Annotated in this window: 104 protein-coding genes, 1 tRNA gene and 2 pseudogenes (2 of these 107 running past the window's edge); 56 read left to right on the top strand and 51 right to left on the bottom strand. The window is 73.5% G+C overall.

Features of this window, described 5'->3' with window-relative positions:
* From ACFQTY_RS05830 to ACFQTY_RS05820, 3 genes are all read right to left on the bottom strand, one after another.
* Nucleotides 1-597, bottom strand: partial view of a carbohydrate ABC transporter permease gene (locus ACFQTY_RS05830; protein ID WP_291759363.1) — the 5' portion only. The gene continues 327 nt to the left of window position 1, outside the view; the window shows 597 of its 924 coding nt (coding positions 1-597); its start codon is at nucleotides 595-597; its stop codon lies off the left edge, out of view.
* On the bottom strand, nucleotides 594-1,601 hold the full coding sequence (locus ACFQTY_RS05825; protein WP_299166830.1) for a carbohydrate ABC transporter permease: 1,008 nt from the start codon (nucleotides 1,599-1,601) through the stop codon (nucleotides 594-596). The genes ACFQTY_RS05830 and ACFQTY_RS05825 overlap by 4 nt, the downstream gene beginning before the upstream one ends.
* Nucleotides 1,602-1,693: 92 nt before the next feature.
* Entirely contained in the window at nucleotides 1,694-2,992 is a 1,299-nt protein-coding gene (locus tag ACFQTY_RS05820) for an ABC transporter substrate-binding protein (RefSeq protein WP_291759367.1), read from the bottom strand.
* Between the two features lie 526 nt (nucleotides 2,993-3,518).
* On the opposite strand from ACFQTY_RS05820, the gene ACFQTY_RS05815 reads away from it, so the two are divergent.
* Nucleotides 3,519-4,568, top strand: a complete 1,050-nt coding sequence (locus ACFQTY_RS05815; protein WP_378098493.1) for a LacI family DNA-binding transcriptional regulator — start codon at nucleotides 3,519-3,521, stop codon at nucleotides 4,566-4,568.
* A 40-nt stretch (nucleotides 4,569-4,608) separates the two neighbouring features.
* The gene (locus ACFQTY_RS05810; protein ID WP_291759373.1) at nucleotides 4,609-5,859 is read left to right on the top strand and encodes a Glu/Leu/Phe/Val dehydrogenase; all 1,251 of its coding nucleotides are present in this window, start codon (nucleotides 4,609-4,611) and stop codon (nucleotides 5,857-5,859) included.
* A gap of 13 nt (nucleotides 5,860-5,872) precedes the next feature.
* Here ACFQTY_RS05810 and ACFQTY_RS05805 read toward each other — a convergent pair whose 3' ends face one another.
* From ACFQTY_RS05805 to ACFQTY_RS05770, 8 genes are all read right to left on the bottom strand, one after another.
* Nucleotides 5,873-6,232 (bottom strand): META domain-containing protein, encoded by a 360-nt coding sequence (locus tag ACFQTY_RS05805; RefSeq protein ID WP_337973234.1) that lies wholly within the window; start codon nucleotides 6,230-6,232, stop codon nucleotides 5,873-5,875.
* Between the two features lie 58 nt (nucleotides 6,233-6,290).
* Nucleotides 6,291-6,989: a hydrogen peroxide-dependent heme synthase gene (hemQ, locus tag ACFQTY_RS05800; RefSeq protein ID WP_378098489.1), complete on the bottom strand. Its 699-nt coding sequence runs from the start codon at nucleotides 6,987-6,989 to the stop codon at nucleotides 6,291-6,293.
* 52 nt (nucleotides 6,990-7,041) lie between these two features.
* A complete protein-coding gene (locus tag ACFQTY_RS05795; RefSeq protein WP_378098486.1) occupies nucleotides 7,042-8,226 on the bottom strand; it encodes a ferrochelatase in 1,185 nt (394 codons plus the stop codon).
* A 60-nt stretch (nucleotides 8,227-8,286) separates the two neighbouring features.
* Nucleotides 8,287-9,186: a carbohydrate ABC transporter permease gene (locus tag ACFQTY_RS05790; protein ID WP_378098483.1), complete on the bottom strand. Its 900-nt coding sequence runs from the start codon at nucleotides 9,184-9,186 to the stop codon at nucleotides 8,287-8,289.
* Nucleotides 9,183-10,220, bottom strand: coding sequence for a carbohydrate ABC transporter permease (locus ACFQTY_RS05785; RefSeq protein ID WP_378098480.1), 1,038 nt, complete (start codon nucleotides 10,218-10,220; stop codon nucleotides 9,183-9,185). Before ACFQTY_RS05785 ends, ACFQTY_RS05790 begins: the two co-directional genes overlap by 4 nt.
* Nucleotides 10,221-10,309: 89 nt before the next feature.
* On the bottom strand, nucleotides 10,310-11,701 hold the full coding sequence (locus ACFQTY_RS05780) for an ABC transporter substrate-binding protein (RefSeq protein ID WP_378098477.1): 1,392 nt from the start codon (nucleotides 11,699-11,701) through the stop codon (nucleotides 10,310-10,312).
* 149 nt (nucleotides 11,702-11,850) lie between these two features.
* A complete protein-coding gene (locus ACFQTY_RS05775; protein ID WP_378098474.1) occupies nucleotides 11,851-13,503 on the bottom strand; it encodes a glycoside hydrolase family 13 protein in 1,653 nt (550 codons plus the stop codon).
* A gap of 270 nt (nucleotides 13,504-13,773) precedes the next feature.
* Nucleotides 13,774-14,826, bottom strand: a complete 1,053-nt coding sequence (locus tag ACFQTY_RS05770; RefSeq protein ID WP_378098471.1) for a LacI family DNA-binding transcriptional regulator — start codon at nucleotides 14,824-14,826, stop codon at nucleotides 13,774-13,776.
* Nucleotides 14,827-14,935: 109 nt separating this feature from the next.
* On the opposite strand from ACFQTY_RS05770, the gene ACFQTY_RS05765 reads away from it, so the two are divergent.
* Nucleotides 14,936-15,787 carry a serine/threonine-protein kinase gene (locus tag ACFQTY_RS05765; protein ID WP_378098468.1) on the top strand — a complete coding sequence of 284 codons (852 nt, stop codon included), beginning with the start codon at nucleotides 14,936-14,938 and terminating at the stop codon, nucleotides 15,785-15,787.
* Between the two features lie 96 nt (nucleotides 15,788-15,883).
* Here the strand turns inward: ACFQTY_RS05765 and ACFQTY_RS05760 are convergent, their stop codons facing one another.
* Complete coding sequence (locus ACFQTY_RS05760; RefSeq protein WP_291759382.1) at nucleotides 15,884-16,441, bottom strand: flavodoxin domain-containing protein; 558 nt, start codon at nucleotides 16,439-16,441, stop codon at nucleotides 15,884-15,886.
* A gap of 100 nt (nucleotides 16,442-16,541) precedes the next feature.
* On the bottom strand, nucleotides 16,542-17,018 hold the full coding sequence (locus ACFQTY_RS05755) for a MarR family winged helix-turn-helix transcriptional regulator (protein WP_378098464.1): 477 nt from the start codon (nucleotides 17,016-17,018) through the stop codon (nucleotides 16,542-16,544).
* Nucleotides 17,019-17,156: 138 nt separating this feature from the next.
* On the opposite strand from ACFQTY_RS05755, the gene ACFQTY_RS05750 reads away from it, so the two are divergent.
* The 3 genes from ACFQTY_RS05750 to ACFQTY_RS05740 all read left to right on the top strand — a co-directional run bounded on the left by ACFQTY_RS05750 (nucleotide 17,157) and on the right by ACFQTY_RS05740 (nucleotide 18,880).
* Nucleotides 17,157-17,732, top strand: coding sequence for an NYN domain-containing protein (locus tag ACFQTY_RS05750; protein WP_263729349.1), 576 nt, complete (start codon nucleotides 17,157-17,159; stop codon nucleotides 17,730-17,732).
* Between the two features lie 103 nt (nucleotides 17,733-17,835).
* Nucleotides 17,836-18,387, top strand: coding sequence for a DUF1697 domain-containing protein (locus tag ACFQTY_RS05745; RefSeq protein ID WP_378098460.1), 552 nt, complete (start codon nucleotides 17,836-17,838; stop codon nucleotides 18,385-18,387).
* Nucleotides 18,388-18,430: 43 nt separating this feature from the next.
* Entirely contained in the window at nucleotides 18,431-18,880 is a 450-nt protein-coding gene (locus ACFQTY_RS05740; RefSeq protein WP_378098457.1) for an HIT family protein, read from the top strand.
* A 31-nt stretch (nucleotides 18,881-18,911) separates the two neighbouring features.
* Here ACFQTY_RS05740 and ACFQTY_RS05735 read toward each other — a convergent pair whose 3' ends face one another.
* Nucleotides 18,912-19,997 (bottom strand): NAD-dependent epimerase/dehydratase family protein, encoded by a 1,086-nt coding sequence (locus tag ACFQTY_RS05735; protein ID WP_378098454.1) that lies wholly within the window; start codon nucleotides 19,995-19,997, stop codon nucleotides 18,912-18,914.
* Nucleotides 19,998-20,516: 519 nt separating this feature from the next.
* Between ACFQTY_RS05735 and ACFQTY_RS05730 the strand changes: the two genes are divergently transcribed.
* The 6 genes from ACFQTY_RS05730 (at nucleotide 20,517) to ACFQTY_RS05705 (ending at nucleotide 29,564) form a co-directional block, all read left to right on the top strand.
* A complete protein-coding gene (locus ACFQTY_RS05730; protein ID WP_378098451.1) occupies nucleotides 20,517-21,656 on the top strand; it encodes a DUF4349 domain-containing protein in 1,140 nt (379 codons plus the stop codon).
* A gap of 228 nt (nucleotides 21,657-21,884) precedes the next feature.
* Entirely contained in the window at nucleotides 21,885-23,795 is a 1,911-nt protein-coding gene (locus ACFQTY_RS05725) for a DUF4914 family protein (protein ID WP_263729354.1), read from the top strand.
* A 142-nt stretch (nucleotides 23,796-23,937) separates the two neighbouring features.
* On the top strand, nucleotides 23,938-24,315 hold the full coding sequence (locus ACFQTY_RS05720) for a hypothetical protein (RefSeq protein WP_337973248.1): 378 nt from the start codon (nucleotides 23,938-23,940) through the stop codon (nucleotides 24,313-24,315).
* Between the two features lie 111 nt (nucleotides 24,316-24,426).
* Nucleotides 24,427-27,159, top strand: coding sequence for a sodium-translocating pyrophosphatase (locus ACFQTY_RS05715; protein ID WP_378098446.1), 2,733 nt, complete (start codon nucleotides 24,427-24,429; stop codon nucleotides 27,157-27,159).
* Nucleotides 27,156-28,223: a glycosyltransferase family 1 protein gene (locus ACFQTY_RS05710; RefSeq protein ID WP_378098443.1), complete on the top strand. Its 1,068-nt coding sequence runs from the start codon at nucleotides 27,156-27,158 to the stop codon at nucleotides 28,221-28,223. Before ACFQTY_RS05715 ends, ACFQTY_RS05710 begins: the two co-directional genes overlap by 4 nt.
* A 102-nt stretch (nucleotides 28,224-28,325) precedes the next feature.
* Complete coding sequence (locus tag ACFQTY_RS05705; protein WP_378098440.1) at nucleotides 28,326-29,564, top strand: hypothetical protein; 1,239 nt, start codon at nucleotides 28,326-28,328, stop codon at nucleotides 29,562-29,564.
* Nucleotides 29,565-29,667: 103 nt separating this feature from the next.
* Here the strand turns inward: ACFQTY_RS05705 and ACFQTY_RS05700 are convergent, their stop codons facing one another.
* Entirely contained in the window at nucleotides 29,668-30,333 is a 666-nt protein-coding gene (locus ACFQTY_RS05700; RefSeq protein ID WP_337973252.1) for an HAD family hydrolase, read from the bottom strand.
* 216 nt (nucleotides 30,334-30,549) lie between these two features.
* On the opposite strand from ACFQTY_RS05700, the gene ACFQTY_RS05695 reads away from it, so the two are divergent.
* Nucleotides 30,550-31,599, top strand: coding sequence for an alcohol dehydrogenase catalytic domain-containing protein (locus ACFQTY_RS05695; protein ID WP_378098436.1), 1,050 nt, complete (start codon nucleotides 30,550-30,552; stop codon nucleotides 31,597-31,599).
* A gap of 79 nt (nucleotides 31,600-31,678) precedes the next feature.
* Here the strand turns inward: ACFQTY_RS05695 and ACFQTY_RS05690 are convergent, their stop codons facing one another.
* Entirely contained in the window at nucleotides 31,679-33,580 is a 1,902-nt protein-coding gene (locus tag ACFQTY_RS05690) for a heavy metal translocating P-type ATPase (protein WP_378098433.1), read from the bottom strand.
* A 189-nt stretch (nucleotides 33,581-33,769) separates the two neighbouring features.
* Here ACFQTY_RS05690 and ACFQTY_RS05685 point away from each other — a divergent pair, with 189 nt between their 5' ends.
* From ACFQTY_RS05685 to ACFQTY_RS05675, 3 genes are read left to right on the top strand one after another with little or no spacing between them, the layout of a single operon-like run.
* Nucleotides 33,770-35,176 carry a ferric reductase-like transmembrane domain-containing protein gene (locus ACFQTY_RS05685; protein ID WP_378098430.1) on the top strand — a complete coding sequence of 469 codons (1,407 nt, stop codon included), beginning with the start codon at nucleotides 33,770-33,772 and terminating at the stop codon, nucleotides 35,174-35,176.
* Nucleotides 35,173-35,691, top strand: coding sequence for an FMN-binding protein (locus ACFQTY_RS05680; RefSeq protein ID WP_378098427.1), 519 nt, complete (start codon nucleotides 35,173-35,175; stop codon nucleotides 35,689-35,691). The genes ACFQTY_RS05685 and ACFQTY_RS05680 overlap by 4 nt, the downstream gene beginning before the upstream one ends.
* Before the next feature lie 5 nt (nucleotides 35,692-35,696).
* Complete coding sequence (locus tag ACFQTY_RS05675; protein WP_378098424.1) at nucleotides 35,697-36,458, top strand: FAD:protein FMN transferase; 762 nt, start codon at nucleotides 35,697-35,699, stop codon at nucleotides 36,456-36,458.
* Here the strand turns inward: ACFQTY_RS05675 and ACFQTY_RS05670 are convergent.
* From ACFQTY_RS05670 to ACFQTY_RS05645, 6 genes are all read right to left on the bottom strand, one after another.
* The gene (locus tag ACFQTY_RS05670; protein ID WP_378098421.1) at nucleotides 36,430-37,701 is read right to left on the bottom strand and encodes a sensor histidine kinase; all 1,272 of its coding nucleotides are present in this window, start codon (nucleotides 37,699-37,701) and stop codon (nucleotides 36,430-36,432) included. The two genes, ACFQTY_RS05675 and ACFQTY_RS05670, sit on opposite strands and share 29 nt — an antisense overlap.
* Nucleotides 37,698-38,375, bottom strand: a complete 678-nt coding sequence (locus ACFQTY_RS05665) for a response regulator transcription factor (protein ID WP_378098418.1) — start codon at nucleotides 38,373-38,375, stop codon at nucleotides 37,698-37,700. The genes ACFQTY_RS05670 and ACFQTY_RS05665 overlap by 4 nt, the downstream gene beginning before the upstream one ends.
* Nucleotides 38,372-39,118, bottom strand: a complete 747-nt coding sequence (locus ACFQTY_RS05660; RefSeq protein WP_378098415.1) for an ABC transporter permease — start codon at nucleotides 39,116-39,118, stop codon at nucleotides 38,372-38,374. Before ACFQTY_RS05660 ends, ACFQTY_RS05665 begins: the two co-directional genes overlap by 4 nt.
* An 83-nt stretch (nucleotides 39,119-39,201) precedes the next feature.
* Nucleotides 39,202-39,876 (bottom strand): response regulator, encoded by a 675-nt coding sequence (locus ACFQTY_RS05655; RefSeq protein ID WP_291759433.1) that lies wholly within the window; start codon nucleotides 39,874-39,876, stop codon nucleotides 39,202-39,204.
* Nucleotides 39,873-41,297: an ATP-binding protein gene (locus ACFQTY_RS05650; RefSeq protein WP_378098411.1), complete on the bottom strand. Its 1,425-nt coding sequence runs from the start codon at nucleotides 41,295-41,297 to the stop codon at nucleotides 39,873-39,875. Before ACFQTY_RS05650 ends, ACFQTY_RS05655 begins: the two co-directional genes overlap by 4 nt.
* A 142-nt stretch (nucleotides 41,298-41,439) precedes the next feature.
* Nucleotides 41,440-43,383 (bottom strand): APC family permease, encoded by a 1,944-nt coding sequence (locus ACFQTY_RS05645; protein WP_378098408.1) that lies wholly within the window; start codon nucleotides 43,381-43,383, stop codon nucleotides 41,440-41,442.
* Between the two features lie 226 nt (nucleotides 43,384-43,609).
* Here ACFQTY_RS05645 and ACFQTY_RS05640 point away from each other — a divergent pair, with 226 nt between their 5' ends.
* Complete coding sequence (locus tag ACFQTY_RS05640; RefSeq protein WP_378098405.1) at nucleotides 43,610-44,602, top strand: CorA family divalent cation transporter; 993 nt, start codon at nucleotides 43,610-43,612, stop codon at nucleotides 44,600-44,602.
* A gap of 45 nt (nucleotides 44,603-44,647) precedes the next feature.
* Entirely contained in the window at nucleotides 44,648-45,259 is a 612-nt protein-coding gene (locus ACFQTY_RS05635; RefSeq protein ID WP_378098402.1) for a GNAT family N-acetyltransferase, read from the top strand.
* A gap of 22 nt (nucleotides 45,260-45,281) precedes the next feature.
* On the opposite strand, the gene ACFQTY_RS05630 is transcribed toward ACFQTY_RS05635, so the two are convergent.
* Both ACFQTY_RS05630 and ACFQTY_RS05625 read right to left on the bottom strand, forming a co-directional pair.
* The gene (locus tag ACFQTY_RS05630) at nucleotides 45,282-45,620 is read right to left on the bottom strand and encodes a P-II family nitrogen regulator (protein ID WP_291759457.1); all 339 of its coding nucleotides are present in this window, start codon (nucleotides 45,618-45,620) and stop codon (nucleotides 45,282-45,284) included.
* Nucleotides 45,620-46,903, bottom strand: coding sequence for an ammonium transporter (locus tag ACFQTY_RS05625; RefSeq protein WP_378098398.1), 1,284 nt, complete (start codon nucleotides 46,901-46,903; stop codon nucleotides 45,620-45,622). The genes ACFQTY_RS05630 and ACFQTY_RS05625 overlap by 1 nt, the downstream gene beginning before the upstream one ends.
* A 207-nt stretch (nucleotides 46,904-47,110) precedes the next feature.
* On the opposite strand from ACFQTY_RS05625, the gene ACFQTY_RS05620 reads away from it, so the two are divergent.
* Nucleotides 47,111-47,184 (top strand) — tRNA-Met (locus tag ACFQTY_RS05620).
* Nucleotides 47,185-47,286: 102 nt separating this feature from the next.
* Here ACFQTY_RS05620 and ACFQTY_RS05615 read toward each other — a convergent pair.
* From ACFQTY_RS05615 to ACFQTY_RS05605, 3 genes and pseudogenes are all read right to left on the bottom strand, one after another.
* Nucleotides 47,287-47,493 (bottom strand): DUF4177 domain-containing protein, encoded by a 207-nt coding sequence (locus ACFQTY_RS05615; RefSeq protein ID WP_378099119.1) that lies wholly within the window; start codon nucleotides 47,491-47,493, stop codon nucleotides 47,287-47,289.
* Nucleotides 47,494-47,586: 93 nt separating this feature from the next.
* A pseudogene (locus tag ACFQTY_RS05610) lies at nucleotides 47,587-47,694 on the bottom strand (DUF2510 domain-containing protein); the annotation flags it as partial.
* Nucleotides 47,695-47,962: 268 nt separating this feature from the next.
* The gene (locus tag ACFQTY_RS05605) at nucleotides 47,963-48,079 is read right to left on the bottom strand and encodes an HPr family phosphocarrier protein (RefSeq protein ID WP_378098395.1); all 117 of its coding nucleotides are present in this window, start codon (nucleotides 48,077-48,079) and stop codon (nucleotides 47,963-47,965) included.
* Nucleotides 48,080-48,329: 250 nt separating this feature from the next.
* On the opposite strand from ACFQTY_RS05605, the gene ACFQTY_RS05600 reads away from it, so the two are divergent.
* A complete protein-coding gene (locus ACFQTY_RS05600) occupies nucleotides 48,330-48,701 on the top strand; it encodes a glyoxalase superfamily protein (protein ID WP_378098392.1) in 372 nt (123 codons plus the stop codon).
* A gap of 330 nt (nucleotides 48,702-49,031) precedes the next feature.
* A complete protein-coding gene (locus tag ACFQTY_RS05595) occupies nucleotides 49,032-50,402 on the top strand; it encodes a hypothetical protein (protein WP_378098389.1) in 1,371 nt (456 codons plus the stop codon).
* Between the two features lie 48 nt (nucleotides 50,403-50,450).
* Here ACFQTY_RS05595 and ACFQTY_RS05590 read toward each other — a convergent pair whose 3' ends face one another.
* Complete coding sequence (locus ACFQTY_RS05590) at nucleotides 50,451-51,161, bottom strand: response regulator (protein WP_378098386.1); 711 nt, start codon at nucleotides 51,159-51,161, stop codon at nucleotides 50,451-50,453.
* Nucleotides 51,158-52,780, bottom strand: a complete 1,623-nt coding sequence (locus ACFQTY_RS05585) for an ATP-binding protein (RefSeq protein WP_378098383.1) — start codon at nucleotides 52,778-52,780, stop codon at nucleotides 51,158-51,160. The genes ACFQTY_RS05590 and ACFQTY_RS05585 overlap by 4 nt, the downstream gene beginning before the upstream one ends.
* A gap of 170 nt (nucleotides 52,781-52,950) precedes the next feature.
* Here ACFQTY_RS05585 and ACFQTY_RS05580 point away from each other — a divergent pair, with 170 nt between their 5' ends.
* From ACFQTY_RS05580 to ACFQTY_RS05570, 3 genes are all read left to right on the top strand, one after another.
* Nucleotides 52,951-53,886: an ABC transporter ATP-binding protein gene (locus ACFQTY_RS05580; protein WP_378098380.1), complete on the top strand. Its 936-nt coding sequence runs from the start codon at nucleotides 52,951-52,953 to the stop codon at nucleotides 53,884-53,886.
* Complete coding sequence (locus ACFQTY_RS05575) at nucleotides 53,883-54,794, top strand: ABC transporter permease (RefSeq protein ID WP_378098377.1); 912 nt, start codon at nucleotides 53,883-53,885, stop codon at nucleotides 54,792-54,794. The genes ACFQTY_RS05580 and ACFQTY_RS05575 overlap by 4 nt, the downstream gene beginning before the upstream one ends.
* 178 nt (nucleotides 54,795-54,972) lie before the next feature.
* The gene (locus ACFQTY_RS05570) at nucleotides 54,973-56,067 is read left to right on the top strand and encodes an ABC transporter substrate-binding protein (protein ID WP_378098374.1); all 1,095 of its coding nucleotides are present in this window, start codon (nucleotides 54,973-54,975) and stop codon (nucleotides 56,065-56,067) included.
* 93 nt (nucleotides 56,068-56,160) lie between these two features.
* Here the strand turns inward: ACFQTY_RS05570 and ACFQTY_RS05565 are convergent, their stop codons facing one another.
* The gene (locus tag ACFQTY_RS05565; protein WP_378098371.1) at nucleotides 56,161-57,681 is read right to left on the bottom strand and encodes a helix-turn-helix domain-containing protein; all 1,521 of its coding nucleotides are present in this window, start codon (nucleotides 57,679-57,681) and stop codon (nucleotides 56,161-56,163) included.
* Between the two features lie 114 nt (nucleotides 57,682-57,795).
* Here ACFQTY_RS05565 and ACFQTY_RS05560 point away from each other — a divergent pair, with 114 nt between their 5' ends.
* Nucleotides 57,796-59,643 (top strand): phosphoenolpyruvate carboxykinase (GTP), encoded by a 1,848-nt coding sequence (locus ACFQTY_RS05560; protein ID WP_378098368.1) that lies wholly within the window; start codon nucleotides 57,796-57,798, stop codon nucleotides 59,641-59,643.
* Between the two features lie 46 nt (nucleotides 59,644-59,689).
* Here ACFQTY_RS05560 and ACFQTY_RS05555 read toward each other — a convergent pair whose 3' ends face one another.
* Nucleotides 59,690-60,328, bottom strand: coding sequence for a GntR family transcriptional regulator (locus ACFQTY_RS05555; protein ID WP_378098365.1), 639 nt, complete (start codon nucleotides 60,326-60,328; stop codon nucleotides 59,690-59,692).
* A gap of 102 nt (nucleotides 60,329-60,430) precedes the next feature.
* Here ACFQTY_RS05555 and ACFQTY_RS05550 point away from each other — a divergent pair, with 102 nt between their 5' ends.
* From ACFQTY_RS05550 to ACFQTY_RS05515, 8 genes are all read left to right on the top strand, one after another.
* Nucleotides 60,431-61,726 carry an MFS transporter gene (locus ACFQTY_RS05550; RefSeq protein ID WP_378098362.1) on the top strand — a complete coding sequence of 432 codons (1,296 nt, stop codon included), beginning with the start codon at nucleotides 60,431-60,433 and terminating at the stop codon, nucleotides 61,724-61,726.
* Complete coding sequence (locus ACFQTY_RS05545; RefSeq protein ID WP_378098359.1) at nucleotides 61,723-62,325, top strand: TetR/AcrR family transcriptional regulator; 603 nt, start codon at nucleotides 61,723-61,725, stop codon at nucleotides 62,323-62,325. Before ACFQTY_RS05550 ends, ACFQTY_RS05545 begins: the two co-directional genes overlap by 4 nt.
* Nucleotides 62,326-62,592: 267 nt before the next feature.
* The gene (gene kdpF / locus ACFQTY_RS05540; protein WP_263729417.1) at nucleotides 62,593-62,682 is read left to right on the top strand and encodes a K(+)-transporting ATPase subunit F; all 90 of its coding nucleotides are present in this window, start codon (nucleotides 62,593-62,595) and stop codon (nucleotides 62,680-62,682) included.
* Nucleotides 62,682-64,346 carry a potassium-transporting ATPase subunit KdpA gene (gene kdpA, locus ACFQTY_RS05535; RefSeq protein WP_378098355.1) on the top strand — a complete coding sequence of 555 codons (1,665 nt, stop codon included), beginning with the start codon at nucleotides 62,682-62,684 and terminating at the stop codon, nucleotides 64,344-64,346. The genes kdpF and kdpA overlap by 1 nt, the downstream gene beginning before the upstream one ends.
* Entirely contained in the window at nucleotides 64,343-66,433 is a 2,091-nt protein-coding gene (kdpB, locus tag ACFQTY_RS05530; protein WP_378098352.1) for a potassium-transporting ATPase subunit KdpB, read from the top strand. Before kdpA ends, kdpB begins: the two co-directional genes overlap by 4 nt.
* 23 nt (nucleotides 66,434-66,456) lie before the next feature.
* Nucleotides 66,457-67,047, top strand: a complete 591-nt coding sequence (gene kdpC, locus ACFQTY_RS05525) for a potassium-transporting ATPase subunit KdpC (RefSeq protein ID WP_378098349.1) — start codon at nucleotides 66,457-66,459, stop codon at nucleotides 67,045-67,047.
* Between the two features lie 4 nt (nucleotides 67,048-67,051).
* Nucleotides 67,052-69,559, top strand: coding sequence for an ATP-binding protein (locus ACFQTY_RS05520; protein ID WP_378098346.1), 2,508 nt, complete (start codon nucleotides 67,052-67,054; stop codon nucleotides 69,557-69,559).
* Entirely contained in the window at nucleotides 69,556-70,227 is a 672-nt protein-coding gene (locus ACFQTY_RS05515; protein ID WP_378098343.1) for a response regulator, read from the top strand. The genes ACFQTY_RS05520 and ACFQTY_RS05515 overlap by 4 nt, the downstream gene beginning before the upstream one ends.
* Here ACFQTY_RS05515 and ACFQTY_RS05510 read toward each other — a convergent pair.
* Nucleotides 70,209-70,592: a winged helix-turn-helix transcriptional regulator gene (locus ACFQTY_RS05510; RefSeq protein ID WP_378098340.1), complete on the bottom strand. Its 384-nt coding sequence runs from the start codon at nucleotides 70,590-70,592 to the stop codon at nucleotides 70,209-70,211. The genes ACFQTY_RS05515 and ACFQTY_RS05510 overlap by 19 nt on opposite strands.
* Nucleotides 70,593-70,675: 83 nt before the next feature.
* Between ACFQTY_RS05510 and ACFQTY_RS05505 the strand changes: the two genes are divergently transcribed.
* The 13 genes from ACFQTY_RS05505 to vanX all read left to right on the top strand — a co-directional run bounded on the left by ACFQTY_RS05505 (nucleotide 70,676) and on the right by vanX (nucleotide 82,749).
* The gene (locus tag ACFQTY_RS05505) at nucleotides 70,676-71,425 is read left to right on the top strand and encodes an SDR family oxidoreductase (protein ID WP_378098337.1); all 750 of its coding nucleotides are present in this window, start codon (nucleotides 70,676-70,678) and stop codon (nucleotides 71,423-71,425) included.
* Entirely contained in the window at nucleotides 71,422-72,210 is a 789-nt protein-coding gene (locus ACFQTY_RS05500; RefSeq protein ID WP_378098334.1) for an SDR family NAD(P)-dependent oxidoreductase, read from the top strand. Before ACFQTY_RS05505 ends, ACFQTY_RS05500 begins: the two co-directional genes overlap by 4 nt.
* A gap of 96 nt (nucleotides 72,211-72,306) precedes the next feature.
* On the top strand, nucleotides 72,307-73,041 hold the full coding sequence (locus ACFQTY_RS05495) for a copper homeostasis protein CutC (RefSeq protein ID WP_378098331.1): 735 nt from the start codon (nucleotides 72,307-72,309) through the stop codon (nucleotides 73,039-73,041).
* A gap of 54 nt (nucleotides 73,042-73,095) precedes the next feature.
* Nucleotides 73,096-74,283 carry a sensor histidine kinase gene (locus ACFQTY_RS05490; protein ID WP_378098328.1) on the top strand — a complete coding sequence of 396 codons (1,188 nt, stop codon included), beginning with the start codon at nucleotides 73,096-73,098 and terminating at the stop codon, nucleotides 74,281-74,283.
* Nucleotides 74,280-74,933: a response regulator gene (locus tag ACFQTY_RS05485; protein ID WP_378098325.1), complete on the top strand. Its 654-nt coding sequence runs from the start codon at nucleotides 74,280-74,282 to the stop codon at nucleotides 74,931-74,933. The genes ACFQTY_RS05490 and ACFQTY_RS05485 overlap by 4 nt, the downstream gene beginning before the upstream one ends.
* 202 nt (nucleotides 74,934-75,135) lie before the next feature.
* On the top strand, nucleotides 75,136-75,870 hold the full coding sequence (locus tag ACFQTY_RS05480) for an electron transfer flavoprotein subunit beta/FixA family protein (RefSeq protein WP_378098322.1): 735 nt from the start codon (nucleotides 75,136-75,138) through the stop codon (nucleotides 75,868-75,870).
* Complete coding sequence (locus ACFQTY_RS05475) at nucleotides 75,870-76,787, top strand: electron transfer flavoprotein subunit alpha/FixB family protein (protein ID WP_378098319.1); 918 nt, start codon at nucleotides 75,870-75,872, stop codon at nucleotides 76,785-76,787. Before ACFQTY_RS05480 ends, ACFQTY_RS05475 begins: the two co-directional genes overlap by 1 nt.
* A 58-nt stretch (nucleotides 76,788-76,845) precedes the next feature.
* Nucleotides 76,846-78,303 carry an FAD-dependent oxidoreductase gene (locus ACFQTY_RS05470; RefSeq protein WP_378098316.1) on the top strand — a complete coding sequence of 486 codons (1,458 nt, stop codon included), beginning with the start codon at nucleotides 76,846-76,848 and terminating at the stop codon, nucleotides 78,301-78,303.
* Between the two features lie 89 nt (nucleotides 78,304-78,392).
* The gene (locus tag ACFQTY_RS05465) at nucleotides 78,393-79,688 is read left to right on the top strand and encodes an FAD-dependent oxidoreductase (protein WP_378098314.1); all 1,296 of its coding nucleotides are present in this window, start codon (nucleotides 78,393-78,395) and stop codon (nucleotides 79,686-79,688) included.
* Nucleotides 79,688-79,972 (top strand): ferredoxin family protein, encoded by a 285-nt coding sequence (locus ACFQTY_RS05460; protein WP_378098312.1) that lies wholly within the window; start codon nucleotides 79,688-79,690, stop codon nucleotides 79,970-79,972. The genes ACFQTY_RS05465 and ACFQTY_RS05460 overlap by 1 nt, the downstream gene beginning before the upstream one ends.
* A gap of 107 nt (nucleotides 79,973-80,079) precedes the next feature.
* Nucleotides 80,080-81,111 carry an NAD(P)-dependent oxidoreductase gene (locus tag ACFQTY_RS05455; RefSeq protein ID WP_378098309.1) on the top strand — a complete coding sequence of 344 codons (1,032 nt, stop codon included), beginning with the start codon at nucleotides 80,080-80,082 and terminating at the stop codon, nucleotides 81,109-81,111.
* The gene (gene vanA, locus ACFQTY_RS05450) at nucleotides 81,104-82,144 is read left to right on the top strand and encodes a D-alanine--(R)-lactate ligase (protein WP_378098306.1); all 1,041 of its coding nucleotides are present in this window, start codon (nucleotides 81,104-81,106) and stop codon (nucleotides 82,142-82,144) included. Before ACFQTY_RS05455 ends, vanA begins: the two co-directional genes overlap by 8 nt.
* Entirely contained in the window at nucleotides 82,141-82,749 is a 609-nt protein-coding gene (gene vanX / locus ACFQTY_RS05445) for a D-Ala-D-Ala dipeptidase VanX (RefSeq protein ID WP_378098303.1), read from the top strand. The genes vanA and vanX overlap by 4 nt, the downstream gene beginning before the upstream one ends.
* Nucleotides 82,750-82,810: 61 nt before the next feature.
* On the opposite strand, the gene ACFQTY_RS05440 is transcribed toward vanX, so the two are convergent.
* Nucleotides 82,811-83,935: a sensor histidine kinase gene (locus ACFQTY_RS05440; protein WP_378098300.1), complete on the bottom strand. Its 1,125-nt coding sequence runs from the start codon at nucleotides 83,933-83,935 to the stop codon at nucleotides 82,811-82,813.
* Nucleotides 83,928-84,611, bottom strand: coding sequence for a response regulator transcription factor (locus ACFQTY_RS05435; protein WP_378098297.1), 684 nt, complete (start codon nucleotides 84,609-84,611; stop codon nucleotides 83,928-83,930). Before ACFQTY_RS05435 ends, ACFQTY_RS05440 begins: the two co-directional genes overlap by 8 nt.
* A 165-nt stretch (nucleotides 84,612-84,776) precedes the next feature.
* Between ACFQTY_RS05435 and ACFQTY_RS05430 the strand changes: the two genes are divergently transcribed.
* The 5 genes and pseudogenes from ACFQTY_RS05430 to ACFQTY_RS05410 all read left to right on the top strand — a co-directional run.
* On the top strand, nucleotides 84,777-85,418 hold the full coding sequence (locus ACFQTY_RS05430) for a D-alanyl-D-alanine carboxypeptidase family protein (protein WP_378098294.1): 642 nt from the start codon (nucleotides 84,777-84,779) through the stop codon (nucleotides 85,416-85,418).
* Between the two features lie 142 nt (nucleotides 85,419-85,560).
* A complete protein-coding gene (locus tag ACFQTY_RS05425; RefSeq protein ID WP_378098291.1) occupies nucleotides 85,561-86,430 on the top strand; it encodes a UbiA family prenyltransferase in 870 nt (289 codons plus the stop codon).
* Between the two features lie 138 nt (nucleotides 86,431-86,568).
* Nucleotides 86,569-87,942: a sensor histidine kinase gene (locus ACFQTY_RS05420; protein WP_378098288.1), complete on the top strand. Its 1,374-nt coding sequence runs from the start codon at nucleotides 86,569-86,571 to the stop codon at nucleotides 87,940-87,942.
* A gap of 32 nt (nucleotides 87,943-87,974) precedes the next feature.
* Entirely contained in the window at nucleotides 87,975-88,637 is a 663-nt protein-coding gene (locus tag ACFQTY_RS05415; RefSeq protein ID WP_378099117.1) for a response regulator transcription factor, read from the top strand.
* 158 nt (nucleotides 88,638-88,795) lie between these two features.
* Nucleotides 88,796-89,911, top strand: a pseudogene (locus ACFQTY_RS05410) (acyltransferase family protein); the annotation flags it as partial.
* Between the two features lie 73 nt (nucleotides 89,912-89,984).
* On the opposite strand, the gene ACFQTY_RS05405 reads toward ACFQTY_RS05410, so the two are convergent.
* Nucleotides 89,985-90,509: a MarR family winged helix-turn-helix transcriptional regulator gene (locus ACFQTY_RS05405; protein ID WP_378098285.1), complete on the bottom strand. Its 525-nt coding sequence runs from the start codon at nucleotides 90,507-90,509 to the stop codon at nucleotides 89,985-89,987.
* 110 nt (nucleotides 90,510-90,619) lie between these two features.
* On the opposite strand from ACFQTY_RS05405, the gene ACFQTY_RS05400 reads away from it, so the two are divergent.
* Nucleotides 90,620-91,558, top strand: a complete 939-nt coding sequence (locus ACFQTY_RS05400; RefSeq protein ID WP_378098282.1) for an NADP-dependent oxidoreductase — start codon at nucleotides 90,620-90,622, stop codon at nucleotides 91,556-91,558.
* Nucleotides 91,559-91,684: 126 nt separating this feature from the next.
* Here the strand turns inward: ACFQTY_RS05400 and ACFQTY_RS05395 are convergent, their stop codons facing one another.
* From ACFQTY_RS05395 to ACFQTY_RS05345, 11 genes are all read right to left on the bottom strand, one after another.
* Nucleotides 91,685-92,860, bottom strand: coding sequence for an endo-1,4-beta-xylanase (locus ACFQTY_RS05395; RefSeq protein WP_378098279.1), 1,176 nt, complete (start codon nucleotides 92,858-92,860; stop codon nucleotides 91,685-91,687).
* A gap of 241 nt (nucleotides 92,861-93,101) precedes the next feature.
* A complete protein-coding gene (locus ACFQTY_RS05390) occupies nucleotides 93,102-94,334 on the bottom strand; it encodes an NAD(P)/FAD-dependent oxidoreductase (RefSeq protein ID WP_378098276.1) in 1,233 nt (410 codons plus the stop codon).
* The gene (locus ACFQTY_RS05385; RefSeq protein ID WP_378098273.1) at nucleotides 94,331-94,834 is read right to left on the bottom strand and encodes a methyltransferase family protein; all 504 of its coding nucleotides are present in this window, start codon (nucleotides 94,832-94,834) and stop codon (nucleotides 94,331-94,333) included. The genes ACFQTY_RS05390 and ACFQTY_RS05385 overlap by 4 nt, the downstream gene beginning before the upstream one ends.
* A 27-nt stretch (nucleotides 94,835-94,861) precedes the next feature.
* Nucleotides 94,862-95,092 carry a ferredoxin gene (locus tag ACFQTY_RS05380; protein WP_378098270.1) on the bottom strand — a complete coding sequence of 77 codons (231 nt, stop codon included), beginning with the start codon at nucleotides 95,090-95,092 and terminating at the stop codon, nucleotides 94,862-94,864.
* Entirely contained in the window at nucleotides 95,089-96,420 is a 1,332-nt protein-coding gene (locus tag ACFQTY_RS05375) for an NADH-ubiquinone oxidoreductase-F iron-sulfur binding region domain-containing protein (RefSeq protein ID WP_378098267.1), read from the bottom strand. Before ACFQTY_RS05375 ends, ACFQTY_RS05380 begins: the two co-directional genes overlap by 4 nt.
* A complete protein-coding gene (locus ACFQTY_RS05370; protein WP_378098264.1) occupies nucleotides 96,417-97,214 on the bottom strand; it encodes a hypothetical protein in 798 nt (265 codons plus the stop codon). Before ACFQTY_RS05370 ends, ACFQTY_RS05375 begins: the two co-directional genes overlap by 4 nt.
* 23 nt (nucleotides 97,215-97,237) lie before the next feature.
* Entirely contained in the window at nucleotides 97,238-98,206 is a 969-nt protein-coding gene (locus ACFQTY_RS05365) for an FAD:protein FMN transferase (protein WP_378098261.1), read from the bottom strand.
* Between the two features lie 47 nt (nucleotides 98,207-98,253).
* Nucleotides 98,254-98,652 (bottom strand): hypothetical protein, encoded by a 399-nt coding sequence (locus tag ACFQTY_RS05360; RefSeq protein WP_378098258.1) that lies wholly within the window; start codon nucleotides 98,650-98,652, stop codon nucleotides 98,254-98,256.
* The gene (locus tag ACFQTY_RS05355) at nucleotides 98,645-99,034 is read right to left on the bottom strand and encodes a hypothetical protein (protein ID WP_378098255.1); all 390 of its coding nucleotides are present in this window, start codon (nucleotides 99,032-99,034) and stop codon (nucleotides 98,645-98,647) included. The genes ACFQTY_RS05360 and ACFQTY_RS05355 overlap by 8 nt, the downstream gene beginning before the upstream one ends.
* Before the next feature lie 86 nt (nucleotides 99,035-99,120).
* Complete coding sequence (locus ACFQTY_RS05350; RefSeq protein WP_378098252.1) at nucleotides 99,121-100,404, bottom strand: ATP-binding protein; 1,284 nt, start codon at nucleotides 100,402-100,404, stop codon at nucleotides 99,121-99,123.
* Nucleotides 100,401-101,081 (bottom strand): response regulator transcription factor, encoded by a 681-nt coding sequence (locus ACFQTY_RS05345; RefSeq protein ID WP_378098248.1) that lies wholly within the window; start codon nucleotides 101,079-101,081, stop codon nucleotides 100,401-100,403. The genes ACFQTY_RS05350 and ACFQTY_RS05345 overlap by 4 nt, the downstream gene beginning before the upstream one ends.
* Nucleotides 101,082-101,193: 112 nt before the next feature.
* Between ACFQTY_RS05345 and ACFQTY_RS05340 the strand changes: the two genes are divergently transcribed.
* Nucleotides 101,194-101,859 carry a hypothetical protein gene (locus ACFQTY_RS05340; RefSeq protein ID WP_378098245.1) on the top strand — a complete coding sequence of 222 codons (666 nt, stop codon included), beginning with the start codon at nucleotides 101,194-101,196 and terminating at the stop codon, nucleotides 101,857-101,859.
* Between the two features lie 40 nt (nucleotides 101,860-101,899).
* On the opposite strand, the gene ACFQTY_RS05335 is transcribed toward ACFQTY_RS05340, so the two are convergent.
* The 5 genes from ACFQTY_RS05335 to fdxA all read right to left on the bottom strand — a co-directional run bounded on the left by ACFQTY_RS05335 (nucleotide 101,900) and on the right by fdxA (nucleotide 106,404).
* A complete protein-coding gene (locus ACFQTY_RS05335) occupies nucleotides 101,900-103,513 on the bottom strand; it encodes a methyl-accepting chemotaxis protein (RefSeq protein ID WP_378098242.1) in 1,614 nt (537 codons plus the stop codon).
* A gap of 159 nt (nucleotides 103,514-103,672) precedes the next feature.
* Entirely contained in the window at nucleotides 103,673-104,329 is a 657-nt protein-coding gene (locus ACFQTY_RS05330) for an ATP-binding cassette domain-containing protein (RefSeq protein ID WP_378098238.1), read from the bottom strand.
* Nucleotides 104,326-105,105 (bottom strand): molybdate ABC transporter permease subunit, encoded by a 780-nt coding sequence (gene modB, locus ACFQTY_RS05325; RefSeq protein WP_378098235.1) that lies wholly within the window; start codon nucleotides 105,103-105,105, stop codon nucleotides 104,326-104,328. Before modB ends, ACFQTY_RS05330 begins: the two co-directional genes overlap by 4 nt.
* A 97-nt stretch (nucleotides 105,106-105,202) precedes the next feature.
* On the bottom strand, nucleotides 105,203-106,063 hold the full coding sequence (gene modA, locus ACFQTY_RS05320) for a molybdate ABC transporter substrate-binding protein (RefSeq protein ID WP_378098232.1): 861 nt from the start codon (nucleotides 106,061-106,063) through the stop codon (nucleotides 105,203-105,205).
* Nucleotides 106,060-106,404 carry a ferredoxin gene (gene fdxA, locus ACFQTY_RS05315; RefSeq protein WP_337973341.1) on the bottom strand — a complete coding sequence of 115 codons (345 nt, stop codon included), beginning with the start codon at nucleotides 106,402-106,404 and terminating at the stop codon, nucleotides 106,060-106,062. Before fdxA ends, modA begins: the two co-directional genes overlap by 4 nt.
* A gap of 198 nt (nucleotides 106,405-106,602) precedes the next feature.
* On the opposite strand from fdxA, the gene ACFQTY_RS05310 reads away from it, so the two are divergent.
* The 3 genes from ACFQTY_RS05310 to narH all read left to right on the top strand — a co-directional run.
* Nucleotides 106,603-107,943, top strand: a complete 1,341-nt coding sequence (locus ACFQTY_RS05310; RefSeq protein ID WP_378098228.1) for a nitrate/nitrite transporter — start codon at nucleotides 106,603-106,605, stop codon at nucleotides 107,941-107,943.
* Nucleotides 107,944-108,034: 91 nt separating this feature from the next.
* Nucleotides 108,035-111,820 (top strand): nitrate reductase subunit alpha, encoded by a 3,786-nt coding sequence (locus ACFQTY_RS05305; RefSeq protein WP_378098225.1) that lies wholly within the window; start codon nucleotides 108,035-108,037, stop codon nucleotides 111,818-111,820.
* A gap of 55 nt (nucleotides 111,821-111,875) precedes the next feature.
* Nucleotides 111,876-112,115, top strand: the 5' end (the start) of a protein-coding gene (gene narH / locus ACFQTY_RS05300; protein WP_378098222.1) for a nitrate reductase subunit beta. The gene runs 1,428 nt beyond the window's last position; 240 of the gene's 1,668 nt are visible here — the first part of the coding sequence; it begins with the start codon at nucleotides 111,876-111,878; its stop codon lies beyond the right edge, outside the window.

The following is a 112,115-nucleotide window of genomic DNA, read 5'->3' as shown; positions in this document are numbered from 1 at the left end:
GATCAGCTCGTACGGCAGCGCGCCCTCGAGGTACTGGGTCATCCAGAACACGCCGAACGCCGTGACGAGCGCCGGGAGGATGACCGCCGGCAGCTTGCCGATGAGGTGCAGCTGCTTCATCACCAGGAACAGCGGCACCACACCGAGCTGGGTGGGGATCGCCGTGGTGGCGATGACGAAGACCAGCAGCGGCCCGCGGCCGCGGAACCGCAGCTTGGCGAACGAGTAGCCCGCGAGGGTGGAGAACAGCACCACGGACACGGCCGTGACGGTCGACACGATGATCGAGTTCACCAGTGCGGACCAGAACCCGATGTCGGAGTTGATGACCGAGAGCATGTTCTCGAAGAGGTGCGATCCCGGGACCAGCGACGGGATCGGGTGACGTGCCACGTCCTCCTTGGTGGAGGACGCGATCAGGAACGCGTAGTACAGCGGGTAGATCGCGATCAGCAGCACGATCGTGAGGATCGTGTAGGTCAGCCAGCGAGGCCGCCGCTCGGCGCCGGATCCTCGGTGGTTCTGGCGACGAGCCGCCGCCCTGGCCGCACCGCGGCCGGCGAACTGCTCGATCGAGGGGATGGACGGCGCGCTCATGACCGGACCTTCCGTGCCCGGCGCACGGCGCCGGAGTCGGACGCGATCCGGTTGGTGAACCAGTAGTTCACCAACGAGATCGCGAGGATGACGAGGAACAGCAGCCACGCGACCGCAGCCGACCGCCCGAGGTTGTTCTGGCTGCCCCAGCCCAGCTGGTACAGGTACATGGTCACCGTGACGAACTGGCCGTCGGCGCCGCCGGCGGTGGTCGCGGAGTTCTGCTGGTCGAACATCGTCGGCTCGTCGAAGATCTGCAGGCCGCCGATGGTCGACGTGATGATGACGAAGATCAGGGTCGGCCGGATCATCGGGATCGTCACCGAGAAGAACTGCCGCACCCGGGAGGCGCCGTCGATGATGGCCGCCTCGAAGATGTCGTTGGGGATGGCCTGCATCGCGGCCAGGATGACCAGCGTGTTGTACCCGGTCCACCGGTAGTTGACCATGTTGGCGATCGCCAGGTGGCTCGCCAGCACGTTGGAGTGCCAGCCGACAGGGCTGATGCCGACCTTGGAGAGGATCGCGTTCATCATGCCGGACTGGTCGGAGAAGATCTGGCCGAAGATCATCGCGACGGCGACCGGTGCGACCACGTAGGGCACCAGGACGCCCATCCGCCAGAACGTACGAGCGCGCAGGTTCGCGTTGAGCACGGCGGCGATGACCAGGGCGATGATGATCTGCGGGATCGTCGACAGCGCAAAGATGCTGAAAGTGTTCCGCAGCGCCTTCCAGAAGAAGGGCTGGTGCAGCACGTCGACGTAGTTCTTGAGCCCGACGAACGGACCCTCACCGGTCAGCAGGTTCCACTTGTGGAGCGAGACGACCGCCGTGTAGAGCAGCGGGAAGAGGCCGGTGATGGCGAACAGGACGAAGAACGGCGAGATGTACAGGTAGGGCGACACCTTGACGTCCCAGCGGCCGAGCCGCTGACGCATGCCGATCCGGCGGCGAGGCCGTACGTCGCGCGGGCGCGTCGGCAACTCAGTGATGGTGACCATGGGAGCAACTCCTCGTCCGACTTGACTGCGGGTGCGCGGGCGACCAGCGGGGTCGGGACGGCGACGCCCCGACCCCGCTGGTCATACCGTTGTCAGCCGAGCTGCTTGACGGCGTCGAGGAACTTCTGCCACGAGGCCGCGGCGTTGTCCGTCTTGTCGACGTCGACCCGGGTCAGCGCCTTTCCGAACTGGTCGTTGATGTCGAAGTAGTGCGAACCGCGGTACGGCTGCTTCGAGACGGCCGAGAACCGGTTGGAGAAGATCTGGCCGGTCGGGGCGTTGTTGAAGTAGGTGTCCGTCTTCGCGGTGACCGTGGCGTCCTTGACGGCGTCGGTCTGGCTCGGGAAGTTGCCGAACTTGACGAACACCTTCGCGGCCTGGGCCGGGGCGGTCAGCCAGTCGGCGAGCGCCTTGGCCTCCGTGACGTTCTTGCCCTTGGCCGGGACCAGCAGGAACGAGCCGCCCCAGTTGGAGGAACCGCCGGGCAGGACGTCGGCGATGTCCCAGTTCTTCTGGTCGGGAGCGTCACCGGCGATGATCTGCGTCATCCACGCGGGGCACATGACCGTGGCGAACTTGTCGGAGGCGAAGGCCTTCGTCCAGTCGTCGGTCCACTGGGCGAGGTGCGCGGACTGGTCGGTGTGCGAGGTCAGCATGGTGAAGACCTTGCTGGCGTTCGAGTCCGACTTGCCGACGGTGATGGAGTCGTCCGACTTGGACTCGAACGGCTCAGCCTGCTGGTTGTTCGCCACCTGGGCGAGGGCCCCGAGGGAGTCGAACCAGGCAGCCCCGGTGTTGGCGGCCATGAACTTCTGGCCGGTGGCGAAGTACTGGTCCCACGTCGCGCTGGAGCCGCCGAGCAGCGTCGCGACCTGGGCGCGGTCGGTCGGCAGGCCGGCCTTCTGGAACAGGTCCTTGCGGTAGCAGACGCCCTGCGGGCCGGAGTCGGTACCGAGGCCGATCAGCTTGCCGGACGCGTCGGTGGCCTGGGCCATCTTCCAGTCGGGCCAGCGCTTGGCGTTGTCCGTCGTCTTGACGTCGGCGAAGAAGTCGGAGGACTTCAGCAGCTCGGGCATCCAGTCGACGTCCGCGGCGACGATGTCGTCGGTGACGGTGCTGGTCGCGATGGAGTTCTTGACGGAGGCGCGCGCGTCGTCGGACTTGGCCGCCTTGTCGCTGACGATCGTGACGTTCGGGTGGTCCTTCATGTACTCGGTGAAGAGGTCGGCGTAGCCGAACTCGTTGAAGGTCTGCACCTTCAGGGTGACCTTGCCGCCGGACGACGCCGTGCTCGCGCTGTTGCTGCTGCTGCCCGTCGAGCATCCGGTCACCGCCAGGGCGATGCCGGTCAGGCCTGCGGCCGCGGCCCACACCGTGCGTGACTTGTGCACTGCTGACTCCCTCGTCGTCTTGACGGCAGCTCTGCCGTCAACCGGTCGTCGTCCGCACCACCCGGCGCGGACGAGGGCTGATGCCCCGTGGACTCGCTCCCACCACCTTGCGGGAGCGTTCCCACGCGCTGCCGGAACCCTCTTGCGTCCCCCGGGGGCTGTCAAGCAGGGATCAGGTGACGTTGCGGCGTGGGAACGCATCCATGCAGGTCAGGGGCTTGCACGACCGGCTGGCGTTACCGAATCGTTAGCCCTCCGCAGCCGCGCGGAGACCCGGCACGCCAGCCCGGGACCCCATTTTCGTAGGAGCGCTTCCAAGGTGACCGAGGAGAGCGCTCCCAAACCGGAGCCGCGCCGGCGGTCCGTCCCGGCACGCGCCGCGCCCGGTGCCCATGGCGCGCAGAACGAGACGCGGGCGGCCCGGATGTGGATCGACGGGCGCGCCGCGCTAGGTTCCAGACCAGGAGGGTGTCCTGACCGGGACGGATCTCGTCCCGGCTCATCCCCAGGCAGTGGAGGAGGCAGCATGGCCGACCGCCTCGTGCGCGGCGTGGATGCCGCGCGCCCGGCCGTCCCCACGCTCGAGCAGGTCGCCGCGAAAGCCGGCGTGTCCCGGTCCACGGCGTCGCGGGCGATCAACGGAGGGCTGCGGGTCTCCCCCGAGGCCCTGCTGGCGGTCGAGGCGGCCGTGGCGGACCTCGGCTACTCCCCCAACCGGGCCGCGCGGTCGCTGGTCACGCGACGGACGGACTCGATCGCCCTCGTCGTGCCGGAGCCGGACGAGCGGGTGCTGTCCGACCCGTTCTTCGCGGGCACCCTGAACGGTCTGGCGAGCGCGCTGGCGGACACCGAGATCCAGGTGGTGCTCGTCATCGCCCGTCCCGGGCAGAACGAGCGGACGGTCCGATACCTGCGCAACGGCCACGTGGACGGCGCCATCGTGGTGTCGCACCACCGCGACGACACCCTGGACCGGGCCCTCGTCGAGCTCCGGCTGCCGAGCGTGTTCGTCGGGCGACCGCTGTCCGCGACGCCCGAGGTGGACTCCCGGCTGCAGTACGTCGACACCGACAACGTGCAGGGCGGCCGGATGGCCACGCAGCACCTCCTGGACCGGGGCTGCCGGCGGATCGGCACGATCGCCGGACCCGAGGACATGTCCGCCGGCATCGACCGCCTCATCGGCTGGCGGCAGGCGATGACCGCCGCCGGCCAGCGCGACGACGCCGTGGTGCACGGCGACTTCACCATCGTCTCCGGCGCCGAGGCGGCCCGGCGGCTGCTCACCGAGTACCCGGACGTCGACGGCATCTTCATCGCGTCGGACCTGATGGCGGCCGGTGCGCTGCCCGTGCTGGCGGAGCTCGGCCGGGAGGTGCCCCAGGACGTCGCCGTGGTGGGCTACGACAACCTCGGGGTCGCGGCCTCGACCCAGCCGCCGCTGACGTCGGTGATCCAGCCGGTCGTCGCGATGGCGCGGGCGGCCGGCCTGCGCCTCCTGGACCAGCTGCAGGGCGCGACGCCCACGCCGCCGCTGATCTTCGCCCCCGAGCTGGTGGTGCGCGCCTCGGCGTAGGCAACCGGCCCGGTCAGCAGGTGGGTGGCATCGTGGCCCCATGAACCCCTCTCCCTCTCCGCTCGCGACGGCGCGAGCGCAGCTGGCGACAGCCGTGCAGATCCTCGGGTACGACGACGGCATGCACGCCGTCCTGCGCCAACCCCGGCGCGAGCTGCACGTGGCCGTGCCGCTGCGCCGTGACGACGGCCACGTCGAGCTGCTGCACGGCTACCGCGTGCAGCACAACATCTCCCGCGGGCCCGGCAAGGGCGGACTGAGGTACGCGCCGAGCGTCGACATCGACGAGGTCCGGGCGCTCGCGATGTGGATGACCTGGAAGTGTGCCGTCGTCGAGCTGCCGTACGGCGGCGCGAAGGGCGGTGTCACCATCGACCCGCGGGCCTACTCCTCCTCCGAGCTGGAGCGGGTCACCCGCCGCTACACCAGCGAGATCATGCCCATGATCGGTCCCGAGCGCGACGTCATGGCGCCGGACATCGGGACGGACGAGCAGATCATGGCCTGGGTGATGGACACCTACTCGGTCAACCGCGGGTTCACCATCCCGGCCGTCACCACCGGCAAGCCGCTGGCCGTCGGCGGGTCGCTCGGCCGGGCGACGGCCACCTCACGCGGGGTGCTGCACGCCGCGACCGCGACCCTGCGCGACGCCGGCGTGCGTCTGGACGAGGTCAGCGCGGCGATCCAGGGCTTCGGCAAGGTGGGCGGTCCGCTGGCCCGCTTTCTGCACGAGAAGGGCTGCCGCGTCGTCGCGGTGGGAGACGAGCGAGGCGCGATCGTCCGGTCCGACGGGCTGGACGTCGCGGCGCTGTCGGCACACGTGGCGCGCACCGGGTCCGTGGTCGGGTTCGCCGACGCCGATCCGCTCGACCCCGCGGAGCTGCTGGCGCTCGACGTCGACGTGCTGTTCCCGGCCGCCGTCGAGGGTGTGCTGGACGAGGAGAGCGCCGCACGGGTCAAGGCGCGGTGGGTCGTCGAGGCCGCGAACGGGCCGACGACGACGGAGGGTGACCGCGTGCTGGCCGATCGCGGCGTGGTGGTGGTGCCGGACATCCTCGCCAACGCCGGCGGCGTGGTCGTCTCCTACTTCGAGTGGGTGCAGGCGAACCAGGCGTACTGGTGGACCGAGCGGGAGATCGAGGAGCGCCTGGAGCACCGCATGCTCGAGGCCTACGCCGCCGTGTCCCAGGTGTCCCGTGCCGAGGGCATCTCGCTGCGGGACGCCGCCCTGGTGATCGGTGTGCGCCGGGTGGCCGAGGCGCACCTGATCCGCGGCCTGTACCCCTGACCGGGGACGCAGGTCAGACGAGGACGACGGACGGGTCGGCGCGCGCCAGCAGCGCGGTCGACCCGTCGTCGGCCGCGAGCCGCAGGCGGTCCTCGTCGACCGTCACCTGCAACGGCTCGCGGAGCAGGGCGACGAGGGCCTGCTCGGTCGCCATCGGCTCGGGGTCGCCGGCGAGCAGCGTGGAGACGAGCGGGCCCAGCTGCAGCCGGCCGTCCTCGAGCGTCCACGTGCCGCGGACGCTGTTCACACCCGCCATCCCGTACACCTGACCGTCACCGTCGAAGGTCAGGTGCACGGGGCCTCGCGGTCCGGCGGCGGGCGACGAGTCGTCCAGCTCCACCAGCGTCCACGTGCCACGCAGGTCGATGGTCATGCGCCGATCATGGACCGCCGCGGGCGCATGCGCACCGGCGTGCCGCCGAGACCGCCGATCAGCGGAGGGGCCGCTTGTCCGCCCAGTCGGCGAGCGCGGTGCGGGGTCCGGTGAAGAACGGGATCTCCTCGCGCACGTGCAGCCGGGCGTCCACCCCGCGCAACGTGCGCATCAGGTCGACGATCCGGTGCAGCTCCGGCGCCTCGAACGCGAGCAGGAACTCGTAGTCCGACAGGGCGAACGTCGCGACGGTGTTGGCCCGCACGTCCGGGAAGGGGGCGGCGGCGCGGCCGTGCTGCGCGAGCATCCGGCTGCGCTCCTCCTCCGGCAGCACGTACCAGTCGTACGACCGGACGAACGGGTAGACGGAGATGTAGGCACCGGGCTCCTCGCCTGCGAGGAACGCCGGCACGTGGGAACGGTTGAACTCCGCCGGCCGGTGCAGGCCCACGACGGACCACACCGGCGTGAGCACGGAACCAAGCTCGCTGGCCCGCAGCCGCTGGTACGCACCCTGCACCTGCTCCACCGTCTCCGCGTGCCACCACACCATCAGGTCGGCGTCGGCCCGCAGGCCCGAGACGTCGTACCACCCGCGGACGACGAGCCCGGGGTCGGAAGCGACGGCCTGCTCCGCCTCCGCGACCAGGGCGGCACGCTCCTCGTCGTCCACGGGGAGCGCGTCCTCGAGCGCGAAGACGGCCCACATCGTGTAGCGCAGGCTGGAGTTGACGGTCTCGGCGTCGACGGTGGTCACAGGGTCTCCTCGGTCAGCTGGGTCAGGGGGTTGGTCGCGCGCGGCCGGACGGTCAGGACAGCGGGTCCGCCGAGCACGCGGCCGGCACGCCCGACGGCGCTCCGGCGCGCTGCAGGCAGCAGCCGGGGCGGCAGATCTCGGACCAGGCCGGCAGGTCGCCGACCACGGGGCCCGCCTCGGGCAGCTGCCCGGCCGATCGGTCCCGCTCGTGCGCCGCGCGTTCGAGCAGCAGGTCGACGAGCCCCGACACGAACGGTGCCCGCACGCCGACCGTGTCGGCGCGGACGGCCGTCATGCCCAGCTCCGCCGCCGTCGCGAGCGCCTCGGTGTCCAGGTCGTACACGACCTCCATGTGGTCGGACACGAAGCCGATGGGCGCCAGGACCACCGCACGGGTCCCCGCCGCGTCCAGCGCGCGCAGGTGGTCGTTCACGTCGGGCTCCAGCCAGGGCTGGTTCGGCGGGCCGGAGCGCGAGCAGAACGCCAGGTCCCAGTCGAGCGTGCGGCCGAGGCGCTCGCCGGCGGTCGCCGCGACGACGGTGGCGACGTCGCGGTGCTGGTCCGTGTAGCTGGCCCCGGACACCGCGGACGCCTCGTCCATCGTCGTCGGGATCGAGTGGGTGACGAAGACGAGGCGGGCTCCGTCGCCGTCCTGCGGCAGCTGCGCGAAGGCGTCGGCCACCGCGTCGGCGGCCGCCTCGGCGAAACCGGGATGGTTGAAGTACGCCCGGATCTTGTCGACCTGCAACGGGTGGTCGGCACCAGGGCCGGCCACCTGGGCGGCGAGCCCGTCGAGGGCCTTCCAGAGGTCCTCGCGGTACTGCCGGCAGCCGGAGTACGACGAGTACGCGCTGGTCACCACCGCCAGCACCCGGCGGGCGCCGGCCGCGTACGCCTCCGTCAGCGCATCCAGCGTGAAGGGTGCCCAGTTCCGGTTCCCCCACACGAGCGGTGTGCCCACGCCGCGCGCGTCGAGCTCGGCTCGAAGGGCCGCCAGCAGGGCCTTGTTCTGGCCGTTGATCGGGCTGGCGCCGCCGAAGTGGTGGTAGTGCTCGGCCACCTGCTCCAGCCGGGCGTCCGGGATGTTCTTCCCCGCGGTGACGTTCCGCAGGAACGGCATGACGTCGTCGGGACCGTCGGGCCCGCCGAAGGAGAGCAGCAGCACGGCGTCGTACGGTGCGAGCGGCTGCGCGTCCGGGGCGTCGGACGGACGGGTCAGGTCGGGCGAGGTGGGCACCCCCCGATCATCGCATCGTCACCGTTGCGCTCCGCCCCGGGGTCCGTCGGCGCCGGGCGCTCAGCCCTTGACCGCCCCGCCCAGGCCGGCACCGCGCAGGAACATCCGCTGGAACAGCAGGAACAGCACGACGGGCAGCAGAGTCGAGATCGCGAGGGCGGCCATCAGCACGCCGAGGTCGGTGGTGGCCTGCAGCGACGGCAGCCGTACCGAGAGCGGCTGCAGGTCGGGGTTGCGCAGCACGAGCAGCGGCCAGAGGAAGTCCTTCCACGACGCGATGACGGCGAACACCGAGACGACGCCGAGGATCGGCTTGCTCATCGGCAGCACCACGGACCAGAACAGGCGGTACGGACCCGCTCCGTCGACCCGCGCCGCCTCGAACACCTCGCGGGGCAGGTTGTCGAAGAACCGCGTGATCAGCACGACGTTGAACGCGCTCGCGCCGGCCGGCAGCCACACGGCCCAGAACGAGTTGACCAGCGAGTGCCCGATCACCGGTGGGTGCAGGATCACCAGGTACAACGGCACCAGCAGCACGACGGCCGGCACGAAGAGCGTGGCCAGCACGGCACCGTTGAGCACGCGGGCCCACGCCGGCCGCAGCACGGACAGCACGTAGCCGGCCGTCGTCGCCACGAGGATCTGCGACGCCCACGACCCCGCCGCCAGCACCACCGTGTTGAGGAAGTACCGACTGACGTGGACGTCGTTCCAGGCGGCCGTGACGTTGCTCCACGCGACGCCGTGCGGGAACAGCGCGAGCGGGTGGGACAGGATGTCCTGGGTCGGGGTGATGGCGAACTTCACCAGCACCACGAGCGGACCGAGGCACCACACGAGGAGCAGGCCGAGCAGCACCACGTGCATCCCCTGCCACGGCAGCCGGACCCGTGGGCGGCGCCACTCGACGTCGGAGACGGCGGTCCGGGCGGTCGGCTCAGCGGTGCGGGCGCTCATGTGGTGCTCCAGCGGCGGGTCAGACGGAAGTAGACGACGGACAGCACGGCGAGCACCGCCGCGAGCATCAGCGACAGCGCCGTCGCCTCGCCGTACCGGCCGCCCAGGCTGTTGCCGAACGCGTAGCGGTAGATCAGCAGCAGGATCGTGACGGTCGCGTTGTTGGGGCCGCCGCCGGTGAACAGGTAGGGCTCGAGAAACACCTGCGCGGTGCCGATCACCTGCAGGATCAACGTGATGAACAGGACGCCGCGCAGCTGCGGCAGCGTGACGTGCCACACCTTGCCCCAGACGGAGGCGCCGTCCACCTCGGCGGCGTCGTACAGCTCCGCCGGCACCGACGTCAGCGCCGCGAGGTAGATGATCACCGTCCCGCCGGCTGCGGCCCACGTCGCCTCGAGCACCAGGGACGGCATCGCCAGCGAGATCGACTGCAGCCACGGCACCGGGGCGATGCCGACCCAGCCCAGGACGGTGTTGAACACCCCGGTGGGACGCGGGTCGTAGAAGAACTTCCACAGGAGCACGGCGACCACCGGCGGGACGACCACCGGCAGGTACGCGAGCGCGGAGTACAGCCCCTTGGCGCGACGGACCTCGCTCATCAGCACGGCACCGACCAGCGGTACGGGATAGCCGAACACCAGGGCGAGGAGGGCGAACCACAGGGTGTTGCGGACGGCCATCGGGAGCACCGGGTCCGTCAGCACGCGGTGGAAGTTCGCCAGGCCGACCCAGTGCGTGGTGACCAGGTTGGTCCGCTGCAGGCTCATCACGACGGCCTTGACGATCGGCATCCAGGAGAAGACGCCGAACACCACGATCGCCGGCAGGCCGAACACCAGGGCGGACAGCCCGCCGCCGCGGACCCACGTCGCAGGTCCACGGCGTGGTCGGCGTCCCTGGTCGGCGGGCGGGCGCGGGGTGGGAGCGCCGCGAGCGTCCGTTCGGGCACCGGCCGTGCGGTCGGCCCGTCGGCCGCCGCGGGGACCCGCAGACCGGGAGCGGACCTCGACGACGTCGTCGGTGGTCATGGTGGCGTCCTCTCGTCTGCGCCGGCCGGTAGGGCGGCGCTGCGGCGGCGCCCGGCCGGTCGAGGCGGACCGGCCGGGCGCCCGGGCGGTCAGCTGCGGTCGAGCAGGGCCTGGCCCTGCGTGTTCGCGTTGGCGAGCAGCTTGTCGACGTCCGCGTTCTTGTCGGTCAGCACGGCCTGGACCACGGGGAACAGCAGGGCGTAGGTGTCCTGCGTGGCATGGCTCGGCTCGCCCACCAGCTTCTGGGTGAACATGACGTCCGTGTAGCCCTTCATGCTCTCCAGCGGGACGTTGACGTAGTCCTTGATCCAGCCGAGGGACTTCGTGTACTGGTCCTTGCTGAAGATGGGCAGCACCGGCGTCCCGACGGCCTGGCCGGAGGCCGACTGGGCCTTGGCGTCCGCGACGGCCTGGTCCTGGTCGAGCAGCTTGGACAGGTACCAGAAGTCGATCCACTTGACGGCGGCGTCCTTCTCCGCCGCTGTGGCCTGCACCTTCACCGCCGCGAGCGTGCCGCCACCCAGCGCGCCACCGCCGTTCTGCGTCGGGATGGCCGTCAGGCCGTAGCCCCAGTCCTTGGTCAGCCCCTGGTTCTGCACCAGCGCGGTGTAGATGTCCGAGCCGGACGTGTACATGGCGAGCTGGCCACCGGCGAAGGCCTGGTTGATCTCAGCCCAGCCGAGGGTCACGTCGGGGAAGACCGAGCTGTCCTCCCAGCGCAGCGCTTTGAGCCACTCGAGGTGCGCCTTGACCGCCGGGTCGTTCAGCGTGGCGCTGTACTTGCCCTTGCCGTCGGTGGTCTGCACCGTCCCGCCGCGCGAGTTCGCCGCCGCCACCAGCTGCCAGCCGCCTGCGTTGTCGAGCGCCATCATCCCGTAGCCGGCCACCCCGGTCTTGTCGTGGATGATCTTGGCGTCCTTGCGGACCTCGTCCCACGTGGTCGGCGGCTTGTCCGGGTCCAGGCCGGCCTTGGTGAACAGGTTGCGGTTGTAGTGCAGCGCCACGCTGTAGAACGACTTGGCGGGCACCGCGTAGAACTTGCCGTCGTCGCCCTTGGCGTTCGAGACCACGGCCTGGTTGAAGTCGTTGGCGTACGGCAGCTGCTTGACCTGCGCGTCGATGTCGGCGAGCTGGCCGTTCTGGATCAGGGTCTTGCCGTCCGTCACGGGGATCTCGAAGACGGTGGGCAGCGTCCCGCCGGCCAGCTGGGCGGCGAACGTCGTCGCGAGCCACTGGTACTCCTGCGGCTGCACGGTGATGTTCGGGTACTTCGCCTCGAACTCCTTGACGCGGGTGTTCAGCGCGTCGACCGCGTCCTGCTTGGCGCCGGGGAGCAGACCGGCGACCGTGATGGTGACCTTCTGGGGCGCGGCGCTGGTCGACGACGCCGACGTGGCGCCCCCGGCCGAGCTGCACGCGGCCAGCAGGCCGAGGCTGACCACGCCGGCGATACCGAGCGCGGCGGTGCATGAGGACCTCATCGTCACTCCTTCTGGGACGTCCCGGGTTGGCCGGGACACGGGTGCTGCATCGGTGTGGTTCATCTGGGTGGTGCGCCCGGCGTGCCGCACCGGGCCTGGTGCATCGGTGGTGCGTGGACCAGAGCGCGCAGCCGTGGTCCCGCGGGCGGTCAGACGACGACCGGAGGTGCGGTGCGCAGCCACGCGGCGGTGTCGCGCGGCAGCCGGCCTGACTCGAGCGGTTCGCTCGAGAGCAGGACGTGGGTGTGCGGCGGCAGCTCCACCGCTGCTGCGCCGAGGTTGACGACGCACGTCACGTCGCCCCGGGCGAACGCCAGCACGTCGGGCGACGACCACAGCCAGGACAGCGGCCCGTCGCCGAGGCTCGGCTCGCCGTGCCGGACGCGGATCGCCTCGCGGTAGAGGTGCAGCATCGACCGCGGGTCGGCCTCCTCCGCCTCGACCGTGAGCGCGCCCCAGTCCGCCGGCTGCGGGAGCCACGGCTCGTGGGTGGCGTCGGGCGGGCTGAACCCGTAGGGCGCCGCGGTCCCCGACCACGGCAGGGGCACCCGGCAGCCGTCGCGCCCGGGGTCGGCCCCCCCGGACCGGAAGTGCATCGGGTCCTGGAGCACCTCCGGCGGAAGGTCCTCGACCTCCGGCAGGCCCAGCTCCTCGCCCTGGTACACGTACCAGGGGCCCGGGAGGGCGGCGGCCAGGAGAGCGGCGGCGCGCGCCCGACGACGCCCCAGGTCGAGGTCGGTCGGGGTACCGAAGCGTTTGGCGGCGAACGAGAAGCCGGTGTCGGCCCGTCCGTACCGGGTGACGGGCCGTGTCACGTCGTGGTTGGACAGCACCCACGTCGGTGGCGCACCGACCGAGGCGTGCGCGGCGAGCGTCGAGTCGATCGACTCCCGCAGCGCGGCGGCCTGCCAGGGCCGGGCCATGAAGTCGAAGTTGAAGGCGGTGTGCATCTCGTCGGGCCGCAGGAAGCGGGCGAACCGCTCGGGGTCCGCGAGCCACACCTCGCCGACCAGCACCCGCGTGTCGGGGTACGAGTCGGCGACCGCGCGCCAGCCCCGGTAGATGTCGTGCAGCTCGTCGCGGTCGACGTGCGGGTGGGCACCTGGTCCCGGGTTCAGCGGGACCTCCGGGAGTGCCGGGTCCTTGACCAGGAGGGCCGCGGAGTCGATCCGGATGCCGGCGGCGCCGCGGTCGAACCAGAACCGGAGGATGTCGAGGTGCTCGGCCACCACGTCCGGGTTGGACCAGTTCAGGTCCGGCTGCTGCGGGGTGAACAGGTGCAGGTACCACTCCCCCGGCGTCCCGTCCGGCTCGGTGGTCCGTGTCCAGGTGCTGCCGGCGAAGTCCGACCGCCAGTGCGTCGGCATGGTGTCCCCGTTCGGACCCGTGCCGGGGTGGAACCAGAACCGCGCCCGCTCGGGAGAGCCTGGAGCCGCGGCCAGCGCGGCCCGGAACCACGCGTGCTGGTCGGAGACGTGGTTGGGGACGACGTCGACGATGGTCCGGATGCCCAGCGCTCGTGCGTCGGCGATCACCTGCTCCGCCTGCTCGAGCGTGCCGAAGGCGGGGTCGATCCGGCGGTAGTCGGCCACGTCGTAGCCGCCGTCGGCCATCGGCGACGCGTACCAGGGCGTGACCCACAGCGCGTCCACCCCGAGGCCGGCCAGATACGGCAGCCGCGCCCGCAGACCGGTGAGGTCGCCCGTGCCGTCGCCGTCACCGTCGGCGAAGCTGCGCGGGTAGACCTGGTAGATCACCGCGTCCCGCCACCACAGGGCGTCGGGACGGTGCTGCTGCGGCACAGGGTCCTCGTCTCGTCGGACCCGTTCGGACGGGCACGGCACAGGGTCCTCGTCTCGTCGGACCCGTTCGGACGGGCACTCGGCCCTCCGGACGGGACGTCATCGTCTCGCCACAGACCATAAAGCCGTCGACTGATACAACGCAAGAACTCGACATGAGCGCAATCGAAACGTGACAGTCGCGAGGACGGGCGCGCCTGGGCGCGCGCCGACACCGCCGGCATGCCGCCGGGCGGTCAGCGAGGACGTCGGAGCAGTCGGTACGGACGTTCAGCGCGCGACGGCAGCCGACCGCGCGTCCGCGTCGGCGGCCGGCGCGGTCGGGGCCGGGCCCGTGGAGCCCCGCACCACCAGCTCCGGCTCGAACAGCAGCTCGTCGCTCGCCACCGCTGCACCGCGGATCTGGGCGACGAGCAGGTCGATCGCCGCCCGGCCCATCGCGTCGATCGGCTGCCGCACCGTGGTCAGTGGGGGCTCGGTGCAGTTCATGAACGCCGAGTCGTCGTAACCCACCACCGACACGTCGTCGGGCACCCGCCGCCCGGACCGCCGGACCGCGCGGATCGCGCCGAGCGCGAGCGGGTCGGACGCGCAGACGATCCCCGTGACGCCGTGCCGCAGCAGCCGCGTCGCGGACGCCTGACCGCTCTCGAGGGAGTAGGTGGACCGCGCCACCAGGCGGTCGTCCAGGTCGAGGCCCAGGCGCGCGGCAACGTCCCGCGCCGCCTGCAGCTTGCGCTCCGACGGCACGTGGTCCTCGGGCCCGAGCAGCAGACCGATCCTCGTGTGGCCCAGCGAGACCAGGTGACCGAGCGCCTGCTCGACCGCGACCACGTCGTCGCAGGAGACCGTCGGGAACGCGAGCTCCTCGATCGACGCGTTGATCAGGACGACCGGTAGCTTTCGGTCGGACAGCAGGCGGTAGTGGTCGTGGCTCGCACCGCGCTGGGCGTAGTGCCCGCCCGCGAAGACGATGCCCGACACCTGCTGACCGAGCAGCAGGTCGACGTAGTCCTCCTCCGAGACGCCGCCCGCCGTCTGCGTGCAGAGCACCGGGGTGAAGCCCTGCTGGGCGAGGGCACCTCCGACGACCTCGGCGAACGCCGGGAAGATGGGGTTCTGCAGCTCGGGCAGGACCAGGCCGACGAGCCGTGCCCGCTCTCCGCGCAGCTTGGTGGGCCGCTCGTAGCCGAGCACGTCCAGCGCCGTGAGGACGGCCTCACGCGTCTGCTCCGACACGCCGGGCTTCCCGTTCAGCACCCGGCTGACCGTCGCCTCGGACACACCGACCTTGCGGGCCACCTCTGCCAGACGTCGTGACATGCCCCGATCCTACGCGGATCTGACGCAAGTGGCTTGCAAGATCGCGCAAGTGGCCGCAAGCCGCTCCTCGACGTGCGGCCAGACCCGCACGCTCCTACCGTCGTGTTCCGTGACCCCTGCCCCAGGCACCCGTCTGGCGCACCGATACCTCCTGGGCCACGCGCTGGGGCACGGGGGCCAGGCGCACGTGGTCCAGGCGACCGACCTTCGGTTGCACCGACCTGTCGCCGTCAAGCTGTTCCCACTCGACTCCGCGTCGCCGGACCAGATCCGCCGGTACGCACAGGAGGCGCGCGTGCTCGCGGGACTGAGCCATCCCGCGCTCGTCGCGCTCCTCGACGTCGGCTCCGACGTCCTCGAGGACGGCAGCTCCGTAGCCTTCCTGGTGATGGAGCTGGTGCCCGGGCCCACGCTCCGCGACGTGCTGCGGGACGGTCCGCTCGGCCCGGCGGTCACGGCGGACGTCGGGCGCCAGCTGGCGCTGGCGCTCGCCCACGCGCACGGTGCCGGGGTGCTGCACCGGGACGTGAAGCCGGCGAACGTGCTGGTCGCGGACCCGCGCCCCGGTGGTGCGACCCACGGGCCCGGGCTGCCCGTCGTGCTGGCGGACTTCGGCATCGCGGTGCCGTCGGAGCGGTCGCACAGCGAGGACTCGGCGGCCACCGCGGGCTACCAGAGCCCAGAGCAGGCGCTCGGCCGACCGCTGACGGCAGCGACGGACGTCTACTCGCTCGGCCTGGTGCTGATGGAGTGCCTCACCGGCGAGCGGGCGTATCCCGGCGACCCGATCGCGAGCGGCCTCGCGCGGCTCCTGCGCGCGCCCGACGTGCCCACCCGGTTCGGCCGAGACTGGGAGCGGCTGCTCCGCGGCATGACGGAGCTGGAAGCGGCGAACCGCCCGCCGATCACGGCCGTCGCCGCGGAGCTCCGGGCCCTGCGGTTCGCGCCGGCGGCCGGCTGACCGAGCCGGGTACGGCGACATCGACCTCCGGCTGGCGCCGCGAGGCGCCTTACGGCCGTGGGTGCCCGCCGGGACGGGCGAACGGGCGGACCGGGCTCAGACCGCGGCGTGCCGCGGCTCGTGGAGCAACGACGCACCCTCCGCCGAGGCAGGCAGCGACTCGGGGCGCGCGATCAGGTCGTCGGCCACCTCGGCCGCCCACGCGCGGACCGCACCCATGTCGCGATGGTCACCCTCGCGCGCACGGGCGCCCGCGATGGCGGCGCGCTCCGTGAACGTGAGCAACGAGCGGTCCAACCGACCCCGGAAGCTCCTGTGACCCCGGGCCTGCAGCTGGTCCCGCAGCGCGAGGAGCTCGTGGGGCGAGTTCGCCGACGCCGCCGGCTGCACCGCGAGACCCGAGGAGAACAGCCACACGGGACGCTTCCGCAGCTCCTGGGTCTGACGGTCGGCCAGGTCACGTGCGGACGGCATCCAGTGCGCCAGGTACACCGCGGAGCCCAGGACGACCGCGTCGATCCCGTCCAGCGTCGCGACGTCCTCCGGCGCGCGGGTCTCCACGTCGAGACCGCGGTCGGCGAGGACCTCGGCGATCACCTCGCCGATCTCCCACGTCGCGCCATGGCGGGACGCGACCGTAACCAGGACTCTCATCAACCCTCCCCGGGATGCGCTGCGCTTCGTGGCGAGGTGATCCATCGTCTCCTGCGGTGCCCCGCCGTGCGATGGGCCGGAGGTCCCGCGATCGGCGGCCTCACGGCCGCAGGGGCGGGGTCGTCGCGGCACCGTGCCGGAGCCGGTCCAGCAGCGTCCGGAGGGCTGCCAGCTCCTCGGCGTCCAGGGTGCCGCCCAGGAGCCGTTCGATCGAGCGCACGTGCCTGCGGCCTACCGCACGCTGCACCTTCAGGCCCTCGTCCGTGAGGTGCACGCCCACCCCACGGCCGTCGCCGGGCACAGGGCGACGCTCGACGAGGCCGGCCGCCACCAGCCTGTCGACCAGGCGGGACAGGCTCGGCTGGCTGAGCAGCGACGCGTCCTGGAGGTCACGCTGGCGCAAGGTGAGGCCCGGCGCCCCCGAGAGGGCGAAGAGGACGTCGTACTCGCGCAGCGAGACCTCGTCCCAGATGTCGTCGTCCTGGAGCCGACGGAGCACGGTCACCTGGGTGCGGAACAGCGACTCCCACGCGTCGGCGACCTCGCGGGTCGTCGGCCGCCGCCCTGCGCCCTCCATGGTCGCCGCCTCTCCCGTCCGGTCCTCGCCACCGTCCCGACCCTCGCCGAGGACACCGTCGTGGGCCTCCCGGCGCCACCGGCGGGACTGCGGACCGGCGCGCGGCGTCCCATTGTGCCCGCTGGCTACAGTGACCGGATGAGCACGATCCCGGCCGCCGGTCCGACGACGTACCTGCTGGTCGACGGCGAGAACATCGACGCGACGCTCGGATCCTCGATCCTCGGTGGACGGCCCAGCCCGGACCAGCGACCGCGGTGGGAACGGGTCCTGGCGTTCGCCGAGCAGCGCTGGGGTCAGCACGTGCGGGGCCTGTTCTTCCTCAACGCCTCCAGCGGCTCGCTGCCGATGTCGTTCGTGCAGGCGCTGCTGGCGATCGGCTTCCAGCCGATCCCGCTGGCGGGCGACGCCACCGAGAAGGTGGTCGACATCGGCATCAAGCGGATGCTCGACGCGATCGCCGAGCACGGTGGCGACGTCATGCTCGCCAGCCACGACGGGGACTTCGCGCCCGAGGTCCAGCGGCTCGTGGAGGGTGACCGCCGGGTCGGCCTGCTCGCCTTCCGCGAGTTCACCAGCACCGCGCTGGCCTCGCTGACCGCCAAGGGTCTGCAGACGTTCGACCTCGAGCTCGACGTCGCCGCCTTCAACGTACAGCTGCCGCGCCTGCGCATCATCCCGCTCGACGAGTTCGACCCCACCCGCTACCTCTGACCGGTCGGTCGGGCCGCCCTACCGCACCCTCGCCCGGAGCGGGGCGCAGGGCGAGCGCGTGGCGCACTGGCTGCGGTGACGCGAGCGCGGCACAGTGTGGACCGTGCCCGAGGTGACGGTCGCGCTGCTGCGCGCGGTGAACGTCGGCGGCCGGACGGTCCGCAGCGCCGACCTGCGCGCCGCCGCCGCCGAGCTCGGTCATCAGCGCGTGGCGACGTACGCAGCCAGCGGCAACGCGGTGCTGGTCCCGTCACCCGACTCGAGCCCCGAGACGATCGGCCCGCGCCTGTCGCGGGCCCTGGGCCGGCTGTGCGGCTTCGCGGTGCCCGTGCTGACCAGGAGCGGGACGCAGTGGGACCGGCTGGTCGTGGACGTGCCGTTCACCGACCACGCCGTCGACGACCCGTCCCGGCTGACGGTCGTCTGCTGGGAGGGCACGCCCGACGAGGAGAGCGTCGGGACGTTCGACGCCGCCCGGTACGGCGAGGAGCAGGTCGCCTGGCACGGCGAGGAGACGTACGTCTACTACCCGCACGGCATCGGACGGTCCCGGCTGACGCTGGACGTGCTCTCGCGTGCCGCCGGCCGGGTGGGCACCGCGCGCAACTGGCGCACCGTCCTGGCGCTGCAGTCGCTGGTCGACGAGCGCCGCTGACCTCCGCCCGGGTGGTTCCGAGGACGGCGCTAGCGTGAGCCTCATGGCGACGCTCTTCACCCGGATCATCGACGGCGAGCTCCCCGGGCGGTTCGTCTGGGCGGACGACCAGGCCGTGGCCTTCGCGACGATCGCACCGATCACCGACGGCCACGTCCTCGTCGTGCCACGTGCGGAGTACCCCGAGCTGACGGCCGCTCCGGACGAGGTGCTGGCTCACCTCATCGCCGTGGCGAAGACCATCGGGCTCGCGCAGCAGGCGGTGTGGGGTGCTCCGCGCGCCGCCGTCCTCGTCGCCGGGTTCGAGGTGCCGCACCTGCACCTGCACGTGCTGCCGGCGTGGGACGAGCGCAGCCTCACGTTCGCCAACGCCCGGACGGACGTGCTCCCGCAGCAGCTCGACGCCTCGGCGGAGGCGCTCCGGACAGGTCTGCGTGCTGCGGGCCACGCCGACCACGTGCCGGCTGCGCTGGGTTCGCCGGCGCTGGGCTAGCAGTACTGCCCGGGGCCGGTCCGGGGCGTCGCTAGCGCCCGATGCCGGTCTCCGGAACCGGTCGTCCCCTCGCGGGGTGCCGCGGCACGTGCCGGGGACGCAGCGGTGGGCTCGCGGTGCCGGCGCCGTCGGAGATGCCCCGCACCGCCTCCGCCAGGGTCGTCGCGCCGTCGCGTCCCGCCTGCCATCCGAGCTCGCGCCGAGCGCGCCCGCTGTCCAGGACGGGCGCCGCGAACGCCATGTCCAACCAGCCCGGACCGACCGGCACCAGGCGCAGGTGCCAGCCGGCCGCGACCGTTGCCCGTGCGGCGGCCCGGGAGACCTCGACCACGCGGTCGGCGCCGACAAGCGGCGCGACGTCCTCCGCGTGCAGCACCCCGGGCGCCGCCACGTTGAACGGTCCGCTGACCCTGCGGACCACGGCCTCGCGGTAGGCCGCGGCGACATCGTCGGCGTGCACCACCTGCAGCCGCAGGCCGGCCGGCCACGGGAGCACCGGCACGTGGCCGAGCGCACGCTCGGGGAGGAACGGCCCGAAGAAGTACCGGCCGATCTCGCGGCCGGACGCCCGCTGGAAGATCAGTGCGGGGCGCAGCCTGGCGATCGCAAGGCTGGGCAGCCGCTGCACGGCCTCGTCCAGCATCCGCTCCACCGCCGCCTTGTCCACGCTGTACGACGACGACCGCACGCCGTCGGTCGGCCAGTCCTCCGTGCGCGGCCGGTCATCCTGGGCGGGCGAGTAGGCGCCGACGGAGGACGCCACCACCAGCTGCGGGACCCCGGCCCGCCGCACGGCCTCCAGCACCCGACGCGTCCCGACGACGTTGGTGGCGCGCAGCCGCGCGCGGTCGTGGCTCGGCTGGATGGCCCAGGCCAGGTGGACGACGGCATCCGCCCCGGTGACGACCTCGGTGAGCCGGTGCACGGCCGGCTCGTCCGGACCGGAGGCCCCCAGGTCGATCCCCTGCCACGAGGCGATGTCGTACGGCGCGGGCGGCACCCGGTCGGGGACGCGCCGCGCGACGCCCACGACGGACGTGACGGTGGCATCCGTCGCGAGGCGGCGCAGCAGCGCCGTGCCGACGTTGCCGCTGGCCCCGACGATGACGACCCTCATGAGCGCTGCCGATCGCCGACCGTGTCCACGCCGCACCTCCCGGGCCCGGTCCGTCGCGGGCGCCCGCGGACCACGGTGGCACCAGCCGCTGCGCGTCGCATCCGGGCTGGCCACCACCAGGTGTGCCGACGCGCACGGGACCGACGCGGCCGGCCCCGGACGCTGTGACGCCCCGTCTCCAGCTGTGGAGACGGGGCGTCCACGGGAGGCGTCTCGCCGGCACGAGACGTGGCGCGCTCCTGCACCCTGACGGGCGGTCCGGCTCTCGCCGCGACCCTCGACCCTCGAGCAGGGCCGGCACCCGCTCCCGGCCCGTCTCCTTTCTAGCACCACCTCTGAGGTCGCGCATAGGGAACGTCCGCCTCGGACCAAGAGACCTTCACGCTCGCAGCGAACGGCACCGTCCGCGCCACGAGGGGCGAGCCGGGCAGCGCCCTGCATCGACAGAACGGTGACGGTCGGGTCACGATCGGGTCAACCGCGTCACACTGAAGGCCCTGCGGTCGTTAGCGTCTCGGCATGCGTTCGTCGATGCCGCTGACCTGGACCTCCGCCTTCAACCGCACGAAGTGGCGGCCCCGGCGTCGCGCGGGCGGTGTCGTGGTGGCGGCGCTGGTCGTGGGGCTCGTCGGGCTGGCCGGCGGGTGCTCGGCCGACCAGCGCTCCTCCTCGAGCTCCCAGCCGAACAGCGCCGCGCAGGGCGACGTCAACAAGGCGCAGGCCGGTGGCGGTGCCGCCGCGCCAGCAGCCGGCTCCAACGCGGCCGCCGGCGTCAACCGCCAGGTGGTGCAGACGGGCGAGCTGCACCTGACGGTGCCGGACCCGGTCGGCACCGTGACTCGGGTGCTCGCGGTCGTCGACCAGGCCGGCGGTCGGGTCGACGCGCACGAGGAGACCGGACGAGGACCGGGGACCGCCGGCAGCGCCACGCTCACCGTGCGCGTCCCCGCGACACAGCTCGAGAAGACCGTCCAGACGCTGCGCGGCCTCGGGGACGTCACCTCCTTCACGCTGCAGGCGACCGACGTCACGGGGACGGCGGAGGACCTGGACGCGCGGATCGATGCGGCCCGGTTGTCCGTCGCACGCATGCAGGACCTGATGTCGAAGGCCACGACCACGGCCGACCTGATCTCCACCGAGCAGGCGCTGTCGGAGCGCCAGGCAGCCCTCGAGCAGCTCCAGGGCCAGCGCGCGGTGCTGGCCGACCAGGTGGCGCTGTCGACGCTGCGGGTGGTGCTGACCTCCCCCGGGGAGGCTCCTGCGCCGAGGATCCAGCTGCACAGCTTCGCCGACGGCTGGTCAGCAGGCCTGAAGGCGCTCGGGGCCGTGGCGCGCGGCGCCCTCGTCGCACTCGGGGTGGTGGGCCCGTGGCTCCTGCTCGCGGCACTCGTGGCCGTCGCTGCGGGCGCGGCCCGACGACTGCTGCGCAGGCGCTACGGCGCCAGGACGATGCCGCCTCGGCCCGGCGACCACGGCGTCCCCTGGGAGCCGGGCGGACCGATGGTTCCCGGGAACCCGCCGACGCCCTCGGGCGCCGCCGCACCGGTCTCGGCGGCACCGACCGGACCGCAGGCGCCCGGCTCGTCCGCTCCCGGCCCGACCGCTCCCGGCCCGACCGCCGCGGCTGCCAGGCCGCCGGCTCCGCCGGCGGGCTGACCGCCACCGGACGATCCCGTCTCAGATGCAGAGACGATCGCCGACCTCACGCGGGGCTGCGCCGCCGTCCGCAGCCTAAGGTCCCACTGGCTGCTGGCCATCCCGTCGTAACGTCCAGGCAAAGCAAGTGCTGGGCCGGGGCTTCCTCCCGGACCGCCTCGCAGCCCCGGCGCCGTGGCGGCAGCCGCCGCCGACCCGCCGGTGCCCCTTTCCGAAGAAGGAGCTGCCGTGAGCGTCACCACGTCCGCATCCCTGGCCGACGTCGCCCTCCCCGAGGGCGTCCGCGCCGCCCTCGAGGCGAGCCCGCGCCTGATCGTGCCGGAGAGCCGTGCCGAGCTCTACGAGCTGGCACTCGGCCCCGCAGGAGGCCCCAGCTTCACGGTGGAGTACGAGGTGGACGGGGCGCCCTACCCGGAGGCCACCGTCACCCGCTGCCGCAACGGCATCGCGGTCAACTACCTCGAGGACTACATGCGTCGGCGCGACCCCGACTGCATGCGCATCGCGGACGACCTGCCCACGGACAAGCCGCGGTACCGCGACGTGTTCGGCGAGGCGTTCGCGCCGGTGAAGGCCGACACCCTCGAGTGGCTCGGCACGCAGGAGCTCGTCGTCGTCCCGTTCAAGGCCGGCGGCCCGGTGTACGGGTACCCGTCCGTGGCGATCGTCCCGGCCAACGCGGCCTTCTTCGCGCTGGTGCTGGTCGACCTGCAGGGCTGGGTGACCTTCGACGAGATCGGGCCGTTCACGCCGCGGTCGATCCTGTACGTCGCCCCGCCGTTCCGGCACACGCAGTTCGGCGGGCGCCAGGTGGTGGTGCACGACCGCACCGACACGCTGCACGAGGTGTTCGCGTACAACCTGTACCCGGGGCCGAGCGCCAAGAAGGGCGTGTTCTCGGTGCTGCTGGACATCGGCCAGCACGAGGAGTGGATCACCGCCCACGCCTCGTCGGTGAAGGTCACGACGCCGTACGAGAACGAGACCGTGATCATGCACGAGGGCGCCTCCGGCGGTGGCAAGTCGGAGATGTGCCAGGAGATCCGGCGCGAGGACGACGGCCGCATCCTGGTCGGCACCAACGTCGTCCGGAACGAGCCGTACCACATCACCCTCGGCGAGACGAGCGCCCTCGCCCCGGTGACGGACGACATGACGCTGTGCCACCCGTCGATCCAGAAGGGCGACCACCGGCTGGTCGTGGCCGACGCGGAGGCGGGCTGGTTCGTCCGCGTCGACAACATGACCAGCTACGGCGAGGACCCGGCGTTCGAGCGAGCGGTGATCGAGCCCCAGGAGCCCCTGGTGTTCCTGTCGATCGACGGTGTGGCCGACGCGACCGCGCTGCCGTGGGAGCACACCCTCGACTCGAACGGCAAGCGCTGCCCCAACCCGCGCGTGGTGATCCCCCGCCAGTTCGTCAAGAACGTGGTCAGCGAGCCCAAGAGCGTGGACGTGCGGACGTTCGGCGTCCGGATGCCGCTGTGCACCCGCGAGGCGCCCACCTACGGGGTGATGGGGATGATGCACATCGTCCCGCCGTCGCTCGCCTGGGTGTGGCGGCTGATCGCGCCGCGCGGGGACAAGAACCCGTCCATCGGTGAGAGTGCCAAGGAGAAGTCGGCGATCTCGCACGGCGGGATGGTGGCCGAGGGCGTCGGGTCGTACTGGCCGTTCTCGACGGGGACCAAGGTGGGCTCGGCGAACCTGCTGCTCAAGCAGATCGTCGAGATGGACCACACGCGGTACGTCCTCACCCCGAACCAGCACATCGGTGCCTACAAGGTCGGCTTCGCGGCCGAGTGGCTCACCCGTGAGTACCTCGCCCGCCGCGGCGGCGGCCGCATCGGCAAGGACCAGCTCGAGCCGGCGCGCTGCGCCCTGTTCGGCTACCGGCCGCGCGAGATCAAGATCGACGGTCAGCAGATCCGGCCGACGCTGCTCACGCCGGAGTCCCAGTCGCAGGTGGGTGTCGAGGCGTACGACGCCGGGGCGGCCATCCTCACCGGCTTCTTCAAGTCGGAGCTGGAGCAGTTCGCCACGGACGAGCTGGACCCGCTCGGCCGCCGGATCATCGACCTGGTGCTCAACGACGCCTCCGTCGCGGAGTACGAGGCCCTGACGCCGCTGTACATCTGAGCTGCCGCACGCACGACGCGCGGTGGGACCGCGGACGGCCGCGCCCCCACAGGGGTGCGGCCGTCCGTCGCGCGCACGTGCCCGGCGACGCGCCGGAGGGTGGTCCCGGGCACTGTCGGTGGTCCGACCTACCGTGGCGAGCATGGCAACGAGCACCGTGGACACCGTCCGGATCGCACCCGGCCCCGCGCTCACCGTCGCGACCGCACCGGACGCCGGCGCCGTCGACGAGCTGCTGGTCGGCACCGGGTACGTGATCGAGGTGGAGCGCTGGCCGGACGAGCGGCCCGCCGGTCTGTTCCCGGCCGACGACCCCGAGTTCCGGGACGCGACCGACGAAGGGCTGCTGCGGTGCTACGAGGTCACGCTCGCCACCGCGTCGGGTGCGGAGCTGGCTCGCACGCTCGTCTGGTCCGCGGCCGGGGTGGTCTGCGGTCCGTACACGTCGTGCACCGCCCTGGGAGCCGCACTCGCCGACGAGGTCGCGCACGTGCTCGGACGTGCGCTGACGTCGGTCTGAGCGCACGTCCGCGACCTGCACGGAGCCCTGGGCCGTAGGTCACGCCCGCTCGCAGCGCCCCGCTCCTAGCGTGGAGAACGACAGCAACGACGCTCTCCCTGGGATCGGACCGTGCGCACACTTCTGGATACCCGCACCCACCTCCTCACCCCCACCGCTCCGCCCCCCGGGAGCCCCGACCCAGGCAGTCGCAGGCGGCGTCGACCGCTGCTCGGGCTCGCCGTCGGCGCACTGGCGGCGACGTCGCTGGCCGGCTGCGCCTCGTCGGGGAGCGCCGGCGCCGGCCACGGCGGTGAGGCGAGCCTCCGGCTGCCGGACCTGTCCGCCGTCACGATCGCCGGTGGCTTCTCCGGCCGGGTGCTGCTGGTCGCCGGCCTGCTCGTCTGCCTGCTCGGGCTGGCCTTCGGGCTCGTCGCGTTCCTGCAGCTGCGGCGCCTGCCGGTGCACGTCAGCATGCGGGACATCTCCGAGCTGATCTACTCCACCTGCCAGACGTACCTGCTGCGCCAGGGCCGGTTCCTGCTCACGCTGTGGGTGTTCATCGCGGCGGTCATCGTCGTGTACTACCGCGCACTCGTCGGCTTCACGTGGGGCCGCGTCGCGGTGATCATCGGGTTCAGCCTGCTCGGCATGGGCGGCTCGTACGCGGTGGCGTGGTTCGGCATCCGCGTGAACACCTTCGCCAACTCGCGGACCGCGTTCGCGGCGCTGGACGGCAAGCCGCTGCCGGTGCACCGCATCCCGATGAAGTCGGGCATGAGCATCGGCATGGTGCTGATCAGCCTCGAGCTGCTGATGATGCTGGTCATCCTGCTGTTCCTGCCGGCGGACATCGCCGGTGCCTGCTTCATCGGCTTCGCCATCGGTGAGTCGCTCGGCGCCTCCGCCCTGCGCATCGCGGGCGGCATCTTCACCAAGATCGCCGACATCGGCTCCGACCTGATGAAGATCGTCTTCAAGATCAAGGAGGACGACGCCCGCAACCCCGGCGTGATCGCCGACTGCACCGGTGACAACGCGGGCGACTCGGTCGGCCCCTCCGCCGACGGCTTCGAGACCTACGGCGTCACGGGCGTGGCCCTGGTGACGTTCATCCTGCTCGGCGTCGCCGACACCAAGGTCCAGGCGACGCTCCTGGTGTGGATCTTCGCCGTCCGGGCCGTGATGCTCGTCGCCTCGGCCCTCTCCTACCTGGTCAACGACGCGCTGGTGCGGGCGCGCTACCGCGACGCCACGCGGATGGACTTCGAGAAGCCCCTGACCTCGCTCGTGTGGCTCACCTCGGCGGTCAGCATCGTGCTCACCTTCGTCACCACGTGGTTCGTGCTCGGCGACCTGCAGGGACCCGGCGACGGCGCCTGGTGGAAGCTGGCGACGATCATCTCCTGCGGCACCCTGGCCGGCGCGCTGATCCCCGAGCTGGTCAAGGTGTTCACCTCGACGTCCAGCCGCCACGTGCGCGAGGTGGTGAAGAGCTCCCGCGAGGGCGGTCCGTCGCTGAACATCCTGTCCGGCCTGGTGGCCGGCAACTTCTCCGCCTACTGGCTCGGCATGGCGATCGTCGCCCTGATGAGCGTCGCGTACCTGATCAGCGGGCAGGGTCTGAGCGCCCTGATGACCGCGCCTGCGGTGTTCGCCTTCGGCCTGGTGGCGTTCGGCTTCCTCGGCATGGGTCCGGTGACCATCGCGGTCGACTCGTACGGCCCCGTGACGGACAACGCGCAGAGCGTCTACGAGCTGTCCCTGATCGAAGAGGTCGAGAACATCGACGCGGAGCTGGCCGCCGACTTCGGCATCGAGCCGAAGTGGGACAGCGCCAAGCAGATGCTGGAGGAGAACGACGGCGCCGGGAACACGTTCAAGGCGACCGCCAAGCCCGTGCTGATCGGCACGGCCGTCGTCGGCGCCACCACCATGATCTTCTCGATCATCATGGCGCTGACCGCCGGCCTGACGAAGGACGTGCAGAACCTGTCCCTGCTGCACCCGCCGTTCCTGCTCGGCCTGATCGCCGGCGGGGCCGTCATCTACTGGTTCACCGGCGCGTCCATCCAGGCGGTGACCACCGGCGCCTACCGGGCGGTGGAGTTCATCAAGAACACGATCCGCCTGGACGGCAGCACGCGTGCCAGCGAGTCCGACTCCCGCAAGGTCGTCGACATCTGCACCCAGTACGCCCAGCAGGGCATGCTCAACATGTTCCTGGCCGTCTTCTTCGTCACCCTCGCGTTCGCGTTCGTGGAGCCGTACTTCTTCATCGGCTACCTGATCTCCATCGCGATCTTCGGTCTCTACCAGGCGATCTTCATGGCCAACGCGGGCGGCGCCTGGGACAACGCCAAGAAGGTGGTCGAGGTCGACCTGCACGCCAAGGGCACCTCGCTGCACGACGCGACGATCGTGGGCGACACGGTCGGCGACCCGTACAAGGACACCTCCTCGGTGGCCCTCAACCCCGTCATCAAGTTCACGACGCTGTTCGGCCTGCTGGCCGTCGAGCTCGGTGTGAGCCTGACCGGGGACGGCAACGGCACGCTGGTGCGCATCCTCGCCGGGGTCTTCTTCCTGGTGTCGGTGTTCTTCGTGCACCGGTCGTTCTACGGGATGCGGATCCGGGCGTCGCTCGACGACGAGCAGCCCGCCGAGCCGTCGGCACCGCGCGGCTCCGACGACCGGCCCGAGGCGCGGGACCTGCCGAGCACCACCCGGCCCGCACCGACCCCGGTGGAGGCACCTGCGGCAGCCGCACAGGGTCAGCAGCTGGTCACCCCGGCCGGCAGTCCGGACGACACCGCGCTCGCCCACGCCGGCGCGACCGACACGGTGGGCGGCGACGCACGATGATCACCAAGGTCGCCATCAAGCACGACGCGGCGCTCGTCGACGGCAGCGGCCACGTCGTCGGGCACGACGCCGGCTCCACGCTGGTGCGGCGGCTGCTGCGGGTGTTCCCCGGCTCCGAGCTGATCGGGCCGGGACCGCGCAGGTGCGCCGGTTTCGACCTGATCCCGCTCGAGTTCGTCGACCCGGTCACCACCGTGGTGATCAGCATGGACGTGCTCGACTCGGTGGACGTGTGGCGCACGCTGCGCCCCGCGGGTGCCGAGCCACGGCTGATGAACTTCCTCTGGTGGCCCACCACCACGTACCCGCACCCGGTGGAGCAGGCCGCGCTGGCGTTGTCCTGCGCGCTGTTCCCGACGTTCGCGAACTCCGAGCGCACGGCGAACGAGGCGCGCGAGGTGGTGTCCCGGTGGACGGTCCAGCCGCTCGCCGAGAAGGCCCGGCTGGCGTGGGTCAACCTCGGCTTCCGTCTGGAGCACGTCCGGCCTCGCCACGAGCCTCCGGTACCGCTGGTGCTCTACCCGGCCATCTACGTCTCGGAGCGCAAGCAGCCACGGCTGTTCCTCGAGGTGGTCGAGCGCGTGCGCGAGCGCACGCCGATCCGCGTCGAGGCGCGCCTGCACGAGTCGCACCTGGTGTCCGAGCTGGCGATGCGGATGTCGTCGCGGGAGTGGATGTGGGTCGGGCCCCTGACGGCGACCCGCGACGGGTACTGGGACGCGCTGTCCCGCACCACGGCGTTCCTCGCGACCGCCACCGAGGAGTCCTACGGCCTGGAGTACGTCGAGGCGCTCGCTGCCGGTGCCGTCGGCATCTTCCCCGACCTGCCGTGGGCGCACGCCCTGCTCCCCAGCGGCTACCCGCTGTTCTACCGCTCCCCCGCCGAGGCGGAGGAGCAGCTCTACCGGGCCGTCACCGACCCGGCGGGGTGCTGGCGGGACATCGACGCGTCGGCGGGCGGCAGCCTGGCGCGGTGGCTCCGCGACCAGCACAGCGACGACCTGTTCGAGAAGGCGATCACCGATCGCGTCCACGAGTGGTTCGGCGTGGGCGCGGCGGTCTGACGGCGGCACGGCAGGGGGCGGTGGGGGCCCACGACGGCCCCACCGCCCCCTATCATCTGTCACGCGCCGGCCGGCCCCGTGGCCGGTACCCCGAGGAGCGTCGTGACCGATCTCGCGCCACGGGTCCGCCGTGCGCTGCTCGGCCGGCCCTGGTGGGCACAGGCGCTGCTGGTCTACCTGCTCACCCGGGTGTTCACCACGGGGGTGCTGCTGATCGCCTGGTCGCAGCAGGGCTTCGGTCCTCCCCACTCCTGGCGCGTGCTGGCCCAGCCGCCGTTCGACCTGTACCTCAGCCGGTGGTGGGACGGCTGGTGGTACCACCAGGTGGCGACCACCGGGTACCCCCACACGCTCCCGCTGGACTTCCGCGGCCGTGTGGACAAGAACACGTGGGCCTTCTTCCCGCTCTACCCCATGCTGGTGCGCGGCCTGATGACGTTGACGGGCGGCAGCTGGGACCTCCTGGCCCCGCTGCTGTCGCTGGTCCTCGGCTGTGCAGCGGCCGTCGTCGTGCACCGCCTGGTGACCGAGGGCGCCCCGCGGGCCGTCGCAGCCCGGCCCGGCCTGCCGGTGCTGACCGTCGCCGCCATCGGCCTCTACCCGGCGGCCACCGTGCTGCAGGCGGGCTACACCGAGTCCCTGGCGCTGCTGCTGGTGGCCGGGAGCCTGCTGCTGGTGCTACGACGGGCGTACCTGTGGGCGGCCCTTCCGGTCGCCGCGCTGGGGTTCACCCGAGCGGTGGCCCTGCCGATGGCGGTGGTGGTGCTGGTGCACGCATGGCTGCGCTGGCGCGAGCAGCGCGCGGGGCGCGACCGGCTCGGCGTGCGGGAGCTGGTGCGGATCGGGGTGCTGCTGGCCGTCGCGGGGGTCTCGGGGCTCGCCTGGCCCGCGATCTGCGGCTGGGTGACCGGCATCCCCGACGCGTACCTGCTGACCCAGAAGGCGTGGCGGGTGGGCCGCGGCGCGTACCCCTTCGCCGGCTGGGCGCGGCTGGGGATCATGCCGTGGCCCGTCGCGGTGGGGATCGTCCTCATCGTGCTGGGGATGTTCGCCATGCTGGCGAGCCGCTCGGCGCGGCGGCTCGGTGCGGAGCTGTACGTGTGGAGCGCCGCGTACCTCGTCTACATCCTGTCCGTCGGCGACATCATCTTCAGCCTGGTCAGGTTCTTCCTGCTGGCGTTCCCGTTCGGCGTGGTCGCGCTCGGCCTCGAGACCGGAGACCGTCCACGGGCACGGCGCTGGCCGGTGGTGCTGCTGGGCGTCTCCGCGGTGCTGCAGGTCGCGTGGATCTGGACGGTGTGGAAGTACACGCCGCACGAGTTCTCCATCGGCGCTCCCTGACGTCCGCAGTCGGGTTCACGGCAGGCCCGAGCGGCACGACGAGCTGACACGACCCGCGGGCACGACGGGCGCGACCGGGTACGGCCGCGCCCCGGTCCGCCGCTCACCGCACCGAGCGCTTGACCACCGTGAGGAAGTCCTCGAGCTGGGTGGTCCAGTCGTCGACGACGAGGACCGGACCGAACTTCGCCAGCTTGCCGGCGTCCGTCCCGCCGGTGGTGACGGCCACGAAGGCGAAGCCGCCCGCGTTCGCGGCGACGCCGTCGCCCTCCGTGTCACCGACCAGCACCCCGTTGTGCACCGCACGGGCGGCCGCCCACGCGAGCGCCGCCCGGTCCGGGTAGATGGCGCCGAAGAACGAGTGGCCCCAGTCGAAGAGGGCGAGGTCGTAGCCCGCGCTCGTCAGCTTCACGCGGGTGCGCTGCTTGGAGTTTCCCGTGATCAGCGCGTTGGTCCAGCCGTTGGCGTGCACGGCCGCGAGCGCCTCCTGGACGCCCGGTACCGGGTCGCACGCGTTCTCGGGCTGCGCGTACCAGGCCTCCGACAGCTCGACGAAGCGGCGCGTCAGAGGGCCCGCGACCGTGTCCGGCTGGCCCGCGCCCCGGCGCATCTCGTCGAGGATCTGCCAGTCGACCTTGCCGTGCCGCTCCGGGACCGTGACGTCCGTCAGGCCGGTGACGTCGCGCAGCGCCTGGGCGAACACGCTCTCGCCGCCCTCGGGGCTGTTGTCCAGCAGCAGGGTCCCGTCCAGGTCCCAGAGCACGATCATCGTCGTCGAACCTCTTCCTCTGTCCACGCGCCGGCGGCAGCCGGTCGCGACCGATCACCCGCAGGCCCGGAGATCAGGCCCGGGGGTCAGGCCCGGAGTGCAGACCACTCCCCATCCGACCACCCGCGCGTGCGTTCGGACCGGGACCATGGCCGCATCTTCGACAGCCCGCCGCCCGGGGGCCGCTGTGCCCGCGCCGGCTGGCACGATCGGGTCGTGCGCGTGCTGCTGATCGAGGAGCTCGGGGCCCGGCCCGCCGTCGTGGAGGTCCCCGACCCGGTGTGCCCGGACGACGGTGTGGTGCTGCAGGTCGAGGCGACCGGGGTGTGCCGTAGCGACTGGCACGCCTGGCAGGGGCACGACGACTCGGTGGTGCTGCCGCACGTGCCTGGCCACGAGCTGGCGGGCACGGTGGTGACCGCCGGTCCCCTGGTCCGCCGGTGGCGGGTCGGGGACCGGGTGACCGTGCCGTTCGTCTGCGCGTGCGGTACCTGCCCGACGTGCCGCAGCGGAGAGCAGCAGGTGTGCCCGCACCAGACCCAGCCCGGTTTCACGCACTGGGGCTCGTTCGCCGAGCTGGTCGCGCTGCACCATGCGGACACGAACCTGGTGCGGCTTCCGGACGGCATGGCCGCGACGACGGCGGCCGGGCTCGGGTGCCGGTTCGCCACCGCCTACCGGGCGCTGACCGTGCACGGTCGGGTGCGGACCGACGACCAGGTGGTGGTGCTCGGGTGCGGGGGCGTGGGCCTGTCGGCGGTGATGATCGCCCGCTCGCTCGGGGCGCGGGTGGCGGGCGTGGACACCTCGGCCGCCGCGCGGGCGGCCGCCCTGGAGCTGGGGGCCGATGCGGTGCTCGACCCCGGTGACGACAGCCCCGAGGAGGTGGCCGGCCGCCTGGTGGAGCTGACCGGCGGAGGTGCGCACGTGAGCGTCGAGGCACTGGGTGACCCGCGAACGGCGGTCACGGGCGTCCTGGCGTTGCGGCGGCGTGGTCGCCACGTCCAGGTGGGGCTGCTGCTCGGCGCGCACTCGCGGCCACCGCTGCCGATGGACCGCCTCATCGCGTGGGAGCTGGAGCTGTACGGCAGCCACGGCATGGCGGCCCACGAGTACCCGGCGATGCTGGCCGCGATCGCCGAGGGGCGGCTGTCCCCCGACCGGCTGGTGGGGGCGGTGGTGGGCCTGGACGAGGCCGCCGACGCCCTCGCGGCGCTCGGTGAGCCGGGCGCCGCGAGGGTGGGGATGACGGTGGTCGTGCCCTGAGGTGCGCCGATCCGGTCGGGCCCGCCTGGGCCCGGCGTGGGTCCGGCCCGGCGGTGGGGCGTGCCGCCTCAGGGCCGGTTCACAGCACGGCGGCGGCGACCGGCGGCGTGTGCTCCACCGGGAGGACGTCGGCGTGGGTGGGTGCCGGCTCCGAGCGGCCCGGGCGGACGGCCCGCAGCGCACCGAGGATGGCGACGAGGTCCACGAGCTCCTGGAGCGAGGCGCCGACCACGGCCGGGATCACCCCGAAGGCGGCGACGACCATCAGGCCGACGCTCAGCACGATGCCCATCCAGATGGACTCGAGGGCCACCCGCACGGTGCGCTGAGCGATCGCGACGGCCGAGGCCACGCGGCCGAGGTCGTCCAGCATGATGACGACGTCGCCCGACTCGCTCGCGGCCGTGGCGCCCTTCGCGCCCATCGCGACGCCGACGTCCGCCGCCGCCAGCACCGGGGCGTCGTTGACGCCGTCCCCGACCATCATGACCGGGCGGTCCTGCAGGCCGACCACGGCGGAGACCTTGTCCGCCGGCAGCAGGCCCGCGCGCACGTCGTCGACGCCGATCGCCGCCGCGACGTGCAGGGCCGTGGGCTCGGCGTCGCCGGTCAGCATGACGACGTGCCGGACACCGAGGTGGTGGAGGGTCTGCAGCGTCGGCGCGGCGTTGTGGCGGATCTCGTCGGCGACCACGAGCCGGCCGGCGTGCCGACCGTCGACCCCCACGTGCACCGCCAGACGGCCCGGCGGCAGCTCCGCCGCCAGCACCGTCGTCCCGGTGACCTGCTCGACGTGGCTCGCCTTGCCGACCACCACCCGCCGTCCGTCCACGGTGGCCGTCACGCCGGCAGCGGTCGTCTCCGTCACGTCCGACGCGTCGGGGACGTCGAGCCCCCGGCTCTGCGCGGCGTCGACCACGGACTGGGCGAGGACGTGCGGAGAGAACTGCTCCGCGGCGGCGGCGAACCGCACCAGGTCGTCGGACGCCGTGCCGAGCACCGGCTCGACCGACTCGACGCGCGGGTGGCCGTACGTCAGGGTGCCGGTCTTGTCGAGGGCGACCGTGCGGATCCGGGCCATCTGCTCGAGGATGCCGCCAGACTTGATCACGACGCCGTTCTTCGCGGCGCGGCTCATGCCGGCGATGAAGGCGACGGGCGCGGCGATGAGGAGAGGGCACGGGGTCGCGACGACGAGCACCTCGGCGAAGCGCACCGGGCTGCCGCTGAGCCACCAGGCGACGCCGCCGAGCACCAGCGCGACGGCGGTGAACGGCACGGCGTACCGGTCGGCCAGCCGCACGATCGGTGCCTTGGAGTCGGCTGCCGCCTGCACCAGCTCGATGATCTTCTGGTACTGGCTGTCCTTCGCCTCGACGGTCGCGCGGACCATCGCCACCTGCTGGTCGCTGACCGAGCCGGACAGCACCGCCTCGCCCGCGAGGTGCTCCACCGGGAGCGACTCACCGGTCAGCGAGGACTCGTCGAACGACGCCGTGTCGCCCTCGAGCACGCCGTCGACGGGGACGGCCTCCCCGGGCTTCACCAGCAGCAGGTCGCCGACGCGGACGTCGGTGACGGCGACGTCCGTCAGCTCGCCGTCCGGGCCCACCACGTGGGCGAAGTGCGGTGCGCGGGCCAGCAGGGCGGACACCTCGCGGTGCGCGCGCGCCGAGGCGTAGTCCTCCAGCGCGGAGCCGCCGGTGAGCATCAGCACGACGATCAGCGCCGCCCAGACGTCACCGACCGCGACGGTGGACACGACGGCGGTGACGGCGAGCACGTCGAGGCCGAAGTTGCCCCGCAGCATGTCCCGCACCATCTGGTAGGCGTGCATCCCGGCGACGACGAGCGCGTAGCCCCCGACCACCCAGCGGGTGGCGGCGGGCGCCGTGAGCGTCAGGACGAGTCCGGCGAGGGCCACGACGAGCGTCGCGGCCACCATCGGGTAGCGGCGCAGCCAGTCCTCGATCTTGGTCATGCGTCCGTGATACCTGAACCAAGGGCAGGTGCGATAGCAAGGATCGGCTGGCCTTGGCGGCGTCGCGAGGGAGCCGCCGAGCCGTCTGGCGAGCCGCCCTGCCGTCTGCCGACGCCCCCGGCCCGCCGCACAACCGACACACAGGTGGCTCGGAGAGAACTCTGAGAACGGCTCGGAATGATCCTTGCCATGACGACCTCCACGATGACCCGGACGGCCGGTCCGGCAGCCCGAGGCAGCCGCCCGACGGCCTCGTCGCGCAGCCGTCAGGCCGCACCCGTACGGGGGCCCGGTGCCCGGTCGGTCCGTGCCGTCATCTGGCTCGGCTCGCTCGCCGTGCTGTGGTTCTGGTGGGCCGGGACCTCGCCGTCCATGGGAAGCACGCCCGGCACGGCGATCACGGCGTTCGGCGAGCTCGCCGGACTGATCGCGTCGTTCCTGGTGTGCGCCCAGGTGCTGCTGGTCGCGCGGGTGCCGTGGTTCGAGCGGGCGGTGGGACTGGACCGGTTGGTGTCCTGGCACCGGTCGCTGGGCACCACGGTGCTGCTGCTGGTGCTGACCCACGTCGGCGCGATGATCCTCGGCGGGATGCTCAGCGACCACAAGACGCCGTGGGCCGAGCTGATGGCGCAGCTGCACACCTACTCGGACATCCTGCCCGCGATCGTCGGGACGGTCGTCTTCCTGGTCGTCGGGCTGACCAGCGCCCGGCTGCTGCGCCGCTACCTGAGCTACGAGTGGTGGTTCGGCATCCACTTCACGATCTACGGCGGGATCTTCCTGACCTTCCTGCACCAGATCTCCTCCGGCGCGCACTTCGTCGGCTCCTGGCCGGCCAAGACCGTGTGGTTCACCATGTACGCCGGCACCGCGCTGGCGATCGTCTGGTGGCGCGTCGGGCTCCCGCTGGTGCAGCACGTGCACCTCGGCCTGACGGTCGAGTCGGTGGTCAACGAGGCCAAGGGCACCACCAGCGTGTGGCTGAAGGGCAGCGGCCTCGACGCGCTGCAGGCCCGGGCCGGGCAGTTCTTCCTCGTGCGGTTCCTCACCCCCGGGCACATCTGGACCGCGCACCCCTACTCGGTGTCCGTCGTCCCGACGGACGAGCGCGTGCGGTTCACCATCGGCGCGCTGGGCGACCACTCCACGGCCGTGCGGCGCATCCGCCCCGGCACCCGGGTGCTGCTCGAGGGACCCTTCGGTAAGTTCACGGCCGACCGGGCCCGCTCGCGCCGCGTGCTGCTGGTGGCCGGTGGCGCCGGGATCGGCCCCGTGCGGGCGCTGGCCGAGGAGCTCGTCTCGCAGGGGCGTGACGTCGTGGTGGTGCACCGCGCCCACGACGCCGAGGGACTGGCGCTGTCCCGGGAGTTCCCCGACTACGACACCCTGCACTACGTCCCGCTGCCGGGCCGCCGGCGCGACCTCGGGTACGACCCGCTGTCGCCGGCCGTGCTGGGCCGTGTGGTCCCCGACATCCGGCAGCGCGACGTGTTCGTCTGCGGCCCGGCCGCGATGACGGACACCGTCGTCAGGTCGGCACGGGCGCTCGGCGTCCCGCGTGCCGCCATCCACCACGAGGAGCTGAGCCTGTCATGAGCACCCAACCCTGGCGCGGGACCCTGATCTTCGCCGGCACGCTGGCCGCGATCGCGGCGACCGCCGCCGCCCGGTTCTCCGGGTCCGACGGTCTGGCGGCGTCCGGCGCCGTGCACACCGGCACGGGTGGCACCTCGACCGGGCAGTCCGCCGCGGGTACGACGGGCGGCTCGACGGGGACGTCGTCGGGCGCCTCGGGCTCGTCGAGCGCGACCGGCACCCAGTCCGGCACCACGAGCGGGACCAAGACGATCGTGGGCACCACCGAGCAGACGCCCTACGGGCCGCTGCAGCTGTCGGTCACCTTCACCAACGGCAAGGTCTCCGCGGTGCAGGCGCTGCAGACGCCGAACCGCCACGGGGAGAGCGTGCAGATCAACGCGTACGCCGTGCCGATCCTGACGAAGGAGGCCATCGCGGCCGGCTCGGCGAACATCGACACGGTGTCCGGTGCGACGTTCACCTCGCAGGCGTACGCGCAGTCGCTGCAGTCGGCGATCGACAAGCTCGGCTGAGCTCGGTGCGTCGCGTCGAGGAGGTCATGGGCCTGCCGATGTCCGTGGACGTGCGGCGGGCGCAGGGCCCGGACGTCCAGGCTGCCCTCGACGCGGCGTTCGCCGTGCTGCACCAGGCCGACGAGCGGTTCAGCACCTACCGGCCCGACAGCGAGCTGCGGCGGCTGGAGCGCGGTGAGGTGCCCGAGGACGACCTGTCCGCCGACATGCGCGAGGTGCTCGACCTCGCGGCGCGCGCCCACGAGGAGTCGGGCGGCGTGTTCGACGTCTGCACCCCCGAGGGACGGCTCGACACGAACGGCGTGGTCAAGGGCTGGGCGGCGCAGAGGGCCGCCGACGTGCTGGTCGCCGCCGGACTGCGCGACTTCTGCCTGAACGCCGGTGGGGACGTGGTGACCCGCGGCGAGCCGGAGCCCGGTCGAGCGTGGGACGTCGCGGTGCGGCACCCCGACGACCCGCAGGCGGTGCTCGCCGTGCTGTCCGTGACGGACGGCGCCGTGGCGACCTCCGGCACCTACGAGCGCGGCGCCCACGTGTGGGACGGTCGCAGCGGCTCCCGGCAGCTGCCCCTGGTGGCGGCGACCGTGGTGGCGGCCGACCTGACGGTCGCCGACGTGCTGGCCACCACCGTGCTCGCGATGGGCGAGGACGGACCCGCGTGGGCGGTGGAGCACGGAGCCGCCACGGTGATCGCCGTGACGACCGACCGGCGCGTGATCACCGCGGCGCCGGCCGCCGTCAGCGGAGCGCCGGCAGCTCGAGCGTGACCTGAGCCCCGCGGCGCTGGTCGTCCCGGGGACCGGCCGCCACGCGGCCGCCGTGCTGGGTGGCGATCTCGGCGACCAGCGCGAGGCCCAGGCCGTAGTGCCGACGACCGTCGGCCGCCGGCCGGTGCGAGGCGAAGCGCTCGAACACCCGGGTGCCCGGGGCGATGCCCGGGCCGTCGTCGAGCACGCGGGCGCGGACCAGGTCCCCGTCGCGCACCACGTCGAGGTCGACGGCCGACTCCGCGTGGTCGAGCGCGTTGTCCACCAGGGCCGTCAGCGCACGACGGACCGACACCCCTCCGGCCAGCGCGACGGCCGCGGGCTCGCCGGTGGTGCGCAGCGCGATGCCGCGGGCCGAGGCGGACGCAGCGGCGGCCGCGACGACCTTCGCCGCGACTGCGGCGACGTCCACCGGCTCGGGAGCGACCCGACGGTCGTCGGCCGCGAGCAGCAGGTCGTCGAACAGCGCGGCGAGGGCGGCGGTGTCGCCGTGCAGGCCCGTCACGTCGGCGCGAACCCGCGGTGGCACGTCGGAGACGTCGGCGTCGAGGTGGCGCCCGAGCAGCTGCACCCGCGTGCTCAGGAGCGTCAGCGGCGTCCGCAGCTCGTGGCTGGCATCGGCGACGAACCGCCGCTGGCGCGCCAGGGCATCGGCCAGCGGGCGGACCGCCCGACGGCCGAACCAGGCACCGGCCACCCCGGCGAGCACCACCCCGGTCCCGCCGGCGAAGGCCAGGGCCGTCAGCAGCCGTTCCAGCTCGTCGTGCTTCTCGTTCGGGTCGACCGCGACCTGCACGACCACCCGGTCCCGCTCGACCGTGACGACGGGAACGGGGCCCTCCCCGGTCGCCACCGTGCTGCGCACCTCGTGCCGGCCCTCGGCGACGGCGCTGAGGGCGCCGACGTCCGGCAGCCCCTGCGGGAGGCCCGGGCTCGACGTCATCGAGCCGTCGACCGTCGACATCACGGTCACCCACAGCCCCGGCGGGACGTCCCGGGTGTCGTCGATGCTGTGCGCGACCTGCTCCAGCTTCGCCTCGGCGTCCCGCGCCTGTCCGCGCAGCACCGCGACGAGCACCACGGCAGACATCAGCACGACGCTGGCGAGCACCACCACAGCGGTCTGCCAGCCGAGGCGCCGCGCGGCACGTGCCACCTCGACGTCCTCGGGGGACTGCCGCGGGCGCGGCGCGCCGGGGCGGATCACGACGCCCTCGTCGGGCGCGGGCTCGGTGTCGCTCACGACGCACCGAGCCGGTACCCGACACCGCGGACGGTCGCGACGACGTCCCGGCTCAGCTTGCGGCGCAGGTAGTAGACGTAGGTGTCGACGACGCCCACCTCCCCCGCGTCCGGGAACACCGTGTCGAGCAGCCGCTCACGGTCGTACACGCGGCCCGGGTGCCGCGCGAGCACCTCGAGCAGCTCGCTCTCGCGCACCGACAGCGCCACGCGCTCGCCGTCGTCGCGCACCACCTCGTGCGTCGCCGGGTGCAGCGTGCCGCCGAGCACCGGGAGCGTCAGCGCGTCCTCCGTGTGCCGGCGGGTGAGGGCTCGCAGCCGGGCGGCGAGCTCGTCGATGTCGAACGGCTTGCCGAGGTAGTCCTCCGCGCCCGCGTCCAGACCCTCCACGCGGTCGGCGGGGTTGCCGAGCGCCGACAGCACCAGCACGGGCGTGGTGACCCCCCGGCTGCGCAGCCTGGCCAGCAGGTCCAGCCCGTCGATCGCCGGCAGGCCGCGGTCCAGCACCATCACGTCGTAGTTGCGCGTCAGCCCCAGGTGCAGGCCGCGCTGACCGTCCCGGGCGACGTCCACGGAGTAGCCCTCGCCGGTGAGCAGCTCCGCCAGCATGTCGGCCAGGTCGGCGTCGTCCTCCACGACGAGCAGCCGACGCTCGGTGCCGGGAACGGCAGTCATCTCAGGGCCTCCGGACGGGTGCGGATCGGTTGCAGCCAGTGGGCCAGGAGCACGGCGGTCAAGGAGCCGGCGGCGATGACGGCGGCGAGCACGACGATCTGGAAGCGCCCCGCCTCCAGCGGGGACACGCCCCCGAAGATCGCGCCGACGAACGCGCCGGGCAGCGTCACCAGGCCGGTGGTCTTGGTCTGGTCGGTGATCGGGATCATCGCCGAGTAGACCGCGTCGCGGGCGATCTGGGCGGTGGACTGGGCCGGGTGCGCGCCGAGCGCGAGCCAGCCCTCGACCTCCTCCCAGTGGTCGATCACCCCCTGGGTGAAGCGCCGACCGGCGAGCGTCGCCATGGTCATGGAGTTGCCGACGACGATGCCGCCGATGGCCAGCGTGTAGCGCGCGGTGAAGCCGATCGCCCCGGTGAGGAAGACGACACCGAGGGCCAGCAGCACGCCGGCCGCCATCGCGAGGACGACCTGCCGCATGCGCTGCGGCGTCCAGCCGAGCCGGCGGGTGGCCGTGGTCGCCGCGACGGAGAACATCACCAGCAGCGCCGCGGCGACCCACAGGTGGGAGGTGATCACGCCGGTGAGCACCAGGCTGATGGCCGCGAGCTGCAGCGCTCCCCGCGCCACGGCCGTCGCCGGGGCCCAGGGGTGCCGCACGCGGAAGGTCCGAAGCACCACCGCGGCGGCCACGACCAGCGTCGCGATGCCGACGAGCACCCGCAGGAGCTCGGCCGACGACATGGGGCGAGCCTACGGCGGCGGGCTGTGCCGGCCGTCGAGCCGCTCGTCGCCGCCCTCGGGCCGTCGCGACGAGGGTCGCCCGCTCACGGCACGAAGCGGTAGCCCACCCCGGGCTCGGTGACCAGGTGCCGCGGCCGGGACGGCTCCCGCTCCAGCTTGCGCCGCAGCTGTGCCATATACACCCGCAGGTAGTTGCCCTGCTCCTCGAAGCCGTGGCCCCACACCTGCGCCAGCAGCTCCTTCTGCGTCACCAGGCGCCCGGCGTTGTGCACCAGCACCTCGAGCAGGTGCCACTCGGTGGGGGTCAGCCGGACGTCGGCGCCGTCCCGGGTGACCCGGCGGTCGGCGAGGTCGACGGTGAAGGCGTCGGTGGTCACCAGCGGCTCGGCCACCGGCTCGGGGGTGGCGCGGCGCAGCGCCGCACGGATGCGGGCGAGCAGCTCGTCCATGCCGAACGGCTTGGTGACGTAGTCGTCGGCACCGGCGTCGAGGGCGTCCACCTTGGCGGCCTGGGACTCGCGTGCGGAGAGCACGATGATCGGCACCTGCGACCAGCCCCGGATGCCGGCCACCACGTCGACGCCGTCGATGTCGGGCAGGCCCAGGTCGAGCACGACGACGTCGACCCCGGCCGCCGCGGCGCGCAGAGCGGCCCGCCCCGTGGCGGCCTGCTCGACCTCGTACCGGCGGGCGCGCAGGTTGATCGTCAGGGCGCGCAGGAGCGTCGCGTCGTCGTCGACCACCAGCACCTTGGTCACGCCGTCTCCCCCGGGGTCGGTTCGGCCTGCCGCCCGGCCAGCGGCAGCCGCAACGTCATCGTCAGGCCGCCGCCCGGCGTCCGCGACGGTGCGAGCGAGCCGCCCAGCGCCTCGGCGAACCCGTGCGCGATCGCGAGCCCCAGCCCGACACCGGCCGACCGGTCGTCGAGCCGGCGGAACGGCTCGAACAGGTGCCGCCACTGCCCCTCGGGCACCCCGGGGCCGTGGTCCACCACGCGGAGCTGGACCGCGTCGTCGATGACTTCGGCCTCCACCCGCACACGTGAACCCGCGGGCGCGTACCGGCGGGCGTTGTCCACCACGTTGGCCACCACGCGCTCTGCCAGGCCGGGGTCGGTCAGCACCGGCGGCAGCCCCGCCGGGACGTCCACCTGGACCTGCTCGTCGCTGAGCGTCAGCAGCGCGCGGCCCACCACCTCGTCGAGGTCGACCGGCACCCGGTGCACCGCGAGCGCCCCGGCCTGCAGGCGGGACAGGTCCAGCAGGTTGGCCAGGAGGTCGGACAGCCGGTCGGCACCCTGCTCGACGGCCTCCAGCAGCTCGGCGCGCTCGTCGTCCGACCACACGACGTCCGTCGAGCGCAGGCTGCTGACGGCCGCCTTGATCCCCGCCAGCGGGGTGCGCAGGTCGTGCCCGACGGCCGCCAGCAGCGCCGTGCGGACCCGCTCCCCCTCCGCGAGCTGCCGCGCCCGGGACGCCTGCTCGGCGAGCACCTGGGCGTCCCATGCCCGTGCCGCCGCCCCCGCCAGCCCCGTGAGCAGCGACCGCTCCGCCGCGAACGGTTCCGGCCCGTAGCCGATCAGCTGCAGGTCGGGCCCGGCCTCGACGACGAGGCCGGGGCTGCCGGACGGCGTCGGCCCCACGCGCGCCAGCGGTGCTGCGGCGCCGCGCCGCACCAGCGCCATCGTGTCCATCGCGAGCACCCGCCGCGCCTCGTCCAGCACACCGACCACGGAGGCGTCGGACACCGGCTCGGCGGACAGGCGCGACAGCACCTGGGAGCCGATCCGGCTGCGGGCGGCGGCCGCCTGCTCCCGCGCGGCGAGCTGCACCGTCAGGCCGACGATGCCGCCGACCACCACGAACACGGCGAGCTCCACCAGCGCGTCGCGACTGTCCACCGCCAACGTGTGCCGCGGTGGCACGAAGAACCAGTTCGCGAGCAGGAAGCCGACCACCACGGCGAGCCCGGCCGCCTCCAGGCCGCCGACCGCAGCGGCGATCACCACCATCAGCACGTAGAGCATCAGCACGGCGCCGAGCGACAGGCCGGTACCCAGGCGCACCAGCGCGAGCGTGCCGAGCGGGCCGCCGACGACCACCAGACCGATGCCGGCCAGGCGCCGAGCCCTGGTGAGCCGCATCCCCGCACGTGGCAGGGCGGACGGCGCGGCGCTCATGGCGTCAGCGTGCCACGCCCGCCCGGACGGTGAGGGGACCGCGGTCGCCCCCGGGGGGAGCGCCGCGCACCGTCCGGGCGGGCGAGCTGGAGGCGCCCGGTGCGGGCGCGGGTGGCCGCACCCGGTGCGGGCGCGGAAACGGTCAGCCGGCCACCTGCACCGGCGCCGGCGTCTGCTCCGGGCTGAGGACCCACGGCACCGAGGTGACCATCACCCCGGGCTGCACCAGCAGCCGGGCCTTCAGCCGCAGCGCGCTCTGGTTGTGCAGCGCCTGCTGCCACCAGTGCGCCACCACGTACTCCGGCACGAACACCACGACGAGGTCCCGCGGCGAGTCCCGCCGGATGCGGGCGATGTGCTCCAGCACCGGGCGGGTCAGGTCCCGGTACGGGGAGTCGAGCACGGTCAGCGGGATGGGCACGTCGCGCTCCGCCCAGTCGGCGAGCAGCGTCGCCGCCTCCTTCTCCTGGGTGCGCACCGTCAGCGCCGTCAGGGTGGACGGTCGGGTGGCCCGGGCGAACGCGAGCGCGCGCAGCGTCGGCATGGTCAGCCGGGACACGAGGACGATGCCGTGCACGCGGCTGGGCAGCGGCACACCGCCGGGCGGAGGAGTCAGCGCGCGGTCGACGGACGCGTAGTGCCGGTGCACGCCCTCCATCGCCAGGAACACGACCGGCATCGCGATCACCACCAGCCACGCGCCGTGCGTGAACTTGGTGACCAGCACGATGACCAGGACGATCGCCGTCACCACGGCGCCGAGCCCGTTCACCAGCCGGGCGCGGACCATCCGCGGCACCTCGTCGCGCAGCACGGTGGCGCGGATGGCCGTCGTCCAGTGCTTCACCATGCCGGCCTGGCTCAGGGTGAACGAGACGAACACCCCGATGATGTACAGCTGGATCAGCCGGGTGGTGCTCGCGTCGAACACCCACAGCAGCAGGCCGGCCAGCAGCGCCAGGATCACGATCCCGTTGCTGAACACCAGCCGGTCGCCCCGCCGGCCGAACTGCCGCGGCAGGTAGCCGTCGCCGGACAGGATCGAGGCGAGGATCGGGAACCCGTTGAAGGCCGTGTTGGCGGCCAGCACCAGGATCGCGGCGGTGAACGCCTGCACGACGTAGAACGCGATGCTGCTCGAGCCGAAGACGGCCCCGGACAGCTGGGCGATCACCGTGCCCTGGTGGTAGCCGGCCGGCGCGCCGACCAGCTGGGAGGTGTCCTCGGCGATGTGGACGTGGCTGATCATCGCCAGCGCCGTGATGCCGATGAACATCGCGATGGTCAGCCCGCCCATCGCGGCCAGCGTGCTCGCCGCGTTCCGCGGCTTGGGCTCGCGGAAGCTCGGCACGCCGTTGCTCACGGCCTCGACGCCGGTCAGGGCGGTGCACCCGGAGGCGAAGGACCGCAGCGCGATGCCCACCACCAGCAGGGGGCCGAGGGTGGCGGTGGAGTGCACGCTGATCGCCGCGGAGGCCGCGACGGGTGCGTGCCCGGCGAACGTCCTGGCCAGGCCCACGCCGATCATCGCGAGCACCGCGACGACGAACCCGTACGTCGGGATCGCGAACGCCGTGCCCGACTCGCGCACGCCGCGCAGGTTGATCACCGCGAGCAGGGCGACGAAGCCCAGCGTGATCGGCAGCGCCGAGTGCGCGAGCCACGGGAACGCCGAGACGATGTTGGCCACCCCCGCCGCCACGGAGACGGCGACGGTCAGCACGTAGTCGACCATCAGCGCGCTGGCGGCCACCAGCGCCGGCCGGGCGCCGAGGTTGGCGCGGCTGACGGCGTAGGCGCCGCCGCCGGTCGGGTACGCGTAGCAGGTCTGCCGGTAGGACGCGACGACCACGACCAGCAGGACGATGACGGCGAGCGCGACGAACGGGGTCAGGTGCAGCAGGGACGCGCCGCCGACGGACAGCACCAGGAGGATCTCCTCCGTGGCGTACGCGTTGGAGGAGAGCGGGTCGGAGCAGAACACCGGCAGCGCGATGCGCTTGGGCAGGAGGGTCTCCCCCATCCGCTCGTTGCGCAGCGGGTTGCCGACGAGCAGGCGCTTGGGCGCCGTGAGCAGGCTTGTCACACCTCCATCGAACGGCTCCCAGGGTGGGCAGGTCGCCGTCCTGACGCCGTCTTGACGCCGTCGCGCGGATCCTGACGCCGCCTTGACGGGCGGTCGCCCGACGGCGGGACCATCGGCCCACCGCCCCGCAGCCATCGGATGCGGAGCACGGGGCGTGCCAGGACACTCGTGCCACCGCCCACGTCGGACGAGCGTCCAGCAACGTGCGGCGCACGAAGGAGGCACCGTGCTCACGCACGCCGTCCGGTTCGACAGCGCCGGGGAACCGCACCCGCTGGACACGGACCCGTCGCCGGATGTCGCGAGGGAGCTGAAGGAGGCGCGCCACGAGGGTGGCTTCCTGTGGCTGGAGCTCTGGATGCCCGACGAGGCCGAGATGGCATCCGTCGCCGAGCCCCTGTCGCTGGACCCCCGTGCCACCCGGGACGCGGTGACGGGCCGCCAGCAGCCGAAGATCCAGCGCTTCGGCGACCACCTCGCGGTGGTGCTGTGGACCCTGGAGCTGACCAGGACGTACCCCACGGTCACCGTCGGCGAGGTGTTCCTGTTCATCGCCCCGGGAGCGCTGGTCACGGTGCGACGCACGCGGGCGCAGGGCGAGGAGGTCCGCAGCTCCGGCCTCGCCGAGCCGGACGCCCGGGTCCGGGGCGGGGCCCTCGGCGCGGCGTTCGCCGTCATGGCCGAGGTGGCCGGCGACTACGCCCGGCTGACCGACACGATCGAGGACGAGCTCCAGGAGCTCGAGCGCGACGTGTTCGACGACTCCGTCCGCGAGAACCGCGAACGGATCTACCGGCTCCGCGGGCAGATCGGCAAGGTCGACCGGGCGGTCGCCACCCTGAACGCCTCCCTGAAGGCCAGCGAGGGCCACTTCGAGGAGCTCTCCGTCGACCACGAGGAGGTGGGGCCGTGGATCCGGGACCTGATGGACGACCTGGCGGGCACCGCCGTGCTGGCCAACGAGCAGAACCTCACCCTCGACGCGGTGGTCGCCAGCCACGAGAACAACGTGGCCGCCCAGCAGAACGAGGACACGCGCAAGATCTCGGCCATCGCAGCGATGCTGTCCATCCCCGCGGTGACGTCCGGGCTGTTCGGGATGAACTTCAAGGACCTGCCGCTGGTGAACACCACCGGGGCATGGGCGTGGGTGATGGGCGCCGTGGTGCTGATCGACCTCGGGGTGTACGTCGTGTTCAAGCGGCGGCACTGGCTGTAGGGCAAATCCCGTGACCGGCCCCGGAGCCCCCGGCACGATGGGTTCGTGACGGCGCTCGACGACCCCTGGCTCTCCCCCGCCCGGCCGGAGGTGCGGCTGGTCCAGGTGCCTGCCCCGGCGCTCGCGGCCCTCGCCGCAGGCCACGCGGACGGCGCGGAACGCGCGGTGCCGGGCCTGCGCATCGACCCCGGGCTGGCGACGGACCACTGCCGTCGGGTCTGGCAGATCCGCGCCGAGCAGGTCCAGGAGCGGCCGGCGGACGCGTCCTGGGTGACGCGGCTGCTGGTGGACTCCTCCCTGGTGGCGGCCACGAGCGCAGCGGGGTCGGGCACCGGCCTCGGACCCGGTCCGGCCACCCCGGGCGGGACCGCCGTCGGCCGCGCCGGGTTCCACGGCCCGCCCGACGCACGTGGCACGGTCGAGGTCGGCTACGAGGTGGTGCCGTGGGCGCGCCGCCGCGGGTACGCCCGGGCGGCGATGGACGCGCTGCTGGCCGTGGCGCGGGACCGGGCCGACGTGCGCGTGCTGCGGGCGACGGTCAGCCCGGACAACGTCGCGTCCCGGGCCCTCGTCGCATCCTTCGGGCTGGTCGAGGTGGGCGAGCAGTGGGACGACGAGGACGGCCTCGAGACGATCTTCGAGCTGCCCGTCGTCTGACGCCCGCGGCCCGGACGGCGGCTCAGACCGCGTCGTCCCCGCGCTCGTTGGTCCGTACCCGCACCAGCTCGTCGATCGTCTGCACCCACACCTTGCCGTCACCGATCTTGCCGGTGCGGGCCGCCGCGACGAGCGTGTCCACGACGGTCGCGGCCATCTCGTCGCTGACCACCACCTCGAGCCGCACCTTCGGCACGAAGTCGATCTGGTACTCGGCGCCGCGGTACACCTCGGTGTGCCCGCCCTGGCGGCCGTACCCCTGCGCGTCCGACACGGTCAGGCCCCGGACGCCGATGGCGCCGAGCGCCTCGCGGACGTCGGAGACCTTGAACGGCTTGACGATCGCCGTGATGAGCTTCATCAGGAGGTCCTTCCGATGCTGGAGGTGGCGGTGAGCTCGTACGCGGTCTCGGCGTGCTGGCTCGAGTCGAGGCCCTCGTGCTCCTCCTCGGGCGTCACCCGCAGCCCGATGGTCGCGCGCAGCGCCCACGCGATCGCGTAGGACGCCCCGAAGGCGAACGCCGAGGCGGCCAGCACGCCGAGCAGCTGGTGTCCCACCTGACCGAGCCCCCCACCGAGCAGCAGACCCTGGTGGGCGACGGCCGGGTTGACCGCGGTGGCGGCGAGCAGGCCGACGGCGATCGTGCCGATCACGCCACCGACGTAGTGCACGGCGACCACGTCGAGCGAGTCGTCGTAGCGGAAGCGGAACTTGAGCCGGATGGCGAACAGGCAGACGACGCCGGCGACCACGCCGACGAGGATCGCGGGGACCGGTGCGACGAAGCCGGCGGCCGGCGTGATCGCGACCAGCCCCGCGACCGCGCCCGTGGCGCCGCCCAGCGTGGTGGCCTTGCCGGTCAGCCGCTTCTCGAGCGCCAGCCAGCCGATCATGCCGCCGACACCGGACAGGTGGGTGGCCAGCGCCGCGCTCGCCGCGAGGGTGCCCGCCGTCAGCGCCGACCCGGCGTTGAACCCGATCCAGCCGAACCAGAGCAGGCCGGCGCCCAGCAGCGTGAGCGGCAGGTTGTGCGGCGCCATCATCTCCCGCGGCCAGCCGCGCCGCGGTCCCAGCACCAGGGCGAGGGCCAGGGCCGACGCGCCGGAGCAGATCTCCACGACCGTCCCGCCGGCGAAGTCCAGCAGGCCCGCGCGGTGCAGCCACCCGGTGGGCGACCAGACCCAGTGCGCGAGCGGCGCGTACACGACCACCGACCAGACGGCGACGAACGTGACGAACGCGCCGAACCGCATCCGGTCCGCCGACGCGCCGCTGATCAGGGCCGCCGTGATGATGGCGAACATCAGCTGGAACGCGACGAAGGCCAGCGGCGGGACCGTCAGCGGGATGCCCGGCACCGCCTGCTCCGCGTGCGCGAGGCCCACCAGGTGCAGGCCGCCGACCAGGCCGCCGCCCGCATCGGTGTCGAACGCCAGCGAGTAGCCCACGACCACCCAGGTGATCGAGACGACCGCGATCGCCGTGAAGCTCTGCATGATCATCGCGAGCGCGTGCTTCGACCGGACCATGCCCGTGTAGAAGAACGCGAGTCCCGGCGTCATCAGCAGGACGAGCGCGGTGCAGACGATGATCCACGCCGTGTCGCCGGCGTCGACGGGTGCTGCGGTGGTGAGGAGGTGCATCGGGCCATCTCTCTCGCGTGGAGGCGGACCGGTCCGCCGCCGTGGCTACGCCGCGCGCGAGCGTACTGGCTCGTGGGAGTGGCGACGGTGGCTGTCCGTTGGGCGTCCTGCGCGGCCCGGAGGGGTGGTGCGCGGGCCCGCTCGGCGGTGGGGGCGGGCCGGCGGATTTGGCCGTGCCCTGGTGGTGACGTAGGGTTGTCGAGCCGACGCGGGGTGGAGCAGCTCGGTAGCTCGCTGGGCTCATAACCCAGAGGTCGCAGGTTCAAATCCTGCCCCCGCTACAAATATGCAGGTCAGAGGCCCTTCCGCTCGGTTGAGCGGGAGGGCCTCTTCTCGTTTCGTCAGCTGATCTGGGCGCCTTGCCGTGGTGCTGTGCCTCAGACTCAGGTCAGCCGCTCGAAGACCATGGTTGCCTGGATCCGGTCACCGCCACCGATGCCCTTGCTGCCCGCCGCCGCAGTGGTAATCGTGTGGAGTCGGTAGCCGAGCGCCGCCTGTGCATTGATGGCCTTCTCCAGCTCGGTGAGGTTGCCCGAGCCGGTGCCCCACAGCTTCTCCTTCAGGATGACCTGCAGGACGACGTAGCTCATCCCTGTCGCTGCGGGGCGCGGCCGAGACCCGGAGGACGCCTCCGCCTGGATCCGGTTGACCACACCTCCGATGCCGCCCATCGGTGGAGTCGGCTGGGTCTGGTCCGTCCACCGCTGCCCGTCCCACCACCTGCTGGTGCCGGTCCCGTCGTCGTACCAGCCAGCGTTCGCGTCAGGCACCAGACACCCCGTTCCCGTCATCCTCGGCGGATCGGCCACCACCACCGGCGGTCCCGCTCGGCGTTCAGCCTGGCATCGCAAGGCGGCCGCCGTTCCCCTCGCGCGGCACTTCACCCGGTACGGCATCCGCTGTTCGTGGCGCTCCGCCGATTCGCGGCACGACGTCACCAGCGACCTCTCGCAGCGCGAGACCCAGCCCGACCGCGGGTCGACCGCCCTCGGCTGACACGCCGCGCGGCCGGCGGTTCGCACACCCGTGCTCGCCCACACGTGCGCGCGGGGGCCCGTGCTAGACCGCGTCGAGGTCGGTGGCGAGGAGCGCGACGAGCTCGTCGAGGACGCTCCCCGCGTCCGACCCGTCGGCGGTCAGCGTCACCTGCTCGCCGTTCTGCACGCCGAGTCCCATGACCTACCGTGTACGGCGCCGCACAGCACCCGATTCCCTAGGACGTCGTTCGGCGCATCGCGCGAGCCCGACGAACCGAGATCGACGCGAGAGTGCGGTAGAAGGCGGGTCACGCCGAGACCGACGCCGCGACCCGTCTCCCCCGCTCCTTGTGGACCCGCATGGCGTGGGCGTGGAGCCCGGTGACACCGCGTAGCGGTCCTGCACAGGAGCCCCGTGCCGTGTCGGTGGGCGTCTCTAGCATCTCGGCATGGACTACAAGATCGAGCTCATCGTCCTGCCCGTCTCCGACGTGGACCGTGCCAAGGAGTTCTACGCCGACAAGGTCGGCTTCGTGGTCGACCACGACCAGCGCGTGAGCGACCAGCTGCGGTTCGTCCAGCTCACCCCACCCGGTTCCGCCTGCTCAATCGCCTTCGGTGAAGGCCTCGTCGACACGCCGCCGGGGTCGGTGCACGGGCTCCAGATCGTCGTGGCCGACGCCGACGCAGCGCACGAGGAGCTGTCGGCGCGCGGCGTTGCCGTCAGCGCCGTCGAGGACCTCCCCTGGGGACGCTTCGTCTACTTCAGCGACCCCGACGGCAACGCCTGGGCCCTCCAGGAGCTGCCGCACCGCGAGTGATCGCGGTCGCCGCGGCGAACCGAGCTAGCGTCCCGCCGCAGGCTGGCCCGCGCCCGCCTCGGAGGCGACCCGCTCCAGGGCGCCGAGTCGTACTACTTCGTACCGAGCTACGACGATTTCGTCGACGCCGCCGCCCGAAGGGCGGCGGACGGAGCACGTCCGCGCTGATGGCGCAGGAGCCTGCCGGAAGCACCCGGAGGCCGGGACCTGAGGCCGGGACCGGTCATCGCGGGCCCGCTCCCCGCACCGGCCCCGCCACCGGTCGCAGTCGGGCCGCGGCCAGCGAATACTGCCCGTGTCGGGTCGGCTCTCGCGGCGGGAGGCAGGCAGATGACCTTCGCCGGGGTGTGGCCGTTCGACCGGGAGACGATGATCCGGTACCGGACGCGTGCGGCCGGACCGTTCGTCCTCGGCGCCCTCGTCGTCGCCTACGCGGCCCTCTGGGGTGCCCGGCACCCCGCGGGACCGTGGGGGACGTACCTCGGCCAGGCGATCGGCTCCGAGGCCGTGCTGCTGTTCACCCTGGCGCTGGTGCTGATGAGCTCGACCAGCTGGGTCGAGTCGCTGTTCGCCGGTCTGGACCGGGCGGCCATCTGGCACCGCACGTGCGCCATCGCCGGGACGGTGCTGATGCTCGTGCACACCGCGACCACGTCGACCGGCCAGGAGGCACCGAGGGGCAAGAGCCTGGGTGTGGTGGGCGCGGTCGGGATCGTCGGGCTGGTCCTGTGGGCGATGCTGCCTCGCTGGCGGCAGCTCGTGCCCCCGTTCCTCCGTGCGCAGGTCGAGCGGGTGGCGCAGAGCCCGGGCGGTCGATGGGCCCACCGGTTCCTCAACGGCTACGACCTGTGGCGCAACGTGCACCGCGTGCTCGGGCTGTTCGTCGCCGCAGGCATCGTGCACGCCGTGCTCGATGCGACGGTGTTCGGCGGCGACCCGGTGCTGCGGTGGAGCCTGATCGTCGTCGGCGCGACGGGCCTGGCGTTCTACGCGTACCGCGAGCTGTTCGCCCGGTTCTTCGTCCGGGTGCACCGGTACAAGGTCAAGGCCGTCGAGCCGATCCCCGGCCGTGACGCGCAGGTGATCACGCTGGCACCGCAGGCCAAGCCTCTGCGCTTCGTCGCCGGCCAGTGGGCCATCGTCTCCATCGAGACGAAGCAGGGCTGGTCACGCAACCCGTTCTCGATCTCCAGCTCCGACCGGGCGGGCGACCTGTCGATCACGGTCAAGGGCCTCGGCGACTTCTCCAGCAGCGTCGACGACCTGGTGCGCCCAGGCATGCCGGCCGTCGTCGACGGGCCGCACGGCCGCTTCGACCGGGCCTACGGCACGGCGGAACAGGTGTGGATCGGCGCCGGCGTGGGCATCACCCCGTTCCTGAGCTGGGCCCGTTCGCTCGACGACCAGCTGGACGCGGACCGGGTCGACTTCTACGTCAGCTCGCGCGGCCGGTCACCGTTCGCCGACGAGCTGCAGGGCATCGCCGACGCGCACCCGAACCTGCACCTGCACGTGGTCGACACCGCGGTGGACGGTCACCTGACCGCCGAGCGGGTGCTCGCCGAGCTCCCCGTGCCGCCACAGCGGCTGAGCGTGTTCCTGTGCGGGCCGCAGCGGATGGTCAAGCAGCTCACCCGCGCCTTCCGGCGTGCAGGAGTGGCAAAGGTGAACATCCACCAGGAGTACTTCAGCTGGCGCTGACCGTCGCCGGGCGCCTCGGCTGTCCGCTCCCGCTCCCGGTCGCAGGCGTCAGCGCGTCCCGCGCGGCCGTTCGGCGACCGCAGGTTGCTGGCCGAGCCATCGGTACAGGTGCTCGGGGCGCCCGGCGGCGCCGTAGCGCAGCGTGTAGTCGATCGTCCCGATGTCGAGCAGGTAGCGCAGGTAGCGGCGCGCCACGCCCGGACTGATCGCGGCGCTCGTCGCGACCTCCCCGGCCGAGATGTTCGACCGCTCCCGCAGCACCTCGACCACGACCGCGAGGGTCGGGGCCGAGATGTTCTTCGGCAGGGAGTCCACGCCGGCCGAGCGCAGCGTGCCGTACACGCGGTCCACGTTCCGCTGGTCGGCCTCCGCCATCTGCTGCAGGCGCCGACGTGCGGCCGCGTAGGTGTCGAGCCGTTCGCGGAAGGTGGCGAAGGTGAAGGGCTTGACCAGGTAGTGGGCGACGCCGAGGTGCATGGCGCGACGCAGGATGTCGACGTCCTTCGCCGCGGTGATCGCGATGACGTCGACCTCGACGCCGGTGGTCGCCCGCAGCCGTCGGAGGGTCTCCACGCCGTCCACGTCCGGCAGGTACACGTCGAGCAGCACCAGGTCAGGCCGACACTCGGCGACGGCAGCGAGCGCGGCCGCCCCGGTGCTCGCGGTGCCGACCACCTCGAAGCCGGGCACCCGCTCCGTGAACTGGCGGTGCACGGAGACCGCCATGAAGTCGTCGTCGACGATCAAGGTCCGGATCACCCGGCCACCGCCGCCAGGTCCCGGGGACGGATCGGCAGCGTCACGGTGAAGACGGCGCCGTCGGCGTTGTCCACCACGATGCGCCCGCCGAGCCGGTGGACGGCCTGGCTGACCAGCGCGAGGCCGAGCCCCCGTCGGCGGCCGTTGCCGCGCGCCACCTTGGTGGTGAACCCGTCGCGGAAGATCTCGGCGGACACCGCGGGGTCGATCCCCGGGCCGGAGTCGTGGACGCGGAGCTGCAGCTCGGGCCCGTCGAGCCCGATCGACACCTCGACCCGGCCACCCGGACCGCCCTGCGCCGCCGAGTCGAGGGCGTTGTCCACCAGGTTGCCGAGGATGGTCACCAGGCTCTGCGGGTCGACGAGCCCGGCCGGCACCTCCTCGACCATCTCGACGCGCAGGGTGACGCCACGCTCGCTCGCCACCGAGGCCTTGCCGAGCAGCAGCGCGGACACGATCGGCTCCCCGATCCGGCCGACGAGCGCGCCGGCGAGCTCTTGATGCAGCGAGGAGCTGGTGTTCACGAACCGCACCGCCTCGGCATAGCGCTCGAGCTCGAGCAGGCCTCCGATCACGTGCAGCCGGTTGGCGAACTCGTGCTCCTGCGCCCGCAGGGCGTCGGCCATGGTGCGGACGTCGGCGAGCTCGTCCAGCAGACCGTCGAGCTCGGTGCGGTCACGGAGCGTGACGACGGCGCCGACCGACTTGCCGTGCACCTCGACGGGCATCCGGTTCACCACGACCACGCGGTCGCCGACCAGCACCACCTCGTCGAGCCCCTCGACCTTGCCGGTCAGCACGTCACGCAGCCGACCGGGCGGCGCCAGCTCGTCGAGGCGCCGGCCCAGCGCCGAGGTGTCGATGCCGATCAGCCGCGTCGCCTCGTCGTTGACCAGCGTGACGCGGCCCGCCGGGTCGATGGTCAGGGCGCCCTCCCGGATGCTGTGCAGCATCGCCTCGCGCTGCTCGAGCAGCGCCGCGATCTCCCGCGGCTCGAGGCCGAACGTCTGCCGCTTCACGCGGCGTGCGAGCAGGAGCGCACCGAGCGCTCCCAGCCCGAGGCCGAGCAGCGGCGGCACCGACGACTCGGGCAGGCGTGCCGCCAGCTCCGAGCTGACGTGCGCCTCGAGCACCCCGACCGAGACGAGCCCGACGACGGTCCCGTCCGGCGCGACGATCGGCACCTTGGCGCGCATCGACCGACCGAGCGAGCCGGTCTCGACGCCGGTGAAGGTGTTGCCGGCCAGCACCGACTGCGGGTCCTCGGCCGGGTCTCCGAGCAGGGACGTCCCGATCAGCTGGGGGTTGGGGTGCGAGTAGCGGATGCCCTGGCGGTCCGCGACGACGATGAACGCGGCCCCCGTCGCACGCCGGACCCGCTCGGCGACCGGGGCGATCACGCGGGCCGGCGAGGGGCCCGCGAGCGCCGTGACGATCTCCGGCATCGAGGCCACCGTGCGCGCGATGGCCAGGGACGACTCGGCCGTCCGGGCGTCCAGCACCCGCCTGGCCTGCACGAACGACACGGCGAAGCCTGCGACCACCGTCAGCAGCAGGATCACGATCTGCAACGTGAAGATCTGCGTCGACAGCCGATGGCGTTCACCGATGAGTGCCATTGGCGGATGTTAGTCCGGTTCCGCGACTTTGCCGCCGCGACCGAAATGCTCATCAAAGGCCTCATCGATCAGTTGGTGCGATCTACCGACGCAATCTGGACCGGACGTGTGGCGCCGCTCACAGTCGTCGGACCCGGTGATCTCCCGACGAAGCGAGAGGACCGCCCGACATGTCCTTCAGACAGCCCCTTCCCCGAACCGCCGACGAGAGCGCCGCCCCGCGCTCCGCCGCCGCCGGCGGGGCCGCCCCGGCCTCGGCACCGCAGGACCGTTCCCGTATCGAGCTCGTCGGCGTCACGAAGCGGTTCGTGTCGCCGACGGGGGCCGCCATGACCGCGCTGCGCGACGTCGACTTCGTCGTCGAGCCCGGTCAGTTCTGCGCCGTCGTCGGCCCGACCGGCTGCGGGAAGTCCACGACGCTCACCATGGTGGCCGGCCTGGACCGGCCGAGCGCGGGTGTGGTCCGCGTCGGCGGCGCGGTGGTCGACGGCATCCCCGACAGCACCAGCTTCATGTTCCAGCACGACGCGCTGCTGCCCTGGAAGAGCGTGCTGCAGAACGTCGCGCTCGGGCCCCGGTTCCGCGGCGAGTCGAAGGCGTCCGCCCTCGGGCGTGCACGGGAGTGGCTCCACGTGGTCGGCCTGTCCGGCTTCGAGGACCACCACCCCCACCAGCTGTCGGGCGGCATGCGCAAGCGGGCCACGCTCGCGGCGTCGCTGATCAGCGAGCCGTCGATCCTGCTGATGGACGAGCCGTTCGGAGCCCTCGACGTGCAGACCAAGGCGATCATGTCGAACGAGCTGCTCACGTTGTGGGAGCGGACCCGGCCCTCGGTCATCTTCATCACGCACGACCTCGAGGAGGCCGTGGCGCTCGCCGACCGGGTGGTGGTGATGACCGCCGGTCCCGGCACGGTGAAGGCGGTCTACGACATCGACCTGCCCCGCCCGCGCGGGGCCGTGCAGGAGATCCGGTTCGACAGCCGGTTCCTCGAGCTGCACCAGCGCATCTGGGAGTCGCTGCGCGAGGAGGTCGAGCGCGCGTACGCGAGGACCGGCCGCGCCGCCGGCTCCGCCACCACCGGCACCGAGGGAGGACGGTCGTGAACGAGGCCTCGACCATGGGCGACGCGCGGACGCTCGCCGCCATCCGCGCACAGTCCGTCCAGCCCGCTCCGAGTGACGAGGCGTCGATCGCCGAGGCGGCGCGCCGACGCGTGCGCCGGCGGAAGGTCCTGGTCCAGTCGACGCGGCTCGCCGTGCTCGTCGTGGTCGTCGGCGGCTGGCAGCTGTTCACCGACCGCAAGATCGTCGACCCGTTCTTCTTCGGCCAGCCGTCGGGGATCGTGCTCAAGCTGACGGACTGGGTGCAGCACGGCACGGCCTACGGCTCCCTGTGGCTGCAGATCGGCGTGACCATGAAGGAGGCCCTGCTGGGCTTCGCCTACGGCACGCTCGCGGGGATCGTCCTCGGCGTCCTGCTCGGCCAGATCCCGTTCCTGGCAGACGTGATCGGGCCCTTCATCAAGGTGCTCAACGCGATCCCCCGCATCGTGCTCGGGTCGATCTTCGTGGTGTGGCTGGGGTTCGGCACCACCTCGAAGGTGCTCCTCGCCGCGGTCCTCGTCTTCTTCGTGGTGTTCTTCAACGCCTTCCAGGGCGTGCGTGAGGTGGACCGCAACCTGGTCGCCAACGTGCGGGTGCTGGGCGCGTCCCGTGCGCAGACCGTCCGGCACGTCGTGCTGCCGTCGGCCGTCGTCTGGATCATCGCGAGCCTGCACGTCGCCTTCGGGTTCGCGATCATCGGGGCGATCGTCGGCGAGTTCCTCGGCGCCCAGCAGGGGCTGGGGCTGGTGATCTCGACGGCGCAGAACAACTTCGACCCCAACGGGATCTTCGCCGCGATGCTGCTGATCGCCGTCGTGGCGCTCAGCGCCGAGGGGCTGATCAGCCAGCTCGAGAAGCGCCTGCTCAGCTGGCGGCCCGGCACCCAGACCGAGGTCGCGGGCCTCTAGCCCCCTCCCTCACCGGCAGATCGCTGGGCGAGCCTGCCCTGCCACGGCCCTGCCCTACCACCGCTGTGCCCTGCCACTGCGCTGCCCGTCCGCCTGCCCGGAACCACCGAGGAGGTGCCCACCCAGACGTGACCGACCGGACCACCCGCACATCAGCTCTCAACGAGGAGAACGAGACATGGCCACACGAGTGCACGCCCGAACGATGACGGGGTTCGTCGCTGTCGCGACGACCATGACCCTCGCCGCCTGCGGCGGCGCCGCGAGCGGGAGCGGGGGCGCGAGCAGTGCCGCCACCGGCGCCGGCGGTGCCAGCGCTGCACCGGTCACCGTCACGATGATGGTCGGCGGGATCGACAAGCAGATCTACCTGCCGTACCAGCTGGCCGAGGGCCTCGGCTACTACAAGAAGTACGGCATCGACATGAAGCTGAGCACCGAGGTGTCCGGCGGTGTCGGCGCAGAGGACGCGGTGGCGTCGGGGCAGGTGAACATGGCCGGCGCCTGGTACGTCCACACGATCGACTTCCAGCAGAAGGGCAAGGACGTCATCAGCGTCGCCCAGCTGAGCGGGGCGCCCGGCGAGCGGGAGATGTGCGCGACGGGCTCCAACGTCTCCTCGCCGGCCGACTGGTCGGGCAAGACCGTGGGGGTCACCGACCTCGGCTCCGGCACCGACGACCTGACGCTCTACCTGGCGGCGAAGAGCAGCCTCACCCAGGCCCAGTTCCACCGGCAGGGCGTCGGCGCGGGCAGCACCCTGGTCGCGGCGCTGCAGCACGGCACCGTCGTCTGCGGGATGACGACCCAGCCCACGGTCAGCGCGCTGGAGACGCAGAAGATCGCCTACTCCGCGATCGACCTGGCCACGACGGACGGGGCCGACAAGTGGCTCGGCGGCGCGTTCCCGTCCGCCGCCGTCCTGGCGAAGGCCGACTGGGTGAACGCGAACAAGGACACGGTGCAGAAGGTGGTCGACGCCCTGGTGGCGACGATGCACTACATCGCCACCCACAGCGCGGCGGACATCGCCGACCACCTGCCCCCGAACTTCGTGTCCAACGGGCTGGTGACCAAGGACCTGTACGTCAAGGCCCTCGACCAGGACAAGGGGCAGTTCCTGCCCGACGGCATGATGCCGGCCAACGGCCCTGACACGGTCCTGGCGGTGGAGAAGCTGGCCGGCAAGGTCACCGCACCGGTCGACCTGACGAAGACGTACACCAACGACTTCGTCGTCGCCGCCAACAAGCTGGAGGGCTTCGCCCAGTAGCGGGCGTCCGCACACGGGTGCGTGCCCCACCGAGCAGAGGTGGGGCACGCACCCGTGCCTGTGCGGGCGACCCGCCTCGCCCGGGCCGGGACGTCAGCTCCCGGAGTGCCGGTCCAGGAAGGCGTACACGTCGTTCTCGTCCACCCCGGGGAACGTCCCCGTGGGCAGCGGCGCCAGGATCTGCGTGTGCACCACCGCGCTGGGCCACGAGCGGTCGGCCCACCGCTCGGCGGGCTCACGGGCCGGCAGGCGGCAGCAGCGGGGGTCGGGGCAGGCCGAGCGGGTGCGTGCGGTCGTCTCGCGTCCCCGGAACCACTTGGCCTGGTCGAACGGCACGCCGAAGGTGATGGAGAACTCGCCGAGCGAGGTGGTGCCCGTCTGGGTGGACGCCCAGTAGGTACCGACCGGGGTGTCCACGTACTGGTGGTTCTCCGCGCTGCGGTCGCGCCGGCCGAAGGCGGCCCGCGCCGGCCAGTGCCGGCACACGATCTGCCCGGCTGACGCACCGGTGCTGTCCGTCGGGAGCGGGAAGCCGTCGTTCTCGTAGCCCTTGTACAGGGCGCCGTCCTCCCCCACCCGCATGAAGTGCACCCGCAGGTCCAGGTGCGAGGTCAGCAGGTTGGTCATGCGTTGCGCCGCCGTCTCGTGCGTCACGCCGAACGCGTCGCGCAGGTCCTCCACCGCGAGGTTCTTGGCCTTCTTGGCCCGCTCCAGGAACGGGACCGCGGCGAACTGCGGCATGAGGCACGCGGCGGCGAAGTAGTTGATCTCGATGCGTTGCCGCAGGAAGTCGGCGTAGCTGATGGGTCGCTCGTGGCCGAGGACCCGGTGGGCGATCGCCTGCAGCGCCAGGGAGCGCAGCCCGTGGCCCCCGGGGATCGAGGCGGGCGGCAGGTAGATCCGTCCGTTGGCCAGGTCGGTGACGGTGCGCGTCGACGGCGGGAGGTCCGGCGTGTGCACCAACGTGAAGCCCAGGCTCTCGGCCATCTGCGCGACGCTGCGGTGGCTGAGCGCCCCGGTCGTGTAGCCGCTGCGGCGGACCAGGTCCCCGGCGACCTCCTCGATGGGCGGCAGCCAGTTGTCCCGCTGGCGCATCCACCGGTGCAGCACCGTCGTGGCCCGGCGCGCCTCCTCGGGCGTCGCGACCGCGGCGTCCGTCCGGCGGGCGAGCTCCTCGTGCAGGCCGACCAGCGCCTCCAGCACGTCGGTGGGCAGCGTGCGACCGGGACGGATCTCCGGCAGGCCGAGAGCGGCGTAGCTCGCGCGCCGCTGCCCCCGGTCGAGCGCGATCTCCAGCGCCGCGCGGCGCGACGGCGGTTCGACGGACAGGAACGAGGCCGTCGGAACCCCGAGCGCGGTCGCGATCGCCTGCAGCAGCGTGACGCGCGGCTCACGCCGGCCGTTCTCGACGAGGGAGAGCTGGCTGGGGCTCACCCCGACCGCCGCGCCGAGCTGGTCGAGCGTCATGCCGCGTTCGGTCCGGACGTGCCGGATGCGGCGACCCAGCGTCAGCAGGTCGTCGGCCTCCGCCGCCGCACCCGTGGTCTCCGGCACGGCGATCACCGGGCCGGTCAGGGCGGCCTGGCTGGTCCGGCGGACGGCGTCGATCGACATGGCATGACGATATCGAAAGATCCGCGTTTCTTGCGGCCACCAGCACGGTTCCTCGTGGCCCGGACGGTGCAATCGTCAAGACCGTCCGCGATGTTGCAAGAGAAGGAGCACCCGATGACGTCCCTGGCCGAACCGAGCCTGACCGTGAGCGGTCAGCACCTGGCGCAGCGGAACGAGCGCCTCGGCACCTGGGTCGAGGATGTCGCCCGCCTGACCCTCCCCGACCGGGTCGTGTGGTGCGACGGGTCGGCACGGGAGTACCAGGAGCTGTGCGACCTGCTCGTCGACGCCGGGACGTTCGTGCGGCTGAACCCCGAGCGGCGGCCGCGGTCCTTCCTCGCACGGTCGGCCCCGGGGGACGTGGCGCGGGTGGAGAGCCGGACGTTCATCTGCTCGGAGCGCCAGCAGGATGCGGGTCCGACGAACAACTGGCGGGACCCCGCCCAGATGCGCGCCGAGCTCGACGGTGTGTTCGCGGGCTCCATGCGGGGCCGGACGATGTACGTGGTGCCGTTCTCCATGGGTCCGGTCGGGTCGCCGCTCGCCGAGATCGGCGTGGAGCTGACCGACTCCCCCTACGTCGTGGTGAGCATGCACCTGATGACGCGCGTCGGGGCGGCGGTGCTGGAGCAGCTGGGCTCGGACGGGGACTTCGTGCCCGCCGTGCACAGCGTCGGGATGCCGCTGGTCGACCCCGACGGCACGGCACGGGCGGACGTGCCGTGGCCGTGCAACGAGACGAAGTACATCGTGCACTTCCCGGAGAGCCGCGAGATCTGGTCGTTCGGCTCGGGGTACGGCGGGAACGCCCTGCTCGGCAAGAAGTGCTTCGCGCTGCGGATCGCCTCGGTGATGGGCCGCGACGGCGGCTGGCTGGCCGAGCACATGCTCCTGCTGCGGCTGACCAGCCCCGAGGGACGCGACTACCACCTCGCCGCGGCGTTCCCGTCCGCGTGCGGCAAGACGAACCTGGCGATGGTGCGTCCCACCCTGCCGGGCTGGTCGGCCCAGACGCTGGGCGACGACATCGTCTGGATGCGCCCCGGCCCGGACGGCGGCCTGCGCGCGATCAACCCCGAGGCCGGGTTCTTCGGCGTCGCCCCCGGCACGGGCGAGACCACCAACCCCACCGCGATCGCCATGGTCGCCAGCGACACGATCTTCACCAACGTCGCGCTCACCGACGACGGCGACGTGTGGTGGGAGGGGCTGACCGAGCGGGTCCCCGACCACCTGGTCGACTGGACGGGGCAGGACTGGACCCCCGGCTGCGGTCGGCCGGCAGCCCACCCGAACTCCCGGTTCACCGTTCGCGCGGACCGGTGCCCGGCGATCGCCCCGGACTGGGAGGACCCGGCCGGCGTCCGGGTCGACGCCATCCTGGTCGGCGGCCGGCGGGCGACCAACGTGCCACTGGTCACGCAGGCCCGGGACTGGGCCCACGGCGTGTTCCTCGGCGCGACGATCTCCTCCGAGCAGACGGCCGCCGCCGAGGGCACGGTCGGCACCCTGCGCCGGGACCCGTTCGCCATGCTGCCGTTCTGCGGCTACCACATGGGCGACCACTGGGCGCACTGGCTCGAGGTCGGCGCCCGGCTCGGAGCCGGCGCCCCGGCGATCTTCGCCGTGAACTGGTTCCGCAAGGGTGCCGACGGCCGGTACCTGTGGCCCGGGTACGGGGAGAACTCCCGGGTGCTCGCGTGGGTCGTGGGGCGGCTGGAGGGGTCGGCGGCTGCCGTGGACTCCCCCGTCGGCCTGCTGCCCGCCCCCGGCGCGCTGGACGTCACCGGGCTCGACGTCGACGCCGACCAGGTGTCCGAGCTGCTCGACGTCGACCCGGCCGCCTGGCTGGTCGAGGCGGACGCCACCGCCGAGTGGTTCGAGACCTTCGGCGACCGGCTGCCGCCGCAGGTCGCGGCCGAGCTGACCGGACTTCGGCAGCGCCTGGTGGAGCGCCTGTGACGGGGGCGACCCGGCCGGCGGACGGAGCGTGCGTCTGACCTGGTGCTCAGTCCTGGGGCGACAGCTCCGCGGTGGCGAGGTGCTCGCGCAGCGCGCCGTCGAGGGTCTCGATGTCGCCCTGCTCGACCAGCTGCGCCAGGCGGCGATGGTCCTGCAGGATCCGCTCGGCGTTCGGCGCGCTCGCCGCACGCCGGGCGGTCAGCAGCACCTGCCGCGCGCGCAGCTTGTCGTAGAAGTCGAGCAGCACGGGATTGCCGCCTGCGACGACGAAGGACCGGTGGAACTCGACGTCCACCTCGACGAACCGCGCGAGGTCGCCCCGCGCGAGCTGGTCCGCCTGGTCGTCGACCAGTGCCGTGAGGGTCCGCGCGAGCGCCCGGCGGTCCGCCTCCGGCAGCGATCGCACCGACGCGTACTCGACGGCGTGCCGGGCCTGCGTCACGTGGCGGGACTCCTCCGGGCCGATCTGCCGGACCAGCGCGCCGCGCTGCGGGTAGATGGTCACCCAGCCCTCGTCCTGCAGGCGCACCAGGGCGGTCCGGACCGGCGTGCGGCTGACCCCGACCCGGGCGGCGAGGTCGTGCTCGCTGACCATCGAGCCCGGGGCGATCTCCCCGCTGGCGATCGCCTGGCGGATCTCCTGGAGCGCCCGCTGCGCGGCGCTCGGCGTCTGCGACACCACCACGTGCCCCCTCGTTCCCGCTGGTCGACCCCCAGTCTGTCCCACTCGGGTCGCGGGGGTAGCCTGACTGGTATCCCAGTTGGATTCCAGTAGGACGGCGGTCGGATGTCGGAGGCGACGGTGGGCCTGGGCCCGTGGACGGGAGCGGACCGGCGGACGGGACGGGCCCGCCCCTGGCGGACGGTCGCCCCGGCGGTGTTCGCGGCAGCCTGGGGCGGCAACCACTTCACGCCGCTGATGCTGATGTACCGGCAGCACGACGGGTACACGACGATGGCGGTGGACGTCGTCTTCGCGGCCTACGTCGCGGGCCTGGTGCCGGGCTTCCTGCTCTCCGGCGCGCTGTCGGACCGGTACGGCCGCAAGCGGGTGATGGTGCCGGCCGTGGTGCTGGGCATCGCCGCGAGCGCGGCCCTGGCCACCGGCGTCCACACCCTGCCGCTGATGTGCCTCGGGCGGCTGCTGTCCGGGCTGAGCGTCGCCGCGGCGATGGTGGTGGGCACCAGCTGGTTGCGAGAGCTGTCGCAGGGTCCGTGGGAGCAGGGGGCGGACGACGGCACGGGAGCCGCACGCGCCTCGGTGACGCTGACGCTCGGGTTCGGTGTGGGCGCCGGGGTGTCGGGTGCGCTCGCGCAGTGGGCGCCCGGGCCGTCCGTCCTCCCCTACGTCGTGCACGTGCTGCTGTCGCTCTGGGCGCTCGCCGCCCTGGTCGCAGCCCCTGAGACCCGACGGTTCGACGCCGACATCCGCTCGCTGCTGGCGGACCTGCGCGTGCCGGCGGCGTCGCGCCGTCGGTTCCTGCTGGTGCTGACCCCGCTGGCGCCGTGGGTGTTCGCCGGCGCCGCGCTGGCGTACGCGGTGCTGCCCGCGCTGCTGCACCGGGCCAGCCACGGTGCGGACGTCGCCGTCGCGGCGGTGCTCGCACTGGTGACCCTCGGCACCGGCGCGCTGGTGCAGGTGGGTCTGCGGCGGCTGCCGCCGGCGCGGCGCCGGCACGCGCCGCACGTGGGGATGGGCGCGATGGCGGTCGGTGCGGCGCTGTGCGCCCGGGCGGCGGTCGCACCGACGTTGTGGCTGGCGGCGGTCACCGCGGTGGTGCTGGGGCTGGGCTACGGCATCTGCATGGTGACCGGCCTGGTGGAGGTGCAGCGGCTGACCGACGAGGAGCACCTGGCCGGGCTGACGGGCGTGTACTACAGCCTCACGTACCTGGGGTTCACGCTGCCCGTCGTGCTCGCCTGGCTGCAGCCGGTCGGCGGCTATCCCGCGCTGCTGACCGCCGTCGCGGTGCTGGCCGTGGTGTGCGGCGCCGTCGTCGCCGTCGCGCGGCGGACGATCCCCGTGCCGGACTGGCCGGACGAGTCGGCGGCGCCGTGGCTGGAGCGGGTGGGCGCCCGATGACCACGTGGCTGACCGAGTGCGGGTGGCGGCGCCGCCCGACCGAGGCCGACGAGGCGCAGCTCCTCGCGGCGGCCCGGGACGAGCTCAGTGAGCGCGGGTACGACGGGATCACGCTGACGGGCGTGGCCGCGCGCGCGGGTGCGCGCCGAAGCACGGTGCACCGGCGGTGGTGGACCCGGGCGGAGCTGGTGGTCGACGCGCTGGCCGACGCGCAGCCGGCAGCGACCGAGGCCGCCGTACCCGACACGGGCTCGGTGGCCGACGACCTGCGCGCGCTGCGGGCGGGCGCGCGCGAGGACGCGCTCTGGCGTGCTCTGCCCAGACTGCTAACGGACGCCGCCGACTCGCCGGAGCTGACCTCGGCGATCCGCGACCGGCTGGTCCAGCCGCGGGTCGCGCGGCTGCGCACGGTGCTGCGCCGAGCGGCGGCCCGCGGCGAGCTCGCGGCGGGAGCCGACCCGGACCTGCTGGCCGAGGTGCCCGCCGCGATGGTCACGTACCGGTTGCTCGTCGGCCGGGAGCCGCTCGACCCTGCCTTCCTCGAGGCGGTCCACGAGGGGCTGCTCGTGCCGGCCGCCACGGGCTGCGCCGCGCACTGACGGCGCGGGACCCGGCGGGCACGCCGGACCACGTCTGTCTGGGCCCGGATTGCGTCCGGGGCGGCGGCTCCGGCGTCCGGGAACCGTCAGGATCGGCGCCCGGCGCCGACCCCGGTGGATCAATGGTCGTGACGGCCATGGTGGACGTCCGGCCTGCGGGCCGTGGACGGCGAGGGGTGCGCACGCGATGGCGGACCTGGCGTTCGTGGTGCTGACCGCCCTGTGCTTCGTGGTGCTGGGGCTGCTGGTGCATGGGTTGGAGCAGCGGTGAACGCCGAGACGTGGGTCGCGCTGGCGATCGCCGCCGCGCTGGCCGGCTACCTGCTGTACGCGCTGCTGCACCCGGAGCGGTTCTGATGAGCGCCGGGGCAGCGGCGGTCGGCCAGGTCGCGATCGTCGTCGCCGTGCTGGCAGCGGTGCACGTGCCACTCGGCGACTACCTGGCACGCGCGCTCGAGAGCTGTCGGCACCTGCGCGTCGAACGGTGGGTGTACCGGCTGTGCGGCATCGACCCGGACGCCGACCAGCGCTGGGGCGTGTACGCGCGGTCGCTGCTGGCGTTCTCCGGCGTCGGCGTCCTGGTGCTGTACGGGCTGCAGCGGGTGCAGGCGCACCTGCCGCTGTCCCTCGGCATGAGCGCCGTGAACCCCGCGACCGCGTGGAACACCGCCGCCTCGTTCGTCACCAACACCAACTGGCAGTCGTACTCGGGCGAGCAGACCATGGGCCAGCTGGTGCAGATGGCCGGGCTGGCGGTGCAGAACTTCCTGTCCGCGGCGGTCGGCCTGGCGGTGGCGGTCGCGCTGGTGCGCGGGTTCACGCGCAGCCGTACGAACCGGATCGGCAGCTTCTGGGTGGACGTCGTCCGCTCCGTGGTCCGCGTCCTGCTGCCCCTGGCCGTGCTCGCCGCGGTGGTGCTGCTGGCCGGCGGCGTGGTGCAGAACCTGACCGGCGTGCACGACGTGACGACGTTGGCCGCGGGCACGCAGCACCTGGTCGGGGGCCCGGTGGCCTCCCAGGAGGCGATCAAGGAGCTGGGCACCAACGGCGGTGGCTACTTCAACGCCAACAGCGCCCACCCGTTCGAGAACCCGTCGGCGTGGACCGACCTCGTGGAGATCGTCCTGCTGCTGATGATCCCGTTCTCCCTGCCGCGGACGTTCGGCACGTTGGTGCACGACCGGCGGCAGGGCGCGGCGATCCTCGCCGTGATGGGCACGCTGTGGGGTGCCGCGGTGGCCGTGACCACCTGGGTGGAGCTGCGCGGTCCCGGAGCGGTGCCGGCGCTGGCGGGCGCCGCGATGGAGGGCAAGGAGGTCCGGTTCGGGCCGGCCGCGTCCGCCCTCTTCGCCGCCTCGACCACCGGCACCTCGACCGGCGCGGTGAACGCCGCGCACGACTCGCTGACCGCCCTCGGCGGCGGCGTCGCGATGATGAACATGATGCTGGGCGAGGTCTCCCCCGGCGGGGTCGGCACCGGGCTGTACGGGATGCTCGTCGTCGCGGTGCTCGCCGTGTTCCTCGCCGGCCTGATGGTGGGGCGCACGCCGGAGTACCTCGGCAAGAAGGTGGGCCGCCGCGAGGTCACCCTCGTCGCGCTGTCGATCCTCACCATGCCGGCCATCGTGCTGGTGGGCGGCGCGCTGACCGCCGGGGTCCCCGCGCTGCGGGCCGCGGCCATCGGCACCGGCGGCCCGCACGGGCTGAGCGAGGTCCTCTACGCCTACGCCTCCGCCGGGAACAACAACGGCTCCGCCTTCGGCGCGTTCACCGCCTCCTCGACCTACCAGGAGGTCGCGCTCGGCATCGCCATGCTGCTGGGCCGGTTCGTGCCCATCGTGCTGACGCTGGCGCTTGCCGGCTCGTTCGCCGCGCAGCGGACCGTGCCGCCCGGCGCGGGCACGCTGCCCACCCACACGCCGGTGTTCGTCGGGCTACTGGTGGGCGTCGTCGTGATCGTCGCCGGCCTGACCTTCTTCCCCGCACTCGCGCTCGCACCCTTCGCCGAGGCCCTGTCATGACCGTCACCGCGCTGCCAGCCCCCGCTCCCGACCTGCCGAGCACCCGACCCCCGGCCGGGGCGTTCGAGCCGCGGCAGCTGCTCGCCTCCCTGCCGCAGGCGCTGCGCAAGCTCGACCCGCGCCACCAGCTGCGCTCCCCCGTGATGTTCGTGGTCTGGGTGGGCGCGGCGCTGACCACGGTGCTGGCGGTGCTGCACCCCAGCGGGTTCGCGTGGGCCATCACCTTGTGGCTGTGGCTGACGGTGGTGTTCGCCAACCTGGCCGAGGCGGTGGCCGAGGGGCGGGGACGGGCCCAGGCGGCGTCCCTGCGCCGCACCCGCACGTCCACCACGGCGCACCGGCTCCGCGCGGACGGCACCCTCGAGGACGTCCCCGGCGTGGCGCTGACGGTCGGCGACCGCGTGGTGGTGACCGCGGGCGAGGTGATCCCCGGCGACGGCGACGTGGTCGAGGGCGTGGCGGCGGTCGACGAGTCCGCGGTGACGGGCGAGTCCGCGCCGGTGATCCGCGAGTCCGGCGGCGACCGGTCGGCCGTCACCGGAGGCACCCGGGTCCTGTCCGACCGGATCGTCGTGCAGATCACCGCCAAGCCGGGCGAGACGTTCCTGGACCGGATGATCGCCCTGGTCGAGGGCTCGGCCCGGCAGCGCACCCCCAACGAGATCGCCCTGACGCTGCTGCTGGCGTCGCTGACGCTGATCTTCCTGCTGGCCGTCGTCACGCTGCAGCCGCTCGCCACCTACTCCGGCCGGCCGCAGTCGATCACCGTGCTGGTGGCCCTGCTGGTGTGCCTGATCCCCACCACCATCGGCGCGCTGCTGTCCGCGATCGGCATCGCCGGCATGGACCGGCTGGTGCAGCGCAACGTGATGGCCCTGTCAGGTCGGGCGGTCGAGGCGGCCGGGGACGTGGACGTGCTCCTGCTGGACAAGACCGGCACCATCACGCTGGGCAACCGGCAGGCCGTCGAGCTGGTGCCGGCGGACGGCGTGGAGGCGGACCGGCTGGCGGACGCCGCGCAGCTCTCGTCCCTGGCGGACGAGACGCCGGAGGGCCGCTCGATCGTCGTGCTCGCCAAGGAGGAGTTCGGGCTGCGCGAGCGGCCGGCGGGCCAGCTGGGCCAGACCACGTTCATCCCGTTCTCGGCGCAGACCCGGATGAGCGGGGTGGACCAGTCCGGCCCGGACGGCACCCGGTCGATCCGCAAGGGGGCTGCCAGTGCGGTGATGGCCTGGGTGCGCGAGCACGGCGGCCACCCGACGGCCGACGTGGGCGAGGCGGTCGACGCGATCGCCGGCTCCGGCGGCACCCCGCTGGTGGTCGCGGAGCTGGTGGGCGACGGGCCGGCGCGGGCGCTCGGCGTGGTGCACCTGAAGGACGTGGTGAAGTCCGGCATGCGCGAGCGGTTCGCGCAGCTGAGAGCGATGGGCATCCGGACGGTGATGATCACCGGCGACAACCGGCTGACCGCCGCCGCGATCGCCGACGAGGCGGGGGTCGACGACTTCCTCGCCGAGGCGACCCCGGAGGACAAGCTCGCGCTGATCCGCACCCAGCAGGCCGACGGGCGGCTGGTCGCGATGACGGGCGACGGCACCAACGACGCCCCGGCGCTGGCTCAGGCCGACGTCGGGGTGGCGATGAACACCGGCACCTCGGCCGCCAAGGAGGCCGGGAACATGGTCGACCTCGACTCCAACCCGACCAAGCTGATCGAGATCGTCGCGATCGGCAAGCAGCTGCTGATCACCCGCGGGGCCCTGACCACGTTCTCCATCGCCAACGACGTGGCCAAGTACTTCGCGATCATCCCGGCGATGTTCGCCGGCCTGTACCCGCAGCTGCAGGCGCTGAACGTGATGCACCTGCACTCGCCACAGACGGCCGTGCTGTCGGCCGTCGTGTTCAACGCCCTGATCATCGTCGCGCTGGTGCCGGTGGCCCTGCGCGGGGTGCGGTACACCCCGTCCAGCGCCGCGGCCCTGCTGCGCCGCAACCTGCTGGTGTACGGCCTCGGCGGGATCGTCGTGCCGTTCCTCGGCATCAAGGCGATCGACCTGCTCGTCACGCTGCTGCCCGGTCTGTGAACCGGGACGGAACGGGAACCTCCATGACCTCCTGGCTGCGTCAGCTGATGGCGGCGCTCAAGGTGCTGCTCGTCGCGACGCTCGTGCTCGGCGTCGCCTACCCCCTGCTGGTGCTGGGCGTCGGCCGGCTGATGCCCGCCCGCGCCGACGGGTCGCTGGTGCGCCTCGGCGGCACGGTGGTCGGCTCCGCCCTGATCGGCCAGCCGTCCGGCGGCGACCAGTGGTTCCAGCCGCGGCCGTCGGCTGCCGGCGACGGCTACGACCCCCTGGCATCGGGCGGCTCGAACCTCGGCCCGAACGACCCTGGCCTGCTGGCCACGGTGCAGCAGCGACGTCAGCAGGTCGCCGCACGCGAGGGCGTCGACCCGGCCGCGGTGCCGGCGGACGCCGTGACGGCGTCGGCCTCCGGGCTCGACCCGGACATCTCCCCCGCCTACGCGCGGCTGCAGGTGGCCCGCGTCGCGCGGGTGCGCGGCCTGGACCCGGCCGTGGTCCGCGCGCTGGTGGACGCGCACGTCGAGGGGCGCACCCTCGGCGTGCTCGGCGACCCGCACGTCAACGTGCTGCAGCTGAACGTGGCGCTCGCCGCGCTGCCCGCCGCTGCGGCAGGGTGAGCACGTGGGCAACGCGGATCGGCGGCGCGGGACGCTGCGGGTCTTCCTCGGCGCGGCCCCCGGCGTCGGCAAGACCTACGCGATGCTCGACGAGGCGCAGCGCCGGCACGAGCGGGGCGTCGACGTCGTCGCCGGCCTCGTCGAGACGCACGGCCGCGAGCAGACCGCCGCCCAGCTTGCCGGCCTGGAGGTGCTCCCCCGGCGAACGATCGCGTACCGCGGCACCAGCTTCGGAGAGCTCGACGTCGATGCGGTGCTGGCCCGCCGCCCGGAGGTCGCCCTGATCGACGAGCTGGCGCACACCAACGTGCCCGGCAGTCGCAACGCCAAGCGCTGGCAGGATGTCGAGGAGGTGCTCGACGCCGGCATCGACGTGGTCACCACGGTGAACATCCAGCACCTGGAGTCGCTCAACGACGTGGTCGAGTCGATCACCGGCGTGCACCAGCAGGAGACCGTGCCGGACGAGGTGGTGCGCCGCGCCGACCAGATCGAGCTGGTCGACATGAGCCCGGAGGCGCTGCGCCGCCGGCTGGCGCACGGCAACGTCTACCGGCTCGACAAGGTGGACGCGGCGCTGACCCACTACTTCCGCCCCGGCAACCTCACCGCGCTGCGCGAGCTCGCCCTGCTGTGGACCGCCGACCGGGTCGACGACGCCCTCGCCCGCTACCGCGAGGAGCACGACATCGCGGAGCTGTGGCCCGCCCGTGAGCGGCTCGTGGTCGCCGTCAGCGGCGGTCCGGAGACGGAGACCCTGGTGCGCCGGGGGGTGCGGATCGCGTCCCGCCCGGCCGGTGGTGAGCTGCTGGTGCTGCACGTGTCCCGCGGCGACGGCCTGGCCGGTGCCGGTCCCGAGGCGCTGGCGCGGCACCGGACGTTCACGGAGAGCCTCGGCGGCACCTGGCACAACGTCGTCGGGGACGACGTCGGGGCGGCGATCCTCGACTTCGCCCGCGGGATGAACGCCACCCAGGTGCTGCTCGGCGCCACCCGCCGCCGCGGCCCCCTCGGCCGCCTGGCACCCGGCGTGGTGCCGCGGGTCATCCGGGGCGCCGGCGACATCGACGTGCTCGTGGTCACCCACGAGCGTGCCGGCGGCGGCCGCCCGGTCCGGGCTCGCCGGCCGGGACTGTCGGCGCGCCGGGTGGCGACCGCCTGGGCGCTCGCTGTCGCGGGGCCCGTCCTCCTCGGGCTCGCGCTGCGGCAGGCGCAGGCCGCGGCGACCTCCCTGCCGACCGTCCTCATGCTGTTCCTCGCCCTGACGGTCGGCGTCGCGATCGTCGGCGGCGTGGGCCCGGCGCTGTGCGCCGCCGTGCTCAGCGGCCTGCTCAGCAACTACCTGTTCGTCCCGCCCGTCGGCACCCTGACCATCACGCAGCCGCAGAACGCCGTGGCCATCGCCGTCCTGATCGCCGTCGCCGTCGCCGTCTCGGCAGTGGTGGACCTCGCCGCCCGGCGCAGCGTGCAGGCCGTCCGCGCCCGCGGCGAGGCGGACACGCTCGCCTCCGCCTCCGCCGCCGTGCTCCGCGGCACCGACGCGGTGCCAGCCATGCTCACGTCGCTGCGCGAGGCCTTCTCCGTCGACGGCGTCACCCTGCTGACGCGTGCGGACGAGACCTCCGCCTGGGCGCCCGCGCACAGCACAGGGCTGGCGGCCCCCGACCCGTCCGAGGCCGACGTCACCTTCGTCCCCGTGCACCCCACGCTCGCCGTCACGCTGCGGGGACGTCCGCTGTCGGCCGAGGACCTCCGGGTCGTCGCCGCGGTCGGCGTGCACGCCGCAGCCGCGCTCGAGCGCGACGCCCTGCAGGCCCAGGCCAAGGCCGCCCGACTGGAGCGCGAACGGACCGCGACCCGGACCGCGCTGCTCGCGGCCGTCTCCCACGACCTGCGCACCCCCTTGGCGGCGATCAAGGCCGGGGTCACCGCGCTGACCAGCAGCGGGGACATGCTCCCGCCGGCCGACCGGGACGCCCTGCTGGACGACCTGACCACCAGCACCGACCGGCTGCAGGCGCTGATCGACAACCTGCTGGACATGAGCCGCCTCGACGCCGGCGCCGTCACCGTGGCCCGCACCCCCGTCGCCCTCGACGAGGTGGTGCTCACCGCGCTGGCCCCGCTCGACGACGAGCGGCTGACCATCGACGTCCCCGAGGACCTGCCCCTGGTCCGTGCCGACGCCGGGCTGCTCGAACGTGCCGTCGCCAACCTGGTGGAGAACGCGCTGCGCTACACCTCGGGCCCCGTGCGCGTCGTCGCCGGTGCGCTTCCGGGCTCGGTGGTGCTGCGGGTGGTGGACCAGGGGCCCGGCGTCCCGGACGAGGACAAGCCGGCGATGTTCACCGCGTTCCAGCGCCTGGGCGACAACCCGCGCGGTCACGGCCTGGGCCTGGGGCTCGCCGTGGCGCGAGGCTTCGTCGAGGCGAACGGCGGCACGCTCGACGCCGAGGACACCCCGGGCGGAGGCCTCACGATGGTGGTCACGCTGCCCCTGGAGGCCCCATGACCCGCGTTCTGGTGGTCGAGGACGACCCGGCGCTCGCCCGCGCGCTGGCGATCACCCTGCGCGCCCACCGGTACGACGTCGTCGTCGCCCACACCGGAGCCGCCGCGCTGGACGCCGCCGGCGGCGGCCACGTCGAGCTCGTCGTGCTGGACCTGGGGCTGCCCGACCTCGACGGCATGGACGTGCTGCACGCGCTGCGCGGCTGGACGAGCGTGCCGGTGGTGGTGCTGTCCGCCCGGCAGACGGCCGACGACAAGGTCGCCGCGCTGGATGCCGGCGCCGACGACTACCTGACCAAGCCGTTCACCATGGACGAGCTGCTCGCTCGCCTGCGGGTGGCGGTCCGGCACGCGGTCCCCGAGACCGCTCCCGTGGTCGAGACGGCGACCTTCACCGTCGACATCCCGCACCACCGCGTCACGCGCGACGGCGAGGACGTGCGGGTCACGCCCACCGAGTGGCACCTGCTCGAACAGCTCGCCCGCAACGTGGGCAAGGTGGTGGGCCGCCGCGAGCTGCTCACGGAGCTGCGCGGGCCGCACCTCGACCGGCAGACGCACTACCTGCGCGTGTACGTCGCCCAGCTGCGGCGCAAGCTCGAGCCCGACCCGGCCCACCCCCGGCACCTGCTCACCGAACCGGGCGTCGGCTACCGACTGGTGCCCTGACCCGCGTCGACGGTCGCCGCGTCCTCACGCGCGGCGAGGATCTCCGGGACGTGGGTCTCCGCCCACTGGCGCACGGCGCTGAGCGGCTCCCACAGCGACCAGCCGAGCGGCGTCAGCGCGTACTCGACGTGCGGCGGGTTCGCCGGGTGCTCGGTGCGGCTGACCAGCCCGTCCTGCTCGAGGCTGCGCAGCGTCTCGACGAGCACCTTCGGGGTGATGCCCTCGATGCGCGTCTTGAGGGCCGTGAACCGCATGGGCCGCTCCGCGAGCGCGGTGACCACGAAGACGGTCCAGCGCGCGCCGATGCGGTGCAGCACGGTCCGACTGGGACAGCTGGCCGCCATCACGTCGTACGCCTTGCCCATCGCCGCCTGGTTTCGTTGAAGTAACCGGTATCAAAACCATACCGTGACTCGTCGACGGGGACCGACGAGGTGAGGAGTCGCAGGTGGCGCAGGCAGGGCAGAGCGTGCTGGCAGGGCAGCGGCTGCTGGCAGGGCAGAGCGTGCTGGTGGTGGGCGGAGGACGGCACCTGGGCGCGGCAGTGGCCCGCGCGGCCGCAGCCGCGGGGGCCGGCGTGGTGATCGGTGCCCGGGACGTGCAGCGGGCTGCCGCCGTCGCGGCCGGGCTGCCGGGGGCGCGGGCGATCCGGCTGGACGTGGCCGACGAGGAGACGGTCGCCGCAGCGGCGGCCGAGCTGGGCGGGGTGGACCACGTCGTGGTCACCGCCGCGGCGCACCACAACGTGCCCGTCGCCCAGCTGGAGCACGACCGGGTGGTGGCCGCCCTCGAGGCCAAGGTGGTCGGGCCCATGCTGCTGGCCAAGCACCTCGCGCCGACCATGCCGTCGACCGGCTCGTTCGTGCTGTTCTCCGGCGTCGCAGCCTGGGCGCCCGCCGCCGGGTACACCGTCATGGGCATCACCAACGGCGCCGTGTCCTTCCTCGCTCGCCACCTCGCCAAGGAGCTCGCACCGATCCGGGTCAACGCGATCTCCCCCGGCATCGTCGACTCCGGCACGTGGGACGAGCTCGGGCCTGACGGCAAGCGGGGCCTGCTCGAGGCCGCGGCCGCGTCGAACCTGGCGGGACGCGCCGGAACCAGCGACGACGTCGTCGAGGCGGTCCTCTGGCTGCTCGGCGCCGGGTTCGTCTCCGGCGAGACGATCCACGTCGAGGGCGGGGCGCGCCACGCATGACCGCCAACTCCTACCCGTTCGACGGCAAGGCGGTGCTGGTCACCGGCGGCGGGAGCGGCATCGGGCGCGCCATCGCCCGGGCCTTCGCGGACAACGGCGCCTCCGTGGCCGTCCACGGCCGACGGCTCGACGCCCTGGAGGACACCGTCCGCCCCTACCCGCTCGAGAGGACGCTCACCGTCCCTGGTGACCTCGTCGAACCGGGCGCCGCGGCAGCGGCGGTCCACGCCGTGCGCGGGCGGTTCGGCCGGCTGGACGTCGTCGTCTCCAACGCCGCCGCCTACGCCGGCGGGGACCTCACCGACCTCGAGCCGGACGCGTGGGAACGCCTGCGCGCGACCAACGTCGACGCCTTCTTCCACCTGGCCCAGGCCGCGCTGCCGGTGCTGGCGGAGGGCGGCGGCACCCTGGTCGCGATCACCTCGGTCTCGGGGCTGCGCGGCGACTGGCAGCAGGCGGCCTACAACGCCACCAAGCACGCCGTCACGGGGTTCGTCCGGTCGCTCGCCCTGGACTGGGGCGAACGCGGTGTGCGGGTGAACGCCGTCGCGCCCGCGTTCACCCTGACCGAGATGACCGCCGGCCTGGCGAGCACGCCGCAGCAGCTGGCCCCGTTCGTCGAGCGCATCGCACTGGGTCGCCCCGGGCTGCCGGAGGACGTCGCGCCCGCCGTGCTGTTCCTCGCGTCCGACGACGCGGCCTACGTCACGGGAGCCGTGCTGACCGTGGACGGCGGCACCAGCGCATCGACCGGTCAGCCGCACGTGCTCGCAGCCGAGGGCTGAGGTGCGCGACCGGGCCTCGGCCACGCGCCGGGGCCCGGTCGCGAGTCTGAGGCGAGGATGGGCGCACGTCCGTCCCCGTCCCGAAGGAGCCCGCCCGTGGCCGTCGCGCTCGAGATCGCCGTGCAGGACCCCGAGGGCGTCGCGGCCGCGGTCGCCGGCGGCGCCGACCGGATCGAGCTGTGCACCGCGCTCGCACTGGGTGGCCTGACGCCGTCGGCCGCGCTGGTCCGGGCGGCCGTGGCCGCCGGGCGGCCCGTGCACGTGCTGGTGCGGCCGCGTGCCGGGGGGTTCGAGTACAGCGAGGTCGAGCTCGCGGTGATCCTCGACGACGTGCGCAGGGCCCTCGACCTCGGCGCGCACGGCGTGGTGGTCGGCGGGGTGCGCGGCGACCGGATCGACACGTCGTTGGTCGAGCAGGTCCGGGCGCTCGCCGGGTCGGCGGAGGTGACGTTCCACCGGGCGTTCGACACGCTGACGGACCTGGAGCCGGCCCTCGAGGCGCTCGCCGGCCTCGGCGTGGACCGCGTGCTGACCTCGGGCGGCGCCAGCCGGGTCGCGGACGGGTTGGCGCAGCTCGAACGCCTGGTGGAGCGGGCCGACGGTCGGCTCCAGGTGATGGCGGGGTCCGGAATCGACGCGTCCACGGTGCGGGAAGTGGTGGCGACGGGCGTCGCCGCGGTCCACGCGTCGGCGAAGCGGACGGTGGTCGAGGCGTCCTGGGTGGACCTGGGGTCGCTGGCGCAGGCCGGCTCGTCGGCGCGGGAGGCGACGGACGAGGCGTCGGTCCGGGCGCTGCGCACGGCGCTCGACGAGGTCCGTCGGACCAGCTGACGGGCGGGATGACGGTCCCATCCGCGCGCCGAAACCCGCCCCTACCCTGACCTCATGGGTCACGGGCGCTCGTACCTGGCCGAGCTCGTCCGGATCAACGACACGTTGATCTGGTCGCAGGACCGCACCGACTCCTTCGTCGCTGCGGTCGAGATCATCCGCGACATCATGGGCGCCCGCCTGGCGCCGACCTACCTGCAGGACGAGGCCGGCAACCTGCTGGTGCTGGTGACGGACGACCAGACGCGGGACGCCCTCGGCCCCCACTTCGCGACCATGCCGGCGCACGAGCACGTGCGACCGCCGTGGATCAACCCGCAGGAGTGGCCGGTGTCCGCGGCCGACCACCTGGCCGACCCCGCGTGGGCGCTGCTGCCCGACGACTTCAAGGCGTGGTTCGGCGAGTCCGGCGTGGTGGTGTCGATCCACGCCGACGGCAGGCACCTGGGCGCCGTGCTGCTGTGCTTCGACGGGCCGTGGGCGCTGACGACGACCCGCAAGGAGTTCCTCGCCGCGGCCGGACGGATCCTCGGCAACGCGGTGTACCGGTGGCAGGTCGCCGGACGGGAGCGCGAGCTCGGTGCGCTGGAGGAGCGGCGCCGGCTCAGCGACGAGCTGCACGTCGACCTGTCCCAGCAGCTCGCCGCCCTCGGGCTGCACGCCGGGGTGATGCAGCTGGACGCCGCCGCACGGGACGTGGACCGGCTGGTGGCGGACGTGGACCACCTCGAGCAGCTCGTCTCCACCGCCAACCGCAGCCTGCGGCACCAGATGCTCGGCCTGCGCGCCGACGCGGAGATGGTCAAGGGCACCTTCGTCGCGCAGGTGCGCTGCCACCTGGACAACTTCGAGCGGCAGTTCGGCATCCCGGTCACGCTCGAGTGCACCGGTGACGCCGACCAGGTGCCGCTCGCGGTGGCGGCCCAGCTGATCCGCGTGCTGCAGGAGGCGCTGGCGAACGTGCACCTGCACGCGCACGCCGCGGCCGTGACCGTCCGGCTGCTGCCCACCTCCACGCGCATCCGCCTCGAGGTGGAGGACGACGGCAACGGGTTCGACCCCACCTCCGTGCCGGACTCCCGGCTCGGCGTGCAGATCATGTCCGAGCGGATGCAGCAGGTGGACGGTGTGGTGCGGTTCGGCCGGGGTGCCGCGGGCGGGACGCTCGTCACCGCGGAGGCGCCGCTGCGCCGCGCGGGCTCGTCGTCGGCCATGCCGTCGCGCGTCGGGGTGGCGTCATGACGCCGACGACCGTGCTCGTGGTGGACGACCACGCGCTGTTCCGCGACGGTCTGACGGCGCTGATCAGCCGGTGGGACGACTTCGTGGTGGTCGGCACCGCCGCGGACGGCGCCGAGGCGATCCGGCTGGCCCGGTCCCTGCGGCCCGGGCTGATCCTGATGGACGTGCGGATGGAGCCGGTCGGCGGCGTCGAGGCGACCGCGGCGATCACCGCCGCCGACCCGGACGTCCGCGTGGTGATGCTGACCATGTCGAGCCTCGGCGAGGACGTGTACCAGGCGCTGCGCAACGGCGCGCACGGGTACCTCAGCAAGGACGAGCGTGCCGACCGGCTGCACGAGTACCTCGCGGGGCTGATGCGCGGCGAGGCGGCGATGTCGTCCACCATCGCGGCGCGGGTGCTCGCCGAGTTCGGCCTGCCGGGCGGCTCCGGCACCCCGCTCCCGCCGGCCCACGAGCGGCTGACCCACCGCGAGCGCGACGTGCTGCGGTTCCTGGTGGACGGGCTGTCCAACGAGGAGATCGCCCAGCAGCTGTTCCTGTCCGAGGCGACGGTGAAGAAGCACCTCGGCAGCATCATGACCAAGCTCCACGTGCGGAACCGGGTGCAGGTGGCGGTGTTCGGCGTGCGGCAGGGCATCGTCCGCTAGCACCTCCCGGCCGGTCTGTTCGCGGGCTGCGGCTCGCGCGCCGGTGCCCCCGGTCCCGGTGGACCGGCCCCGGCAGAGGTAGCCGATCGGCTACCCCGGCGTACCCGGTCGGTGCTGGTCCGCCCCTGCGCCCCGCCGGTTGACTCGAGGCAGTCACGGTGCGCGCAGACGCGCGCCGTCCGGCTCGAGCGAAGAGGCGTCGATGAGGGCAGTGGTGGCGTACGCGTGGGCCCGGTCGGCCGCAGGGGCGATCGTGCACGCGGACGGTGGGGTCGAGTGGCGCAACGCCCGGCCCGTCGCCGGTGAGGACGACCCGGCAGCGGTCGCCGCGGCCCTGGCGGTGGCCGGCCCGGACGGCGAGGTCGTCGGGCTGACGCTCGGCGACGCGGACGCCAGCTGGGCGCTCGCCCGCGGCGCCGCCCGTGCGGTGCGGGTGACCGATGCGCCGGCGTCCGACGACGAGGGCGTCACGGCCGCGGTGATCGCCGCGGGCGTCCGGTCGGTGGCGGACGTCGACGTGGTGGTGGTCGGCGACAGCGAGGAGCACCCCGGTGTCGCGGCCGCCGTCGGCGCGCGGCTCGGCTGGCCGGTGGTGGCGGGCGTGGTGTCCGCCGCACCGTCGGGTGCCGGGATCGAGGCGGTCCGGCGGGCCGGTGACGTGCAGGAGACCGTCGTGGTGACCTGCCCGGCCGTGCTCGGCGTGGCGGCGGAGGGTGCGGAGAGCCGTACCCCCGGCATGAAGGAGCAGCTCGCGGCCCGCAAGCGGCCGGTGGTGACGACGACGCTCGCCGAGCTGGGCGTCGACACGCTGCCCGCCGCGGTGGTCCCGGGGGGCACCCGGCTGCCGGAACAGGCCCGGACCAGGGTGTTCGAGGGAGAACCGGAACAGACCGCGCGGCAGCTGGTCGCCGCGCTGCGGGCCGAGGGGGTCCTGTGATGAGCGACGACACCTGGCTGCTGGCCGCCGCCGGCACCCACCTGAAGGGCGCCGTCGCCGCGGCACGTGCAGCGGGTGGCCGGGTCACCGTGCTGGCCGTCGGCCCGCGGGAGCTGGCCGACGCCGCCGCGGCCGCCGCACCCGACGAGGTCCGGTGGCTGGAGACGGCCGACGACCAGCCGGCCGAGGCGTGGGCCGCAGCTCTCGCCGCCGAGGTGGCCGCCGCGGCGCCGCACGTGGTGCTCGCGCCGTCCGACCCCGCCTCGCGCACCCTGCTGGCGGCCGCGGCCGTCCCGCTCGGCGCGGCGCTGCTGACGCGGGTGCTGACCGTGCGACCGCAGGGAGACGCGCTGGTCGTCGACCGTTCCTCCCTCGGCGGCGCCGTGGTGGAGACCCTCACCGTGCACGGTCCGCTGGCGGCCGTCCTGGAGGACGCCGACGACGCAGCGCCGGCGGCAGCACCGGCCACCGTCGCTCCCCTGGCGCCCGCCGGGGCGCCCGCACCGATGCAGGTGAAGCGGGAGCCGCTGCCCGGTGCCGCCGCCGGCATCCGGGACGCCGCCCGCGTCGTCTCCGTCGGCCGCGGCCTGCGGTCCAAGGACGACCTGGCGCTGCTCGACGGCCTGCTCGCGGCGCTCGGCGCGGAGCTGGCGTGCTCGATGCCGGTCGCCGACGACCTGGGCTGGGTGCCCAAGGAGCGGTACGTCGGCCGGTCCGGCCAGCACATCGCCCCGCGCCTGTACCTGGCGCTCGGCATCTCCGGGATGCCGCAGCATCTGGAGGGCGTGCGCGACGCGAAGGTCGTCGCCGCGGTGAACAACGACCCGGCAGCTCCCATCTTCCGCACGGCCGACTACGGCGTGGTGGGCGACCTCTACGAGGTGGTCCCCGCGCTGGTCGCCGCCCTCGCCGAGTAGCGGTCGCTCGTCGCACCACAGGTCACGTCACAGTCACACCACGAGAGAAGAGAACGAGATGTCAGAGCAGTTCGACGTCGAGTACGACGTCGTCGTCGTCGGTGGCGGCGGCTCCGGGCTGTCGGCGGCCGTGCAGGCCGCGCAGAACGGGCTGACGGTCGCGGTGCTGGAGAAGATGCCGCAGCTGGGCGGCTCCTCGGCGTTCGCGGAGGGTCACGCGGCGTTCGAGTCCGACGAGCAGATCAAGCGCGGCATCCACGTCTCCAAGGACGAGGGCTTCCGCGCCTACCTGGACTACAGCCACTGGCGTGCCGACGCGGCGATCGTCTCCCGGTTCGTGGAGAACGCCGCGACCACCATCGTGAAGATGCGCGAGCTCGGGGCGGTGTACGAGGAGGTCATCGTCACGGCCGAGGACCAGCCCGGTGAGCTGGTGACGTGGCACATCCCGCGCGGCGAGGTGGCCCACGTGCTCGAGCTGATGGAGGCCCGGGCCCGCGAGCTCGGCGTGGAGATCTACCTGCAGACCGCCGCGCAGAAGATCCTCATGGCCGACGGCCACGTCACCGGCATCGTCGTCACGGACGCCGACGGCGAGCAGGTGCGGATCGGCGCGAAGGCCGTGATCGTCGGCACCGGCGGCTACGCCAAGAACCCCGAGATGATCAACCGCTTCTCCACGTGGGACTGCGGCGACCAGATGATCAACGTCGGCGGTGAGGGCAACACCGGCGACGGCCTGTCCATGATGTTCGAGGTCGGCGCCGTGCCCTGGTCGTCGATCGGCACCATGCTGCTGTTCCCGTTCATGCGCGGGAAGACCGTCACGTCGCACACCAACACCGCCGGCTTCCAGCCGTACCTGTGGGTCAACCGCGAGGGCCGCCGCTGCACCAACGAGATCTGCGGCCTGAACTTCGGCAACGCCGGCGACGTGGTGGCGGGCCTGCCGGGCAGCATGTTCTGGACGATCCTCGACACGGCGCAGGTGAACCACCTGGTCACCGACGGCTGCGAGGTGGGCCTGGGCGTGTACGTGCGCACCGGCGAGAAGCTGGTCAACCTGCCCGCCGAGCTCGAGGCGGACGTCGCCGCCGGCACGGTCTTCAAGGCCGACACGCTCGCCGAGCTCGCACCCCAGCTCGGTGTCGACCCGGAGGTGCTCACCAGCGAGGTCGCGGCGTACAACCGGGCCTGCGCCGAGGGCAAGGACACCAAGTTCCACAAGGAGAAGTACCTGATCCCGGTGCAGGAGGGCCCGTTCTACGCCATCAAGATGGAGCCCGGGATCATGGTCACGATGGGCGGCATCAAGATCAACGAGAACATGCAGGTCATCAACGGCGAGGGTGAGCCCATCCCCGGCCTGTACTCCGTCGGCTGCGACGCGGGCGGCCTGTTCGGCGACTCGTACATCCTCACCGTCCCCGGTTCGGCGAACGGCTTCGCGCTGACCTCCGGCTGGCTGGCGGCCGACCACGCCGCGGAGACGATCAAGAAGCTCGTCACCGTCTGAGACGGCGGGGCGGGGCCGGTCTCGTCCTCCCCGAGCGGGCCGGCCCCGCCCCGCGCTTCCCGCGTGCCCGACGAGCGAGGAGATCGACGATGGACGAGGACGTGTTCGACGTCCTGGTGGTGGGTGCCGGGGTGGCCGGCTGCGTGGCGGCCTACCGCCTCGCGCAGGCCGGCCGCTCGGTGGTGCTGCTGGAACGCGGCGCCGAGCCCGGCTCCAAGAACCTGTCCGGCGGGGTGCTGTACTGCCGGGTGATGGAGCAGGTGTTCCCCGGCTTCGTCGAGCAGGCGCCCGTGGAGCGCCGGATCACCCGCAACACCCTCATGTTCCTCAACCCGACCTCCTCGGTCAGCGTCGACTACCGCGACCAACGGCTGGCGGAGCCGGTCAACGCGGTGACCGTGCTGCGGGCGCGGCTCGACGCGTGGCTGGCGCGGCAGTGCGAGGACGCCGGCGTGATGGTGATGCCGGGGATCCGGGTGGACGGGCTGCTGCGGGACGGCGAGCAGGTGGTCGGCGTGCGGGCCGGTGACGACGAGCTGCGGGCACGCATCGTCATCGCGGCGGACGGCGTCAACTCGTTCCTGGCCAGGTCGGCGGGCATCCGCGGCCCGGAACCGGCGAAGCACCTGGCCGTCGGCGTGAAGTCGGTGGTGGGCCTGCCGCGCGCCGTGATCGACGAGCGGTTCGGGGTCAGCGGTGACCAGGGTGCCGCGTACGCGGTGGTCGGCGACTGCACCCAGGGGGTCGCCGGCGGCGGCTTCCTGTACACCAACGCCGAGTCGCTGTCCGTCGGCGTGGTGCTGCGGCTGGACGACCTGGTGGCGTCCGGGCTGCAGACGTCGGCGATCCACGACGCGTTCCTGGCGCACCCGTCGATCGCCCCGCTGCTGGAGGGCGGCGAGCTGCTCGAGTACGGCTGCCACCTCACCATCGAGAACGGCCCGGCGATGGCGGCCCACGACCTGACCCGGCCGGGCCTGATGGTCGTCGGCGACGCCGCCGGCTTCACGCTGAACACCGGTATGACGGTGCGCGGCATGGACCTGGCGGCCGGGTCGGCGATCGCGGCCGCCGCGGCGGCGGACCGGGCGCTGGCGGCCGACGACGTGTCGCAGCCGGCGATGGACGGCTACCTGACCGAGCTGTCCCGCTCCTTCGTCGGCGCCGACATCTCGACGTACGCCAAGGCGCCGGCGTTCCTCGACAGCACGTTGCTGTACGACAAGGTCGGGCCGATGCTCGCCGACGTGATGCACGGCGTGTTCGACCTGGACACCAGCCCGCGCAGGCACCTGCGCACCACGGCGCGGCGGGCCGTGACGTCCTCCGGCGTGCCGCTGCGGCGGCTGGCGGGCCTCGGCGTCGCCGCGATGAGGGGGTTGTGATGCAGCTCGGCACCGTCCCGGAGCGGCTGGCCCGCAACCAGTACGACGTCGACGAGGGCACGCCGCACATCGAGGTGCACCAGGACGTGGTGCGCCGCACCGGCGCCGCGCCGTTGCTGGTGCGGATCTGCCCGGCGCACGTGTACACCGCGGAGCCGGACGGCAGCGTCGGGTTCACCGCGGCGGCGTGCCTGGAGTGCGGGACGTGCCTGGCTGTCGCACCGGAGGCGGTCAGCTGGCACTACCCGCGGGGTGGGTTCGGGGTCGCGTACCGCCAGGGCTGACGCGCCGCGGCACGACACCCCGGACGCCCGACGGGCCGGGCGCGTATCGCCGACGTATCGGCATCCGCATACGGCTGGGCAACACGCCGCTGCCTTGACTGCCGGTCATGAGTCACCGGCACCCCGCGCTCGCCCTGGTCGACCACCCCGCACCGGCCGCGTCGCCACCGACGCCTCCCGCCACCACGGGCGTCACGGTCTACGGCTGCACGCCGGACGAGGCCGCCCTGGTCCGGGAGCTCGCGCCCGCGCTCGGAGTGCGCCCGACCGTCACCGCGGAGCCCCTGTCCGAGGCGAACGTCGCGCTGGCGTACGGCAACCGGTGCGTCAGCATCGACCACCGGGTGCCGGTGGCGAGCCGGACCCTCGTGGCGCTGCGCCGAGCGGGGGTGGAGCACCTGTCCACGCGCAGCATCGGGCTCGATCACGTCGACGTGGCGGCCGCCCGCAGCATCGGCCTGAGCGTGCAGAACGTCACGTACGCACCGGACGGCGTCGCCGACTACACGCTGATGCTGATCCTCATGCTGGTGCGGGACGCCCGGCGGATCGTCCGACGGGTCGACGCGCAGGACTACCGGATCGTCGGCGGCCGGCACCGGGAGCTGCGGGACCTGACCGTCGGGGTGGTCGGCACCGGCCGCATCGGCACCGCGGTGGTCGACCGGCTGCGGGCCTTCGGGTGCCACGTGCTCGCCTTCGACCGGCGTCCGACGCCCGGTGTCCAGAGCGTGCGGCTGGACCAGCTGCTGCGCGCCAGCGACGTCCTGACGCTGCACACCTCGCTCACCGCGGACACCTACCACCTGGTCGACCGCGAGCGCTTCGCGCTGCTGAAGCCCGGTGCGCTGCTGGTCAACACCGGTCGCGGCGCGCTGGTCGACACCGCGGCGCTGGTCGAGGCGCTCGAGTGCGGCCGCCTCGGCGGCGCGGCCCTGGACGTGCTGGAGGGTGAGGAGCGCCTGTTCTACGCCGACCACCGGGCGGCGCCGCCGGACGCCGACCCGCTGCAGCGGCTGACGTCCCTGCCGAACGTCCTGGTCAGCCCGCACACCGCGTACTACACGGACCGGGCGCTGCGCGAGACGGTCGAGCAGAGCCTGCTCGACTGCGTGAACCGGGGGATGCGACGTGCCTAGGCGACAGCTCGGCATCCTGTTCGGCGGTATGTCGGACGAGCACGACATCTCCGTCCGGTCGGCCCGTGAGGTGGCGGCCGCCCTGGACACCGACCGGTACGAGCCGGTGTGGATCGGCATCACCCGGTCCGGCACGTGGCGGCTGTGCGACGGGCCGGACGGCGACTGGGACGAGCGCCCGGCAAGTCCGGCGGTGCTGGTGCCGGACCGCGGGGTGCGCGGCCTGCTGGTGCTGGAGGGCGGCCGGTACCGGACGGTGCACCTGGACGTGGTGCTGCCCGTGCTGCACGGCAGGTTCGGTGAGGACGGGTCCGTGCAGGGGCTGCTCGAGCTGTCCGGGGTGCCCTACGTCGGCTGCGGCGTGGCCAGCTCGGCGGCGTGCATGGACAAGTCGCTGACCTACGTCGTCGCGCGCGGCGCCGGGGTCGCGACGCCGGACTTCCGGACGGTCGGGCCCGACGACGGCGTCGACGCGGAGGCTCTGCCGTACCCCGTCTTCGTCAAACCGGCCCGCTCCGGGTCGTCCTTCGGCGTCAGCAAGGTCTCCCGCCCCGAGGACCTGCCGGCCGCCGTCCGGACCGCCCGGCGGTACGACGCGAAGGTGCTGGTCGAGGCGGCGGTCGTCGGCCAGGAGGTCGGGTGCGCCGTGCTGGGGAACGGCGCCGACCTGGCGGTGGGCGAGGTGGACCGGATCGCGCTGTCGCACGGCTTCTTCCGCATCCACCAGGAGGACCGGCCGGAGAGGGGTTCGGAGAACTCGACGCCGATCGTGCCGGCCGACATCCCGGACGAGTCGCGGGACCTGGTCCGACGGACCGCCACGACCGTGTACCGCGCCCTCGGCTGCACGGGGCTGGCTCGCGTCGACCTGTTCCTCACGCAGGCCGGCACCGTGGTGCTCAACGAGGTGAACACCCTGCCCGGCCTCACGTCCTACAGCCGCTACCCGCGGATGATGGCCGCCGCCGGCCTGCCGCTCACCGACGTGATCGACCGGCTCGTGGACCTCGCCCTGGGAGCGGGTGCCCGATGAGGGACGACTTCGTCTTCGTCGACGAGGCGGTGCCCGGCATCCGCTGGGACGCCAAGTACGCCACGTGGGACAACTTCACCGGCAGACCGGTCGACGGGTACCTCGCCAACCGCGTGGTCGGCACCCGCGCCCTCTGCGCGGCGCTCGCGGACGCGAAGGCCGGTGCCGCCGCGCTCGGGTTCGGCCTGCTGCTGTGGGACGGCTACCGCCCCCGCCGGGCGGTCGACTGCTTCGTGCGGTGGTCGCGCAGCCCCGAGGACGGCCGCACCAAGCGACGGCACTACCCCAACCTCGAGCGGCACCAGATCGTCGCGCAGGGGTACGTCGCCGCCCGCTCGGGCCACAGCCGCGGCGCGACCGTCGACCTGACCCTGTACCACCTGGCCACGGGCGAGCGCGCCGCGATGGGCGGCGACCACGACCTGATGGACCCGGTGTCCCACCACGGTGCGCCGGGCGTCACGCCGGCCGAGGCGGAGAACCGGGAGTGCCTGTGCGCCGTGATGGAGGCCTGCGGGTTCGAGCGCTACCCCTGCGAGTGGTGGCACTACACCCTCCGGGACGAGCCCTACCCGGACACGTACTTCGACTTCCCGGTGGCCTGACGGCGCACGGACGGCGCACGGACGACCCACGGCCGGCGCGCCGCGGACGGTCGATCGGGCGTCAGCCGACCGGCGGTGGTGCGGCCGGCAGCCGCACCCGCACGCGCAGGCCGCCCTCGGCCCGCGGCGTGAGGGTCAACGTCCCGTCGTGCGCCCGCGTGATGCTGTCGACGATCGCCAGGCCCAGGCCGACGCCCGCCTGGTCGTCGTGCACCCGCTCGGTGCCGCGCTGGAACGGTTCGGTCAGGGTGGAGACGAGCTCGGGCGCGAGCCGCGGACCGGTGTTCTCGACGGTGAGCACCACCCAGCCCGGTCGGGCCGCCGTGCCGACCTGCACGGTGCCCTGACCAGGCACGTTGTGCACGATCGCGTTGTGCAGCAGGTTGGTGACCAGCTGCAGCAGCAGGGCGTGCGATCCGACCGTGACGGCCGCGTCGCCCTTCGTGGTGACGGTGACGCCCTGCTTCTCCGCTAGCGGCAGCAGCGTCTCGGCGGCCTCCTCGGCCAGCACCGACAGGTCGGCGCGCTCGCGCGTGAACGACCGCTGGTTGGCCCGGCTGAGCACCAGCAGCGCCTCCGTCAGGTCGATCGCGCGCGCGTTGACCGTCTGCAGCCGCTCCAGCAGCCGGTCGGTGTCGCGGTCGGGGTCCTTGCGGGCGACGTCGAGCATCGTGCGGGTGATCGCCAGCGGCGTGCGCAGCTCGTGGGAGGCGTTGGCGGCGAACCGGCGCTGCTCGGCGTCGTGCGTCTCGAGCCGCGCCAGCATCGTGTCGAACGCGTCGGCCAGCTCGTGCAGCTCGTCGTCCGAGCCGGGCAGCTGGATCCGGTGCGACAGGGAGCCGGCCGCCGCGAGCCGGGTCGCCTCGGTGATGCGCGTCAGCGGCGCGAGCATGCGGCCGGCCAGCAGCCAGCCGCCGACCAGGCCGAACACCAGGAGGAAGACGGCGGCCTCGGCGGCCCTGGGCGCGAACGCCCGCCACAGGTCGGACCGGCCCGGGATGAACAGGTTCGGACCGCCGATCCGGCCCGGCACCAGCTCGCGCGGGACGCTGACGGCGTTCTCCGGCACGTAGCGCAGCAGGAACACCAGGACCACGGCGAGCAGCAGCGCCCCGGCGATCATCAGGAAGCCGGCGTAGCTGAGGGTGAGCTTGAGCCGCACGCTCAGCCCCGGACGCCTATCCACGCGCGTCGCCCGCCGGTGGTGCGTCGATGCGGTAGCCGACGCCCGGCACCGTCGCGATCACCCACGGCTCGCCGAGCCGCTTGCGCAGGGCCGAGACCGTGATCCGCACGGCGTTGGTGAACGGGTCGGCGTTCTCGTCCCACGCCCGCTCCAGCAGCTCCTCCGCACTGACCACACCGCCGTCCGCCGCCAGCAGCACCTCGAGCACGGCGAACTGCTTGCGGGTCAGCGCCACGTACCGGCCGTCCCGGTAGACCTCGCGCCGGAACGGGTCCAGACGCAGGCCGGCGAGCTCACGCACCGGAGGCCTCAGGTGGGCGCGGCGGCGGTCGAGGGCCCGCAGCCGCAGCACCAGCTCCTGCAGCTCGAACGGTTTGGTCAGGTAGTCGTCGGCGCCGAGCTCGAAGCCGGTCACCTTGTCGTCCAGCCGGTCCGCGGCGGTCAGCATGAGGATCGGGGTCCCGCTGCCGGACGCGACGATGCTGGCGGCGACCTGGTCGCCGGACGGTCCCGGGATGTCGCGGTCGAGGACGGCGATGTCGTAGGCGTTGACGCTCAGCAGCTCCAGGGCGGTGTCGCCGTCGCCGGCGAGGTCCGCGGCGATCGCCTCGAGGCGCAGGCCGTCGCGGATCGCCTCGGCCATGTAGGGCTCGTCCTCGACGACCAGCACACGCACCCACCGGATGCTACGAGCCCGCACCTATGGTCCGCGTATCGGCAACCGCATACGGGGTGGCAACGCGCAGGCGCCTGGACTGGCGGCATGCAACGAGTCCCAGCCGTGCGCGGCGCGCGACCGGCGGTACCGGGAGTCCGGCGGGCGGTACGACGACCGCGACGGGTGAGGCGGACGGTCGTCGGCGTCACGGCCCTGGTGGTCGCCGGTGCAGCCGTGGTCGGCACTCTCGTCCACGACTCGGCCTCGGCGTCGGCCGTCCACGACGCCCCCTCCGCGACAGCCGTCCACGACTCCCCCTCCCCGGCAGCGTCGTCGATCCCCACCGGCGAGGCCGCCGCTCCGCCGGACGTGACGCAGGCCGACGGCCTGCTGCCGGCCGGCGCCACCCCGTCGGACACCCGCTACCCCGGTATCGCGAACCTGCGCCCGGACCTGCTCGCCGCCCTGCGCCGCGCGGCCGCGGACGCCGCCGCGGCCGGGGTCCGGCTCGACGTCACCAGCGGCTGGCGCTCCGCCGCGTACCAGAGCCGCCTGCTGAGCCAGGCGGTCGCCACCTACGGCTCGGCGGCGGAGGCCGCCCGGTGGGTCGCCGGCCCGACGACGTCGTCGCACGTCTCCGGCGGCGCCGTCGACGTCGGGCCCACCGCCGCCGCGTCGTGGCTGGCCCGGCACGGCGCCGCCTACGGGCTGTGCCAGACCTACCGCAACGAGCCCTGGCACTACGAGCTGCGCCCGGCGGCGGTCCGCAGCGGCTGTCCCGCGATGTACGCCGACCCGACGCAGGACCCGCGCCTGCAGCAGTGAGCAGGGCCGACACAGACCCGCCCGTGCCGTCCGGCCCGCGAGGTGTCACGCTGACCCGGACGCCGGCCCGACGCCCCGGCGCCGCTGCGCCTGCCGCGTCCGGCGGCGCGCAGGCTCGTTCGGTCGGACACACGGAGGCTCGGTGCGCACCACGACGACCACCGACGCCCCGCGGCTGGGCCCGCGACGCCCCGCCGTCGTGGACCTGCTGCTCGCCTCGCACGCCGGCCCGACCGCCGCGGTGTCCGCCCTGGCCGGCGTGCTGGTGGTCACCGCGGGCGCCGGCGCCCGCAGCGTGCTGATCGTCGCCGCGGTGCTGGCCGGCCAGCTGTCCGTCGGCTGGTCCAACGACTGGTTGGACGCGGCCCGCGACAGCACGGTGGGACGGACCGACAAGCCCGTCGCCGCCGGGCGGGTCACGGCCGGGACCGTCCGGATCGCCGCGCTGAGTGCGGCTGCGGCCTGCGTCGTGCTCTCGCTGCTGCTCGGCTGGGCGGCCGGCCTCATCCACCTGGCGGCAGTCGCGTCCGCCTGGTCGTACAACCTGCGGCTCAAGCGGACAGCCTGGTCGTGGGCGCCCTACGCCCTCTCGTTCGGCCTGCTGCCGCTCGCGCTCGCGCTGGCCCTTCCGGGGCGGCCGACGGCGGCGTGGTGGGCGATCGGCGCGGGCGCGCTGCTCGGCACCGGGGCCCACGGGCTCAACGTGCTGCCGGACCTGCTCGACGACGCGGCGACCGGGGTGCGCGGCCTGCCGCACCGGCTCGGGGCCGTCCCCACGGCTGTGGGCTCGGCGGCCGTCCTGCTCGTCGCGACCGTGCTGCTGGTCATCGGCCCAGCCGGCGGGGTGTCGGCCGCGGACTCGGTGACCCTGGCGCTCGCCGCGGCCGTGGCTGGGGCCGGTGCCGCCGTCTCGCTGCGGCACCCGCGCAGCCGGCTGCCGTTCGTCGCCGCCATCGCCGTCGCCGCGGTCGACGTGGTGCTGCTCGCCGGCTCGCCGTGGACGGTGCTCTGACCCGTCGACCGGCCCGCGGCTGCGCGGGCGCGTGTGCGCGCGGGTGTGCGGGCGAGCGCGCGGGCGGGGGCTGTCCCCCGTGCCGGCTCGGCGGCGGGCACCCTGCCCTGCGTCACCCGGGACCGGAACGCTGGGACCATGACGAGCATGAGCGTGCCGGCGTCCGCCACCCCTGACGCCGTCCGGCCGCGCGAGCAGCGCCCGGGACCGAACTTCCTCACCGCACCGTTCCACTCCCGCACCTGGCGCGAGCACGGCTACCTGTGGCTGGTGCTGCTGCTGGCGCCGTTCGCGTTCGCCTACGCGGTGCTGGTGCCGTCGCTGGCCGCCGGGCTGGTGGTGACCGTCGTCGGGCTCGGCCTGGTGGGCGCGCTGGTGCTCGCCGCACGCGGCTGGGGCGCGATGTACCGGGGACTCGCGCGGACGCTGCTCGACCAGGAGGTCGCCGAGCCGCACCGGTTCGTCCGGCCGCGCGGCTTCTGGCGCACCATCTGGGCGATGCTCGGCGACCTGGACGGGTGGCGCGCGCTGCTGTTCATGCTGGTCGCGTTCCCCGTGGCGATCGCCGGGTGGGTGGCCAGCATCACGTTCCTGGGGTGGGCGGTCGCCGGACTGACGTACTGGGAGTGGTACCAGTTCCTGCCGGCGCAGCAGGCGGCCGACGGCACCTGGCACCGCGGCGCCCAGTTCGGCACCGGTTGGTACGCCGACACCCCCGGCCGGCTGGTGCTCGTCGCGGCCGGCGGCCTGCTGCTGCTCCTGGTGTGGCCGTGGGTGCAGCACCTGTTCGCCCTGCTGTTCCGGCTGCTGACGCAGGCCCTGCTCGGTCCGTCCCGCACCAGCGAGCGGGTGGCGGAGCTGCGGGCGTCGCGGGCGGCGTCGGTCGAGGACGCGGACGCCCGGCTGCGGCGCATCGAGCGGGACCTGCACGACGGCACGCAGGCCCGGCTGGTCGCCGTCGCCATGCAGCTCGGTGAGGCGCGCGACCAGCTGAGCTCGGGCGACGCGACGCTGGCCGCCGAGCTGCTCTCGACCGCCCACACCTCCACCAAGGAGGCGCTGACCGAGCTCCGCGAGATCGCCCGCGGCATCCACCCGCCGGCCCTGGACAGCGGCCTGTCCGTTGCGCTGGAGACGCTCGCCGCCCGGTCGGCGATGCCGGTGCAGCTGCGCGTCGACCCGGCGGTGACCGGCGGTGCACCGCTGACACCGGCGACGGAGTCGATCGCGTACTACACGGTCGCCGAGCTGCTGACCAACGCCGCCAAGCACTCCGCGGCACACGTGGTGCGGGTGGACGTGGACCGGGACGCCGACCGCCTGCGGCTGCGCGTGCACGACGACGGGGACGGCGGTGCCGTGGTGGTGCCGGCGGACGGCACCGGCCTGCGCACCGGCCTCGCCGGGCTGGTCGAACGGGTGCACGCCGTCGACGGCACGTTCGACCTCTCCAGCCCGGTGGGCGGCCCTACGGTGGTCACCGTGACCCTGCCGGCCGGCCCCCAGCGGTGACGCCCACCGACGGTGCGGTGGCCACCCGGCCGTTGCGCGTGGTGCTCGCGGAGGACTCCGTGATCCTGCGCGACGGTCTCGTGGCCCTGCTCGCACGGCGGGGTCACGAGGTGCTCGCCGCGCTCGGCGACGGCGAGACGCTGGTGCGCGAGGTCGACACCCTGGCGGCCGCCGGGACACCGCCGGACGTCGTCGTCGCCGACATCCGCATGCCCCCGAACCACACCGACGAAGGCCTGCGGGCGGCTCTTGCGCTGCGCGCCGCCCATCCGGAGCTGGGCGTGCTCCTGTTCTCGCAGTACGTGGAGACGAGGTACGCCTCGCGGCTGCTCGCCGGCGACGCCCGCGGCGTCGGCTACCTGCTGAAGGACCGCGTGGCCGACGTCGGCGACTTCGTCGACGCGCTGCGCCGCGTCGCGGACGGTCAGACGGTGCTCGACCCCGAGGTGGTCAGCCAGCTGCTCAGCTCCTCGGCGGCGCGGGACGACGGCGTGAGCCGCCTGACGGCACGTGAGCGCGAGGTGCTCGAGCTGATGGCGCAGGGCCGCTCCAACGGCGCGATCGCCGAGCAGCTGTACCTGTCCTACGGCGCCGTGGAGAAGAACGTCGCGGCGATCTTCACCAAGCTGGGCCTGGAGCCCGATGCGGCCGACCACCGGCGCGTGCTGGCCGTGCTGCGGTACCTCGGCGCCTGATCGCGACGGCGAGGGGGGACAGCCCCCGCGTGGGCTGAGGCGGCCCCCCGAGCACGACGGCGGGAAGCTTCCGGACGCTGGGAGGACGGCCACGTTCCGGGCGTCGTGCCTGGTCACAAGGCTGGAACGGCATCGTCAGCCGATCCTGGGAGCCTGCCGTGGCCACCGTCCTGATCCGTCCCGCACCGAGCCCGCCAGCACAGGGCTCCGGCACGCCGGGCCCCGCCGGACGCGACAGCTTCGTCGACGCGGTACGGGCCCTCGGCACCGTCGCGGTGGTCACGCTGCACTGGCTGATGGCCGACGCGACCTGGGACGGCACGTCGCTGCACGTGGGCAACGCCCTGGCGCACGGCGCCGCGTGGACCCTCACCTGGGTGCTGCAGGTGCTGCCGCTGCTGTTCTTCGCCGCAGGCGCAGCGGCCGGGTACCACCAGTCGCGCGCGGTCGCCTCGGCCCGGTTGGCGGGCATGCCGGGCACCGGCTGGGCCCGCGAGCTCGGTCGGCGCGTCCGCGGCGTGGCGCGCCCGGTGGCCGTGCTGGCCGTGGCGTGGGTCGTCGCGGTCGCCGCACTGCAGGGCGCCGAGGTACCGGCCGGTGCGCTCCGGCGGATGGCGACCATCGCGCCGCAGCCGCTGTGGTTCCTGCTCGTCTGGCTCGCCCTCGTCGGCGTCGCACCGCTGCTGCTGCGCGCCTGGCGCCGGTGGCGCGGCCGGGCACTCGCCGCGGCGCTCGCCCTGCCGTTGGCCGTGGACCTGCTGCGGTTCGGCGCCGGCCTGCAGCCGCTCGGCTGGGCCAACGTGCTGCTCGTCTGGGCCGTGCCGTTCCTGGCCGGCCTGGCCTACGCCGACGAGCGTGCCGCGGGCCGCTCCCCCAGCCCGCGGCCCGCCGCGCTGTGGACCGGGCTGGTGCTGGCCGTCGCCTCCATGGCCGTGCTGGTCACCGTGGGTCCGTACCCGCTCAGCATGGTCGGCATGCCCGGCCAGGCGATGTCGAACCTGTGCCCGCCGACGGCTCCCGTCGTGGCGCAGGCCGTCGCGCAGATGTGCGCGATCCTCCTGGCGCGCACCGCGATCGAGCGGTGGGCCCGCGGTGCCGGACGAGGGCCGGTCGCCTGGCTGGCCGGCCGGTCGATGACCGTGTACCTGTGGCACCTGACGGCGATGTTCACGGTGGTCGGTCTGGATCTGCTGGTGCTCCACGAGCGCCTGCCGGAGCCGTGGGGCGTCGACTGGTGGGCGAGCCGGCCGGTCTGGTTCGGCGCCTTCGCCCTGGTGCTGGCGGTGCTGGTCCGGGTGTTCGGCCGGTTCGAGGGATCGCGCTCCGCCGTCGCGGACGGCGCGAACCTCACTGCGGTCCGACGCCGCGCGTGGTCCGGCGGCCGCGCCCTCGCGGCGCCGCCGAGCGCGGCGGCGCCGCGCGCATGTGGTCGCGCACGCGGCCCAGCACGTCCGCCAGCGCCTCGACGTCGGCGCGGGACAGCGGTGCGAACAGCAGCTCGTCGAGCACGGCGACGTGGCCGCGGAACACCGTCCGGAGCACCTCGCGACCGGCGTCGGTGATCGTCACCGTCACCCCTCGCTCGTCGTCGGGCGACGGTGCACGTGTCACCAGCCCGCGCTGCTCCAGCAGCTGGGCCTGGTAGGTCAGGCCGCTGCGGCTGTAGACGACGCCGTCCGCGAGATCGGTCATCCGGTGGCTCCCCGTCGGCGAGTCCCCCAGCGTGGCGAGCAGCTGGAACTGCACGTAGCTGAGGTCACCGGCCTCCCGCAGCTGCTGCTCGACGGTGTGCCGCAGCAGGCTGCTCGTCTCGATCAGCGCGAAGTACGCGCCGAGCTGCGTCGGGTCCAGGGGCGGGGTCGGTGAGGCCACGACCGCAGCATATCGACGCTCCGAACTCGAAACACTTGCTACGAAGTCGAAGCAGCGTTACGGTGACGACATCCGCTTCGAACTCGAAGCAATGTCCTGAGGAGCTCGACATGAAGGCAGTACGGTTCCACGAGATCGGCGGCCCCGAGGTGCTGCGGTACGAGGACGCGGAGCAGCCGACGCCGGCCGCGGGCCAGGTGCGCATCGCCGTCGCGGGGTCGGCGTTCAACCCCGCCGACGGAAACATCCGGGCCGGCCGCCTCCCGATCCCGGTCACGCTTCCGCACGTGCCCGGGTACGACGTGTCCGGCACGGTCGACGCGGTGGGCGACGGCGTGGAGGGTCTGACGGTGGGACAGGAGGTCGTCGGCTTCCTCCCGATGACGGCCGACGGTTCGGCGGCCCAGTACGTGGTCGCCCCGGCCGACGTGCTGGTCGACGCCCCCACCACCATCCCGCTGGCCGACGCCGCGGCGTTCCCGTCGGTGGCGCTGACGGCCTGGCAGGCGCTGTTCGACGACGGCGGCCTGGTGGCCGGTCAGCGGGTGCTGGTGGTCGGCGCCGGCGGCCCTGTCGGCGGGTACGCGGTGCAGCTGGCCAAGCGGGCCGGCGCGTACGTGATCGCGACGGCCAGCCCGCGCAGCCGCGCGAGCGTCAGCGCGGCGGGGGCCGACGAGGTGGTGGACCACACGACGACGACGCTGCTGGACGTGGTGACCGAGCCGGTCGACGTGCTGCTCAACCTGGCGCCGATCGACCCGGCGGAGCTCCACGCCCTGGTGACGCGGGTGCGCGACGGCGGTGCCGTCGTCTCCACCACCGCCTGGATGCCGACGCCCGGCGACGACGAGCGGCACGTGCGGGCCGTCACGGTGTTCGTCCGTCCCGACGTGGAGCAGCTCGCCGAGCTGGTGCGGCTGGTCGACCGCGGTGAGCTGCGCGTGGAGGTGGCCGAGCGGGTGCCGCTCAGCGAGCTGCCGGCGATCCACCGGCGGGCCGCCGAGGGTCAGGTGCACGGCAAGGTCGTCGTCGTCCCGCCTGCCGACTGAGCGTCGCCCACCGCGACGTCCGCTCCCCACCGCGACGGCGCGCAGCCGGGTGGGCACGAGGCCTCAGGCCCCGCGCCCACCCGGCTGCGCTCGCCTGCACGGGACCGGGGGTCGGTCCCGCCGTTCTCAGCCGCGGTGCGGCGCCCTCGCCGTCCAGAGCACCTGGCGCAGGTCCTGGTACTGCGGCTTGGGCTGCAGGTTGTCGTCGAACAGCAGGGCCGCACCCTCACCGGCGAACACCCCGGGGATCCACGAGTTGGAGTCCGCGACGCCCCAGACGGTGTAGGAGATGCAGCTGCGCACCGCCAGGCATGCCTGCAGCGTCTGCTTCCAGTAGGACTCCTGCGTGGCCTGCAGCGCAGGCGTCAGCGGGACGTCGGTGTACGACCCCGGCTTGGCCGGGTCCGGCTGGACGAAGGTGCGCACGTCCACCTCGGTCAGTGCGACCTTCAGGCCCAGCGCGGCGAACCGCTGCAGGTTGTTCTGCAGGTCCGGGAACCCGTACTGGGTGTCGAGGTGGCCCTGGAAGCCCACGCCCGCGATGGGCACGCCGGCGGCCTGCAGCTGCTGCACGAAGGCGTACACCGCGTTGCTCTTCGCCCCGGTGAACTCGAGGTTGTAGTCGTTGTAGAACAGCAGCGCGTGCGGGTCGGCCTGGTGGGCCCACCGGAAGGCGTCGGCGATGTAGTCGAGCCCGTTCATGCCGAGCGCCTGGTAGGCCTTGGAGAAGATGTCCTGGCGCGGCGTGCCGTCGTCGTTGAACGCCTCGTTCACCACGTCCCACTGCCAGATCTGGCCGCGGAAGTGGCTGACCTCGTCGACCACGTGCTTGTGCAGCAGGTCGCGCACCTGCTGCGGCGTGAAGGTGGTGGTGGTGCCGTCGGTGGACAGCCACGACGGCAGCTGGCTGTGCCAGACCAGCGTGTGGCCGCGCACCAGCTGGTGGTTGTCCCGTGCGGCGGCGACGAGGCGGTCCGCGGCCGCCCAGTCGTAGGTGCCCTGGGTCGGCTCGACCAGCTGCCACTTCATGACGTTCTCGGGGGTGACCGTGCTGAACTGCTGGTCGACGATGCGGGTGTAGGCCGCGTCGGACCCGTACAGGTCCATGTTGACGGCCGTGCCGACCTTGACGCCGGAGCGCTGCGCGAGGATGCGCAGGCTCGGCTGGGTGCTCAGGGCGCCGTGCCCGGAGTGGTCGGCGGCCTCGGCGGGATGGGTGTCCGAGGCGGTCGCGGCGGCGGGCGTCGCGACAAGTGCGACGGCCGCCAGGGCGGCCGCGAGCAAGGGTTGACGGATGCGCACTGCGTGCTCCTTTGCAGCAGAGGGCCGCGCCCCTGGACGTCTCGCAGGTGGCGCCACCGGCGTTCGATAACGTTTTACATCCGGATGTGCCTCGACAGTAGGTGCGGTCCCGGCGTCGGTCAACCGGAACGAGCAGCGCAGTCATGCCTGCCGTGACGGAGCTGCGACGAAGCACCTGGTCGGGGCCCCGCGACGGTCGAGCCCGGAACCCCGCCTCGTCTCGGACCGTGGTCGGACGTCGTCAGACGGTGCCGTCAGGACCCCGGTCGGCGAGCCAGCGCTGCACCCCGCGCGCCGCGACCACCCCGGTGCTGAAGCACGCCTGCAGCAGGTACCCGCCGGTCGGCGCCTCCCAGTCGAGCATCTCGCCCGCGACGAAGGTGCCGGGCAGGCGGTGCAGCATGAGCCGGTCGTCCACCTCCGACCAGGCGACGCCGCCGGCGGTGGAGATCGCCCGGTCGATCGGCATGGTCCCGGTCACCACCACCGGTACGGCCTTGACCAGGGCCGCCGCCACGGCCGGGTCGGTCGGCAGCCCGCCGCCCGCCTCCCACAGCAGGGCCGTCGAGACGGCGTCGAGCCCGATGCTGCGCCGCAGCCAGGACGGTGCCGACTCCTTGGGTCGACGCCGGGACAGCCGCTGCGCCAGGTCCTGCACCGTCAGGTCGGGACGCAGGTCGACGTGGAGCACGCACCGGCCGTCGGCGTCCAGCGCCTCGCGGACCGGCACCCCGAGCGCGTAGACCGGGCCGCCCTCGATGCCGGTGGCGGTGACCATCGCGTCTCCGGTCGAGCGTCCAGGCCGACCGGGGACCGTCAGGGCCACGTGCTTGAGCGGGGTGCCGGCGAACCGGTCGGCGAACACCGCCGACGGCGCCACCCGCAGGCCGACGTTCGCCGGCCGCAGGGTCCGCACCAGCACCCCGCGCTCGGCCAGCAGGGGCACCCAGGCGGCGTCGGACCCGAGCCGCGGCCAGGACGCGCCGCCGAGCGCGAGCAGGGTCGCCTCGGCGTTGACCTGGCTGGTGGCGCCGTCGGCGGCGACGAACCGCAGGTCACCGTCCGGCGTCCAGCCCGTCCACCGCGTCCGCGTCTCGATCCGCACCCCCAGCTCGGCGAGGCGGCGCAGCCACGCACGCACCAGGGGCACCGCGCGGAACGAGGCGGGGAAGACGCGCCCGCTCGACCCGACGAAGGTGGGCTCCCCCAGGTCGGCGCACCACTGGCGCAGCGCGTCCGGCCCGAAGGCGTCCAGCATCGGCGTCAACCGGTCCGCCGCGGGGCCGTAGCGCGCCCGGAACCGGTCGAGCGCCTCCGAGTGCGTCAGGTTCAGGCCGCCATGACCGGCCATCAGCAGCTTGCGGGCCACCGAGGGCATCCGGTCGTGCACGGTCACGCCGACGCCTGCCTGTGCCAACCGCTCCGCCGCGATCAGCCCGGCCGGGCCGCCGCCGACCACGTGGACGGAGCTCACCGGCGCGGCCACCGGGGCACGAACCGGGGGGTGCGGGCCGCGTACTCGGGGTACGCCGCGAACCGGCGGGCCAGCCGGACCTCCTCCCACCGGGCCTTCGCCGTGAGCAGCACGAGCAGACCGCCGAACGCCAGTGCGCGCCAGCCGCTGCCGGTGGCGACCACGTACGAGCCCGAGGCGAGCAGGAGGCCGGTGTAGATCGGGTGCCGCACCATCCGGTACAGGCCGCCGGTGCGGAGCTGCGCGTGCTCGTTGGGGATCGGGACGGCGGTCAGGCCGCGGCCCAGCGCCGTGCCGGCCAGCAGCATCACCACCAGCCCGGCGAGGACGCCCAGCAGCCCCAGCACCCGCAACCATGCCGGGACCGGCCACCCCCAGCCGCGGGGCAGCAGTGCGATCAGCCCGAGGAGCACGAACTGCGCCGCCACCAGCAGCCGCGCGGTGCGCACCTCGCCGGCGGAGAAGGTGCCACCACCGTCGTCGTCGCCGCTGCTGGTCACCGGCCCATGATGCCGGAGCGCCACGGGTCAGCGGTCCGGGACCGCACTCTCCAGCCACAAGGCCTTGCGAGGGCAGGCGCGTACGGCTCGGCGCGCCTGGCGCGTCGCAGCACCCGGCTCGAGCTCGGCGGCGAGCACCGGGTAGCCCCAGCGGTCCAGCGTGACGCTTCTGTCCGCGACCTGCGCGCACAGGCCGACGCCCTCGCACGCCACCGGGTCCACGCGCAGCCGCAGCGCCGGGCCGGGATCGCGGCTCACCGACGCTCTCCGGGCGTCGGCCCGGTGGACGCGGGCACCGGGGACGAGGGCAACCAGGACGACCATCCGGCGGACGACGGCCCCGACCCGCCCGCGACGCACGGGCGCCCGGTTCGGTGCGCCGCGACGTCCGCCTCGAAGGTCGCCACTGCGGACGCGACCAGCCGGGTGGCCCCGTCCGGGTGGTGGCAGGCGCCGCGGCCCTCCACCGCCCCCGCGTCGTCGAGCACCTGCCCGAGGACGTCACGACCCTCGGCGAGCGCCCGCCACGAGTCGGCCAGCGCCGGCAGCCCGAACCGGCAGGGGCCGCACTGGCGCGCGCTCATCGAGGCGAGGTAGTCCACCAGGTCGGCCGTCGCACCCAGCCCGCACGCGCCGGCCGCCAGCGGCAGCACCACCCCCGCGCCGAGGGTCAGCCCCTCGGCGCGCAGCGCACGCTCGTCCACCGGCAGGTGGGACATCCGTTCCCACGGTGCCCACAGCCCGCCGTAGCCGCCGAGCAGCACCGCCTGCGGTGCCGCGGGCCAGCCCAGGCCGGCGAGCAGCTGACCGAACGTGGTGGCCTGCTCGACCTCGACCACCACCCGGTGCGCACCGAGCACCGACAGCAGCCGGGTGCTGGCCGGGGCGTGCCCGCGGGCGAGCAGCGCGAGGCGGGCCAGGGTCTCGACGTTGTGCACCAGCGTCCTCGGCGCCCGGGGGTCGCTCGGCCGGCGGCGGACGGTGGGCAGGGCCGGGCCGCCCTGCACGGCCCGGGTGATCGCGCTGGACTCCCCCGCGAGGTAGTGCACCGGGCCCGTCAGCACCTCGACCGGCAGCCGCGAGTCGCTCCAGCGCCGCTCGGCCAGCGCGGCGAGCAGCGCCCGCCGGCCGCCCTCGTCGTCGCCGTGCAGCCAGACGACCGCACGATGGGCGCCCAGCGACTCGGCCGCCAGCATCAGGCCGTCCAGCACCAGGTGCGGGCGCTGGCGCAGCAGCGTGCCGTCCTTGCCGGCCACCGGCTCGCTCTCGGCGCCGTTGGCCACCACCGTCAACGGTCCGGCACCCGCCGCGACCGCCCGCCAGCGCAGCGCGGCGGCGACGTGCGCGCCGCCGTGGCCGGTCAGCCCGGCGGCCTCGAGCAGGTCGACCAGCCGGGGGTCGCCGAGGGGCCGCGGACCGAGGCGGTCGAGGTGCACGTCCAGCGGCTCGGCGGCGACGGGCTCGACCGGGTCGGCGGGGCCGGAACGGTGCAGCCGCACGTCCCGCAGCAGCAGCCGGCGCGCCCCGTCCACCGGGGCACCGACCGTGCGCCCGGGCAGCGCCGGGAACGCTGACAGGCCCGTCATCGCCACGGCCCGCGCCCCACCACGGGGATCGGTCGGGTCGGAGCCGTGTCTCGGCCGGCGTGGTGCTGCCGAGGCTCCGGCCGGGCACCGGGCCGCAGGTCGTCGCCCCACGCCGCGCCGTCGGCCAGCGTCGGCGACGGTGCCCGCTGCAGGTCACGGGCCAGCTCGCGGACCTCGTCGGCCGGCGTGCGTGCCGTGTACCGGGTGACTGCCAGGGCCACCACGGCGCAGCCCGTGCCCACGTAGAAACCGCGCAGCGCGACCACGTCGGAGCCGGCCAGAACGCTGTGCGCCCACACGAGCACCAGGAGCCCGGCCGCCACCTTGTGCACCGGCCACCACAGCCGGCCCAGCAGCCGGCCCGCGAACCGTGCGGTGAGGCCGGTGAAGAGCCCCGCCCACGCGGCGATCACGCCGAGGCTGACCGGCACCGGCCGGTAGGCGGCCGCCATGGGCAGCAGTGCGCCGAGCCAACCGACCTTCGCCCACGGGTCCGTGGCCAGCACCACCACGTGCAACACGGTGAACGCGAGCGTGAACGTGGCCAGGCCGGCGTGCAGGGCCAGTCTGGTGCGCGCCGACGGGTGGCGCAGGTGGCGTGCCCACGGGTGCGCCAGCACGATGCCGGTGCCGACCAGCAGGAGCAGCAGCACGTACGACGTCAGGCCCGCGGCCCGCCCGAGCACCCAGTGCGCCATGCGTCCGCCAGCCGCGTCGAGCGCCAGCGAGCCGGCCGCCGCCAGGCTGGCCGCCGTGGCCAGCACCAGCACCGCCGTGGCCACGCTCAGCAGCACCGGACGGGACTCCTGCGCCCGGCTCACGAGGCCCGCCAGACCACGTAGGGCTCCATCGCGGCCGACACGCGGACCGCACCGGTGTCCGTCACCCACGCGGCGGCGAGCTCGCGGACGTGGGCCTGCGCCTCGACCTCGACGCCGCCGGCGAGGAACAGGGTCTTGCTCCACACCTCCGCCCACATCGGGTCGGGGTGCAGCACGGTCACCGCGGCCAGCCCTGGGCCGCCGGGACGGCCGGTGCGGGGGTCGACGAGGTGGTGCACGGGCGTGCCGTCCGGCGCCGCCCAGTGCCGGCGGCGCACCGAGGACGTCGCACAGCCACGGTCGGTGACGGAGAGCACCAGAACTGGGTCCGCACCGCCGTGCGGGTCCTCGACGCCGACCATCCAGCCGTTGCCGTCCGGACCGGCGCCGCCGAGCCACTCGTCACCCCCGGCGTCCACCAGCACCGCACTGCCGGCCCCGGCGAGCGCCCGTGCGGCGCGCCGCACGGCCAGGCTCTTGCCGATGCCGCCCAGGTCGATCGGCGCCCCGTCGAGCTGCACGAGCCGCCGGTCGGTGCCGGGCAGCACCGTCGGGCGCCAGGGCCGTCGAGTCCCGCGCGACCCCGGCGTGCTGGACGCGCCGGCCGAGCCCGCCGCGCCGGTCGAGGCCGTCGGGCCGGTCGAGCCCGTCGTGCCCCTCGTCCCGCCGACCACCTCGTCGAACGTCCGGTCGTACCCCCAGGCCAGCAGCTGGTCGAGCACGCGGGGGTCGAACAGTCCACCCGTCGCCCGGTGGGCGCGCTCCGCCTCCTCGACCGCCTCGGCGAGCTCCTCGGGCACGACGTGCCAGGACGACGGTCGGGCGTTGACCCTGGACAGGGCTGAGGTCGCCTCGAACCGGGTCAGGTGCGTGGCGACGGACCGGATGGCGGCGCACGCCGCCTCGACCGCCCGCGGCGCGTCCGGACCGGGGTCGACGACCCGCACCTCGACGTCGCTGGCCATGGATCGGAACGTGGTGCTCAGTTCGCGGGACCGGGTGCCAGCCGTCATCAGGAGGCCTTGGTGGTCGTGTGCACCGGAGGGGCGGCCGGCGCCGGGGCGGCGGCGGCTGCCGGTGCCGCCGGGCGCGCCGGCGCCTTGGCGGGCGCGGCCGGTGCCGGTGCAGCAGGAGCGACGGGGGCGGCCGCTGCGGCATGCGCAGCTGCAGCCTGCTGGTCCAGGGTCGCCTGGAGCGCCACGATCCGGGCCCGTGCGTCCTGGATCGCCACGAGGGCGGCGGCCACCTGCGGGTCCGAGGTCGCGGACGCCACGGGCACCGGCGGTGCGGTCGGCACGGGGGCCGGGTCGTGGGACGCCGCCCAGGCGACGCCGCCACCGAACCCGCCCACGCTCAGCGGGACCAGCCCGAGGGCCGCGAGGCGCCGCACCTGACGGCCGCGGTCAGTCATCGGACCCGGAGCCGTCCTGCTCCCCGGACTCGTGCTCCGGGTGCTCCGCCGGCTCGTGCGTCTCGGGTGCGCGCGGCGGCGCCGCGACCGCGACGGGCGCCGGGGCGGGGGCGTCCTCGACCGGCTGGGGTGCCGGGGTGGTGGCCGCCGGTGCAGCTGCCGGCACCTGCGCCGCCGCAGCCTCGAGCCGGGCGAGCTGCTCCTGCAGGTCGTGCGCCTCCTGGTTCAGCGCCGCCACCTGCGGGTCGCCGGGCTGGTCGGCGACCGCCGAGGGTGCGGGCTGCGGCGAGCCGGTCGCGGCGTAGGCGGCGGTGAGCACACCGGCGCCGACGAGCGCGACGCCCGCCGTGCCGGCGAGTGCGGTGCGAACGGTCCAGCGCATGAGGGTCCTCCTTCGTCCGACGGCCCGGGCGGCGTCGTCGAGGAGCAGCGTGCGGGCGGCGGCGTGAGGTCCGCGGCAACCGGTGGCTAAGAGTGGGTTAACGCCGACGGGAGGACCAGGGCGAACCGGGCACCTCGCCCCTCGAGCCCGGGTCCGACCTCGAGCCGCCCGCCCGCGCGCTCGGCAGTCCGCCGGGCCACGTCGACCCCGAGACCGGTGGAGCCGGTCCCCGACCGCCCGCGCTGTGTGAGGGCGCCGTCGGCGAGTCCCGGGCCTGCGTCCGCGACAGCCACCACGACGACCCCGGGGCCGCGGTGCACCGTGAGCGCGAGCGCCGTCCCGGCAGGCGTGTGCCGCAGCACGTTGTCCACCAGCACGTCCAGCGCGGCGCCGAGCTCGGCCGCCCCGACGTCGACCGGAGTGGGCCCGGGCGGCACGTCCACGGTCAGCGGACGGCCCTGGTGCACGGAGAGCACGCCCCAGAACGTGGCGCGGGCCCGGACCACCTCCGCCGCGTCGCACGCCGCCGGCAGCCGTGGGTCGTGGGCGCGGGCGGCGTGGATGACGGTGTCGACCGCGGCGACCAGTCCGTCGACGTGCGCACCCACCCGAGCACGCTCCCCGGGGTCGGCCAGCAGGTCGACGTCGAGGCGGAGCGCCGTGATGGGGGTGCGCAGCCGGTGCGAGAGGTCGGCGACCAGCTCGCGCTCGTCCGCGAGCAGACCGGCGACCCGGTCGCCGAGCCCGTTCAGCACCGCGCCCACCGACACGATCTCGGCCGGACCGCTCGGCGCCACCCGGGCTCCGAGGTCACCGGAACCGAGACGTTCGGCGACGTCCGCCAGGTCGCGCACGGACCGGGACAGCCGGGCGGCGATCCGGTCCCCCGCGAACGCCGTGACGACCAGCAGCACGACGCCCACCAGGGCGAGCACGCTCCAGGCGCGCATCACGCCGGCGGTGAGCAGCGCATCGGGTACGAAGGTGCGCACCACGGCGGTGCCGGCGGGACCCCCGACCGGCAGCAGCACCTCGACACCGCCGTCGGCCCTCGCGGTCAGCGCACGCCCGAGGGTGGCGAGGTCGACGGCCGGGCTGCGCGACGCCGGCGCGCCGACGACGCTGCCGTCGGGCAGGAACACGCTGGTGCGCCGGGCCCCGCCGTTCACGGCGAGCAGGGTGGCCTGCAACCGAGACGGGTCCTGCGCGACCACCCCGGTGAACATCGCCACCTGCTGGGCGTCCTGGCGCGCACCGGTCAGCGCCCGCTCGGCGGCGAGCGAACGCGCAAGCAGCCCGAGCGGCACCAGGAAGGCGACGAGCATGACGGAGGTCATCGCCAGGCCGTAGCGCACCAGGAGGCCTCTCACGACGGCGGCACCAGCTTGACGCCCACCCCGCGCACCCGGTGCAGGTAGACGGGCTCCTCCGCGGTCTCCCCGAGCTTGCGCCGCAGCCAGTGCAGGTGCACGTCCACCGTCTTGTCCGCACCGCCGTACGGCTGGTTCCACACCTTGGCCAGCAGCTCCCGCTTCGCGACCACCGCGCCGCTGCGCTCGGCCAGGTAGGCCAGCAGGTCGAACTCCTTGGGGCTCAGCTCCAGGGCGTTGCCGTCCAGGGTGACGGTCCGGGACCGCACGTCGATCACCAGCCCCCCGACCACCAGGGGCCCGGCCGGACGGCCGTGGTCGGAGCGGCGCAGCACGGCCCGGATCCGCGCCTCGAGCTGGTCGGCCGCGAAGGGCTTGACCAGGTAGTCGTCGGCACCCGCGTCGAGCACGGCGACGATTCCCGCACCCTCGTCGCGCGCGCTGATCACGATCACCGGCACCTGCGACACGGCGCGGATCATGGCCAGCAGCGCCGCTCCGTCCAGGTCCGGCAGCCCGAGGTCCAGCAGCACCACGTCCGGCGGGTGGTCCACCAGGCTCTGCAGGCCCTCCAAGGCGTTGGGTGCGGTCATCGTGGAGTGCGCGCGCGCCGACAGGGACCGCACCAGCGCGGTCCGGATCGTCACGTCGTCCTCGATGATGAGCACGTCCGCCACATCCCGGAACCTAGGCCATGGGGGGACGGCGGCGGCTGTCCCGCCGCGCCGCCGAGCGGATCTTGCGGCCGCCTTAACGTTCTCTTGGCCCTGACGTGGGCGACCATGGACCGTGCCGCGCAGCAGCCCGAGATCCGGCCGGCGGTGGACGCCGCCGCGGCGACCCCGCGCGGGCGGCGCGGGCGGGGGCTCCGGGCCGCGGCGGGCCGGCGCGATCGCCGCCGCCGTGTGGCTGGTCGGGGTCGCCGTCACCGGGCTGATCGCCAGCCGCGCGGTCGCCGTGCTCGACACCGACACGTCCCGGTCAGGGGTGCTGTCCCGCGCCGAGGTGGACCGGGCGCTGGTGGCTGCCCGCGCGGCCGCCGTGGGCACCGCCACGTCGCCGGCGGCGACACCCACCACCGGCCCAGCCACCCCCACCGCCGGGCCCGTTCCGGAGCCGAGCGCCCCCGTGACCGCGGCCCCGCCGCCCCGCCCCGCGCTCAGCACCGCCGCGCCCGCACACTCGCCGGTCGCGGTGGCACGCACCTGGACCGTCCCGGGCGGGACGGTCGCGGCCTCGTGCACCGGCGCCGTGATCTCGCTGCTGTACGCGACGCCGCTCGACGGCTGGACCGTCGAGGTGGGCGCCGCCGGGCCGGACCACCTCGAGGTGGAGCTGCGGCAGTCCGGCGCCGAGACGAAGGTCACCGCGGTGTGCGTGGGCGGCGTGCCGCAGCAGACGGTCACCCAGAGCGCGCCCGACGGGGCCGACGACCACTCCTCCTCCGACGGCTGAGGCCGTCCGCCACCAGAGGAGGAGCGGTCCCGCTCACGCGTCAGACGGTGAAGGCGGCGACGCGGGTGCGCAGGTCGGCCGAGAGGCGGGCCAGCTCGGCGACGGAGTCGCCCATCTGCCCCAGCACCTGCGAGCTGGTCGAGGCCGCGGAGGCGACCGCGGTGATGTTCTGCGCGATCTCCCCCGACCCCGTCGCAGCCTCCGTCACCCCACGGGACATCTCGTTGGTCGTGGCGGTCTGCTCCTCCACCGCCGAGGCGATCGTCATCTGGTGATCGTTGATCGCCGCCACGATCGAGCCGATCTGCCCGATCGAGGTCACCGCCCCGGCGGTGTCCGCCTGGATCGTCTCCACCCGACGAGCGATGTCCTCCGTCGCCTTGGCCGTCTCCCGCGCCAGGTCCTTGACCTCCCCGGCCACCACCGCGAACCCCTTGCCCGCCTCACCAGCCCGCGCCGCCTCGATCGTCGCGTTCAACGCCAACAGGTTCGTCTGCTCCGCGATCGACGTGATCAGCTTGACCACGTTCCCGATCTCCGCACTGGACTCCCCCAGCCGGCCCACCGACTCGTTCGCCGCCGCCGCCACCCCCGTCGCCTGCGAGGCGACCTTCGCCGCCTCCGTCGCCGACTGGGCGATCTCCCGGATGCTCGCGCCCATCTGCTCCGCACCCGCCGCGACCGCCTGCACGTTGCGCGACACCTGCTCCGCCGCCGCCGCCACCACCCCCGCCTGCACCGACGTCTCCTCCGAGCCCGACGCGACCTGACCCGAGGCCGCCGACAGCTCCTCCGCCGCCGCCGCCACCGCAGCCGCCGTCTCGGCCACCACGCTCAACGTCCCCCGCAACGACTCCTGCGCCGCCGTCAGGGCCTGCGCCATCCGACCCACCTCGTCACGCGAGTCCAGGTCCAGCTCTCGGGTCAGGTCGCCGACCGCCATCGCCTCCAGCGCGCCCTTGACCGCGTTGACCTTCGTCAGCACCCCGCGCAGCACCGCCATCCCCAGCACGATCGCCAGCACCGACGCCCCGCCCAGGACGATCCACATGATCCGGATCGCCGACGCCGCCTGCGCCGCACCCGTGTCATGCAAGGACTTGGCCAGCTTGGTCAGCGCAGCCGCCTCCGCCGCGATCGCCGTGTTCGCGGCTGTGGCCTGGTCCCGCAGTCCGCCCATCGTGTAGGTGAGCGCGCCGGCGCGGTCACCGGTGGTCATCAGGTCGAACATCTTCTGGGAGTCGGCCTGGTATGAGGCCATCTCGGTCTCGATGGCCTTGATGCTCTGGGGGCTCGACGCCATCGGCTCGTACTTGGTCAGCAGCGCCTGGGTGTCCTTGAACCGGCCCTGCAGCTCCGAGATCACCCCGGTCAGATCAGCACCGCTCAGCGCGGGCACCTCCGCGTTGCGGACCCGGTCCCCGGCGAACTGCTGCTGGAGGTCGATCATCGCCGTCAGCGGCACCGTCGTGCTGTCGTACAGCCGCCCGGACTCCACGTTCAGGGAGTCCATCCGCTGCACCGACAACCCCGTCAGGCCTGCGGCGAGCAGGACGAGCAGGGCGAGGCAGAGGCCGATCTTCAGGGCGATCGAGGAGTCGGCGGTCAGCCGCTTGAGCAGCGAGCGGGGCGCCGGAGGCACGACGGTGGACATGGCGAGCTCCCTTCGGGCGGCGGACCTTCCGACACTTGGTCGACCGATCGGCCGATACCGGGGTCCGTATAGGAGTCGCCCATGTGATCTTGGACATGTGCCCAGATAATCGAGGGTGAAGTTGGACGCTCGACCGAGACAGGTCCCGGCGGGGACCCGTCAGGTCGTCGCAGCGACCCGTCCTGCGACCATCGGCACCACCCGGTCCGCCAGCGCACGGGCGTCCGCCGGCTCGTGGGTCACCAGCACAACCGGACGCTCACCGTCCAACGCGTGCCGGCGGACCACCTCCTGCAGCAGCGGCCGCGCGGCCTCGTCGAGCGCCGCGAACGGCTCGTCCAGCAGCAGCACGTCCGGTTCAGCGGCCAGCGTGCGAGCCAGGGCGACCGCCTGCGCCTGGCCCCCGGACAGCCGCGCCGCGCTCCGGCCGGCGTGGGGCAGCATGCCGACCCGGTCGAGCCACTGCCGCGCCTGCTCGTGAGCCTCCGGACGCGGCACGCCCTGGGCACGCAGCCCGAAGGCGACGTTCTCCAGCGCCGACAGGTGCGGGAACACCCGGTGGTGCTGGAACACCAGGCCGCAGCGGCGCAGCTCGGTGGGCACGTGCACGCCGTCGGCCACGTCGTCGAGCACGTGCGGCCCCAGGACGACGTGCCCGTCGTCGAGCGCGACGAGGCCGGCGACCGCCTGCAGGAACGTCGACTTGCCCGCACCGTTGGGGCCGACCAGCGCGACCGTCTCCCCCGGCTGCACGGTCAGCGCCAGGTCCAGCGTGAACGCCGGCCGGCGCACCACGACCCGCGCCTCCAGCCTCATGAGGCACCGCCGGTGAGTGCCGAGAGCCACCGCGTGCGCAGGCCGATCAGCACCGCGAGCGAGACGCCGATCAGCACCAGCGACAGGGCGACGGCCTGCGCCGGGTCCTGCTCCATCGCCAGGTAGATCGCCAGCGGCATGGTGCGCGTGGTGCCGGGGTAGTTGCCGGCGAAGGTGATGGTGGCCCCGAACTCGCCGAGCGCCCGCGCGAAGCACAGCACCGCACCCGCCAGCACGCCGGGTGCCACCAGCGGCAGCGTGATGCGCCGGAACGTGTACCAGCGGGTCGCACCGAGCGTCGCGGCCGCCTGCTCGTACTGCTCGTCGGCGCTGCGCAGCGCGCCGTCCACCGCCAGCACCAGGAACGGCAGCGCGACGAACGCCTCGGCGATCACCACCGCCGTGGACGTGAACGGCACCGTGATGCCGAACCAGGTGTCGAGGTGCCGCCCCAGCAGGCCGCGGCGGCCCAGCAGCGTCAGCAGCGCCACGCCGCCGACCACCGGCGGCAGCACCAGCGGCATGGTGGTCACGGCACGCAGCAGCCCGCGGCCCGGCAGCGCGGTCCGGGCGAGCACCCAGGCGAGCGGCACGCCGAGCAGCAGGCACAGCACCGTGGCGGCCGTCGCGGTGCGCAACGACAGCCACAGTGCCTGCAGCACCGGGCCGGAGGCGATGAGGCCACCGAGCCGGCTCCACGGGGCGGTGACCAGCAGGGCGACGAAGGGTCCGACGAGGAACAGCACGGCGACGGCGGCGAGCGCCAGCAGCAGCACGGGCGGACGGCTGCGTCGGTGACGTCGGACGCGCCCCACCACGGGTCCCCTCTCTCGGGCGGTGCCCGGCCGGCGGCGCCGACCTGCCTGAACTCTCTCAGGCCGCGTCGAACCCCGCGTCGGTGAGCACCTTCTGGCCCTGGGCGGACAGCACCAGGTCGACGAACGCCTGCGCCGCGGCATGGTTGCGGGCGCCGGCGACGGTGGCGATCGGGTAGTCGTTGCGGGCGGCGGACGCCTGCGGGAAGTCGATGCCCTGCACCTTGTCGCCCGCGGACCGCACGTCCGTCCGGTACACCAGTGCCGCGTCGACCTCGCCGAGGACCGCCTTGGTCAGCGTCGCCGTGACGTCCTTCTCGTAGGTGTCCGGCGCCGGGGTGACACCCGCGGCGGCGAACGCGGTCGCGGCGGCCGACCCGCACGGCACCTCGACGGCGCACAGCGCGATCTTCAGCTGCGGCTTGGCGAAGTCCGCGAGCCCGGTGACGTGACCGGGGTTCCCGGCCGGCACGACGATCTCCAGCGAGTTGTGCGCGAAGGTGACGGGCCGGTCGGTGACCGCGGAGGCCGCCTTCATCGTCGCGGGGTTGGCGGAGGCGAAGACGTCGGCCGGGGCGCCCTGCTCCAGCTGCTGCGCCAGCGTGGACGACGCACCGAAGTTGAAGATGATGTGCAGGCTGGGGTTCTGGGCCATCAGCCGGTCACCCAGGGCGGTGAAGGTCTGCTGCAGCGAGGCGGCCGCGAACACCACGAGCTGGCCGGTCAGCGGGGCCCGGCTCGACGCCGACCCGGTGGGCGCGCCGGAGGCGGTGCCGGCGGGCGCCCCGGTGCCAGGGCCCGCGCAGGCGGTCAGCAGAAGGCCGACCGCGGTGGCCACCGGGACGGCGCGTGCGGCGGCCCGTCCAGACCGGGCCCGCGCCGTCGTGCCGCATCCCGTCGTCCCTCGTCGTGCGCTCATCCGCGCCTCCTCTCGAAACCCGCCACCAGCGGGGTGTCCACCCCGGTCGGACCCGTCCGCGACGCACCGCCGGGCGACCCGAGCGGCGCGGCCCGTCCGGGCAGCGGCTCGGCGAAGAACCGGGCGTTGTCGTCCTGGTAGACCTGCCAGTCGGCCGGCAGGTCGTCCTCGTAGTAGATCGCGAGCACGGGGCAGACGGGTTCGCAGGCGCCGCAGTCCACGCACTCGTCGGGGTGGATGTACAGCGACCGGCCACCTTCGTAGATGCAGTCGACGGGGCACTCCGCGACGCACGCGCGGTCCTTCACGTCGATGCACGGCTCGGCGATCACGTAGACCATGTCTCTCCCACTGGCTCTGCGACGGGCTGGACGGAGCACCCGTGCCGCGGACGACGAGGTCCGCCGGCGACGGGCGCACGGTCGGTCGGCGCCGCGACACGCCGGACGTGGCGCGACGACCTGCGGACAGGATATTTTCACAGCCGCACCCGTAGTAAGTTCCCCCCGCACGGATCGCAGCGGATCGAGGAGGATCGCGTGGCTCAGCTGGCCACCTCAGGCAGGGTTCTCGAGGGCTGGAACCCCGAGGACGAGAAGCACTGGGACAGCAAGATCGCCTGGCGGACGCTGGCGGTGACCACGTACTCGCTGCTGATCGCCTTCTGCGTCTGGTACCTGGTCAGCGCGGTCGCGCCCAAGCTGAACGAGGTCGGCTTCACGCTGACCAAGCCGCAGCTGTACTGGCTGGTCGCGATCCCCGGCCTGTCCGGCGGCCTGATCCGGCTCGTCTACATGTTCCTGCCGCCGGTGCTGGGCACGCGCAAGCTGGTGGGCATCACCTCGCTCCTGCTGGTGGTCCCGATGCTCGGCTGGTTCTCCGCGGTGGGCAACCCGAAGACCCCGTACTGGTGGCTCCTGGTGCTCGCCGCGCTGACGGGCATCGGCGGCGGCTGCTTCTCCGGCTACATGCCGTCCACCGGGTACTTCTTCCCCAAGAGGCTGGCTGGCACCGCCCTCGGGCTGCAGGCCGGGCTGGGCAACTTCGGCGTCTCGCTGATCCAGTTCCTCGGCCCGTGGGTGATGGGCTTCGGTCTGTGGGGCCTGCAGATGGTGGGCACGCAGCACGCGCGCAGCGGCCACGTGCTCAACGTCTACAACGCGGCGATCGTGCTGGTCCCGTGGACGGTGCTGGCCTCGATCCTGGCGTTCTGGCTGCTGCGCGACGTGCCGATCAAGGCGAACTTCCGCCAGCAGATCGACATCTTCGGCAACCGCAACACCTGGGTGCTGACCGCCGTCTACATCATGACCTTCGGTGCGTTCTCCGGGTTCGCCGCCCAGCTGGCGCTGATCATCAACAACACGTTCGGCAAGGACTCGCCGTTCGCCACCGGCGGGCACTACGCCGCCTCCACCCTGCCGCTGGGCGGCACGTTCGCCTTCCTTGCCCCGCTGATCGGCTCGCTGGTGCGGGCGATGTGGGGACCGCTGTGCGACCGGTTCGGCGGGGCGATCTGGACGTTCGTCGGCGGCGTCGGGATGGTGATCTCTGCCGCGGTCGCGGCCGTCTACCTCTCGCCGCGGTCGCCAGCCGACTTCTGGCCGTTCCTGTTCGCGATGCTGGTGATGTTCTTCTTCACCGGCATCGCGAACGCCGGCACCTTCAAGCAGATGCCGATGATCCTGCCGCCCCGTCAGGCGGGCGGCGTGATCGGCTGGACCGCCGCGATCGCCTCCTTCGGACCGTTCTTCGTCGGCGTCTCGCTCACCGCCGTCACGCCGAAGTCGTTCTTCATCGGCGCGACCGTCTACTTCGCGATCTGCACGGTCCTGGTGTGGGTCAACTACGCACGGCCGAGGGCGCCCTACCCGGGCTGATCCCCGACGACCCCGTCCGGGTCCACCCGCGCACCCCACCGACCGTGAACAGGCGTCCGGCTCCGTCCCGACGCCAGACCGGAGACCCGTCATGCCCGCAGGCCGTGCCATCCCCGCACCGGAGACAGCCGCCACCGCCGACCCGGCCGCGCCGATCTACCGGTTCGGCTCGTTCCTCCGCCGCGGCGAGGCGTCCCCCGACGCCCGGCAGCTGTTCCTCACCGGCGGCCGCGAGGCGGACCGGTTCTACCGGGACCGCTGGAGCCACGACAAGGTGGTGCGCTCCACGCACGGCGTGAACTGCACGGGCTCCTGCTCGTGGAACGTGTACGTCAAGGACGGCGTGATCACCTGGGAGTCGCAGGCCACCGACTACCCGAGCACCGGCCCCGACCTGCCGGAGTACGAGCCCCGCGGCTGCCCGCGCGGCGCGTCCTTCTCCTGGTACACGTACTCCCCCACACGCATCCGGTACCCGTACGTGCGCGGCGTGCTGCTCGACCTCTACCGCGAGGCGAAGGCCCGGCTCCGCGACCCCGTGCTCGCGTGGCGGGACGTGGTGGAGGACCCCGAGAAGGCGCGGGCGTACAAGTCGGCGCGCGGCAAGGGTGGCCTGGTCCGGGCGAGCTGGGACGAGGCGGCCGAGATGGCCGCCGCCGCGCACGTCTACACGATCAAGCGGTACGGGCCGGACCGGCTGGCCGGCTTCTCGGTGATCCCCGCGATGTCGATGGTGTCCTACGGCGCCGGCGCGCGGTTCTACGAGCTGCTCGGCGCCACCATGCTGTCGTTCTACGACTGGTACGCGGACCTGCCGATGGCCTCGCCGCAGGTGTTCGGCGACCAGACCGACGTGCCGGAGTCCGGCGACTGGTTCAACGCCGGCTACCTGGTGATGTGGGGCTCCAACATCCCGGTCACCCGCACGCCGGACGCGCACTTCATGACGGAGGCGCGGTACCACGGCCAGAAGGTGGTGGCCGTCTCCCCGGACTACGCGGACAACACCAAGTTCGCCGACGAGTGGCTGCGGATCGCCCCCGGCACCGACGGTGCGCTGGCGGCCGCGATGGGGCACGTGATCCTGAGCGAGTTCCACGTCGGGCAGCGCACGCCGTTCTTCCTCGACTACCTGAGGCGGTTCACCGACAGCCCGTTCCTGGTGCGGCTGAAGGCGCGCGACGGCGCGTTCGTGCCCGGGAAGTTCCTGGTCGCGACGGACGTCGCGGCCGGCGGGGTCCTCGACCCGACGTCCCCGCTGGTGCGGGACGCCGACGTGGCGAGCACGGCGAACGCCGCGTTCCGGCCGCTGGTGTGGGACCGCGAGGGCGGCATCGCCGACCCGGGCGGCACGCTGGCGGACCACTACGGCCCCGACGGCGCCGGTCGCTGGAACCTCGACCTGTCCGGCGTCGACCCGGTGCTGTCGGCGCAGGACCTGCCGGGCGCCGAGCCGGTGGAGCTGCTGCTGCCGCGGTTCGACCTGCCGGGCGGGCCCGGCGAGGGTTCGGTCGGCGCGGGTGTGGTGCGCCGCGGCGTCCCGGCGGTGCGTGTCGCCGACGGCGAGTACGTCACCACCGTCTACGACCTGCTGCTGGCGCAGTACGCGGTGCGCCGCGACGGGCTGCCGGGCGAGTGGCCGACGGGCTACGACGACGCCTCCACCCCCGGCACGCCCGCGTGGCAGGCGGAGCTGACCGGTGTCCCCGCGGCGGCCGCCGAGCGGATCGGTCGCGAGTTCGCGCAGAACGCGATCGACACCGGCGGCCGCTCGATGATCGTGATGGGCGCCGGCACCAACCACTTCTTCCACTCCGACGAGATCTACCGGACGTTCCTGGCGCTGACGACGATGTGCGCCACGCAGGGCGTCAACGGCGGCGGCTGGGCGCACTACGTCGGCCAGGAGAAGGTCCGGCCGATCACCGGGTTCGCCCAGTACGCGTTCGCGCTGGACTGGCAGCGGCTGGCCCGGCAGATGATCTCCGCCGGCTTCTTCTACCTGCTGACCGACCAGTGGCGGTACGACGGGACGCCGGTGGCCCGCATCGGGTCGCCGCTGGCGGAGGGCTCGCTGGACGGGCTGACGACGGCGGACACCCTGGTCGAGTCGATGAAGCGCGGCTGGATGCCGTCCTTCCCGACGTTCTCCCGGTCCCCCCTGCTGCTGGGGCAGGAGGCCCGCCAGGCGGGCGTCGACCCGAAGGACTGGGTGGTGTCCCAGCTCGAGTCGGGCGACCTGCGGTTCGCCTGCGAGGACCCGGACGACCCCGAGAACTTCCCGCGGGTGCTCACGTCGTGGCGCACCAACCTGCTCGGCTCGTCGGCCAAGGGTGCCGAGTTCTTCTACCGGCACGTGATCGGGTCGGACAGCGCCGTGACGGCCGCCGAGGTGCCGGAGGACCGGCGGCCGGCGCAGATGGTGTGGCGGGACGCGGCCGCGGTCGGCAAGGTCGACCTGCTGCTGACCATGGACTTCCGCAACACGTCCACGACGCTCTACTCCGACATCGTGTTCCCGGCCGCCACCTGGTACGAGAAGAACGACCTCTCGTCCACCGACATGCACCCCTTCGTGCACTCGTTCGACGCGGCGATCGACCCGCCGTGGGAGGCCCGGACCGACTACCAGGCCTTCCAGACGCTGGCGGGCCTGGTCTCCCAGATGGCCGTGCGCCATCTGGGCACACAGACGGACGTCGTCGCGGCACCCATCTCGCACGACACCCCGGACGAGCTCGCCAACCCCGGCGGCGTCGTCCCGGACGTCTCGGTGGTGGGCCTGGTGCCGGGCGTGACCATGCCCAAGCTGGTGACCATCGAGCGCGACTACACCGCGATCCGGCACAAGTTCGACGCGATCGGGCCGCTCGCCGACGGCGTCGGCATGGTGACCAAGGGCGTGCACTACCACCCGGACCAGGAGATCGCCGAGCTGGGCCGCCGCAACGGCACCGCAGCCGGCGGGGTGGCGGCCGGCCGGCCGCTGGTCGACACCGACGCCAAGGCGGCGGACATGATCCTGGCGCTGTCCGGCACCACCAACGGGCGGCTGGCGGCGGAGGGGTTCGCGGACCTCGAGCGACGCACCGGGACGGCGTTCGCCGACCTGGCCGACGGGTCCAAGGACCGGCGCACCACGTTCGCCGACCTGCAGCGCGGCGGACCGCAGCCGGTGGTGACGTCGCCCGAGTGGTCGGGCTCCGAGCACGGCGGCCGCCGGTACAGCGCCTTCGTGATGAACATCGAGCGGTCCCGGCCGTTCCACACGCTCACCGGCCGCCAGCACTTCTACCTGGACCACGACTGGATGCGGGACCTGGGCGAGCAGCTGCCGATCTTCCGGCCGCCGCTGGACCTGCACCACCTGTACGGGGAGAGCGCCGTCGGTGACCTCGGCACGGCCGCCGGCGGCGAGGCGCAGGTGGCGGTCCGCTACCTGACCCCGCACAACAAGTGGTCGATCCACTCCCAGTACTTCGACAACCTGCACATGCTCACGCTCGGCCGTGGCGGCCAGGTGGTGTGGATGAGCCCGGCGGACGCCGAGAAGGTCGGGGTGCGGGACAACGACTGGATCGAGGCGACCAACCGCAACGGCGTCGTCGTCGCCCGCGCCGTCGTCTCCCACCGCATGCCCGAGGGCACCGTGTTCATGTACCACGCGCAGGAACGGACCATGGGCACCCCCCTCTCGGAGACCTCCGGCAAGCGCGGCGGCATCCACAACTCGCTGACCCGCGTGCTGATCAAGCCGACGCACCTGATCGGCGGCTACGCGCAGCAGAGCTACGCGTTCAACTACATCGGCCCGACGGGCAACCAGCGCGACGAGGTCACGCTGATCCGCCGGCGCTCGCAGGAGGTGCAGTTCTGATGAGAGTCGCTGAGCAGCGCACGCCGGAGCTCGGAACGAGCGAAGGGGAAGCGCGATGAAGGTCATGGCCCAGATCGCCATGGTGATGAACCTCGACAAGTGCATCGGCTGCCACACCTGCTCGGTCACGTGCAAGCAGACGTGGACCAACCGCACCGGCACCGAGTACATGTGGTTCAACAACGTCGAGACGCGCCCGGGCGTCGGCTACCCGCACACCTGGGAGGACCAGGACCGCTGGAAGGGGGGCTGGACGCGCACCCGCTCCGGCCGGCTCAAGCCGCGGTCCGGTGGA

This window comes from Cellulomonas sp. T2.31MG-18, assembly GCF_964266755.1.
GTDB lineage: Bacteria > Actinomycetota > Actinomycetes > Actinomycetales > Cellulomonadaceae > Cellulomonas.
This window is presented reverse-complemented; position numbering and strand designations above follow the sequence as displayed.

What these genes read in the sequence shown, in the direction of transcription:
- ACFQTY_RS05825 (WP_299166830.1), bottom strand. Translation starts at nt 1,601, where the DNA reads ATGGTCACCATCACTGAGTTGCCGACGCGCCCGCGCGACGTACGGCCT.
- ACFQTY_RS05815 (WP_378098493.1), top strand. Translation starts at nt 3,519, where the DNA reads ATGGCCGACCGCCTCGTGCGCGGCGTGGATGCCGCGCGCCCGGCCGTC.
- ACFQTY_RS05810 (WP_291759373.1), top strand. Translation starts at nt 4,609, where the DNA reads ATGAACCCCTCTCCCTCTCCGCTCGCGACGGCGCGAGCGCAGCTGGCG.
- ACFQTY_RS05805 (WP_337973234.1), bottom strand. Translation starts at nt 6,232, where the DNA reads ATGACCATCGACCTGCGTGGCACGTGGACGCTGGTGGAGCTGGACGAC.
- ACFQTY_RS05790 (WP_378098483.1), bottom strand. Translation starts at nt 9,186, where the DNA reads ATGAGCGCCCGCACCGCTGAGCCGACCGCCCGGACCGCCGTCTCCGAC.
- ACFQTY_RS05785 (WP_378098480.1), bottom strand. Translation starts at nt 10,220, where the DNA reads ATGACCACCGACGACGTCGTCGAGGTCCGCTCCCGGTCTGCGGGTCCC.
- ACFQTY_RS05780 (WP_378098477.1), bottom strand. Translation starts at nt 11,701, where the DNA reads ATGAGGTCCTCATGCACCGCCGCGCTCGGTATCGCCGGCGTGGTCAGC.
- ACFQTY_RS05770 (WP_378098471.1), bottom strand. Translation starts at nt 14,826, where the DNA reads ATGTCACGACGTCTGGCAGAGGTGGCCCGCAAGGTCGGTGTGTCCGAG.
- ACFQTY_RS05760 (WP_291759382.1), bottom strand. Translation starts at nt 16,441, where the DNA reads ATGAGAGTCCTGGTTACGGTCGCGTCCCGCCATGGCGCGACGTGGGAG.
- ACFQTY_RS05755 (WP_378098464.1), bottom strand. Translation starts at nt 17,018, where the DNA reads ATGGAGGGCGCAGGGCGGCGGCCGACGACCCGCGAGGTCGCCGACGCG.
- ACFQTY_RS05750 (WP_263729349.1), top strand. Translation starts at nt 17,157, where the DNA reads ATGAGCACGATCCCGGCCGCCGGTCCGACGACGTACCTGCTGGTCGAC.
- ACFQTY_RS05740 (WP_378098457.1), top strand. Translation starts at nt 18,431, where the DNA reads ATGGCGACGCTCTTCACCCGGATCATCGACGGCGAGCTCCCCGGGCGG.
- ACFQTY_RS05735 (WP_378098454.1), bottom strand. Translation starts at nt 19,997, where the DNA reads ATGAGGGTCGTCATCGTCGGGGCCAGCGGCAACGTCGGCACGGCGCTG.
- ACFQTY_RS05730 (WP_378098451.1), top strand. Translation starts at nt 20,517, where the DNA reads ATGCGTTCGTCGATGCCGCTGACCTGGACCTCCGCCTTCAACCGCACG.
- ACFQTY_RS05720 (WP_337973248.1), top strand. Translation starts at nt 23,938, where the DNA reads ATGGCAACGAGCACCGTGGACACCGTCCGGATCGCACCCGGCCCCGCG.
- ACFQTY_RS05710 (WP_378098443.1), top strand. Translation starts at nt 27,156, where the DNA reads ATGATCACCAAGGTCGCCATCAAGCACGACGCGGCGCTCGTCGACGGC.
- ACFQTY_RS05700 (WP_337973252.1), bottom strand. Translation starts at nt 30,333, where the DNA reads ATGATCGTGCTCTGGGACCTGGACGGGACCCTGCTGCTGGACAACAGC.
- ACFQTY_RS05690 (WP_378098433.1), bottom strand. Translation starts at nt 33,580, where the DNA reads ATGACCAAGATCGAGGACTGGCTGCGCCGCTACCCGATGGTGGCCGCG.
- ACFQTY_RS05685 (WP_378098430.1), top strand. Translation starts at nt 33,770, where the DNA reads ATGACGACCTCCACGATGACCCGGACGGCCGGTCCGGCAGCCCGAGGC.
- ACFQTY_RS05680 (WP_378098427.1), top strand. Translation starts at nt 35,173, where the DNA reads ATGAGCACCCAACCCTGGCGCGGGACCCTGATCTTCGCCGGCACGCTG.
- ACFQTY_RS05665 (WP_378098418.1), bottom strand. Translation starts at nt 38,375, where the DNA reads ATGACTGCCGTTCCCGGCACCGAGCGTCGGCTGCTCGTCGTGGAGGAC.
- ACFQTY_RS05660 (WP_378098415.1), bottom strand. Translation starts at nt 39,118, where the DNA reads ATGTCGTCGGCCGAGCTCCTGCGGGTGCTCGTCGGCATCGCGACGCTG.
- ACFQTY_RS05650 (WP_378098411.1), bottom strand. Translation starts at nt 41,297, where the DNA reads ATGAGCGCCGCGCCGTCCGCCCTGCCACGTGCGGGGATGCGGCTCACC.
- ACFQTY_RS05630 (WP_291759457.1), bottom strand. Translation starts at nt 45,620, where the DNA reads ATGAAGCTCATCACGGCGATCGTCAAGCCGTTCAAGGTCTCCGACGTC.
- ACFQTY_RS05625 (WP_378098398.1), bottom strand. Translation starts at nt 46,903, where the DNA reads ATGCACCTCCTCACCACCGCAGCACCCGTCGACGCCGGCGACACGGCG.
- ACFQTY_RS05615 (WP_378099119.1), bottom strand. Translation starts at nt 47,493, where the DNA reads ATGAGCTACGTCGTCCTGCAGGTCATCCTGAAGGAGAAGCTGTGGGGC.
- ACFQTY_RS05605 (WP_378098395.1), bottom strand. Translation starts at nt 48,079, where the DNA reads ATGGGACTCGGCGTGCAGAACGGCGAGCAGGTGACGCTGACCGCCGAC.
- ACFQTY_RS05600 (WP_378098392.1), top strand. Translation starts at nt 48,330, where the DNA reads ATGGACTACAAGATCGAGCTCATCGTCCTGCCCGTCTCCGACGTGGAC.
- ACFQTY_RS05595 (WP_378098389.1), top strand. Translation starts at nt 49,032, where the DNA reads ATGACCTTCGCCGGGGTGTGGCCGTTCGACCGGGAGACGATGATCCGG.
- ACFQTY_RS05585 (WP_378098383.1), bottom strand. Translation starts at nt 52,780, where the DNA reads ATGGCACTCATCGGTGAACGCCATCGGCTGTCGACGCAGATCTTCACG.
- ACFQTY_RS05580 (WP_378098380.1), top strand. Translation starts at nt 52,951, where the DNA reads ATGTCCTTCAGACAGCCCCTTCCCCGAACCGCCGACGAGAGCGCCGCC.
- ACFQTY_RS05570 (WP_378098374.1), top strand. Translation starts at nt 54,973, where the DNA reads ATGGCCACACGAGTGCACGCCCGAACGATGACGGGGTTCGTCGCTGTC.
- ACFQTY_RS05565 (WP_378098371.1), bottom strand. Translation starts at nt 57,681, where the DNA reads ATGTCGATCGACGCCGTCCGCCGGACCAGCCAGGCCGCCCTGACCGGC.
- ACFQTY_RS05560 (WP_378098368.1), top strand. Translation starts at nt 57,796, where the DNA reads ATGACGTCCCTGGCCGAACCGAGCCTGACCGTGAGCGGTCAGCACCTG.
- ACFQTY_RS05550 (WP_378098362.1), top strand. Translation starts at nt 60,431, where the DNA reads ATGTCGGAGGCGACGGTGGGCCTGGGCCCGTGGACGGGAGCGGACCGG.
- ACFQTY_RS05545 (WP_378098359.1), top strand. Translation starts at nt 61,723, where the DNA reads ATGACCACGTGGCTGACCGAGTGCGGGTGGCGGCGCCGCCCGACCGAG.
- kdpA (WP_378098355.1), top strand. Translation starts at nt 62,682, where the DNA reads ATGAGCGCCGGGGCAGCGGCGGTCGGCCAGGTCGCGATCGTCGTCGCC.
- kdpB (WP_378098352.1), top strand. Translation starts at nt 64,343, where the DNA reads ATGACCGTCACCGCGCTGCCAGCCCCCGCTCCCGACCTGCCGAGCACC.
- kdpC (WP_378098349.1), top strand. Translation starts at nt 66,457, where the DNA reads ATGACCTCCTGGCTGCGTCAGCTGATGGCGGCGCTCAAGGTGCTGCTC.
- ACFQTY_RS05515 (WP_378098343.1), top strand. Translation starts at nt 69,556, where the DNA reads ATGACCCGCGTTCTGGTGGTCGAGGACGACCCGGCGCTCGCCCGCGCG.
- ACFQTY_RS05510 (WP_378098340.1), bottom strand. Translation starts at nt 70,592, where the DNA reads ATGGGCAAGGCGTACGACGTGATGGCGGCCAGCTGTCCCAGTCGGACC.
- ACFQTY_RS05500 (WP_378098334.1), top strand. Translation starts at nt 71,422, where the DNA reads ATGACCGCCAACTCCTACCCGTTCGACGGCAAGGCGGTGCTGGTCACC.
- ACFQTY_RS05490 (WP_378098328.1), top strand. Translation starts at nt 73,096, where the DNA reads ATGGGTCACGGGCGCTCGTACCTGGCCGAGCTCGTCCGGATCAACGAC.
- ACFQTY_RS05485 (WP_378098325.1), top strand. Translation starts at nt 74,280, where the DNA reads ATGACGCCGACGACCGTGCTCGTGGTGGACGACCACGCGCTGTTCCGC.
- ACFQTY_RS05480 (WP_378098322.1), top strand. Translation starts at nt 75,136, where the DNA reads ATGAGGGCAGTGGTGGCGTACGCGTGGGCCCGGTCGGCCGCAGGGGCG.
- ACFQTY_RS05475 (WP_378098319.1), top strand. Translation starts at nt 75,870, where the DNA reads ATGAGCGACGACACCTGGCTGCTGGCCGCCGCCGGCACCCACCTGAAG.
- ACFQTY_RS05470 (WP_378098316.1), top strand. Translation starts at nt 76,846, where the DNA reads ATGTCAGAGCAGTTCGACGTCGAGTACGACGTCGTCGTCGTCGGTGGC.
- ACFQTY_RS05465 (WP_378098314.1), top strand. Translation starts at nt 78,393, where the DNA reads ATGGACGAGGACGTGTTCGACGTCCTGGTGGTGGGTGCCGGGGTGGCC.
- ACFQTY_RS05460 (WP_378098312.1), top strand. Translation starts at nt 79,688, where the DNA reads ATGCAGCTCGGCACCGTCCCGGAGCGGCTGGCCCGCAACCAGTACGAC.
- ACFQTY_RS05455 (WP_378098309.1), top strand. Translation starts at nt 80,080, where the DNA reads ATGAGTCACCGGCACCCCGCGCTCGCCCTGGTCGACCACCCCGCACCG.
- vanX (WP_378098303.1), top strand. Translation starts at nt 82,141, where the DNA reads ATGAGGGACGACTTCGTCTTCGTCGACGAGGCGGTGCCCGGCATCCGC.
- ACFQTY_RS05420 (WP_378098288.1), top strand. Translation starts at nt 86,569, where the DNA reads ATGACGAGCATGAGCGTGCCGGCGTCCGCCACCCCTGACGCCGTCCGG.
- ACFQTY_RS05400 (WP_378098282.1), top strand. Translation starts at nt 90,620, where the DNA reads ATGAAGGCAGTACGGTTCCACGAGATCGGCGGCCCCGAGGTGCTGCGG.
- ACFQTY_RS05375 (WP_378098267.1), bottom strand. Translation starts at nt 96,420, where the DNA reads ATGACGGGCCTGTCAGCGTTCCCGGCGCTGCCCGGGCGCACGGTCGGT.
- ACFQTY_RS05365 (WP_378098261.1), bottom strand. Translation starts at nt 98,206, where the DNA reads ATGGCCAGCGACGTCGAGGTGCGGGTCGTCGACCCCGGTCCGGACGCG.
- ACFQTY_RS05360 (WP_378098258.1), bottom strand. Translation starts at nt 98,652, where the DNA reads ATGACTGACCGCGGCCGTCAGGTGCGGCGCCTCGCGGCCCTCGGGCTG.
- ACFQTY_RS05355 (WP_378098255.1), bottom strand. Translation starts at nt 99,034, where the DNA reads ATGCGCTGGACCGTTCGCACCGCACTCGCCGGCACGGCGGGCGTCGCG.
- ACFQTY_RS05335 (WP_378098242.1), bottom strand. Translation starts at nt 103,513, where the DNA reads ATGTCCACCGTCGTGCCTCCGGCGCCCCGCTCGCTGCTCAAGCGGCTG.
- ACFQTY_RS05330 (WP_378098238.1), bottom strand. Translation starts at nt 104,329, where the DNA reads ATGAGGCTGGAGGCGCGGGTCGTGGTGCGCCGGCCGGCGTTCACGCTG.
- modA (WP_378098232.1), bottom strand. Translation starts at nt 106,063, where the DNA reads ATGAGCGCACGACGAGGGACGACGGGATGCGGCACGACGGCGCGGGCC.
- fdxA (WP_337973341.1), bottom strand. Translation starts at nt 106,404, where the DNA reads ATGGTCTACGTGATCGCCGAGCCGTGCATCGACGTGAAGGACCGCGCG.
- ACFQTY_RS05305 (WP_378098225.1), top strand. Translation starts at nt 108,035, where the DNA reads ATGCCCGCAGGCCGTGCCATCCCCGCACCGGAGACAGCCGCCACCGCC.